The organism is Alteromonas sp. ABH2_165, from assembly GCF_056159945.1.
Window position 1 is genome coordinate 115,344 of record NZ_JBSWWF010000003.1, and the last position, 115,343, is coordinate 230,686.

The 115,343-nt window shown below is 47.2% G+C and carries 94 protein-coding genes, 3 tRNA genes and 1 other RNA gene (1 of these 98 only partly in view); 46 read left to right on the forward strand and 52 right to left on the reverse strand.

Annotation, left to right across the window (positions count from 1 at the left end; genetic code table 11):
• Nucleotides 1-125: 125 nt before the first annotated feature.
• From ACXAFQ_RS07835 to ACXAFQ_RS07845, 3 genes are all read right to left on the reverse strand, one after another.
• A complete protein-coding gene (locus ACXAFQ_RS07835; RefSeq protein WP_474819590.1) occupies nucleotides 126-404 on the reverse strand; it encodes a hypothetical protein in 279 nt (92 codons plus the stop codon).
• A gap of 273 nt (nucleotides 405-677) precedes the next feature.
• Entirely contained in the window at nucleotides 678-1,073 is a 396-nt protein-coding gene (locus tag ACXAFQ_RS07840) for a DUF3718 domain-containing protein (protein ID WP_474819592.1), read from the reverse strand.
• Nucleotides 1,074-1,293: 220 nt separating this feature from the next.
• Entirely contained in the window at nucleotides 1,294-1,689 is a 396-nt protein-coding gene (locus ACXAFQ_RS07845) for a DUF3718 domain-containing protein (RefSeq protein ID WP_474819596.1), read from the reverse strand.
• 241 nt (nucleotides 1,690-1,930) lie between these two features.
• Here ACXAFQ_RS07845 and ACXAFQ_RS07850 point away from each other — a divergent pair, with 241 nt between their 5' ends.
• The 12 genes from ACXAFQ_RS07850 (at nucleotide 1,931) to rpsO (ending at nucleotide 14,001) form a co-directional block, all read left to right on the forward strand.
• Nucleotides 1,931-2,236, forward strand: coding sequence for a 4a-hydroxytetrahydrobiopterin dehydratase (locus ACXAFQ_RS07850; RefSeq protein WP_474819599.1), 306 nt, complete (start codon nucleotides 1,931-1,933; stop codon nucleotides 2,234-2,236).
• A 161-nt stretch (nucleotides 2,237-2,397) separates the two neighbouring features.
• A tRNA-Met gene (locus tag ACXAFQ_RS07855) sits at nucleotides 2,398-2,474 on the forward strand.
• Nucleotides 2,475-2,510: 36 nt separating this feature from the next.
• A tRNA-Met gene (locus tag ACXAFQ_RS07860) sits at nucleotides 2,511-2,587 on the forward strand.
• Between the two features lie 32 nt (nucleotides 2,588-2,619).
• A tRNA-Met gene (locus ACXAFQ_RS07865) sits at nucleotides 2,620-2,696 on the forward strand.
• Nucleotides 2,697-2,899: 203 nt separating this feature from the next.
• Nucleotides 2,900-6,229: an MHYT domain-containing protein gene (locus tag ACXAFQ_RS07870; protein ID WP_474819601.1), complete on the forward strand. Its 3,330-nt coding sequence runs from the start codon at nucleotides 2,900-2,902 to the stop codon at nucleotides 6,227-6,229.
• A complete protein-coding gene (locus ACXAFQ_RS07875) occupies nucleotides 6,222-7,235 on the forward strand; it encodes a response regulator (RefSeq protein ID WP_070125250.1) in 1,014 nt (337 codons plus the stop codon). Before ACXAFQ_RS07870 ends, ACXAFQ_RS07875 begins: the two co-directional genes overlap by 8 nt.
• A 290-nt stretch (nucleotides 7,236-7,525) precedes the next feature.
• Complete coding sequence (gene rimP, locus ACXAFQ_RS07880) at nucleotides 7,526-7,984, forward strand: ribosome maturation factor RimP (RefSeq protein ID WP_070125249.1); 459 nt, start codon at nucleotides 7,526-7,528, stop codon at nucleotides 7,982-7,984.
• Nucleotides 7,985-8,031: 47 nt separating this feature from the next.
• Nucleotides 8,032-9,534: a transcription termination factor NusA gene (gene nusA / locus ACXAFQ_RS07885; protein ID WP_070125248.1), complete on the forward strand. Its 1,503-nt coding sequence runs from the start codon at nucleotides 8,032-8,034 to the stop codon at nucleotides 9,532-9,534.
• Nucleotides 9,535-9,550: 16 nt separating this feature from the next.
• Entirely contained in the window at nucleotides 9,551-12,166 is a 2,616-nt protein-coding gene (infB, locus tag ACXAFQ_RS07890; protein ID WP_474819610.1) for a translation initiation factor IF-2, read from the forward strand.
• An 83-nt stretch (nucleotides 12,167-12,249) separates the two neighbouring features.
• Nucleotides 12,250-12,648, forward strand: a complete 399-nt coding sequence (gene rbfA, locus ACXAFQ_RS07895) for a 30S ribosome-binding factor RbfA (protein ID WP_474819613.1) — start codon at nucleotides 12,250-12,252, stop codon at nucleotides 12,646-12,648.
• Entirely contained in the window at nucleotides 12,648-13,628 is a 981-nt protein-coding gene (gene truB / locus ACXAFQ_RS07900) for a tRNA pseudouridine(55) synthase TruB (protein ID WP_474819617.1), read from the forward strand. Before rbfA ends, truB begins: the two co-directional genes overlap by 1 nt.
• 103 nt (nucleotides 13,629-13,731) lie before the next feature.
• Complete coding sequence (gene rpsO / locus ACXAFQ_RS07905) at nucleotides 13,732-14,001, forward strand: 30S ribosomal protein S15 (RefSeq protein ID WP_070125244.1); 270 nt, start codon at nucleotides 13,732-13,734, stop codon at nucleotides 13,999-14,001.
• A gap of 138 nt (nucleotides 14,002-14,139) precedes the next feature.
• On the opposite strand, the gene ACXAFQ_RS07910 is transcribed toward rpsO, so the two are convergent.
• Nucleotides 14,140-14,955, reverse strand: coding sequence for a hypothetical protein (locus ACXAFQ_RS07910; protein ID WP_474819621.1), 816 nt, complete (start codon nucleotides 14,953-14,955; stop codon nucleotides 14,140-14,142).
• A 163-nt stretch (nucleotides 14,956-15,118) separates the two neighbouring features.
• Nucleotides 15,119-16,672, reverse strand: coding sequence for a bifunctional GNAT family N-acetyltransferase/carbon-nitrogen hydrolase family protein (locus ACXAFQ_RS07915; RefSeq protein ID WP_070125422.1), 1,554 nt, complete (start codon nucleotides 16,670-16,672; stop codon nucleotides 15,119-15,121).
• A 173-nt stretch (nucleotides 16,673-16,845) separates the two neighbouring features.
• Here ACXAFQ_RS07915 and ACXAFQ_RS07920 point away from each other — a divergent pair, with 173 nt between their 5' ends.
• Nucleotides 16,846-17,505, forward strand: coding sequence for a 2OG-Fe(II) oxygenase (locus ACXAFQ_RS07920; RefSeq protein ID WP_474819624.1), 660 nt, complete (start codon nucleotides 16,846-16,848; stop codon nucleotides 17,503-17,505).
• Here ACXAFQ_RS07920 and ACXAFQ_RS07925 read toward each other — a convergent pair.
• Entirely contained in the window at nucleotides 17,486-21,226 is a 3,741-nt protein-coding gene (locus ACXAFQ_RS07925) for a PAS domain S-box protein (protein ID WP_474819626.1), read from the reverse strand. The genes ACXAFQ_RS07920 and ACXAFQ_RS07925 overlap by 20 nt on opposite strands.
• A 93-nt stretch (nucleotides 21,227-21,319) precedes the next feature.
• Between ACXAFQ_RS07925 and ACXAFQ_RS07930 the strand changes: the two genes are divergently transcribed.
• Both ACXAFQ_RS07930 and ACXAFQ_RS07935 read left to right on the forward strand, forming a co-directional pair.
• Entirely contained in the window at nucleotides 21,320-22,267 is a 948-nt protein-coding gene (locus ACXAFQ_RS07930) for a diguanylate cyclase (protein ID WP_474819629.1), read from the forward strand.
• Between the two features lie 126 nt (nucleotides 22,268-22,393).
• Nucleotides 22,394-24,082, forward strand: coding sequence for a response regulator (locus tag ACXAFQ_RS07935; RefSeq protein ID WP_474819632.1), 1,689 nt, complete (start codon nucleotides 22,394-22,396; stop codon nucleotides 24,080-24,082).
• A gap of 23 nt (nucleotides 24,083-24,105) precedes the next feature.
• Here ACXAFQ_RS07935 and ACXAFQ_RS07940 read toward each other — a convergent pair whose 3' ends face one another.
• Entirely contained in the window at nucleotides 24,106-25,467 is a 1,362-nt protein-coding gene (locus tag ACXAFQ_RS07940) for a DUF2252 family protein (protein ID WP_474819634.1), read from the reverse strand.
• Between the two features lie 291 nt (nucleotides 25,468-25,758).
• Between ACXAFQ_RS07940 and ahpC the strand changes: the two genes are divergently transcribed.
• Nucleotides 25,759-26,316: an alkyl hydroperoxide reductase subunit C gene (ahpC, locus tag ACXAFQ_RS07945; protein ID WP_474820364.1), complete on the forward strand. Its 558-nt coding sequence runs from the start codon at nucleotides 25,759-25,761 to the stop codon at nucleotides 26,314-26,316.
• A gap of 76 nt (nucleotides 26,317-26,392) precedes the next feature.
• Entirely contained in the window at nucleotides 26,393-27,973 is a 1,581-nt protein-coding gene (gene ahpF, locus ACXAFQ_RS07950; protein ID WP_474819637.1) for an alkyl hydroperoxide reductase subunit F, read from the forward strand.
• A 74-nt stretch (nucleotides 27,974-28,047) separates the two neighbouring features.
• Here ahpF and ACXAFQ_RS07955 read toward each other — a convergent pair whose 3' ends face one another.
• The 4 genes from ACXAFQ_RS07955 to ACXAFQ_RS07970 all read right to left on the reverse strand — a co-directional run bounded on the left by ACXAFQ_RS07955 (nucleotide 28,048) and on the right by ACXAFQ_RS07970 (nucleotide 32,749).
• On the reverse strand, nucleotides 28,048-29,370 hold the full coding sequence (locus ACXAFQ_RS07955) for an MFS transporter (RefSeq protein WP_474819641.1): 1,323 nt from the start codon (nucleotides 29,368-29,370) through the stop codon (nucleotides 28,048-28,050).
• 108 nt (nucleotides 29,371-29,478) lie between these two features.
• Nucleotides 29,479-30,918: an aldehyde dehydrogenase family protein gene (locus tag ACXAFQ_RS07960; protein WP_474819644.1), complete on the reverse strand. Its 1,440-nt coding sequence runs from the start codon at nucleotides 30,916-30,918 to the stop codon at nucleotides 29,479-29,481.
• Nucleotides 30,919-30,953: 35 nt separating this feature from the next.
• Nucleotides 30,954-31,862, reverse strand: a complete 909-nt coding sequence (gene kdgD / locus ACXAFQ_RS07965) for a 5-dehydro-4-deoxyglucarate dehydratase (RefSeq protein WP_474819648.1) — start codon at nucleotides 31,860-31,862, stop codon at nucleotides 30,954-30,956.
• Between the two features lie 143 nt (nucleotides 31,863-32,005).
• Nucleotides 32,006-32,749 carry a FadR/GntR family transcriptional regulator gene (locus ACXAFQ_RS07970; protein ID WP_474819653.1) on the reverse strand — a complete coding sequence of 248 codons (744 nt, stop codon included), beginning with the start codon at nucleotides 32,747-32,749 and terminating at the stop codon, nucleotides 32,006-32,008.
• Nucleotides 32,750-32,979: 230 nt separating this feature from the next.
• Here ACXAFQ_RS07970 and ACXAFQ_RS07975 point away from each other — a divergent pair, with 230 nt between their 5' ends.
• The 4 genes from ACXAFQ_RS07975 to ACXAFQ_RS07990 all read left to right on the forward strand — a co-directional run bounded on the left by ACXAFQ_RS07975 (nucleotide 32,980) and on the right by ACXAFQ_RS07990 (nucleotide 40,097).
• The gene (locus ACXAFQ_RS07975) at nucleotides 32,980-34,344 is read left to right on the forward strand and encodes a glycoside hydrolase family 28 protein (RefSeq protein WP_474819657.1); all 1,365 of its coding nucleotides are present in this window, start codon (nucleotides 32,980-32,982) and stop codon (nucleotides 34,342-34,344) included.
• A gap of 36 nt (nucleotides 34,345-34,380) precedes the next feature.
• The gene (locus ACXAFQ_RS07980) at nucleotides 34,381-35,592 is read left to right on the forward strand and encodes a glycoside hydrolase family 88/105 protein (protein WP_474819659.1); all 1,212 of its coding nucleotides are present in this window, start codon (nucleotides 34,381-34,383) and stop codon (nucleotides 35,590-35,592) included.
• Between the two features lie 86 nt (nucleotides 35,593-35,678).
• Nucleotides 35,679-36,800: an L-talarate/galactarate dehydratase gene (locus ACXAFQ_RS07985; protein WP_474819662.1), complete on the forward strand. Its 1,122-nt coding sequence runs from the start codon at nucleotides 35,679-35,681 to the stop codon at nucleotides 36,798-36,800.
• A 603-nt stretch (nucleotides 36,801-37,403) separates the two neighbouring features.
• Nucleotides 37,404-40,097: a TonB-dependent receptor gene (locus tag ACXAFQ_RS07990; protein WP_474819667.1), complete on the forward strand. Its 2,694-nt coding sequence runs from the start codon at nucleotides 37,404-37,406 to the stop codon at nucleotides 40,095-40,097.
• A gap of 106 nt (nucleotides 40,098-40,203) precedes the next feature.
• On the opposite strand, the gene ACXAFQ_RS07995 is transcribed toward ACXAFQ_RS07990, so the two are convergent.
• Nucleotides 40,204-40,722 carry a hypothetical protein gene (locus ACXAFQ_RS07995; protein ID WP_474819670.1) on the reverse strand — a complete coding sequence of 173 codons (519 nt, stop codon included), beginning with the start codon at nucleotides 40,720-40,722 and terminating at the stop codon, nucleotides 40,204-40,206.
• 143 nt (nucleotides 40,723-40,865) lie between these two features.
• Between ACXAFQ_RS07995 and ACXAFQ_RS08000 the strand changes: the two genes are divergently transcribed.
• The 3 genes from ACXAFQ_RS08000 to ACXAFQ_RS08010 are packed head-to-tail and all read left to right on the forward strand — an operon-like array spanning nucleotide 40,866 to nucleotide 45,570.
• On the forward strand, nucleotides 40,866-41,423 hold the full coding sequence (locus ACXAFQ_RS08000) for a TetR/AcrR family transcriptional regulator (protein ID WP_474819674.1): 558 nt from the start codon (nucleotides 40,866-40,868) through the stop codon (nucleotides 41,421-41,423).
• A complete protein-coding gene (locus ACXAFQ_RS08005; protein WP_474819677.1) occupies nucleotides 41,420-42,517 on the forward strand; it encodes an efflux RND transporter periplasmic adaptor subunit in 1,098 nt (365 codons plus the stop codon). Before ACXAFQ_RS08000 ends, ACXAFQ_RS08005 begins: the two co-directional genes overlap by 4 nt.
• On the forward strand, nucleotides 42,514-45,570 hold the full coding sequence (locus ACXAFQ_RS08010; RefSeq protein ID WP_474819682.1) for an efflux RND transporter permease subunit: 3,057 nt from the start codon (nucleotides 42,514-42,516) through the stop codon (nucleotides 45,568-45,570). Before ACXAFQ_RS08005 ends, ACXAFQ_RS08010 begins: the two co-directional genes overlap by 4 nt.
• A 59-nt stretch (nucleotides 45,571-45,629) precedes the next feature.
• Here ACXAFQ_RS08010 and ACXAFQ_RS08015 read toward each other — a convergent pair whose 3' ends face one another.
• Both ACXAFQ_RS08015 and ACXAFQ_RS08020 read right to left on the reverse strand, forming a co-directional pair.
• The gene (locus ACXAFQ_RS08015; RefSeq protein ID WP_474819684.1) at nucleotides 45,630-47,948 is read right to left on the reverse strand and encodes a YgiQ family radical SAM protein; all 2,319 of its coding nucleotides are present in this window, start codon (nucleotides 47,946-47,948) and stop codon (nucleotides 45,630-45,632) included.
• 171 nt (nucleotides 47,949-48,119) lie between these two features.
• Nucleotides 48,120-48,572 (reverse strand): hypothetical protein, encoded by a 453-nt coding sequence (locus ACXAFQ_RS08020; protein ID WP_474819686.1) that lies wholly within the window; start codon nucleotides 48,570-48,572, stop codon nucleotides 48,120-48,122.
• 173 nt (nucleotides 48,573-48,745) lie between these two features.
• On the opposite strand from ACXAFQ_RS08020, the gene ACXAFQ_RS08025 reads away from it, so the two are divergent.
• Genes ACXAFQ_RS08025 through ACXAFQ_RS08035 form a run of 3 tightly spaced genes read left to right on the forward strand, consistent with a single transcriptional unit; the run spans nucleotide 48,746 to nucleotide 51,436 of the window.
• Entirely contained in the window at nucleotides 48,746-49,210 is a 465-nt protein-coding gene (locus tag ACXAFQ_RS08025) for an EVE domain-containing protein (RefSeq protein ID WP_474819689.1), read from the forward strand.
• Nucleotides 49,211-49,269: 59 nt separating this feature from the next.
• Nucleotides 49,270-49,473: a hypothetical protein gene (locus ACXAFQ_RS08030; protein ID WP_474819693.1), complete on the forward strand. Its 204-nt coding sequence runs from the start codon at nucleotides 49,270-49,272 to the stop codon at nucleotides 49,471-49,473.
• Nucleotides 49,474-49,522: 49 nt separating this feature from the next.
• On the forward strand, nucleotides 49,523-51,436 hold the full coding sequence (locus ACXAFQ_RS08035; protein WP_474819697.1) for a DNA/RNA helicase domain-containing protein: 1,914 nt from the start codon (nucleotides 49,523-49,525) through the stop codon (nucleotides 51,434-51,436).
• 135 nt (nucleotides 51,437-51,571) lie between these two features.
• Here ACXAFQ_RS08035 and ACXAFQ_RS08040 read toward each other — a convergent pair whose 3' ends face one another.
• The 4 genes from ACXAFQ_RS08040 to ACXAFQ_RS08055 all read right to left on the reverse strand — a co-directional run bounded on the left by ACXAFQ_RS08040 (nucleotide 51,572) and on the right by ACXAFQ_RS08055 (nucleotide 55,119).
• Nucleotides 51,572-53,008, reverse strand: a complete 1,437-nt coding sequence (locus tag ACXAFQ_RS08040; RefSeq protein WP_474819701.1) for a hypothetical protein — start codon at nucleotides 53,006-53,008, stop codon at nucleotides 51,572-51,574.
• Between the two features lie 313 nt (nucleotides 53,009-53,321).
• Entirely contained in the window at nucleotides 53,322-53,756 is a 435-nt protein-coding gene (locus tag ACXAFQ_RS08045) for a hypothetical protein (RefSeq protein ID WP_474819705.1), read from the reverse strand.
• A 113-nt stretch (nucleotides 53,757-53,869) separates the two neighbouring features.
• Complete coding sequence (locus ACXAFQ_RS08050; protein WP_474819709.1) at nucleotides 53,870-54,940, reverse strand: tyrosine-type recombinase/integrase; 1,071 nt, start codon at nucleotides 54,938-54,940, stop codon at nucleotides 53,870-53,872.
• Nucleotides 54,937-55,119, reverse strand: coding sequence for an excisionase (locus ACXAFQ_RS08055; RefSeq protein WP_070126182.1), 183 nt, complete (start codon nucleotides 55,117-55,119; stop codon nucleotides 54,937-54,939). Before ACXAFQ_RS08055 ends, ACXAFQ_RS08050 begins: the two co-directional genes overlap by 4 nt.
• A gap of 92 nt (nucleotides 55,120-55,211) precedes the next feature.
• Between ACXAFQ_RS08055 and ACXAFQ_RS08060 the strand changes: the two genes are divergently transcribed.
• Entirely contained in the window at nucleotides 55,212-56,150 is a 939-nt protein-coding gene (locus ACXAFQ_RS08060; protein ID WP_474819716.1) for a hypothetical protein, read from the forward strand.
• A 37-nt stretch (nucleotides 56,151-56,187) separates the two neighbouring features.
• Here the strand turns inward: ACXAFQ_RS08060 and ACXAFQ_RS08065 are convergent, their stop codons facing one another.
• The 9 genes from ACXAFQ_RS08065 to ACXAFQ_RS08105 all read right to left on the reverse strand — a co-directional run bounded on the left by ACXAFQ_RS08065 (nucleotide 56,188) and on the right by ACXAFQ_RS08105 (nucleotide 66,549).
• Nucleotides 56,188-56,601: a hypothetical protein gene (locus ACXAFQ_RS08065; RefSeq protein WP_474819720.1), complete on the reverse strand. Its 414-nt coding sequence runs from the start codon at nucleotides 56,599-56,601 to the stop codon at nucleotides 56,188-56,190.
• Between the two features lie 35 nt (nucleotides 56,602-56,636).
• Nucleotides 56,637-58,217, reverse strand: a complete 1,581-nt coding sequence (locus ACXAFQ_RS08070) for a replication endonuclease (protein WP_474819724.1) — start codon at nucleotides 58,215-58,217, stop codon at nucleotides 56,637-56,639.
• A gap of 227 nt (nucleotides 58,218-58,444) precedes the next feature.
• Nucleotides 58,445-58,802, reverse strand: a transfer-messenger RNA (tmRNA) gene (ssrA, locus tag ACXAFQ_RS08075).
• A gap of 187 nt (nucleotides 58,803-58,989) precedes the next feature.
• The gene (locus ACXAFQ_RS08080; RefSeq protein WP_474819728.1) at nucleotides 58,990-61,059 is read right to left on the reverse strand and encodes a hypothetical protein; all 2,070 of its coding nucleotides are present in this window, start codon (nucleotides 61,057-61,059) and stop codon (nucleotides 58,990-58,992) included.
• A 219-nt stretch (nucleotides 61,060-61,278) separates the two neighbouring features.
• Nucleotides 61,279-62,013: an anti-sigma factor gene (locus tag ACXAFQ_RS08085; RefSeq protein WP_474819732.1), complete on the reverse strand. Its 735-nt coding sequence runs from the start codon at nucleotides 62,011-62,013 to the stop codon at nucleotides 61,279-61,281.
• Nucleotides 62,010-62,543 (reverse strand): RNA polymerase sigma factor, encoded by a 534-nt coding sequence (locus ACXAFQ_RS08090; protein ID WP_070126176.1) that lies wholly within the window; start codon nucleotides 62,541-62,543, stop codon nucleotides 62,010-62,012. The genes ACXAFQ_RS08085 and ACXAFQ_RS08090 overlap by 4 nt, the downstream gene beginning before the upstream one ends.
• 140 nt (nucleotides 62,544-62,683) lie before the next feature.
• A complete protein-coding gene (locus ACXAFQ_RS08095; RefSeq protein WP_070126175.1) occupies nucleotides 62,684-62,905 on the reverse strand; it encodes a VF530 family protein in 222 nt (73 codons plus the stop codon).
• 149 nt (nucleotides 62,906-63,054) lie between these two features.
• A complete protein-coding gene (dld, locus tag ACXAFQ_RS08100) occupies nucleotides 63,055-64,752 on the reverse strand; it encodes a D-lactate dehydrogenase (protein ID WP_474819740.1) in 1,698 nt (565 codons plus the stop codon).
• A 93-nt stretch (nucleotides 64,753-64,845) separates the two neighbouring features.
• The gene (locus tag ACXAFQ_RS08105) at nucleotides 64,846-66,549 is read right to left on the reverse strand and encodes an L-lactate permease (RefSeq protein WP_474819742.1); all 1,704 of its coding nucleotides are present in this window, start codon (nucleotides 66,547-66,549) and stop codon (nucleotides 64,846-64,848) included.
• A gap of 165 nt (nucleotides 66,550-66,714) precedes the next feature.
• Between ACXAFQ_RS08105 and ACXAFQ_RS08110 the strand changes: the two genes are divergently transcribed.
• Nucleotides 66,715-67,626, forward strand: a complete 912-nt coding sequence (locus ACXAFQ_RS08110; RefSeq protein WP_474819745.1) for a LysR family transcriptional regulator — start codon at nucleotides 66,715-66,717, stop codon at nucleotides 67,624-67,626.
• Between the two features lie 10 nt (nucleotides 67,627-67,636).
• Here the strand turns inward: ACXAFQ_RS08110 and ACXAFQ_RS08115 are convergent, their stop codons facing one another.
• A complete protein-coding gene (locus tag ACXAFQ_RS08115; RefSeq protein ID WP_474819749.1) occupies nucleotides 67,637-68,764 on the reverse strand; it encodes a DcaP family trimeric outer membrane transporter in 1,128 nt (375 codons plus the stop codon).
• Between the two features lie 245 nt (nucleotides 68,765-69,009).
• Between ACXAFQ_RS08115 and ACXAFQ_RS08120 the strand changes: the two genes are divergently transcribed.
• Nucleotides 69,010-70,350, forward strand: a complete 1,341-nt coding sequence (locus ACXAFQ_RS08120) for an NADH:flavin oxidoreductase/NADH oxidase family protein (protein WP_474819753.1) — start codon at nucleotides 69,010-69,012, stop codon at nucleotides 70,348-70,350.
• On the opposite strand, the gene smpB is transcribed toward ACXAFQ_RS08120, so the two are convergent.
• Nucleotides 70,295-70,774: an SsrA-binding protein SmpB gene (gene smpB, locus ACXAFQ_RS08125; protein WP_070126187.1), complete on the reverse strand. Its 480-nt coding sequence runs from the start codon at nucleotides 70,772-70,774 to the stop codon at nucleotides 70,295-70,297. The two genes, ACXAFQ_RS08120 and smpB, sit on opposite strands and share 56 nt — an antisense overlap.
• A gap of 202 nt (nucleotides 70,775-70,976) precedes the next feature.
• Here smpB and ACXAFQ_RS08130 point away from each other — a divergent pair, with 202 nt between their 5' ends.
• Nucleotides 70,977-71,408: a type II toxin-antitoxin system RatA family toxin gene (locus ACXAFQ_RS08130; RefSeq protein WP_474819759.1), complete on the forward strand. Its 432-nt coding sequence runs from the start codon at nucleotides 70,977-70,979 to the stop codon at nucleotides 71,406-71,408.
• Complete coding sequence (locus ACXAFQ_RS08135; RefSeq protein ID WP_474819763.1) at nucleotides 71,405-71,755, forward strand: RnfH family protein; 351 nt, start codon at nucleotides 71,405-71,407, stop codon at nucleotides 71,753-71,755. The genes ACXAFQ_RS08130 and ACXAFQ_RS08135 overlap by 4 nt, the downstream gene beginning before the upstream one ends.
• On the opposite strand, the gene ACXAFQ_RS08140 is transcribed toward ACXAFQ_RS08135, so the two are convergent.
• Together ACXAFQ_RS08140 and ACXAFQ_RS08145 are read right to left on the reverse strand one after the other, a co-directional pair.
• A complete protein-coding gene (locus ACXAFQ_RS08140; RefSeq protein WP_474819765.1) occupies nucleotides 71,752-72,225 on the reverse strand; it encodes a MarR family winged helix-turn-helix transcriptional regulator in 474 nt (157 codons plus the stop codon). The genes ACXAFQ_RS08135 and ACXAFQ_RS08140 overlap by 4 nt on opposite strands.
• Nucleotides 72,226-72,251: 26 nt before the next feature.
• Nucleotides 72,252-74,213 carry a BCCT family transporter gene (locus ACXAFQ_RS08145; protein ID WP_474819769.1) on the reverse strand — a complete coding sequence of 654 codons (1,962 nt, stop codon included), beginning with the start codon at nucleotides 74,211-74,213 and terminating at the stop codon, nucleotides 72,252-72,254.
• 307 nt (nucleotides 74,214-74,520) lie between these two features.
• Here ACXAFQ_RS08145 and ACXAFQ_RS08150 point away from each other — a divergent pair, with 307 nt between their 5' ends.
• Both ACXAFQ_RS08150 and ACXAFQ_RS08155 read left to right on the forward strand, forming a co-directional pair.
• Nucleotides 74,521-77,208 (forward strand): TonB-dependent receptor, encoded by a 2,688-nt coding sequence (locus tag ACXAFQ_RS08150; protein ID WP_474819772.1) that lies wholly within the window; start codon nucleotides 74,521-74,523, stop codon nucleotides 77,206-77,208.
• Between the two features lie 111 nt (nucleotides 77,209-77,319).
• Nucleotides 77,320-79,287, forward strand: coding sequence for a tetratricopeptide repeat-containing sulfotransferase family protein (locus ACXAFQ_RS08155; RefSeq protein WP_474819777.1), 1,968 nt, complete (start codon nucleotides 77,320-77,322; stop codon nucleotides 79,285-79,287).
• 27 nt (nucleotides 79,288-79,314) lie between these two features.
• On the opposite strand, the gene ppsR is transcribed toward ACXAFQ_RS08155, so the two are convergent.
• Nucleotides 79,315-80,127, reverse strand: coding sequence for a posphoenolpyruvate synthetase regulatory kinase/phosphorylase PpsR (gene ppsR / locus ACXAFQ_RS08160; RefSeq protein WP_474819779.1), 813 nt, complete (start codon nucleotides 80,125-80,127; stop codon nucleotides 79,315-79,317).
• 193 nt (nucleotides 80,128-80,320) lie between these two features.
• Here ppsR and ppsA point away from each other — a divergent pair, with 193 nt between their 5' ends.
• Nucleotides 80,321-82,693, forward strand: coding sequence for a phosphoenolpyruvate synthase (gene ppsA / locus ACXAFQ_RS08165; protein WP_474819783.1), 2,373 nt, complete (start codon nucleotides 80,321-80,323; stop codon nucleotides 82,691-82,693).
• A 135-nt stretch (nucleotides 82,694-82,828) separates the two neighbouring features.
• On the opposite strand, the gene ACXAFQ_RS08170 is transcribed toward ppsA, so the two are convergent.
• On the reverse strand, nucleotides 82,829-83,056 hold the full coding sequence (locus ACXAFQ_RS08170; protein ID WP_474819787.1) for a tellurium resistance protein TerC: 228 nt from the start codon (nucleotides 83,054-83,056) through the stop codon (nucleotides 82,829-82,831).
• 180 nt (nucleotides 83,057-83,236) lie between these two features.
• On the opposite strand from ACXAFQ_RS08170, the gene ACXAFQ_RS08175 reads away from it, so the two are divergent.
• Nucleotides 83,237-83,653: a DUF4826 family protein gene (locus tag ACXAFQ_RS08175; RefSeq protein WP_474819791.1), complete on the forward strand. Its 417-nt coding sequence runs from the start codon at nucleotides 83,237-83,239 to the stop codon at nucleotides 83,651-83,653.
• 14 nt (nucleotides 83,654-83,667) lie between these two features.
• Here the strand turns inward: ACXAFQ_RS08175 and ACXAFQ_RS08180 are convergent, their stop codons facing one another.
• From ACXAFQ_RS08180 to ACXAFQ_RS08210, 7 genes are all read right to left on the reverse strand, one after another.
• Nucleotides 83,668-84,126: a GNAT family N-acetyltransferase gene (locus ACXAFQ_RS08180; RefSeq protein WP_474819795.1), complete on the reverse strand. Its 459-nt coding sequence runs from the start codon at nucleotides 84,124-84,126 to the stop codon at nucleotides 83,668-83,670.
• Between the two features lie 65 nt (nucleotides 84,127-84,191).
• Nucleotides 84,192-85,343, reverse strand: coding sequence for a JmjC domain-containing protein (locus tag ACXAFQ_RS08185; RefSeq protein ID WP_474819799.1), 1,152 nt, complete (start codon nucleotides 85,341-85,343; stop codon nucleotides 84,192-84,194).
• Between the two features lie 17 nt (nucleotides 85,344-85,360).
• On the reverse strand, nucleotides 85,361-86,563 hold the full coding sequence (locus ACXAFQ_RS08190; protein ID WP_474819803.1) for an adenylate/guanylate cyclase domain-containing protein: 1,203 nt from the start codon (nucleotides 86,561-86,563) through the stop codon (nucleotides 85,361-85,363).
• A 76-nt stretch (nucleotides 86,564-86,639) separates the two neighbouring features.
• Nucleotides 86,640-88,013 carry an adenylosuccinate lyase gene (gene purB, locus ACXAFQ_RS08195; RefSeq protein ID WP_474819807.1) on the reverse strand — a complete coding sequence of 458 codons (1,374 nt, stop codon included), beginning with the start codon at nucleotides 88,011-88,013 and terminating at the stop codon, nucleotides 86,640-86,642.
• A gap of 19 nt (nucleotides 88,014-88,032) precedes the next feature.
• Nucleotides 88,033-88,659: a high frequency lysogenization protein HflD gene (hflD, locus tag ACXAFQ_RS08200; protein WP_474819810.1), complete on the reverse strand. Its 627-nt coding sequence runs from the start codon at nucleotides 88,657-88,659 to the stop codon at nucleotides 88,033-88,035.
• On the reverse strand, nucleotides 88,659-89,774 hold the full coding sequence (gene mnmA, locus ACXAFQ_RS08205) for a tRNA 2-thiouridine(34) synthase MnmA (protein ID WP_474819813.1): 1,116 nt from the start codon (nucleotides 89,772-89,774) through the stop codon (nucleotides 88,659-88,661). Before mnmA ends, hflD begins: the two co-directional genes overlap by 1 nt.
• A gap of 184 nt (nucleotides 89,775-89,958) precedes the next feature.
• Nucleotides 89,959-90,501 (reverse strand): rRNA large subunit pseudouridine synthase E, encoded by a 543-nt coding sequence (locus tag ACXAFQ_RS08210; protein WP_474819817.1) that lies wholly within the window; start codon nucleotides 90,499-90,501, stop codon nucleotides 89,959-89,961.
• 454 nt (nucleotides 90,502-90,955) lie between these two features.
• Between ACXAFQ_RS08210 and ACXAFQ_RS08215 the strand changes: the two genes are divergently transcribed.
• Nucleotides 90,956-93,181, forward strand: coding sequence for an NADP-dependent isocitrate dehydrogenase (locus ACXAFQ_RS08215; RefSeq protein WP_474819821.1), 2,226 nt, complete (start codon nucleotides 90,956-90,958; stop codon nucleotides 93,179-93,181).
• A 154-nt stretch (nucleotides 93,182-93,335) separates the two neighbouring features.
• On the opposite strand, the gene cspD is transcribed toward ACXAFQ_RS08215, so the two are convergent.
• Nucleotides 93,336-93,554 (reverse strand): cold shock domain-containing protein CspD, encoded by a 219-nt coding sequence (gene cspD / locus ACXAFQ_RS08220; RefSeq protein WP_070124267.1) that lies wholly within the window; start codon nucleotides 93,552-93,554, stop codon nucleotides 93,336-93,338.
• Between the two features lie 200 nt (nucleotides 93,555-93,754).
• On the opposite strand from cspD, the gene clpS reads away from it, so the two are divergent.
• Nucleotides 93,755-94,075: an ATP-dependent Clp protease adapter ClpS gene (gene clpS / locus ACXAFQ_RS08225; RefSeq protein WP_474819826.1), complete on the forward strand. Its 321-nt coding sequence runs from the start codon at nucleotides 93,755-93,757 to the stop codon at nucleotides 94,073-94,075.
• A gap of 24 nt (nucleotides 94,076-94,099) precedes the next feature.
• Complete coding sequence (clpA, locus tag ACXAFQ_RS08230) at nucleotides 94,100-96,376, forward strand: ATP-dependent Clp protease ATP-binding subunit ClpA (protein ID WP_474819830.1); 2,277 nt, start codon at nucleotides 94,100-94,102, stop codon at nucleotides 96,374-96,376.
• A 96-nt stretch (nucleotides 96,377-96,472) separates the two neighbouring features.
• Here the strand turns inward: clpA and infA are convergent, their stop codons facing one another.
• The 4 genes from infA to trxB form a co-directional block, all read right to left on the reverse strand.
• The gene (gene infA / locus ACXAFQ_RS08235; protein WP_070124261.1) at nucleotides 96,473-96,691 is read right to left on the reverse strand and encodes a translation initiation factor IF-1; all 219 of its coding nucleotides are present in this window, start codon (nucleotides 96,689-96,691) and stop codon (nucleotides 96,473-96,475) included.
• A gap of 74 nt (nucleotides 96,692-96,765) precedes the next feature.
• Entirely contained in the window at nucleotides 96,766-97,479 is a 714-nt protein-coding gene (locus tag ACXAFQ_RS08240) for an arginyltransferase (protein ID WP_070124260.1), read from the reverse strand.
• Complete coding sequence (gene aat, locus ACXAFQ_RS08245; protein WP_474819841.1) at nucleotides 97,476-98,225, reverse strand: leucyl/phenylalanyl-tRNA--protein transferase; 750 nt, start codon at nucleotides 98,223-98,225, stop codon at nucleotides 97,476-97,478. The genes ACXAFQ_RS08240 and aat overlap by 4 nt, the downstream gene beginning before the upstream one ends.
• 56 nt (nucleotides 98,226-98,281) lie before the next feature.
• Complete coding sequence (gene trxB / locus ACXAFQ_RS08250) at nucleotides 98,282-99,247, reverse strand: thioredoxin-disulfide reductase (RefSeq protein WP_070124257.1); 966 nt, start codon at nucleotides 99,245-99,247, stop codon at nucleotides 98,282-98,284.
• 286 nt (nucleotides 99,248-99,533) lie between these two features.
• Here trxB and yfbV point away from each other — a divergent pair, with 286 nt between their 5' ends.
• A complete protein-coding gene (gene yfbV / locus ACXAFQ_RS08255) occupies nucleotides 99,534-99,983 on the forward strand; it encodes a terminus macrodomain insulation protein YfbV (protein ID WP_070124255.1) in 450 nt (149 codons plus the stop codon).
• Nucleotides 99,984-100,034: 51 nt separating this feature from the next.
• Here the strand turns inward: yfbV and ACXAFQ_RS08260 are convergent, their stop codons facing one another.
• Nucleotides 100,035-100,529 carry a SprT family zinc-dependent metalloprotease gene (locus tag ACXAFQ_RS08260; protein WP_474819849.1) on the reverse strand — a complete coding sequence of 165 codons (495 nt, stop codon included), beginning with the start codon at nucleotides 100,527-100,529 and terminating at the stop codon, nucleotides 100,035-100,037.
• Between the two features lie 7 nt (nucleotides 100,530-100,536).
• A complete protein-coding gene (gene sppA, locus ACXAFQ_RS08265; RefSeq protein WP_474819854.1) occupies nucleotides 100,537-102,396 on the reverse strand; it encodes a signal peptide peptidase SppA in 1,860 nt (619 codons plus the stop codon).
• 355 nt (nucleotides 102,397-102,751) lie between these two features.
• Here sppA and ACXAFQ_RS08270 point away from each other — a divergent pair, with 355 nt between their 5' ends.
• On the forward strand, nucleotides 102,752-103,303 hold the full coding sequence (locus ACXAFQ_RS08270) for an NAD(P)H nitroreductase (protein WP_474819857.1): 552 nt from the start codon (nucleotides 102,752-102,754) through the stop codon (nucleotides 103,301-103,303).
• 80 nt (nucleotides 103,304-103,383) lie between these two features.
• Here the strand turns inward: ACXAFQ_RS08270 and pyk are convergent, their stop codons facing one another.
• A complete protein-coding gene (gene pyk, locus ACXAFQ_RS08275; RefSeq protein ID WP_474819860.1) occupies nucleotides 103,384-104,820 on the reverse strand; it encodes a pyruvate kinase in 1,437 nt (478 codons plus the stop codon).
• A gap of 285 nt (nucleotides 104,821-105,105) precedes the next feature.
• A complete protein-coding gene (locus tag ACXAFQ_RS08280) occupies nucleotides 105,106-105,957 on the reverse strand; it encodes a MurR/RpiR family transcriptional regulator (protein WP_070124250.1) in 852 nt (283 codons plus the stop codon).
• A gap of 282 nt (nucleotides 105,958-106,239) precedes the next feature.
• Between ACXAFQ_RS08280 and zwf the strand changes: the two genes are divergently transcribed.
• The 5 genes from zwf to ACXAFQ_RS08305 are packed head-to-tail and all read left to right on the forward strand — an operon-like array spanning nucleotide 106,240 to nucleotide 111,869.
• Complete coding sequence (gene zwf, locus ACXAFQ_RS08285) at nucleotides 106,240-107,736, forward strand: glucose-6-phosphate dehydrogenase (protein ID WP_474819867.1); 1,497 nt, start codon at nucleotides 106,240-106,242, stop codon at nucleotides 107,734-107,736.
• A gap of 3 nt (nucleotides 107,737-107,739) precedes the next feature.
• The gene (gene pgl / locus ACXAFQ_RS08290) at nucleotides 107,740-108,432 is read left to right on the forward strand and encodes a 6-phosphogluconolactonase (protein WP_474819871.1); all 693 of its coding nucleotides are present in this window, start codon (nucleotides 107,740-107,742) and stop codon (nucleotides 108,430-108,432) included.
• Nucleotides 108,433-108,442: 10 nt separating this feature from the next.
• Complete coding sequence (gene edd, locus ACXAFQ_RS08295) at nucleotides 108,443-110,272, forward strand: phosphogluconate dehydratase (protein WP_474819874.1); 1,830 nt, start codon at nucleotides 108,443-108,445, stop codon at nucleotides 110,270-110,272.
• Nucleotides 110,269-111,222, forward strand: a complete 954-nt coding sequence (locus ACXAFQ_RS08300; protein WP_474819878.1) for a glucokinase — start codon at nucleotides 110,269-110,271, stop codon at nucleotides 111,220-111,222. The genes edd and ACXAFQ_RS08300 overlap by 4 nt, the downstream gene beginning before the upstream one ends.
• A gap of 2 nt (nucleotides 111,223-111,224) precedes the next feature.
• Nucleotides 111,225-111,869: a bifunctional 4-hydroxy-2-oxoglutarate aldolase/2-dehydro-3-deoxy-phosphogluconate aldolase gene (locus tag ACXAFQ_RS08305; RefSeq protein WP_474819882.1), complete on the forward strand. Its 645-nt coding sequence runs from the start codon at nucleotides 111,225-111,227 to the stop codon at nucleotides 111,867-111,869.
• 69 nt (nucleotides 111,870-111,938) lie between these two features.
• Here the strand turns inward: ACXAFQ_RS08305 and ACXAFQ_RS08310 are convergent, their stop codons facing one another.
• From ACXAFQ_RS08310 to ACXAFQ_RS08320, 3 genes are all read right to left on the reverse strand, one after another.
• On the reverse strand, nucleotides 111,939-113,189 hold the full coding sequence (locus tag ACXAFQ_RS08310; protein WP_474819884.1) for a HupE/UreJ family protein: 1,251 nt from the start codon (nucleotides 113,187-113,189) through the stop codon (nucleotides 111,939-111,941).
• Nucleotides 113,173-114,438: a DUF3500 domain-containing protein gene (locus ACXAFQ_RS08315; RefSeq protein WP_474819886.1), complete on the reverse strand. Its 1,266-nt coding sequence runs from the start codon at nucleotides 114,436-114,438 to the stop codon at nucleotides 113,173-113,175. The genes ACXAFQ_RS08310 and ACXAFQ_RS08315 overlap by 17 nt, the downstream gene beginning before the upstream one ends.
• A gap of 125 nt (nucleotides 114,439-114,563) precedes the next feature.
• Nucleotides 114,564-115,343, reverse strand: partial view of a D-hexose-6-phosphate mutarotase gene (locus ACXAFQ_RS08320; protein ID WP_474819889.1) — the 3' portion only. It continues 72 nt past the right edge of the window; only the last 780 of its 852 coding nucleotides appear in the window; its start codon lies beyond the right edge, outside the window — the gene reads right to left on this strand; its stop codon occupies nucleotides 114,564-114,566.

The window sequence follows — 115,343 nt, forward strand, 5'->3', positions numbered from 1 at the left end:
TGCGAGGTAAGCGGATGAGAAGAGCGCAAGAGGCCTAATAAGATGCGGCCCAACAAGTGGGCCGCGGAGATGCAGATTTTACTCTGCGTACCATGTTGAAGGTGTCACCCTCCCTGGTGAACTTGCTACGGATTTGCCGCAACAAGATGGTCTGGTAGTTTCTTAAACAGGCGGGATTTTTCGCTGCTTTGTAATGCGTCTGCAGCACTTAGCGAATTTTCATTTGGCAGCGATTTAGCCGAAAGTACGCGCTGGAAGTTAATGTCTAGTCCTGAGCGGGCTTTTTTCTCAATCGGGTTGGCAGTGGTTGTTGCCGCGTCAGCAGATGTTCCCATGTTTGCAGAGGCGGTTGCACAGGCCAAGAGCAATGCGTTTAGTAAAACAATTTTAGTTAGTTTATTCATTGACTCACCTTTTTTAAAAAGCGCTTTGGACGCCTGAGGAAGATGTTGTTTGTTCGGCTGTAATTAAAGATTAGTTAACAACGCAAATAAAGGCTAAAGCTAATACCAAGGTATGTAGGAATATACTGCCATGGCATCAATTAACTAAAATTCAATAAGTTATCTTTGTTTTATGTTCATTCCAAAAAAAGAAAGCGGCGTTATCGCCGCTTTCAAAGTACAGGTGTTAAACCTGTTACCATGTTGAAATGGTAGTGGCGTTGCGCTTAACGATTAGAGACGCTTTGCCAGTTCGGCAGCAATTGGACTGCCTTGATGACCTGTTTCACTCACCCATGCTTGAAGCGTCTTACCGTCAGTTTCCGGCGACCCTAAATCACTCTTGGGCATTTTCTTAACTAATAAGGTGCCGGTCTCAACCGCGTTACTCATAATCGCGGTACGAATCAGGCTGTTGCCACCGCAGGTTACGCCTGAATAGTAATCACGGAGCTTTAAGCGGTAGTCAGACTCGACTAAACGAATTTTCTTACGCAGCTCGCCCTTGTCGTCAGCCTGTACAATGGTACAAATGTTAGCAAGTGCGTCGTTGATATCTGCGTGCGCTGTGCCTGCGAATCCCAGACCGGTAGCAGCAATCAGAAGGGAAGTCTTAACAATTTTCAACATGGTTAATTCCTCAGAGAATAATGGTTTAAAAAGGGGGTTGTTTGTTCGCTAATAAGTAAACACCACAACCGTCATTGGTAAAAGAAGCGCGGTAATACTTAGGTATAAGGTGCAAAACCTAATTCGCCAGGACTATGAAAAAAAGCGGCCAGGGGCCGCTTTTTGAGTGCAGGCTCAAGCCTGCAACCATGTTGAAATGGTTATAGAAATAGCATATTTGTTACAGGCGCTTGGTTAACTCTTCAGCGATTGGGCTGGCTTGATAACCTGATTCGTTCACCCAGGCTTGCAGCGTTTTGCCATCGGCTTCTGGCGCAGACAAGTCGCTTTTAGGCATTTTTTTCACGAGCAGCGTACCTGCTTCAACGGCATTGTTAGCAAATGCTGTTCTGATCAGGCTGTTGCCGCTGCAGGTGACGCCTGAATAGTAGTCGCGAAGCTTCAAACGGTAATCTGATTCCACTAGGCGCATTTTTTTACGCAATTCACCTTTATCATCGGCTTGCACGATAGTACAGATATTCGCTAATGCTTCATTAATATCTGCTTGCGCAGCGCCAGAAAAACCAAATGCCATTGAAGCTACGATCAGAGAAGTTTTAACAGTTTTCAACATGGTTAAGTACTCGTTAGTAATTGTTATTAAAATAAAGTGGTGTTGTTTGTTCGCTATCTAGTAAACCTATTTTCCGGTGACGAGAAAAGCATTTGAGCGACACATAGGTATTAGGAGTTATAACCAAAAGTAGGGCAGTGTAAAGAAGCTAATCCACTGAATGGGTTAGATTAATTATCTTCAAGGCTTGTATCTACGGGGCGTTGAGAGGAAAGTAGAAGCAATGATAACGGAGGTGAATATGACGGCAAAATTGAATGTTGATGAAGTAAATAACGCGCTTAAAGATTTAAATTCGTCTTTATCTGAAGATAAAAAGTGGATCCTGCAAGATGGCAAACTAACAAAATCCTTCATCTTTCGTAATTTTATCAGAGCATTTGGTTGGATGACGGAAGTGGCCATTTGGGCAGAGAAGCTTAAACACCATCCGGAGTGGTTTAATGTATATAACCGGGTTGATGTGGCGTTAACCACTCACGATGCAGGTGGAATTTCGGAACTCGACTTTAAATTGGCAGCAAAAATGGAGAGTCTACTCGCCTGAATTGGCGGGAGTTTGAGCGGTATGCTGGTTTATTGTCCATTCAGTCAATAAAATGAAATATAAATGATGCGATCCCTTGCCAAGGTAACGTGCGTATGTATAATACGCACCACTCAACGGCGAGGCGGAAATATCCAGCCAAGCTAATGGAGTAATTCGGACGCGGGATGGAGCAGTCTGGTAGCTCGTCGGGCTCATAACCCGAAGGTCGTAGGTTCAAATCCTGCTCCCGCAACCAATTCCTAATTACTTGTTGAGACTTATCTTTTACGGACGCGGGATGGAGCAGTCTGGTAGCTCGTCGGGCTCATAACCCGAAGGTCGTAGGTTCAAATCCTGCTCCCGCAACCAATTCGTAATTAAAGATAAGACCCCTTTTCGGACGCGGGATGGAGCAGTCTGGTAGCTCGTCGGGCTCATAACCCGAAGGTCGTAGGTTCAAATCCTGCTCCCGCAACCAAATACCTTTCTTAGTTTTCTATAAACATATTCGCAATTCCAAACCCACTTTCTTTTTTGCGCCCGCAGTGAGTTTTTTTAATTCACATCTGAAAAATAATCGCTTCAGTTGCGGCATCCGTCTCATTTGCATAATCAATGATTTGAGACAGAATAAATACCTGCTAGTCTTACCATAGATAAATAACAATAACAGGGCGCCCTATGCTCGAATGGCTGATGTCGTTTTTCGTCATTCCTGAATCTTCACTTTTACTCACTGGCGAATACTCCCCTTCACTTATGGTGCTTTCTATAAGCATCTCAATATTTGCGTCTTATATGGCTTTTCTGGTGGCAGGGCAGGCCGCGCAATCAGTCAACCGTAAACGCAAGGCAATCTTACTTGCGTTAGGCAGTCTCGCTTTAGGCGGCGGCATTTGGGCGATGCATTTTATTGGCATGCTTGCTTTCGAATTGTGTACGCCAATTTCCTACGATACTAAAACCACGTTTCTGTCTTTCATCCCTGGCATGTTGGCGGCGTACGTTGCGTTGCGAAGCCTGACTCGCCGGCAGGTTCGCTTCGTTCAAGTGTTGGTGGGTGGTGTGCTTGTTGGCAGTGGTATTGGCGCCATGCATTATTCAGGCATGGCTGCGATGGAAATGGCACCGCTTCTTCGTTACAACCTGCCCATGTTTAGCCTTTCAATTGTCGTGGCCGTTTCACTGGCTATGTTAGCTCTGTGGATTAAATTCGGGCTCAAACGCATCGCTATGGCAAAGGGCTTCAAAGGCACCCGGGTTATTGCCAGTGTGGTGATGGGTTGTGCGATTACTGCCATGCATTATACCGGCATGGCCGCAGCCCGTTTTGTCGCACCACCAGGGTTTGAGTCCAGCATGCAAGATCAGAGTATTTCCTATGTGCTGGCAGGTTATGTGAGTTTCTTCACCTTAGTCATCATCGGCGTAGTTATTGGTGTTACTTCCTTGTTTCGCTATATGGATATTTCGCAAAAAGCGGAAAACAGCCGACGCACCCAGGTTGCGCTTATGGATACCGCAATCGACGGCATTATTACGGTAAATAGCCTGGGCACTATCCTTAATATGAACAAAGCGGTGAGCAGAATATTGGGCTGGGACGAGTCGATGCTTATTGGCCAACCTTTCGCTTCACTCATGGAAAAATCTGAAGAGCAGACCTTTGATTCCCGCTTTTTCGCAAAAATCCAATCTTCGCAGCAAAAGCAGTCGTCCCGTTTCAGTAAAGATTTATATGCCCTGGATAACCATTCTCAACCGGTTCCCGTAAGAATTGGGATCGGACACACCCAATTGGGTGAGCAACATTTGTTCGTGATTAATATGTCGGATAATCGCGAGCGAATGCAGATGGAAAAAACCATTCGCGACAATGAGGCGCGTTTCCGTTCGTTCTTCAGCAATATTCCTGGCATTGCTTATCGCAGTTTGAATTCTGAGGGTATGCCTCTGGTATTTGTGAACAATGCCATTGAGGAAATTACTGGCTATACCACAGATGCCTTTACCCGTGAAGATGAACGCATCAACCTTTTTGATCTAGTACATCCTGACGATAAAGCGGCCTATCAGGCTGCTCGACAAACTGATAGCGAATTTTATGTGGAATACCGGCTTATTGACCGTGATGGTGAAACCAAATGGATGCGCGAATATGGGTCTATTGTCGACAACGCTGATAATGAAGTAAGTTGGGTTGACGGCTTTATTATGGATATAACTTCCCGTAAGGAAATGGAAGTCGCACTACGGGATGCCAAAAATGAAGCTGAAGAAGCCGCGGCGTCTCGAGCAAGTTTCCTGGCGAATATGAGTCATGAAATTCGTACTCCCATGAATGCCATCATTGGTTTTAGTGATATTTTGCTGGATGAAAAGCTAACAGATGGCCAGCACAAACACCTGACTACGATAAACCGTTCGGCCCGTTCGTTGCTTCATTTACTGAATGATATTCTCGACAGTGCCAAGCTTGATAAAGGAAAGCTAGAGCTGGATTATAGAAATTTTGCCATTTCTGAGGAAATCGACACGGTAATTTCAACTTATTGGTTAGATGCGAAACGCAAAGGGTTGGATCTGCAAGTCAGCGTTTCGCCTTTGCTGAGTGATTACTATTATGGTGTGCCGGAAAGGCTCCGCCAAGTATTGAATAATCTAATCAGTAATGCTGTGAAATTTACCGCACACGGTGAAATTACGCTGAGTGTTCATCCCCAAGAGAACGGGGTTGAGTTCTCTGTGTCTGATAGCGGTATCGGCATGACCGAAGAACAATTGAGTCGTGTATTTGATGCATTTGCTCAGGCTGATGCATCGATGAGCAGAAAATACGGCGGCACCGGTTTGGGCACTACCATTTGTAAACAACTGGTAGAACTCATGGGTGGAGATATTCAAGTATCCAGTGAACAGGGCAGAGGAACAAACTTTACTTTTCGTCTACCAATTACCCCGGTAAGCGAGCAGGAGCAGGTGACTCAGGTGGCGTCTATTGACCTTCCGCCGCTGCATGTTCTGGTGGTCGACGACATATCACAAAACGTTGATCTGATTAGCTTGTTGCTTAACCGCGCCGGCCACAGTGTGGATTTTGCTGAAAACGGCAAATTGGCATTTGAAAAAATGAAAACCGGCAATTTTGATGTGGTGCTCATGGACCTCCAAATGCCGGTTATGGATGGTCTGACAGCTGCTGCAAACCGGCGGGAGTGGGAGCAGGCGAAAGGTTTGAAACAGCTTCCAATTATCGCCCTTACTGCAAGTGTGTTGGTGCAAGATAAACTGGATGCGCAAAACGCGGGCATGGAAGGTTTTGCCAATAAGCCCATCGATTTTCCCACACTTGTTGCTGAAATTGCCCGGGTACTCGGGTTCGAATACACAACGGTTGCAGAAGCCACTGACGCAACAGACAGCGACCCAAATAGCGTAATTGATTTTAGACGGGGAACGCAGCTTTGGGGCGATAAAGTTACATTAGAGCGAGAAATTCGTCGTTTCCTGTCTACCGCGTCAGAGATACTCACCCAGTTGGTACAGTGCCTGGTGGTAGAAGACATGGAGCAAGTAATCAGTCATTTACACGGCATGAAAGGAGTGAGTGGTAACCTTGGGTTGGTCAGAGTGATGAACGTAGCAGGTGAATTTGAGCGCAATGCCCGTAACGACCATTTGTCAGCTGAAGATATTCCCACCTTAAAGGCAGCCTTAAGAGAAGTGGAAAATCAATTAGCGCAACAGACAGCGCCCACCCAAGAAGAGGCCTTAGAAGAAGTCAATAAAGGGGCATTAAAGCGAATTTTAGCCTCATTACTTGATTCGGCTCAGCAAAATCAGTTTGACGAAACTATTGTTGCTTACTGTGAAGGGCATTATTTTGGCAGCTATAATGTACAGGTACAGTGCATTTTGCAGGATATGGACGACTTTGAATTCGAACGCGCTGTAGTGCGTATAAACGAGCTCATTGAGAAGCTTGAAGAAACAGGAATAGACTATGACTAACGGTACAGATAAACCACGCTTACTGCTTGTGGATGATGAACCGGTTAATCTACGGGTGCTAAAGCAGTTGCTATCGAAAGATTACACGCTTTATTTTGCTAAAAGCGGTGACGAAGCCATTAAGTTGGCAGAAAAACAACAACCCGATCTTATTTTGATGGACGTGATGATGCCGGAAATGACAGGTTTCCAGGCATGTACGCATTTAAAAAAACATCCTGTGCTTAAATCTATCCCGGTTATTTTTGTTACTGCATTGAGTGAAGCTACTGATGAAGCGGAAGGCTTTGCTGTGGGCGGCGTAGATTACATCACCAAGCCAATCTCACCACCTGTGGTACTTGCGCGGGTGAAGACCCACCTTTCTCTTGTTCAGGCCGATGTACTAAGACGTACCCGGTTGCAAGTAATTCAGCGTTTAGGTCGAGCTGCGGAATATAAAGATAACGAAACAGGCATGCATGTGATGCGCATGAGCCACTATTCTAAGGTGATTGCACGGGCGTATGGGTTTTCCGAAGCCCGTGCGGATATGCTTTTACATGCCGCGCCCATGCATGATATTGGTAAAATAGGCATTCCAGACAGCATCATGCTTAAACCAGGTAAGCTGACCGATTCCGAGTTCGAAATCATGAAGACACACCCGCAAATTGGTGCTGAAATCCTTGGTGATGCCGACACCGAATTATTGAAGCTGGCACGTGATGTGGCGCTCACGCATCATGAAAAATGGGATGGAAGCGGTTATCCTGGTGGCCTGGCGGGCGAGGATATTCCAATTGAAGGACGAATAGTTGCCATCGCGGATGTATTCGATGCGTTAACCAGTCGTCGACCTTACAAAGAAGCATGGCCCGTAGATAAAACCTTGGATTTTATACGATCGCAAAGCGGTATTCATTTCGACCCGGCGCTGGTTCCGTTACTCGAACAGTGCCTCGACCAAATCCTGGAAATTCGCGAACGCTGGAAAGATGACGATCCAATGCCTTTACTGAGTTGATATCTGGCCAGAGTGCCAGTATAATGCGCCACAATTAGTTAGTCAGCGGGCTTACCGGAAACGCAGTTTAGCGGTATACGCCTAACTAAATTTGCAAACTTTTCTACAATTATAACGTAGTTAAACCTGTATCGTTTGCAACTGCCGTTGGCAGACAGGGTTCAGATTCATGCAAAAAGCCCCGCTGGTCCGGGGCTTTTTGTTGTTTTTAAACTGATTTGTTGAGTAAAGATAACAGACAAATCAGGTAGTTGGGCTTTATGCCCTTTTTTCGTTTTTGGAGGTAAGGATTGGCAAAGCTTGAAGATAAACTGACCGAGATGCTTGAGCCGGGTGTAGAAGCACTGGGTTATGAATTAGTGGGCGTTGAATTTGTACGTGCCGGAAAACATTCTATTCTGCGCGTTTTCATTGATCACGAAAATGGCATAACTGTAGACGATTGTGCCGAAGTCAGTTACCAGGCAAGTGCAATTCTTGATGTTGAAGACCCCATCAATACGGAATACAACCTGGAAATTTCTTCTCCGGGTATGGATCGCCCGCTGTTCAAAGAGAAGCATTATGAACAGTCTCTCGGTGAAGTTGTTCAGGTACGTCTAACGGTACCTATGAACGACCGACGTAATTTCAAAGGAAAGTTGTTGTCATGTGAGAATGGCATGATCAACGTAGAAGTGGATGGCCAGCAGTTCCAGTTAGCTGTGGCGAATATCGAAAAAGCAAACATTGTTCCCACATTTGACTAATGGAACAGCACCCGCTTTCGGCGTAAGAAAGCATCAGTGAGGCGAAAATGAATAAAGAAATTTTGTTAGTGGCAGAAGCCGTTTCAAATGAAAAACAAGTGCCTAGAGAAAAGATCTTTGAAGCACTGGAATACGCAATCGCTAGCGCGACCAAAAAGAAAAATGAAGGCGAGATCGAAGTGCGCGTGAGCATCAACCGTACTAGCGGTGATTTCGATACGTTCCGCCGTTGGTTGGTTGTTGCTGATGACCATGAGCAGGAAAACCCTTACGCGGAAATGTCGCTGTCTGCCGCACAGGTTGACGATCCTGACGCACAGCTGGGCGATTACGTAGAAGAACAGATTGAATCTATTAAATTCGACCGTATTACTACGCAAACCGCAAAACAGGTCATCGTACAGAAAGTACGTGAAGCCGAGCGTGCGCAAATGGTTGCTGAATACGAAGACAAAGTCGGTGAACTGGTAACCGGTACCGTTAAGAAAGTAAACCGTGACAACATCATCATCGACCTAGGAAACAACGCTGAAGGTGTTATTTACCGTGACGATATGCTGCCTCGCGAGACCTTCCGTCCGGGTGACCGTGTTCGCGGCCTGCTTTATGTGATTCGTCCAGAAGCACGTGGCGCACAGCTGTTTATTAGCCGTACGCACCCTGACATGCTGGTTGAACTGTTCCGTCTGGAAGTACCAGAAATTGCGGAAGAGACACTGGAAATTAAATCTGCAGCTCGCGATCCGGGTTCTCGTGCGAAAATCGCCGTGAAGACAAACGATAAACGTCTCGACCCTGTTGGTGCTTGCGTAGGTATGCGTGGCTCGCGTGTACAGGCGGTATCGGGTGAACTGGGTGGCGAGCGTGTTGATATCGTGTTGTGGGATGAAAACCCTGCACAGTTCGTTATCAATGCAATGGCGCCGGCTGAAGTTGCCTCTATTGTTGTTGACGAAGACAGCCACATGATGGACGTCGCCGTTGAACAAGACAACTTAGCACAAGCGATTGGCCGAAGCGGTCAGAACGTACGATTAGCCAGTCAACTTACCGGCTGGGATCTGAACGTCATGACAGTGGCAGATCTGAACAAGAAGCACGAAGAAGAAACTGCAAAAGTGCTTCAGGTTTTCGTTGAAGGTCTCGACATCGACGAAGATTTTGCAGAATTACTGGCTAGCGAAGGTTTCAGCACACTGGAAGAAGTGGCGTATGTACCTGTTAGCGAATTACTGGCCGTTGATGGCCTCGATGAAGACACCGTTGAAGAACTGCGAAACCGCGCACGTGCCGCGCTGACTACCCGTGCTCTTGCTAATGAAGAGACACTGGAAGGCGCCGAGCCAACAGAAGCGTTGCTGAACCTTGACGGTATGAACAAGAACATTGCCTATATCCTTGCTAGCCGTGGAATTACTGACCTTGAAGAGCTGGCTGAGCAGGGAACAGATGATATCAGTGATATCGAAGGACTGACCGAAGAAGACGCCGGAAAATTGATTATGGCGGCACGGAATATCGTCTGGTTTGGTGAAGAAGAAGGTCAATAAGGGGAAAAATACTAAGATGGCAGAAGTATCTATTGAAAAGCTCGCCAGCGACATTGGAACAACCGTTGACCGACTGGTAACCCAGTTTAAAGATGCCGGTATCACTAAAGCTGTAAACGACTCAGTAACAGAAGACGAGAAGCGTCAGCTTCTTGATCACCTGAGTAAGCAGCACGGTAATGCAGCAGCGGGTGAGCCAACGCGCATGACATTGCAGCGTAAAACCACGAGCACTCTGAGTGTTGGTAAATCTAAATCTGTAAAAGTTGAAGTGCGTAAGAAGCGCACCTACGTGAAACGTAGTGAAGTTGACGAGCAGAAAGCCGCGGAAGAAGAGGCACGTTTAGAAGCTGAACGTGCTCGTCTGGAAGCAGAACAGAAAGCGGCTGAAGAAGCTGCAGCAGAAGCGGCCCGTAAGGTTGCTGAAGAAAAAGCACGTGTAGAAGCTGAAGCGAAGAAAAAAGCGGAAGAAGAGCGTGCTCGTAAGGCTGCTGAAGAGAAAGCGCGTAAAGAATCTGCACAGGAAGAACCTGAACTAAGCCCAGAAGAACGAGCTGCTCAGGAAGAAGCCCGTAAAGAAGAAGAGCGCCTGCGTAAGCAGCAAGAAGAAGAAGCTAAGAAGAAGCTTGAAGAAGAAGCCAAGCGTGCCGCTGAAGAAGCGCGCAAGCTGGCAGAAGAAAACGAGCGTCGCTGGAAGGAAGAGGAAGAACGTCGTAAGCGCGATGAGGCTGCCGAAGTTCACATGCACTCTAACCGATATGCACAGGAAGCTGAAGACGAAGAAGATATGCAGGTAGAGCGTTCTTCGCGACGTCGTAAGAAGTCCAGAAAAAACGCGGGAGAGCATTTGAAGCAAGGTTTCAACAAACCAGCACAACCTGTAGAGCGCATTGTTAAATTGGGTGCCACTATCACCGTCGGTGAATTGGCAAACCGTTTGGCAGTGAAGTCTAACGAAGTTATCAAGACCATGATGAAAATGGGCGAAATGGCCACCATCAACCAGGTTCTTGATCAAGACACAGCCACACTTGTGATTGAAGAAATGGGTCACAAGTACGAACTGGTTAATGATAACGCCCTTGAAGATGAATTGATGGCAGATGCCAGCACGGGTGAGAAAATTACCCGTGCACCAGTTGTCACCATCATGGGTCACGTTGACCACGGTAAAACCTCTCTGCTTGACTACATTCGTCGTGCCAAAGTGGCCGCGGGTGAAGCCGGTGGTATTACCCAGCACATTGGTGCTTATAAAGTCGAAACCGATAACGGTGAGATTTGTTTCCTGGATACACCTGGACACGCCGCGTTTACCGCAATGCGTGCGCGTGGTGCTACCGCAACAGATATCGTTATCCTGGTGGTTGCAGCAGACGATGGCGTTATGCCGCAAACAAAAGAAGCGGTACAGCACGCGAAAGCGGCAGGTGTACCTCTGATTGTTGCTGTAAACAAAATGGATAAAGAATCCGCTGATCCGGACCGTGTGAAAACCGAACTTTCACAGCTGGAAGTTATTTCTGAAGAGTGGGGCGGTGAGCACCAGTTCGTTAACGTATCGGCGAAAACCGGTATGGGCGTTGACGACCTGCTGGAAGCCATCAGCCTGCAGGCTGAAGTACTTGACCTGAAAGCTGTGCCAAATGGCCCAGGACGTGGTCTGGTTATCGAATCCCGTCTGGATAAAGGTCGTGGTCCGATTGCTTCTGTACTGGTTCAGGAAGGTGAAGTTAAGTCTGGTGACATTCTGCTTTGTGGTGAAGAATACGGTCGTGTTCGTGCCATGCGTGACGAAAACGGTATCGAGCTGAAAGTGGCTGGCCCTTCTACACCTGTAGAGGTACTGGGTCTGTCAGGTGTTCCTGTAGCCGGTGAAGATGCTGTTGTGGTACAAGACGAGCGTAAAGCCCGTGAAGTTGCTGGTAAGCGTCATCAGAAGAAACGTGAACTGAAACTGGCCCGTCAGCAGAAAGCGAAATTGGAAAACATGTTTGCGAACATGGAAGCCGGTGACGTGAGCGAACTGAACATTGTTCTGAAAGCGGACGTACAAGGTTCTGTGGAAGCGATTTCTGAATCACTGCTGAAACTGTCAACTGCTGAAGTAAAAGTAAACATTGTGGGTAGTGGTGTAGGTGGTATCACCGAAACTGACGCCACCCTGGCGGCAGCGTCAGGCGCGATTATTCTTGGCTTCAACGTACGTGCCGATGCAACTGCACGCCGCGTGATTGAAGGTGAAGAAATTGACCTGCGTTACTACAGCGTTATCTATAACCTGATTGACGAAGTGAAAGCGGCAATGAGCGGTATGCTTGCTCCTGAATTCCGTCAAGAAATCATTGGTCTGGCTGAAGTTCGTGACGTGTTTAAGTCACCGAAACTGGGCGCGATCGCTGGTTGTATGGTTACCGAAGGTAACGTGAAGCGCAGCAACCCAATCCGTGTACTTCGTGATAACGTTGTTATCTATGAAGGTGAACTCGAATCACTGCGTCGCTTTAAAGACGACGTACAAGAAGTTCGTAACGGCATGGAATGTGGTATCGGCGTTAAGAACTATAATGACGTTAAAGTTGGCGACCAAATCGAGGTCTTCGAAGTCATCGAGGTTGCCCGTCAAATTTAGTCCTGTTAGGGCATATTGATTAAAGCGGGGGCAGCAGCCCCCGTTTTTGTCCGTATCGTATTTTCAGGCATGAGGAGTCGAATATGGCACGGGAATTTTCTCGTACAGACAGAGTGGCGCAACAGGTTCACAAAGAAGTTGCCAGCATTCTGCAAAATGAATATAAACATCGTGTGGGCGAAATGCCTCTTATCACCGTGGCAGACGTTGAAGTATCACGCGATCTGGCGCACGCCAAAATCTTCATCTCTATTTATGGTGCTGAGGAAGAAGAGGCGAAAGCGCACACCAAACAGCTGGAAGAATTAAAAGGTTTCGTGCGTTCACTGCTGGCTAAACGTTTGCGTATGCGCAGCGTACCGCATCTGCATTTCTTCCGCGATGAGTCACTGACCGAAGGTATTCGTATCTCTAATCTGGTTTCTGAAACCATTGCGAAAGATGAAGCGAAAAGCAAACAGCGGGATGAAGAGCAGGATTAATGGGCAGACGTCGTAAAGGCCGCAGTATCAATGGCGTATTGCTGTTGAATAAGCCATTGGGCGGTTCATCTAATCAGATCTTGCAAAAGGTGCGCTGGTGTTACAAAGCGGCGAAAGCCGGCCACACTGGTGCATTAGATCCTCTTGCCAGCGGTATGTTGCCCATTTGCCTGGGCGAAGCCACCAAGTTTTCCCAGTTCTTGCTGGATGCCGATAAAACCTATGAAGTGACCATGCACCTTGGCGTGCGAACGACTACCTCTGATGCCGATGGCGAAGTGGTGGAAGAGAAGCCGGTGAATGTGTCTGAACAGCAGGTACGCCATGCCTGTCTGAGTTTTCTTGGTCAAAGCAAGCAAATCCCTTCCATGTTCTCTGCGCTGAAGCACCAGGGTAAACCGCTGTATCACTATGCCCGTCAGGGAATAACCGTAGAGCGTGAAGCCCGTGATATCACCATCTTTGAGCTGGAAATAACCCGTATGGCGTTGCCAGAAGTGGATATGCGTGTACGCTGCTCCAAAGGGACGTACATCCGTTCACTGGTTGATGATATTGGTCAGCAGCTTGCCTGTGGAGGATATGTAACGCGCTTGCATCGCACCGAAGTTGCCGATTATCCCACCGACAGAATGGTTAGCCTTGATGACGTCATCGCTATTCAAGAAAGCCTGGAAGAAGACAACTTTGATAAGCTGGATTGCCTGCTATTGCCAATGGATACCGCGGTGTTGTCGCTACCAGCTATTTATCTGGATAACGAGCAGTATCAACGGTTCGAGCATGGTCAAAGTGTATGCGGTAAAACGGACAGTGCGTTAGAGGTCGGCGTGCAATATCGCGTTTACGTGGAAAAAGCCGACGGGAACGTGTTCTTAGGCGTCGGTGAAGGGGTATTAACGCCTAAAGACCAGCCCAGAGCTAACGCTGGTGAGATTTTTGTGTCTCCCCGACGCCGCGTGGTCTACGAGGCGGTCTGAGTCTGAATTTACTTGCGAATTATAGCGTCATCGTTATAATACGCGCTCTCATAATTTCGCTGAATTAGTGATCGGCGGAATTTAATCCAATTAGGAGAAAATTATGTCACTAACTAAAGAAGAAACAGCACAAATCGTTGCTGACTATGGCGTTAAAGAAGGTGATACTGGTTCACCTGAAGTACAAGTAGCTCTGTTGACTCACAACATCAACAAACTGCAAGGTCACTTCTCTGGTCATAAGAAAGATCACCACTCACGTCGTGGTCTGCTGCGCATGGTTAGCCAGCGTCGTAAACTGCTTGACTACCTGAAAGGTAAGAACGCAGAACGTTATCTTGATTTGATCAAGCGTTTGGGTCTGCGTCGCTAAGACAAAGTTTCAAACGAAAAAAGCGCCTCCGGGCGCTTTTTTTGTGTCTGCTGATTGGGAAGCAATACTTATCTTGCAGCAAAGAATAAAAAAGGCAACCCGAAGGTTGCCTGATAAGCCTATGCAATATTACGGTTTTTACTGACCCTGAGGCACATTTGGTGTTGTGGCACCCGGTTGGCTCACCACCACCTTGGTCGCAATATCGCGAATTTCATTTTCCATACTGGTTAATCGGCTAGCTAAGCTGGCGTTACGATTTTCCAACACGGAGATTTTATCGGTCAGATTTTTCACTGTTTGCTGTTGAGATGATTTGTCACTGGTGGCTTGTTCAAGCTGCAAGTTCAGCGCAAGAATTTCATCTGCAATGCCGCTCAACTGATTGTTCAGCGACGCAAGTTTGGTCTGATCGGCGGTGACATCTTCAGTCACTGTGGTAATTGATTTCTTCAGGCTGTTTTCAGTGGCGTTGAGTTTGTCGCCCAAATCAGTAATTTCTTTCTGATTACGACGCCAGGCCGACGCCCAAAGTTTGTCCATTTGATCCCACAACTCTTCAGATTTATCGGAAAGTTCGCCTACCTTCACCTGCAGCGCAACGGTTGATTCACCCATTTCTTCGCCTGTCGCAGATAACTTACGCTCGAGTTGTGCAATTCGCGATTCAGCATCGGCAGCGACTTCTTTCTGTAATTGCAGTTGCTGAAATAAATAATAACAACCACCGATACCTGCCAGTGCAACTACAGCGACCAGGGCAATCCATAAGCCGTTATTGCCACCGCTCGTCTTCGCCGGCGCTGATGTAGATTTGCCTGAAGTACTTGTGGAATCGCTCATTGGCGCTTTAATCGTATGACTGGAAGGCTGTTTTTTATGCTGGTAGTCGCGACGATCTTCCTCGTCTAATCGGATAGTCGGAAAATCATCGTTTCTGGAATCGTTGGACATACTTACTCTTTTAGATAACTAAACTACTGGACTCAGGTACTTATTCAAAGAATGGTACTCTCTACCTCATACCAATACCATTCTCTGGCTCAAATAACAATAAACAACTGCATAGAGCGGGCCAGACATTGTCTTTTCCGCTCTTTTTGTTGGTTTATACGGGCTATTTGTCTCCGAGCCACTGTACCCGATACAAATCTCTACGTCGATCCAGATAGTTTCTTACCGAACCTTCGTTTTGCAGTTTGGTAAGCTTATCGAGGTCAAGATCGACAATCAGGGTCATTTCTGTGTTAGGCGTGGTCTCAGACACAATAGCATCGTGTGGGAACGAAAAATCTGACGGTGAGAACACCGCAGTTTGCCCATACTGGATGTCAACGTTATCCACTTTCGGTAAGTTACCCACACTACCGGCAATGGCCACGTAGCATTCGTTCTCAATGGCACGGGCTTGTGCGCATCGACGCACACGCAGGTAGCCATTTTTGGTATCGGTCCAGAACGGCACAAACAGGATTTGCATTTCTTGCTCAGATTGCAAACGGGCCAGTTCCGGGAATTCCACATCGTAACAAATCAAAATACCGATTTTGCCGAAGTCAGTATCGAACACATTGAGGTCGTTACCTCCTTTCATGATCCAATCTTTTTTCTCATGAGGCGTCGGGTGGATTTTGTATTGGCTGTCGATAGTACCGTCGCGGCGACACATGTAGCTCACGTTATACAGTTCTTCGTCTTCTACAACCGGCATAGAACCCGCAATGATGGTGATATTGTAGCTCAACGCCAAGTTCGAGATGGCATTCAGAATTTCATCGGTATAGCTGGCGAGGTGCCAAATGGCATCGATTGATTCCTGAGATTCACTCAATCCCATGAGCGGTGCGTTGAAGAATTCTGGGAACAATGCCACATCACAGCCGTAGTCGGATAGTGCGTCAACGAAATATTCTACTTGTTGCAGCAGTTCTTCAACATTTTCGAAATAACGCATCTGCCATTGAATACAGCCGATACGGGCACTGGATTTCTTGCCGCCGAACAAGCGCGGATTGCCTGGCTCGTAGTAAATGTTGTGCCACTGTAAAAGGGTGGCGTAGCCGCGAGACGCTTCATCCTCGGGCAAGTACGCTTTAAGGATTTGTTTTACTTCGAAGCCATTAGACAACTGGAAGGTGAGAATAGGGTCATAAATGTCTTTAGACTTGACTGCTTCGATGTACTCGTACGGCGTCATTTCATGACTATGCTTGCCGTAGTTAGGTATCCGGCCGCCGGCCATAATGGACTGCAGATTGAGATTTCTGCACAGTTCTTTCCGCGCTTCGTACAGGCGTCGTCCAAGGCGTAAACCGCGGTACTCAGGGCAAACAATTACTTCAACACCGTACAGGACATCACCGTTTGGATCGTGGGTTGTCAGGTAGGCATCACCGGTAATTTCATCGTAGGTGTGTTTGTCATCAAACTGGTCGTAATCGACGATAACAGAAATAGCAAAAGCCACTACCTTGCCTTTATCTTCAATACAAATCTGTCCGTCTGGAAAGGTGGTAACTTGCGCCTTGTAGTTTTTAAACGGCCAGGCGCCACCTACATTCGCATAAACCTTATCCATCAACTCTTTAACGTCGTTGTAGTCGTCGAGGGTTAAGTTGCGTAGTTCAAGGTGGTGTTCTGTTTCTTCAATATGATTTGGGTCGTGACTCATTAATGTGCCTATATAACGGGGTTTTACTTCTGACAGTGTATACACAATGACAGAAAGAAAAGATCCTTTCTAGCTACCTGTCGACAACGGTCAAACATGATGCGAATAGTGATTGCGCAGATGGCGGTTTGGGCGTATAAAGCGGCCAGTTTTTTCACACCAACAATTCATCAATGAGTGCACTTTTAGCAACCCATCTTCCCACCGACACGAGCTTGTTTGCTCGCATCGCAGACGACATTTACCAGCAAGGATTCAGTGTTCAGGAATATGCCTTACCAGAAAGCCTGGCCAATGGCCTGTGGGAATATAATCGGGCCATGTCGGAGAAGCAGTTTCAGCAGGCTGGCATTGGTCGTAAAGACAATTTTCAGGAAAATGATTTTGTGCGTCGAGACGAAATTTGTTGGATTGATGGCACCAGCGAAGCAGGGGCTGACTGGTTGCACTGGACCAGTGAGCTGAAAACGTTTTTGAATCGAAGATTGCTACTAGGCTTGTACTCTTTTGAAAGCCATTTCGCGATGTATCAGGAGGGCGCATTTTACAAGCGGCATCTTGATGCATTTAAGGGCCAGGCAAACCGCGTACTTTCATTGGTAACGTACCTCAACCGTGACTGGCAAGAAAGCGACGGCGGGCAATTGGTGATGTACATGAATGAGAATGACACCACCGGCATTAAAGTGCTACCGCGGTTTGGCACTGTGGTTGTGTTTCTAAGTGAGGAGTTCCCTCACGAAGTGTTACCCGCCAGCCGTTGTAGAAATTCGATTGCCGGCTGGTTTCGGGTGAATGGCACTATTGGCGATATTATAGATCCCCCTCAATAGCCATCAATTTGGTGGCTGTTTTATAGTCGAGGTTCATCACCGCGTTAATAATTAGGGTGCTGTTTTCTTGTCCATAAGTGGCTTCCAGTAAGCCCCGATAAGGTTCGATATCACTGAGTCTCAGGTACTGGTGGCTTTCAATTTTTTCAACCAGCTCATGCAAGCTTACGTTTTGCTGCACCGGCTCCGTTTTCAAATGGCGTTCGCAGATTTTCAGGGCCTTTCCAATATGGCGATAGACCAGGTTAAATTCATTCTCCAGTTCCCGGGTTGAAGGTAAATTGCCGGCAATCAGCAAGTGTTCAGCCTCTTTTACCAGTGTTTCTAAGCGTACGGCTCCTATCGACATCGACATGCCTTTCATCGTGTGCAGACGGCGTGCTAGGGTTTCTGTGTCGTCGGGGGCTGAAATTTCACGTTCAAAATCACTAAAATGCAGATGGAAGTTTTTGAGCAAACCTAGGTAGGTATGTACGTCGTTGCCCAATCGTCCGATTGCGACATCAAGGTCGAAACCAATAAGTGTTGTTGCCAGCCCACGAAGAAGCGCTTCATCATCGGCGGCTTGCTCTTCATCATGTGGTTTTTGAATGGGTAAAGGCGATCTTTTCTTACCCAGTACGCGTTCGAGCAACGCATATAAATCCTCACGCACAACGGGTTTAGCGATATGTCCGTCCATGCCAACAGCTGTCACTTTTTCTCTGTCTGCATCCATAACGGCGGCGGACATGGCATAAATCGGTACCGTCTTACCTACAGCCAATTGGCGAATTTTTTCTGCCGCGGTAAAGCCATCCATATTCGGCATCTGTAAGTCCATCAACACCAGATCGAATGGATGTTTTTGAAATACAGTGATGGCTTCGTAACCATCTTCGGCCACCTTCACATCCAGACCTACTGCGCTGAGTAACTCAATGGCAACAAATTGGTTTGTCGGGTGATCTTCAACAACTAACACCGACGCGTTGTTAAAAATGGGCATGGTCGATTTCGAATGGGTAGCGTTTAACGTTTGTTGCCTCTCCTGCAGACTAATGACAGAAGCCTCGAGATCAGACAAGAAAAATGGCGTAAGCAGCCAGGCAGAAGCCGTGTTAAGAATAATTTCACTGGCGTTTTGGTGGTAATAGCCCTCTGTACTTAAAAATATGATACCGCACCTGATGTTTGCGGTGGAGTGGGTGAGTAATTTTTCTACTAGGCGGGTTTTATCGGCGTCGGTGAGTATGGTGGTGTCGACTATCACGATATCCCAGGTTTCAACCCCACTGGGCTCGAGACGATTAAGGTTATTATCAAGCGTTATTGTGGCGCGCATCGATTCGAAAAATTGCATCATCACTTCGACTTCGGGCGACATGCTACCTATCAATAAAATATCTTGATCATCCAATTCGCCATCAACAGGGGATTTGAGCGTTTTATCTGTGGTGAGGGGCAATACGAGATTAAATTGGCTTCCTTGTTCCACAACGCTATCAACGGTTATCGAACCATTCAATAGCTTTGACAAGTGTTGCGATATGGCAAGGCCCAAGCCCGTACCACCGAATCGGCGGCCGATGGAGCCATCTGCCTGAGAAAATGATTGAAACAATGAATCCAATTTAGCTTCTACTATACCAATGCCTGTGTCAGCAACAGTGAAAGCCACTTTATGTGTGCCAGAAATAGTACTCTGTTGGCTGGAGACCGTAAGTGAAACTGTGCCTTTTTCGGTAAACTTAATTGCATTCCCTAACAGGTTATTCAGTATTTGTGCTATCCGTGGGGCGTCGCCTACAACGAAGCGTGGTACCTCTCTATCAATATGGCATTCTGTTTTTAGACCTTTCTGGTTGGCCGTAGTTGAAAATAGATGAATGGAATTTGAGAGCATTTTATAGAGGTCGAAAGGTTCATTAACGATTTCAAATTTACCCGCTTCGAGTTTCGAGTAGTCGAGAATATCGTTCAGAATTTGCAGCAATGAGCGTGACGAAGACTGTACTTTTTTCAAATATTCACGCTGCTTATTACCCATTTCCATTTTTAGCACCATATCCGTTAATGCGATGACCGCATTCATTGGCGTGCGAATTTCATGACTCATATTGGCCAAAAACTCACTCTTGGAATGGTTAGCATTCTCTGCTTTGTCTTTCAAAGAGAGTAAATTTTCCTGCATTCTTTTTTGCGGCGTAATATCAAGAAAAGAGCCTATAAGTTGGGTCGGCTTGCCTTTATTGTCACGCTCGAAAACTAAATCCTGCGCCATCAGCCAAAGCCAATGGCCGTTAGCATGGCGTACACGATAGAAAAGGGTGAATGCGCTGTTTTCATCTTCCCCTTTCATCAAGTGGGAAAAATGATTAATCACTTTTGATTGGTCATCATGATGAATAATTGAACTGATGCCGGTATCCAGATTATTGATATCATTTAGGTTGTAGCCAGTAATCGTTTCAAAACGGTCATTAACAAAACGGTTCTTTCTCGTTGCAATATCAAAAATATAAACGCCCGCAATAGACGCATTGATTGCTCTATGAATAATGTTTTCGCGCTCAATCAAGCCATCTTCAAACTGTTTTTGTTCGGTAATATCTTCAAACATAATGGCCAGCTTGCCAGCAGAGATATAGAACAAATAAAGTTGAAATTCGCTATGGGATACTCCCGACGTTTTGAAGGGGACTTTCGATGTTTGGCTCTTTTCTGCGCAAAAAAGTGCCATCTTCTCTTTAAGTTGCGTGTCGGCCAGGAACGGGTCTTCAGCATGTGCCGAAAGCAGAGTGTCGGCCACTGGGTTTTGATGCACCAGGTGAAACGCATCACCGTTTTGTTGATAAATACACACGCCAAGGGGAATGTAGGCAAGCAGGTTTTCCGTTGTTGCGACGCTACTGGCTAATGCTTCCTGGTGCTGAATACGTTCACTGATATCCAAAAGCGAAACGTAAATTATCTCGGGATCATGTTGTGCTCGGGTTAAACGTATTTCCAGAGGGACCGACTTTCCACTTTTAGTTACCCCATTTACAATGCGGTTTCTGGCCATATCACGGGTTATTTCATCACTGTTGATGAACTGCGCCATAAGCGATGTGTGAATCGCTTTAAATTCTGGTGAAACAAGCAGGTTGACGTGCTGATTTTCCAATTCTGATTTTTCATAACCAAATATCTGGCAAACAGCTTTGTTGGCAACTGAAATGATACCATCGCCGGTGATCACCAAAATACCCACATGTGCACTGTCTGTGCTGTCACGCAAAACCCGTTCTTGTCGGGCTTTGTTTTCTTGTTGTAGAAGCTTAATTTTGGTTTGATTCGCTTCTTCAACACTTTTTTTCAGCTGATCGACGGTAGGTAATTGCAGAGCGGCCGGAATAGAACTATAAACTTTATAAGCAGTAAAGCATGAAACGATTGCTGTAATTAGCTTTAGTATGCCATGGAGCCCATAAGCGCCGTTCCAGATGATAAATATGCTGACAAAGTGGGTAATGCCGCAGAGGGCGATAAACAAGGAGAAAAGCAGGAACAAGCCTTTGAATTTAAGATCGGTTCTTCGCCTTACAAAGTAGTAAAGTGCTATGGGAATCGAAAAATAGGAAGTGGCGATAAGTAAGTCAGCAAGAACGTTTAACCAAAGGACTTCTGGGATCCATTGATAACAAACGCCATGAGGCATGTAATCGGTTCTAAGCAGGTTTTCCAGGGATGAAGACATAAAATTAATTTTTGTTTGCCATGTGTCTCATAATAGAAAGGTTTTTGTTGAACTGCTAATTGTTGTTGAATAAATGAAACAGGATTTCAAAACATGTCTACACCACGCTCGCGAGTTTTAATTGTCGATGATGACGTTGCGACTATCAGACTTATCGCGGAAGCATTAGCGCCTGACTACGAAGTTATCATTGCCACCAGTGCTGAAGAGGGGTTGGAACAAGCCAAGTGCACTGAGCCGCAGTTGATTTTGCTTGATGTGCTTATGCCTCAAATTAACGGCTTCGCGTTATGCCGCAAATTAAAGTCTGATGAGCAAACGCGTAAAATTCCCGTCGTTTTTGTCACGGGCCTTGCGGAAGTGAGTGATCAGGCCAGAGGATTCGAAATCGGCGCCGTCGATTACATCACCAAACCCATAGAAGTTCCCCTATTACGGGCCCGCGTTAAAGCCCATATTCGACTGTATTTACAAAACCTGCAATTGGAATCTCTGGCGGCAACGGATTCTCTGACGGGCTTATCGAATCGACGCAAATTTGACGAGAGTCTCACCCACGAAATTGAGCGCTGTCAGCGAAGTCAAAGCGAACTCGCCTTGATCATGATCGATATCGATGATTTTAAAGCCTACAACGATACCTATGGTCATGGAAAAGGGGATGATTGCCTGGTAACCGTGGCCAATGTTTTAAAAAATAGTGCCAGACGGGGCACCGACTTGTGCTGCCGACTTGGTGGTGAAGAATTTGCCATTATTCTTGGTGAAACAGACCGCGTGGGTGCTATGGCATTAGGTGAAAGCATTATTTCGAAATTTCACGACCTGCAAATAGAACACGGCAGTGCTAGTAGTCATCCTTACCTTACAGTCAGTATTGGGGTGTCGGTGATGGATTTAAGAAGTGCGCTGAGAAATCGCGTTGAGGGAAGGGAGTTGGTCGATAAAGCGGATGAAGCCCTTTATCGGGCGAAATCCATGGGTCGCAACAGAGTTGAATTCACCCCTCTTAATTTTCCTATGGTTAAGAAGATCAGTTAGTCGCACTTACCCTGAATACCAGGGATTGCCAGATACCGGGTATCCGTTTATTGTAAGTGATACTAAAGACGCATCGATGGATTAAGTTTATCGATTGCGTCTGCTATTCCTCAGATTGCAGTAAAAATGGACAGAACATTGGAAAAGTTTCCCCCCGTCACGCCTGTTGATGATTTAAAAGCACTTATTATTGATAATCAGGGGTTAGTCCATGATGTGGTAAGTAATGCGCTGAAAGATGCGGGCATTCTTCGCGTCGACAGTGCATTTAATGCTTTTCATGCCATTCGGTTGTGTGATGAAAACGTGTACGACATCGTCATGATCGCATTCAATGTCAGCAGCGATAAAGACGGCTTCCATCTGTTTGAAGAACTCAAGCATTATCAGCATATTACTGATAAAACGACGGTTGTGTTTCTTAGTGCAGAAACGAGCCAGGCACTGGTCAATTGTATTGTTGAGCTTCAACCGGATGATTTTTGGGTTAAGCCGTTAGATAAGAAGCGTGTCACTCAGCGATTTCAATATCTGCTCAATATTCGTAGAAAGTTACATAAGTTGCTCTGCTGTCTGCAAAATCATGACTACTCCTCGGCAATTTATTACGCAGAGCGCCAGCTAACGGATAAAACCGTGAGTGAATTTCATCCACGGTTGAAGCGCATTATTGGTGAAAGTTACCTTGCACTGCGAGACTACAGCAAAGCGGAGTCCTATTTTCACGACCTGTTGAAACAGTACGATCATGCCTGGATACACATAGGTCTTGCCCGGGCGCTGCTACGGCAGCATAAAATGGAAGAAGCCGAAAGTTTGCTGGAAGACTTACTGGCGCGGGATGATACCCGTTTTATGACCTATGACTTGCTGGCGCAATATTACATCGAGAAAGAACAGTTTGATAAAGCGTATGAGCAAATGCGCGAGGCAAGTAAGCTAGCTCCCAGGAATATTGAGCGCAATAAACGGGTTTGGGACCTGGCAAGGCTGAATCATGACAAGTTGGGGCAACTGCTCGCCGTTCAAAATATGGCGAAATATGCAAAAAATTCTATCCATGATTCTCCCGAGCTGACACTCAATGTACTGCGAGCGACAGTCGATGTAGCGACATCGGCTAATGGGGCCGAAGCGGAGAAGTTAGTTAAGAAAGTTGAAACCGACCTTATTGAATTTGAGCGCCAACAAGGGCTAGACAAAGAACTCGCCGATCAACGCGCAGTGTTGCAAGCAAGACTGCTGTGCTTGAAAAATGACAAAAAGTCAGCTGAAGCCATCATGAAGACGAAGCGTCCGGATACCGACGGATTATCGATGGAAGACAATCTCGACAAAATGAAAGCATTTCATGAGCTCGGTATGCGTGAACATTGCTTATCGATGTTAGAGAAATTACATCGTCAGATTGCAGGTGATACTTTCACCAGTCAGGTGGTTGATGAATATCTCAAACAAGAATCCATTGAGAGAAAAGAAATCAACTTCACAACTCGCGAACTGAAAGAAATGGCGGCGGTGAATTACAAAGAAAACCGTTTTGGCCCGGCTTATCAAAATCTTAAACAAGCGCTGACGCTTTCTCCCGACAACAAGCAGATTGCGCTTAGTTTGTTGAAAATCATGGTACAACTAAATAAAAAAGAACCGCTTAACAACGCGCAAATCGAAACCGCGGTGAAAGCGGCAGTGTTACTGAGTGACGATTACCTGGGGCCTGCCCAAGCGGCGAAGCGAGATGAATACATTGCGCAGATGAATATCGCCGCGCAAATCCAGGAGAAAAAGACGGTTTCAGACAACCTGTTGAGTTAACTACTCCGGCTTTCAACAATCGCTCAGCATGTTGCTGAGCGTTGTCCTCGAAAGTAAGCTACCCAATCAGCATGGTCTGACTTAACTTGTTCTGCATACTCCATACTGATCCTGCGCAGCGCATCCCGGTTTGCTTCTAGTACCGTCAAGGCCGCTAATTCAAACTCCACAGAGCGGCGGTCTCCGCGACAATGTGCAAATGCCAGCGCTTCTCCGCAAACTTGCGCAAAATCCACAAATCCTCCGTCAATACTACGGTTACCCATACAGATATCTTCTGGGCTTATCCCCACTCGTGCGTGGTGTCTTGAACGAATAAGCCAGTGTTTATCCGACCATTCGGCTTCGTCGAGTAAGAGGTCTGGTCGTCGCTTCATTTTACGTTGACAGCGAGCGGTTAAATGGGCGGGGTTTAATCGGTTGACCGGTGATAAATCTGGATAATAAAACAGAGGAGCCGCTTCTCGCTGCTGCTTTACTTCGACAATATGGCAACGGGCGAAGGTGGCTTCATTATGGGGCTTGGCCGGGCCGACGAGAAAATAAAAGCGATCGAGGTTGTTTGAACCGGTACCAGCATGATTGCGCTGAACAATATCAATGACATCGTCATCCATATACGGGGCAAAGGCTTGTTTAACCGCAGTATAATAATGCGGAGCTAATGGGGTGAATTTGTCACTATTTTTGCGAAATGCCAAACCGTCATCTCGCATTTGCACGGCCTTGGCCAGCGCACTTTTGGTTAAAAATTCCTCACCGCCTGCAGCTCTGGCGCAAGCTTTATTGTAAAATTTGTGCAAACGGGTGCCGGGCATGATGTCTTCTACGGCATCATAAAGTGCTGTAGGGTCGTCAGCGACCCGTTCGCATACTGTGAGGTAGCCATCGAGAAAGGCGTCCATGGCGAGCTCAACGTGTTCACTATCGATAACGGCTTTAATCGTAACCTGCTTAGGCGATTCATATTTACCGCTGCGCACGCCTTCACAATGTTCTCTGGCAAGCTCAAGCGACACAAGAAAGCGAACAATATCCCATCCGGCATGACCTACGCAGGCATCGTCAAAATCATTGGGAGAAAAAATAATGGTATCGCCGTGAGAGCCTTCTTCGGTCATAAAGCCAAAGTTACTCATGTGACAGTCGCCTACCACGCACGTTAACGGCAAGGAGAGCAGGGCAGCGTCAAATTGTACATTTCCAGCCTTCCAGTCGGCGTAAAAAAGCTGGGCACTTCCACGATAGAATGTAAAAGGCGACTGTGCCATTTTAGCGTGCTTGATAAGCAAAGGATCGGGAGAGCGCCCATCGATTCGCAGAATGTGTGTATCGACAAATTGGTGTCGCGGACTCAGTCCGGCAAAGCTATTTTCTGTCATCATAACGTCACTTGAACTTATTATTTGAGTTTGTCAGAATCGGCCATTGAGTTTTTTCGCTCAAACATTGGCTTGGTAATCGCAAAAACTGATTGGACCGTTCAACATTACTAATTATCTTTTTAAACTCAGTGAGTTTAATCTTGTCTCAAGTCAACAGAACAGGGTTTGTTACTCAACACAGGGCAAACCAAGTTCTAAATTATTACGTAAATACCGTGTCACTTTGTCAGCTGGTGTAACCGGCGCGAAAAGACACAAAATAAACTACATTAATGGAGATTAACAATGGCAATTATTAACACTGCTATCAAACCTTTTAAAGCAAACGCATTTAAAGATGGTGAATTTGTAGAAGTAAGCAGCGAAGACATCAAAGGAAAGTGGGCGGTATTTATCTTTTACCCAGCTGACTTCACTTTTGTATGTCCTACTGAGCTTGGCGACATGGCTGACAAGTACGAAGAACTGCAATCACGTGGCGTAGAAGTATTCTCAGTATCTACTGATACTCACTTTACACACGCTGCATGGCACGCGTCTTCAGACACTATCGGCAAAATCAAGTTTGCGATGATTGGCGACCCTACTGGTGAAATCACGCGTAACTTTGATTGTATGCGTGAAAACATGGGTCTGGCTGACCGTGGTACGTTTGTAATCGACCCGGACGGTATCGTTCAGGCGATGGAAATCACTGCAGAAGGTATCGGTCGTGAAGCAGATGACGTAGTACGTAAAGTTAAAGCGGCGCAATACGTAGCCTCTCACCCAGGTGAAGTATGCCCGGCAAAATGGAAAGAAGGTGAAGAGACATTAGCACCTTCACTGGACCTGGTAGGCAAAATCTAAGCTTACCTAGCGTTCCTGATTGGGTGCAGGCCACTGCCTGCACCTTCTTAACACTGAAACAAAAGGCAGATATACCGTGTTAACTAAAGAAATTTTACAAGCATTGAAAGGCTACACCGCATCGATGCAGAAAGATGTAACATTCGTTGTACAAACTGGCGAACATGCCAAGCGCAATGAACTGGTTGAATTTCTGTCTGGCGTTGCAAGTGTAAGTGACAAAATCAAACTGGAAGAACGAGATACCGACGGCGTTCTTCGTAGTGCTACCAGTTTTCTTATAGAGGCTGACGGTGAAGACACAGGCATTCGCTTCTCAGGCGTTCCAGGTGGTCATGAGTTTAACTCACTTATCCTGGCACTGCTTCACTCATCTGGCACTGCATTAAAAGTCGATGAAAATGTACAAAATATTGTGAAGGGTGTAAATGAACCCCTGCACTTTGAAGTGTTCATTAGCTTAAGCTGTCACAACTGTCCGGACGTGGTTCAGGCGCTCAACCAGTTTGCGTTGCTGAATCCTAACATCACTTCAGAAATGATTGACGGTGGTGTATATCCGAAGTTGATTGAAGAACGTGATATTCAAGGTGTACCTAGTGTGTACCTGAATGGCGAGTTGTTCGCTAACGGTAAAGTAGATGCGTCTACATTAATCGACAAGCTATTAGAGCGTGACCCTAGTCTGAAAGAGGCGAATAAGGGTAAGAGTATGCCATTGCAAGACGTTACCGTTATTGGTGGCGGTCCGGCTGGCGTAAGTGCCGCGATTTATAGCGCACGTAAAGGCTTAAAAGTGACTATCGTTGCTGACCGTTTTGGTGGTCAGGTTAAAGATACGATGGGTATCGAGAATTTAATTTCTGTTTCCAAAACTACTGGTCCTGAGCTTGTGGGTAACCTTCTGACACACATGAAGGATTACGAAATCACGCTCAAAGAGCACGTGAAAGTCGAAAACATCGAGCGCGGCGATATCAAGGTAGTTGCCTTGTCATCGGGTGAAGAAATTCGCACTCGTACCATCATTGTTGCCACCGGTGCACGTTGGAGAGAACTCGGCGTACCAGGCGAGAAAGAGAACGTAGGTAATGGTGTGGCATACTGCCCGCACTGCGACGGTCCTTTCTTTAAAGGCAAGGATGTAGCGGTAATCGGTGGTGGTAACTCGGGAATCGAGGCTGCACTTGACCTGGCGGGTATCGTGAAATCGGTGACGGTATTTGAATTTATGCCGACGCTGAAAGCCGATGAAGTACTGGTTAAACAGGCAGAAAAACGCGACAACGTGACGATTCTGCGCAACGTGGCAACCAACCAAATTGTTGCTGAAAACGGTAAAGTGACGGGTATTGAGTACAAGAACCGTGAAACCGAAGAAGTTACAACGTTGCCACTCGCCGGCGTGTTTGTACAAATTGGTTTAGTGCCAAACAGCCAGTTTATGGAAGGCGTTGTCGATATGACCAAGCATGGTGAAATCATCGTTGATAACAAGTGCGTGACATCTGAAAAAGGTATTTTCGCTGCCGGTGACGTAACGACAGTACCGTACAAACAGATTGTGATTTCAATGGGTGAGGGGGCGAAAGCATCGTTGTCTGCCTTTGAATATCTGTTACAGCACGAAGTGCCAGAGTCTGAAAAGACGGCATAACCATTTAGTGTAAAACGAAATAGCAAACGGCACCCAGCGGGTGCCGTTTTTCTATATGAATAGATGTGTGAATATCACGGAGTCGTCGCCGTTGCCGGCAACTCGACACGCTCTATTTTGCCAACAATGAACAAATACGAGAACACCGCCAGCGCCGCATTTGCTGCTACGTATACCAGCGCCCACTCAAATGAACCGTTCGCGGTGACAATGTAGCCAATAATGATGGGCGTGGTGATAGATGCAACATTACCGAAGGTGTTAAACAGTCCACCAGACAAACCGGCGATTTGTTTCGGTGATGTATCAGACACGACCGCCCAGCCGAGGGCGCCTAATCCTTTTCCAAAGAATGCTAACGCCATAAAGGCGATGACCATCCATTGAGTATCGATGTAGTTACAAACGAGAATGCTGGTGGAAAGTAACAAACCCACCACGATGGGAGTTTTTCGGGCAACGCTTAAAGAGTAGCCTTTTCGCAGGAAGGTATCGGAAATCACACCACCCAGAATACCGCCGATGAATCCGCAAATAGCCGGCAATGAAGCCACAATGCCCGCTTTAAGGATGGTCATATTGTGTTCTTGCACCAGATAAACCGGAAACCAAGTGAGGAAAAAATAAGTAATGGCATTAATGCAGTATTGGCCAAAATAAACGCCAAGCAGCATTCTGCTACTGAGCAAATATCGTACGTGAGAAAAAGTGGGTTTGGTTTTTTCAACATTTGGGGAATCCATATTAATAAGGCCCCCGTTATTGCCAATGTAATCGAGCTCTGCAGCATTAATGCTAGGGTGGTTTCGGGGGCTATAAATGACTTTCAGCCAAATTGCTGAAAAAACAATGCCACATGCACCCATCACAAAAAATACATATTGCCAACCGGCGGTGTAGGTTATCCAACCCATCAATGGGGCAAACAGCACGGTGGCGAAATATTGCGCAGAGTTAAACACCGCCGATGCCGTGCCTCGCTCGGCAGTAGGAAACCAGGCTGAAACAATTCTGGCATTGCCCGGAAAAGAGGGCGCTTCGGCAATACCCACCATGGCGCGCAAAATGAACAGCAAAACAACAACATTGATAAAGCTGAAATAACCCACGAAAGATTGCAGTAGGGTAAATAAGGACCAGGTGAAAATACTGGCCGCATACACTTTCTTTGAGCCAAATTTATCGAGTAGCCAGCCACCTGGGATCTGACCTATCACATAGGCCCAACCAAATGCGGAGAAAATATAGCCCAGGCTTACGGCGTTAATTCCCAGATCATCCTGAATACTAGAGCCGGCTATAGACAGTGTAGCTCTGTCGGCATAGTTGATCGTGGTGACCAGAAAAATCATTAACAGGATCTGATATCGAACCCGTGTAGGCTTTGCTGAATTCATTATTCTCTCTTTTCTATTCAGTGAACGTAAAATACCGGGCGACAGCATCTTACCGGACAACACGGGTACTGCAAAACGGCTTGCTGTACCCGGGTTACATGCAGTGACTTACAATCCCAGATAACTGGTTTTCACTGTGGTATAGAATTCCTGCGCATATTTACCTTGTTCACGGGAACCGTAAGATGAGGACTTGCAGCCGCCAAACGGCACATGATAATCCACCCCTGCCGTAGGCAGGTTTACCATCACCATACCTGCGCGTGCGTTTCGCTGAAAATGACGGGCATATTTTAATGACTGGGTAGCAATACCGGCAGATAAGCCAAACTCTGTGTCGTTGGCTAATGCCACGGCGTGTTCATAGTCTGATGCCCGCAATACACTGGCGACTGGCCCAAACACTTCTTCGCGATTTATCCGCATTTCTGATGTGGTCTCGGTGAATAACGCCGGCGCCATAAAGTAGCCATCGGACTCTCGTTTTAATAGCTCACCGCCAAGTGCCAGCGTCGCTCCCTCATCCTGGGCTATTTTTAGATAAGACTGGTTCTGATCTAACTGACTCTGCGAGACCACAGGTCCGATATCCGTTGTGCTGTCTAACGCATGACCGACTCGAATCTTACTTAATCGCTGTTGCATTTTTTCAATGAACTGAGGATAAATTTTATCGGTAACGATAAGGCGGCTTGAGGCCGTACAACGTTGACCAGTGGAGTAATAGGCGCTTTGTACTGAGAGCTCAACGGCTTTATCTAAATCGGCATCGTCGAGAATAATTTGCGGGTTCTTGCCGCCCATCTCAAGTTGCACTTTCGCCTGACGAGCGACGCATCGCGACGCAATATGGCGGCCGGTTTTTACACTGCCGGTGAAACTGATTGCGGCCACATCGGCGTGCTCTACCAGTGCGTTACCCAATACGCTGCCTTTACCCATTACCATATTAAACACACCATCAGGTATGCCTGAACGGGAAATTATTTCTGCCAGCGCCCAGGCACTTCCTGAAACCAGCTCAGCCGGTTTAAGTACCACACAGTTGCCGTAGGCTAGTGCGGGCGCAACTTTCCACGCCGGAATGGCGATGGGGAAATTCCACGGCGTGATGAGGCCCACCACGCCAAGCGGTTCCCGGGTGACGTTGATATCTATGGCAGGACGTACTGAAGGCAATATTTCACCACTCAGACGCAAACACTCGCCAGCGAAAAATTTAAATATCTGACCAGCCCGGTTCACTTCTCCGGTGGCTTCGCCAAGGGGTTTCCCTTCTTCTCTGGCTAATAGTTCGCCGAGCTCTGAGGCCCGGGCGAGAATTTCATTGCCGATGAAATCCAGCGCATTTGAACGTGCCTGAATATTACTTTGTGACCATGAAGGAAAGGCCTGTTTTGCCGCTTCAACAGCCTGATTAATAGTATGCTCATCGCCGCTAGCATAGTTGCCGATAATGTCGCTAAGATCGGATGGGTTTATATTTTCGCTAGTGGAAGTACTTTCAACCCAGCTGCCGTTTATAAAATGCTTTTTGTAATCGTCCATTTGACGCTCCGTTATAATCTGTTATCAGTGAGAATTTATGCTTCCAGTTTATCGATGAGTGCAGCGAGCTTGTCCATTTCATCGCTATTCAAGTCGGTAAGTGGGGCTCTTACCGGGCCAGCGTCGCGACCGATAATTTTCGCTCCGGCTTTAACAATACTCACGGCGTATCCCGGGCACTGATTTCTGATTTCGAGCAGTGGAAGGAAGAAGGTATCGATTAAATGTTCGGTTGTTGCGGTATCACCACTGGCCAATGCGTTATAGAACTTCATGGCAGTTGAGGGAATAAAATTAAATACTGCAGAGGAATAAACCGGTACGCCAATGGCTTTATAGGCGGCCGCATAGACTTCAGCCGTTGGCAGGCCACCCAAATACGACAGGCGATCACCAAGGCGTCGACGAATGGTAACCATGGGCTCTATTTGACCAAGGCCGTCTTTAAATCCGATAAGGTTAGGGCAGCGCTCAGCCAGTATTTCCAAACTGGTGGCGGTGAGCTGACACACATTACGGTTGTAAACAATAACGCCGATGTCGATAGCATCACAAACGCTACTGACATAGTTGATAAGACCTTGCTGGCTCGCTTCAGTGAGATAGTGCGGAAGCAATAAAATGCCCTGAGCGCCAACACGCTGTGCTTCCTGTGCCTGAGCAATGGCGCAGGGCAGGGAACCGCCAGCGCCAGCAATAATGGGGACTTCGCCTCGACAGGTGTCTACCGCCGTTTTTACTACCTGACTGTAATCATTGAAGTCGAGAGAGAAAAATTCACCGGTTCCACCGGCTGCAAACAATGCGCTGGCACCAAACGGCGCGAGCCATTCAAGTCGGCTGGCATAACTGTCTGCATTGAAACTGCCATCATTGTTAAAATCCGTCACTGGAAATGACAGTAAGCCTGATCCTATGGTTTTTTTGAGTGCGTCAGGGGACATGGGAAACTCCAATTATTCTGATTTAAGTTGTAGGACATCGTACAACTCAAAAATAAGGAGAGTCAAGATCAAAAGTTAATTGTATGTAAAATGTTTGATGTTTTGCGAGGGTGGCCAGCTTGTTTTACTAAGCTGGCGAATGATTAATGCGGGCGTTTTTCACTGGCTTGTGCAGCCATGTACAGGGTGCGGTGGCGCTCTTTACTGTTGGTTAAGTGCATTCTCATTGCTGCGCGAGCCGACGACGGATCTTGTCTGGCGATGGCGAGATAAATGTCTTCATGTTCCATATTCACCCGGTTGAGATAGGCCTGTTGATTAGCTTCAGAAATCGCTGTGCCTTTAATCCGGTTGCGGGGAATGATCACATTGCCGAACTGATTCAAAATATCAATAAAGTAACGATTGCCTGACGCTTTCGCGATTTGAGAATGGAATCTGAAGTCCAGTTTGGAACCTTCATCTTCCCTCGGATCCAGTGCTGTCAGGGCGTCCAGCGTTGCTTTGAGCTCAGCGAGTTGCGCTTCAGAACGCCTTTCCGCCGCTAATGCCGCGCTTTCTACCTCAAGGCTTATGCGCAGTTCGAGTATCTCAATAACGTCTTCTAATGTGTTTAATTCTGCTGCATCCAGAATGAGTGGGGCACCGCTGGAACTCGCTAAAATGAAGGTGCCTACACCGTGGCGGGTTTCAGCTAAACCTGCAGCTTGTAAACGGGAGATAGCTTCTCTAACGACAGTACGACTCACACCGTACTGCTTCATTAAAGAAGATTCCGTAGGCAATTTATCACCTGGCTTCAGCGAACCCTGGGCTATGAGGGCGGTTAGTTGGTCGACTAATTCCTGAGTCAGACTAGTGGTACGTTTTTTTGAAGACGAAATCATAAGCGAATAATTTGTTGCTAAACTTTAAACTTTTGTTAACATGGTTGTACGATGACATACAACCTGGCGCTTGTACATTGTATTTTTTTGCCGATATTCAGGCACAAGTATAAAGCAATTGTATCGCAAGAGAAGGCTAAGCAGTGAATTCGCCGATGCCACTTACAGGCGGTTAGCAAGCGTTTGTCATGCAAGGTCAACATGGTAATCAAAAAGGATTCTTCATGGGAATGAAAAAGGTAACACGGCTCTTTTTTAGTTTGGCAGTACTAGGCTGTGGTTTTCAGGCAGTGGCTGATAGTGCTGTTATGCCGTCGGTAGAGAGTATTGTTAGAGAAATAAAAGCACCACAAATTCCCGCTAACGATTTTAATGTAAGTGATTACATTAACCACGATATGGCCAAAGCGCCTATCGACATTCGTGATGCAGTCATCAAAGCAATCAACGATGCTGCTGATGCCGGTGGTGGCCGGGTTATTGTGCCGCAAGGAAAGTGGTTGGTGAATGGACCTATACACTTAAAAAGTAATATTAATCTGCATATTAGTGAAGGCGCCCATTTGCTCTTTAGCGCCAAACCCGAACATTACCTGCCAGTGGTAAAAACGCGCTGGGAAGGAACAGAAATGTTCGGCTACTCGCCATTTATCTATGCCCACGATGTGCATGATATTGCGATTACCGGTACAGGCATTATCGACGGCAACGAGAGCAGTGAATTTTTCTCCTGGCACCCGCAAGAAAAGCCAGACCAGCTGGCATTAAGAAAAATGGGCATTGACGGTGTGCCGCTTTCGCAACGTCAGTTTGGTGAAGGGCACCTCTTGCGCCCCAGTCTTATTCAGATATTCGGCGCAGAGCGCGTGTTGCTTGAAGGGTATGAGACCCGCAACTCCCCATTCTGGGTTAATCATTTGGTGTACACCACCCATGCCACCGTGCGAGATCTTAAGGTGAACAGTCATCACGCGAACAATGATGGCGTGGATGTAGATTCAAGTTCCTGGGTATTAATTGAAGATAATGTCTTTCGGACTGGCGATGATTCTATAGTGGTTAAGTCGGGAAGAGACCGGGATGGCAGAGACGTGGGTGTTCCCTCTGAGTACATTGTGGTGCGCAATAATGATATGGGCGGTGAAGACGGTATTGCACTAGGTAGTGAGATGTCGGGTGACATTCGTTATGTCTGGTTTACCAATAATATCCTTCGTTCAGGTGTGTCTGCGGTGCGCTTTAAAGCCAATATGGATAGGGGCGGTGTAGTGGAACACATTCGGGTGAGCGATCTTCAGGTTGAAGCGTTCGAAAGCCTGTTTTGGTTTCAACTGAATTATCCCGGCGAGTTAGACGGCAAACACCCTTCCAGATACCGCGATATCGTGTTTAACAATGTGACGGTGGAAAAAGCAGGGACGTTTCTGGAAGTTCACGGGCCAGATGAAATTCCCGTTGAAGACTTAGTGTTTCGAAACGTAACGGTGACCACGGTAGAACATCAGATGACATTGGAAAATGTGAAAAACCTGGTTTTCGATAATGTCAGTGTGAATGGCCAGCGCATTAACGGCGCTCTCGACTGGCACAAGTGAAGTTACGATAACCAGATAAAATTGTTGGACGCAAAAATGAAATTATTTAGAAAAATCATTACCACGTTTACCTGCACATCCCTTCTAACAGCATGCGTAGCAATACACAGCAATGCGGACGAATTGTCGTGGGTAGAAAAAGTCGCCAATACCACCATGGCGCGTAGTCCTGAGGCCTGGGCGATGCGCCCACACAAAGGGCTAACAGAGCCAGATTGGTCTTATACCTATGGTTTAGTATTACTCGGCTTCCAGCGTTTGTATCAGGAAACCGGTAATGAGGCCTACCTCAATTATGCCAAAACCTGGGTAGACTCGCTCATTGACGAGAATGGCAATATTAAAGACTACGTGATTTACGAATTTAATATCGATGATATCAATGCCGGTAAATTGCTGTTTATGTTCTACGAGCAAACGCAAGATCCCCGCTATCTAAAAGCCATGCAGCAATTGCGTCAGCAACTCGATTGGCAGCCGCGAACCCGTGAAGGAGGATTTTGGCACAAGCGCATTTATCCCTGGCAAATGTGGCTAGACGGACTGTACATGGGCAGTGCGTACCTTGCTCAATACGCCCACACTTTCGGCGAAGACAGTGCTGTGTTTGATGATATCGCGTTGCAGTTCACCTTAATTGAAAGCAAAACCAGAGATGAGAAAACCGGCTTGTTGTTTCATGGCTGGGACGAAAGTCGCCTGCAACAGTGGGCCGATGAGGAAACTGGGTTGTCACAGCATTTCTGGTCACGTGCCATGGGATGGTATGCCATGGCGCTGGTAGACACGCTGGAAGTGATGCCTGCTGATCACGGTAAAAGACAACAACTACTCGGTATATTCAAGCAACTGATGAACGCCCTTAAACCTTGGCAACAAGCATCGGGTATTTGGTTACAAGTGACCGATCAGGTGGGTCGGGAAGGCAACTATGAAGAAGCCTCTGGTACTGCCATGTTTGCCTATGCTATCGCGAAGGGGGTACGACTTGGGTATCTCACCAAAGATTGGACACCTGTTGCACAAAAGGCGTTCGATGGCCTGACTGAAGAACTCATCGTTACAGATAGCGACACCGGCCAAGTGCATCTTACCAATATTTGCGGCAGCGCAGGGCTGGGCGGGAACCCTTATCGTTCAGGCAGTTTTGAGTATTACGTAAATGAAGCAAAAGTGACCGATGACGCCCACGGTATTGGCCCGTATATTTTGGCGGGTATCGAACTGATTAAATTGAAACAGAAGTAACCGGTGCCGCGATGCAGTAAGCCCGTATTTAAAAGAGGCTGCGCCTTGCGAGTACCCGTTAAAACCAAGACTTAAGGAATGCAATCATGCCAGATGCAATACGACATATTAATTTGTCACATGTAGTGTTACCTATTGATAACCCGGTGAGCGATGCCAAGGTGCTTACCGGCAAACAAAAGCCACTGAGCGAAATGGTGATGTTGTTTGTGGAAGTGCTGACTGAAGATGGTTTCCGCGGCATGGGATTCAGCTATTCGAAGCGTGCGGGTGGACCTGCCCAGTTTCGTCATCTTAAGGAAATTGCTGAAGTCGCTATCGGTCAAGACCCTTCTGATATCGCCAAAATTTACGATACGTTGTTATGGGCCGGTGCGTCCGTTGGGCGGTCAGGTGTTGCAACGCAAGCCATTGCAGCACTGGATGTTGCACTGTGGGATCTGAAAGCCCGCAGGGCAGGGTTGCCGCTGGCAAAGCTACTTGGCGCACACCGCGATTCTTGCCGCGTTTACAATACTTCAGGGGGTTTCTTACAAGCCTCGGTGGATGAAATTAAAGACAAATCCACAGCATCGTTAGAAGCCGGTATTGGCGCCATTAAAATTAAAGTCGGGCAACCAGATTGGCGACTCGATTTAAAGCGGGTTGCAGCCATTCGTGAGCACCTCGGAGACGTGCCTTTAATGGTTGATGCCAACCAACAGTGGGACAGAGCCCGGGCAAAAAGAATGTGCCGCGAGCTGGAACAGTTCGATTTGGTATGGATTGAAGAACCGCTAGATGCCTGGGATGCCGTGGGCCATGCGCAGTTGTCGACCACATTCGATACGCCTATCGCCACCGGCGAAATGCTAACGTCCGTTAGCGAGCATATGGCGCTGGTCAATGCCGGCTATCAAGGTATTGTGCAACCAGATGCCCCTCGCATTGGTGGTATCACGCCTTTCTTACGCTTCGCGACTCTGGCAAATCATGCTGGACTGGCCCTCGCACCGCACTTCGCCATGGAAATTCATTTACATTTAGCTGCGGCGTACCCAACAGAGCCATGGGTAGAGCATTTTGAATGGCTATCTCCCTTATTTGAAGAGCAACCAGAAATTCGCGATGGACGTATGTGGGTGCCTGACCGTCCGGGATTGGGCTTCAGCCTAACGCCTAAGATGCGTCAGCTAACCCGTGAGTCAGCATCCGTTGGACGGTCATAATGGCGAAATCACTACGCTGATATGTGGTACTAACTAAATAAATTTAGTTGTTATTGCTACCGGTGGCAGTTTTTCATTTTGAATGCGCCTTGATCACATTCAAATGATGAAGCTCGCCGCCAGTAATAAAATAATAAATCCACGGAATACCTGCCGTTTTCTGCCTAGGTAGGGATCTTTGCACCCCGAGCTAACCTGATTTTTCCCTTGATTTAATTGTTAAAATAACGAAAAAATTGTTTGCCACCGATGGACAATTTGGGTAGTGTGTAAACTCAATGTTAACTAAATGTTTGTAGTGGTTGGCGTTGAAGAAGGTGCGATTTGTTACTTCATCAGCAAGCTGTAACAACGAAGCATGTTCTGAAAAGTGCCGGCGATAAATAGGTCGCAGGTCAAAGTAATAACAAACAGGCGAAGCACAGCCTACTGAATCGCTTTTTAACATAGCAGCTGGTCAACGTACGCCCTTTATCGTTAATCAGTAGCCAAAGAAGCGACGTCAGAACCTTGGAAAAGCACAAGGTGAGAAGAAGATATCAAATTGACATATCTCCGACCTTCAACAAACAGGCTTTTCCGGATAAAAACGGAGAAACAACAATGTACCCTAAGAAAAAGCAACTCGCAGCACTTGTAACACTCGCGCTTTCCGGCGCTCAACTTCACGCCCAAGAGGTGTCAGAAAACCAGACCACTGGTGCAGATGATATGGAAGTGATAGAGGTTTCCGGCTTCAGAGGCTCACTGAACAAATCTCTGATGGAAAAGCGTACGTCGGTAAACAGTAAAGAATCTATCGTTGCTCAGGATATTGGTAAATTTCCTGATCTGAACATTGCCGAGTCTCTGCAACGTGTTCCCGGTGTTGCTATTTCCCGTGAAGGAGGGGAAGGTCGCCAAATCACCTTACGTGGCCTGAGCCCATCATTTACCCGCACCACACTAAATGGCATGGAAGTACCTGCAAGTACAGACGGCACCGATTCCGGCGGTGGTGTTAATGGCGGTCGTGGCTTCGACTTTAATATCTTCGCATCTGAATTGTTTAACCGGGTAGACATCCAAAAGTCTCCCACCGCTTCCATGGAAGAGGGCGGTATTGCAGGTACAGTAGACATGTATTCTGCGAAACCGTTTGATTACGATGGCTTCAAGTTTGTGTCGTCGCTGCAAGGTGGCTATAACAATATTGCTGATGAAGTTGACCCGCGTGCTGCATTTATGGTGAGCAATCGCTTTGCAGACGATAAAGTGGGCGTGCTGTTTTCAGCTGCATTTTCTGAGCGAACAGTGAGACAAGAAGGTTACGGTACTGTGCGCTGGACCACACCGGTTCGCGATGGCGGCGGTATTTTTGCAGACACGTCTAATACCGTAGTGACAGGCTCACCGGATGTGGGCGATTGTCAATATAATGATGAGGCGGTTGATCCCGTAAACTGCTTATGGACACCACGTCTTCCGCGCCCGGATTATTTCGGTAACGATCAAGAGCGTACAGGTTTCACAGGCTCACTGCAGTGGGCACCAAACGATGATCTAACGCTAACCCTCGATGGCTTGGTTTCCAAACTGGAAAACACGCGGACAATGTATAACTTCTTCCACATGTTCCGTAGTACCTTCAGTGAAATTACCCCAACCGCGATTACTGTGCATCCAAATGGACAACAAGTGGTGGCCGGAAGCTACGACGGTATCCGCTCTCGTATAGAAAGCCGTCTGCAAGAATCATCCACCGTGTTCAGCCAGTTTGTATTGTCTGGTAAATGGTTTGTGAGCGATAACATTCAACTGGATATGATGGCAGGTACGGCTGAGTCGGATGCTCGCTCAGAACAGTATCGTTACAACATGACTCTGCTTGAAGACACCAGTTTTGGTTTCGACTTCAGCAACAATGCGAATGCGCCAACCGTCACCTATGGTTACGATATCAACGACCCGGCGAACTACAATTTAAGCGACGGACGCTTACGTGCTACAGATGTACTGCGTGAAAACGACACCGTTAAACTTGATGCAACTTTCCTTGCTGACGACGTAACCGTTAAAGCCGGCTTGGCCTATAACGACCGAGTTGTGTCTTACAGCGAAGAACAAATTAACGGTTTCCCTGATCAAGACTCAGCCGTTGGCTTTGCTCACATGATGCCTGTTGATGACTACGGCAGTGGTTTCGATGGCCCGCTTGAGCCGTTCCTGGTAGCCGACTTTGGCGCAATCAGCGACCAACTGCTTACTGTTAACTGGTCGCCACGTACTGCGCAAAGCTGGCAGGTGGGCGAACAGACCACCGCCGCTTATGTTGAAATGAACGCTGGCTACGACATCGCTGATATGTACCTGCGCACCAATTACGGTGTTCGCTATGTGAAAACAACCACGACTTCCGAAGGCTTTATTCAGGGCGAAACGGTAGAAATTGAAAACGAGTACAATAACTTCCTGCCAGCCGTTAACCTGGCGCTGGAAGTGAATGATGAACTGATTGTTCGTCTTGGACTTACTCAGTCAATGACCAGACCGGGCCTGAACTCGCTGAACCCAGGTAATCCTTCATTCGATTACACCAACGGTTCAGTAAGCGTAGGTAACCCATTCCTCGACCCGTTCACGTCGAGCAACGTAGACTTTGGTGTGGAATGGTACTTTGATGACGAAGCGCTGTTCGCAGCAACCGTGTTCTATAAAGATATCGAGAACTGGATTGTTCGCTCATCAGAAGAGCGTCTGGTTGATAGCGCCTATTATGGATTTATCGATAACGACCCGCAGTTCGACCCGGTCATCGCGCTAGACCCTCGTACTATTCCGTACGAGCACAGTAGCCCAATTAACGCGGAAGATCGCAGCATCAGTGGTTTCGAGTTAATTTACCAGCAGCCATTTAATTTCCTGCCTGGCCTACTGAAAAATATGGGGGTTGTTTCAAACTACACCCATGTGAATGCGGATAACGTAGAAGGGATGAGTGAAACGTCTTATAACTTTACGCTTTACTACGAGACAGACGTCTATGGCGCACGTGTATCAGTGAACAAGCGCGATGATTATCTGACCGACTTCACCGGCAGCAACGGTAATGCGGAGCATGGTACCACGGGCCCAACCCAGGTAGATTTCTCTTCATTCTATAACGTGAATGATGAACTGACGTTAACCTTTGAGGTTATTAACCTGACCGATGAATATGAGCGTTTATTCACAACTGGTGACGGTTCGCTGAATCTCATGCGTGAATACAATCACACAGGCCGACAGTTCTTCTTAGGCGCGAGATACACGCTGTAATTAACGGATTAGTTTTTGGCAACCCGGTGGCATTAGGTTTTTCACGGTGCTCCGGGTTTTTTCGTTGGTTACCAATGAAGTGGTGAGTATCACGCTTTTCCCGCGCTTAACTCCGCCATACCCAGTCTTCATGATGTAAACCCAGTAACGCAATAAAGTGCTCGTAGTCTTTTTGTCCCATGGCCATCGCCACCGTTTTGAACTGTGTTTTTGCCCGGGTAGATTTGGTTTGCAGTAGATGCAGGCGCTTCTCTGAATGGGTATCAAAATAATCATCCAGAATGCCGTGAATTTTGGTTTGCGCATCCCAGTATTCCAGCACATAGCTAATTAAACGCTGATAAATACCGATCAGAATTTTGTCTTTAAACGTGTGTTCTAGCCCGGCGCTTTTTACCGCGTTGTGAAAAGAGGCAACGGTTTCGTATTCCGCTTTTTCATTTAACACAGCCAGTGCTTTCTCAAGACTACTTAAAAGCCGAATGTGCTCAGGTGAGGCATAGGCATCATGCTCAAGCATTTCGATGTCTGAGAGCAGAATGTCTATATTAACTAATTGCCGTTGCGTGGTTGCAATCATAGCCGCGAAGAAATTCAGATAAAACAGTAAACAGCAAGAATACACGAATCCGCCCTGGTTTGTGAATCACACCTGTTTGTAATCTCACATTTACTGATCTGTAGCGTTAAATGCAGATCTCTATTTGACAGCGGCAGCAATTTACTATAAAAACCGACCGGTTGGTTTGTAATTTTAGTGGAGTGCGCATGTCGCAATCAAAATCAGATTCATCAAGAAAGCGAATTCTCGATGCTGCAACACAAATTGCTTTAGAGCGAGGCCCGAAACAACTGACGTTAGATAACGTGGCTAAGCAGTGTGGTATGAGCAAAGGTGGCCTGATGCATCATTTTAAAAATAAAGATGCGCTTTTGGCGGGCATGGTCGAAGCTATGATTTCACTGTTGATGACAGACACAGAAGAAACACAGCAACAGCATGATGACGGGTTAGCCATCACCACATTATTGCGTAGCAGGCAGCGCCATCACGAAAAGATTGCCATGTATCAGGCAAAAATTCTGCTGGTTGCCGCGGTAGAAAATCCAGACCTGCTAAAACCCATGCAGGAACTGATGAAGTGTAAGAAACAAGAAATTGAAAGCCAGGATGCCATTGATGAGAGCACCTTACTTTGGCTAGCAGCAGATGGTCTAAGCTTTCAAGAATTAATGGAAATCAGTCCGTTTGATGAAACAGAGCGAATTGCCATTCGTCAAAAACTGATAGCAAAAGCGGTTGCCTTAGAGGAAGCAAAACAATGAAAAACCGGATCAGCATTAATCGTTTAATGACAGTAATGCTTACAGCACTTGTTGCACTAAGCGCTTGCAGCGATGACAAACAAGGCGAGCAGCAAAAGCAGCCACCTCTGGTACAAACATTTACAGTAAGTGCCAACGATCAAACCGTTGTACGCCATTTTGTTGCCCGGGTCGATGCATTAAGCACGGTTGATTTATCTTTTCAGGTTGCTGGCCGCATCAACCGTTTAGCTGAGCGTCAGGGCGTTGTGATCCCGAAAGGAGATTTGCTGGCCGCACTGGAACCGCAGGATTACGAATTATCGCTTAAACAGGCTGAAGCCAGCTTCCGCAAGGCAAAGTCTGATTTTGAGCGTGGCAAGCAACTGCAGCAAGACAAATATATTAGTCAGAGCGATTTTGATGGGCTGGAAACCGCCTATGAAAATGCCGAGTTGGCGGTGGAAAATGCCCGATTGAACATTGAGTACACCGAATTACATGCCCCTTTCGATGCGTTGATCACCAATCGTCTGGTTGAGAAGTTTTCCTATGTGCAGCCTAACCAGTCGGTGTTGCGGGTACAGAATATTAATTATTTGCGGGTTCATGTGAATGTACCGGAACAATTGATGCGTTATGCCGTTGAAGAAAACCCGGTATACCAGGCTTTTCTCGAAGATGAGAACGGCGAACTGATCACCAATGAAAACGACAAGCCAGTTACTTTAAGTTATCTGGAACACAAAACGGAAATCAATGCCGCCACCCAAACCTATCAGGTGACATTTAAACTCCCTCGACTGGATTCCATGGATTTACTGCCGGGTATGGCACTCACCGCACGCATTGTGGTTGCCAATCCGGTTGGGCCCGCAGGTTTCTGGGTACCATTGTCGGCAGTCGATTCTTCGGGAAATGCACCCTTTGCGGTTTGGCTAATAGAAAATGACACGGTTCATTACCAACCTGTTGAAGTGGGCATCATGCGTGATGATCAGGTGCAAATCGTCAGTGGCCTTCAGCCGCAAACCAAACTGGTAGCAGCAGGTGTTGGCAGTTTGAAAGACGGTATGTCGGTGCGTGAGTTTACTAACCGGAACAACGCGCTATGAGAATTGCCACTTACTCAATAAACAATCCCGTAACCGTCTGGTTGCTAATGGTCATCTGCCTGGTTGGCGGCGTACTTGGCGTGATTAATATTGGCAAACTGGAAGATCCGGCATTTGCGGTGAAAACCGCCATTGTTACCACAAACTACCCCGGGGCCACCGCAGAGGAAGTTGAACAGGAGGTGACAGAACCGCTGGAATCAACGATTCAGCAGTTGGCGACGCTGGGCGATATTACGTCGCGCTCGTTGCCCGGCCAATCACAAATAACGGTAGAAATCCGCGACGATTTTAACTCTGACAACTTGCCGCAAGCCTGGGACGAATTGCGCCGTAAAGTCAGTGCTGCTGCCATGCGGTTGCCTTCGGGCGCTAACTCGCCGGTAGTGAATGACGACTTCGGTGATGTGTACGGCATGTTCTATGCGGTGGTGGCTGAAGGCTACAGCAACCGCGAGAAGCAGCAATTGGCAACGCGATTGCGCAGAGAAATTCTGACTGTGCCTGGTGTCACGCAGGCTCAGCTTGCGGGTGTGCCAGAAGAAACCATTTATGTTGAAGTGTCGCAGGAAAAACTGGCGAGTCTGGGCATTTCTATGTCGAGCATTGCGCAGGTTTTTCAAACCGAAAGCGCCATTGCCAATGCGGGGAGCATGCGTCTGGGAGAGCGTCGGGTGCGCTTGGTCATTCCTGCCGGTGACGATTCTGAAGAAACAATCCGTAAACTGAAATTTGGTGTGCCTGGCACCACAGAACAGCTGCATGTTGGCGATATTGCCCGGGTGTACCGGGTAGAGTCTGAAACGCCTTCTCAGGTTGTGCGTCATAATGGCCAAGAGGCGTTCACACTGGCCATTGCCGGACGAAGCGATCAAAACATTGTGGATATTGGTCATGCAGTAGAAGACCACCTGACTGAACTTCGTGAAACGCTGCCGTTGGGCGTGGATATTATGCCCATTTACGAGCAGCATATTGTGGTCGATACCGCAATCAGCGACTTTTTGGTGAACCTTGCAGCGTCTGTTGCCATTGTTGTCGCGGTATTGCTTTTAGTGATGGGCTGGCGTGTAGGCGTAGTGGTGGGCAGTACCTTGTTGTTGACGGTACTTGGCACTGTGCTCCTCATGTGGATTTTTGAAATTCAAATGGAGCGAATATCCTTAGGCGCATTAATAATTGCCATGGGCATGCTGGTAGACAACGCCATCGTGATCGCCGAATCCATGCTGCTGAATATGCAAAAAGGCCAGGCGTCTACGGAAGCGGCAGAAGATGCCGCACAGCAAACGCAGTACCCTCTGCTGGCGGCCACGGTCATCGGTATCCTTGCCTTTGCAGGTATTGGGTTGTCGCAAGATACAACCGGCGATTTCATGTTCTCGTTATTTGCCGTTATCTGTATTTCGTTGTTGCTAAGTTGGATTCTGGCCGTTACCGTCACGCCGCTGTTAGGCCACTATTTCTTTAAGCAAGCAACAAACGGTGACAATGGTGAGATGTATAACTCAACCGGCTACCGTTTTTATCGTGGCCTGTTAGGCTCGGCACTGCGGTTCCCCAAACTCACCGTTTTGTTGCTGGTTATGCTGACAGGGCTTAGTGTTGTTGGCTTCGGGTTAGTGAAGCAGTCGTTCTTCCCACCATCTAATACGCCTATCTTTTATATCAATTATACCTTACCTCAGGGCAGTGATATTCGGGCGACAGAAGCCGATATCGCTGCTATTGAAAAGCAAGTACTGGCGCAAGATGAAGTCGTGAACGTATCGAGCTTTATTGGGATGGGGGCAAGTCGCTTCATGTTGACTTATTCGCCGGAATTACCCAATCCTGCGTTTGGTCAGCTCATTGTACGTACTCATAATAGAGACGAAATTCCGGCTGTAATGCAGCGGTTAAACGAAGACATTCGCCAACAACATCCGCAGGCTGAAGTTTTCACTCAACGGTTGTTCTTCGGACCTGCAACGGGCGCGAAAATTGAAGCACGCTTTAAAGGCAGCGACGATGAAATCTTACGCGAATTAGCAGCTAAAGCAGAAGACATCATGCGTTCGACCCCATCGGTAACTGATATTCGTCAGGACTGGCGTCAGCGCGAATTTACAGTGTACCCGGTTGTGGATGAACAAAAAGCCAAAATTGTCGGTTTGTCTCGTACTGATATCGCTGATGCGACTGAGTTCGCCACCGTGGGTAAAACCGTTGGCGTGTATCGTGAAGATGAGCAACAAATCCCCGTGGTTATTCGTCCGCCCGTGTCAGAGCGTCAAAGTATGCAATGGCTGAAAGACCGTTTGATTTGGAGCGAGGTGCAGCAAGATTTTATTCCCATCACACAGGTGATTAAGTCGTTTGATGTAGAAGCCCACAACGGCGTTATTAAACGTCGAAACAGAGTGCGAACCTTATCAGTGTTGGCGGAACCAGCCGATGGCTTTACTGCGGAAGAAGGTCGTAAACAATTGGCGCAGGCGCTTGCTGAGCTGGATATGCCCGCGGGATATGAACTGGAGTGGGGCGGTGAGTACGAAAGTTCTCGTGATGCACAAGCCGCACTTGGGCAACAATTGCCGGTAAGCTTTCTGTGTATGATTTTGATCACCGTGCTGCTGTTTAACGCGGTTCGTCAGGCGCTGCTTATCTGGTTCATTGTGCCCATGGCCATTTGTGGCGTAAGCGCGGGCCTTATTCTTACCGGATTACCCTTTAGCTTTACTGCACTGCTCGGTTTGCTGAGTCTGTCTGGTATGCTGATAAAAAATGCCATCGTGCTGGTGGATGAAGCCGATTTGCGCAGAAAAAAGGGCGGCCCTATTCGTGAAGTGATCGTAGGCGCAAGTCTCAGTCGTGTACGACCAGTTATGCTTGCCGTGTTAACTACCGTACTCGGTATGATCCCGCTGCTGTGGGATGCATTCTTTGCCAGTATGGCAGTAACGATTATGGCGGGATTGACTTTTGCCACCTTACTCACGCTGGTGGCGGTACCTGTTCTGTACGAATTGTTTTTCAGTAGTAAGTCTGAACCAGCAGAAAAAAGGGCATAAAAAAACGGCCGTGATGAAGTAAATCATCACGGCCGTTTATCCACGTTTATACCCCAGTGTTATTGCTGGCGGGAACGCGATTTTCCTGGTCTTCCCGGCTTTCCGCCACCGGCGGTTACCTTTTTACCATTGCTGCTACCATTGTTGTTTCCATTACGATTGCCGTTACGGTTCTGACGACCTTCGCCGTTGCCGTTTGCCCGTGTTCCGTTACTGCCTGAGGAAGGCTTTTTACCTTTTCCTTTGCTGTCGCGAAAACCTTTCGGCGGCAAACCCGTGTGCTTTGTCAGTGCCCGTTCACCGCCACGGCCTTTCTTCGCTTTCTGGCGTTTCTCATCTGCCGTTTCAGGCGGAACCAGATGCTGTGGACCACGACCAATCAAGTCTTCGCGGCCCATTTTGCGCAAGGCTTCGCGGATCTGCGCAAAGTTCTTTGGATCATGATAACGCAACATAGCTTTGTGCAGACGGCGGTGAATTTCACCTTTGGCCGACGGCACGTCTTCGCTGTCTTTGTTCACCTTACGCAGCGAGTTCACACCCGAATGGTACATGGTAGTGGCCGTTGCCATCGGCGACGGGTAGAAGTTTTGCACCTGATCTAACTTAAAGCGGTTCTCTTTCAGCCAAATCGCCAGATTCAACATGTCTTCGTCGGTGGTACCAGGATGAGACGCAATAAAATAGGGGATCAGATACTGCTTCTTACCGGCTTCTTCTGAGTACTTATCGAATAACTCTTTAAAGCGATAGTAGCTGCCCATGCCCGGCTTCATCATCTTACTCAGCGGGCCATCTTCAGTGTGCTCAGGGGCAATTTTCAGGTAGCCGCCAACGTGGTGCAGTGCCAGTTCTTTTACGTATTCCGGATCTTCCACGGCCAAATCGTAACGTACACCTGAGGCTATCAGCACTTTCTTCACGCCAGGCAGTTCCCGTGCACGGCGATATAAATCGATAGTGGGTTTGTGATCGGTATCCATGTGCGCACAAATTGACGGGTACACACAGGAAGGACGGCGACAGGTTGCTTCCGCTTTCGCGCTTTTACAGCGCAAACGATACATGTTTGCCGTAGGGCCACCAAGGTCGGAAATCACACCCGTAAATCCGGGGACTTTATCGCGGATTTCTTCAATTTCACGAATGATTGAATCTTCGGAACGGCTCTGAATGATGCGGCCTTCATGTTCTGTAATCGAGCAGAACGTGCAGCCGCCATAACAGCCACGCATGATATTTATCGAGAAACGAATCATGTCGTAAGCCGGAATTTTAGCGTCACCGTAAACCGGGTGAGGCACACGCTGATACGACAAATCGAAAACCGCGTCCATTTCATCGGTTTCCAGCGGCATGGCCGGTGGGTTTATCCAAATATGGCGGTCGCCGTGACGCTGCATTAACGCGCGGGCACAACCTGGGTTTACTTCCTGGTGCAGAATGCGTGAAGTGTGGGCGTAAAGTACCTTGTTGTCCTTTACCACTTCATAGGCAGGCAGTTTCACATACACGTGTTCCCAGGGCTTTCTGCGTTCTACCGGTTGAATAACAATGGGTTTCGCCTCTGGTACTTCAGAAGACGTTTTATCTTCTTTGTCACACTCAGGTAATTCCTGATAGGGCGAGTGAATAGGATCGATTTTGCCTGGGCGATCTAGCGACGTGGAATCCACACCTTGCCATTCAGGTAAGGCTTCTTTCACAATAACCGCGGTGCCGCGAACATCACGGATGTCGGTAATGTCTTCACCTGCTGCCAATCGGAGGGTAACTTCAACCAGTGGACGTTCGGCGTTACCGAAAAACAGCATGTCGGCTTTAGAGTCGAACAATACCGAACGGCGCACCTTTTCCGACCAGTAGTCGTAGTGAGCAATACGGCGCAGGCTAGCTTCAATGCCACCTACAATAACTGGCACGCCTTTAAAAGCTTCACGACAGCGCTGAGAATACACGGTTACCGCGCGGTCAGGGCGCTTGCCGCCCACGTTGCCGGGCGTGTACGCATCGTCGTGACGTAACTTTTTGTCTGCCGTATAACGGTTAATCATGGAGTCCATGTTGCCGGCCGTCACACCGAAATAAAGGTTCGGTTTGCCCAGCTTCATGAAGTCGTTTTTGTTGGTCCAGTCAGGCTGAGAAATAATGCCTACACGGAAACCGTGGGCTTCTAGAACCCGGCCTATGACGGCCATGCCAAAACTTGGGTGATCCACATAGGCATCGCCCGTCACCAATATGACATCGCAGCTGTCCCAGCCAAGCTCATCCATCTCCTCCCTGGACATGGGTAAAAAAGGCGCAGTGCCGTAACATTGCGCCCAATATTTTGGATAAGAGAAAAGGCCCCGATCAGCCTTGATGGTAGCTTGCATGACAATCAACCGATGACGACGTAAAAAGGGGAATTATAACAGTTCCAACGGGGGCGCGGATAGTTAAAACTAAAAAAGCGTGCCGCGGTTGGGCACGCTATTGCCGTAAAAGCGGCAAACACTGTCGGTGGTGGGCAACATCGGCGAGAACAGCATACAACGGCAAAACGCTTATGCCTGAGTATTAATGCCAATGCTCGCGGTGAGCTGATCAGACAACTGGCTGCTTGCTGCGCCCATTTTTGCCGTATTGGCGTAGGTATCGGCGGGGGCTTCAGCGGGGCGAAGCGGAGGCTGTGAGGTATTCGATTTCATCGACTGAAACTGTTCATGTTTCTGCTGTAAAAATTCAGCCAAATCAACACCGTTTTCTTCGGCAAACGCTTGCATGGAAGCCGGCGCCGACGCGGCGAGAGTGGCTGCATCGAATTCGCCGGATGCTTCCATCTCCATAATGCTTTCCATAAACGCTTTTACTTCTTCGCTGTCTCCAGATTCCCCCATGAATTCAGACAGTTCATCTTGAGGGGGCGGCGGTGGCGGCTGACGGTTAATGCCATTGGTACCCGACAGGTTATTAATCGAAGTGCTTTGCATTGCACTGTTAAAGGATGAGATTTCCATAGCTTTGCTCCGGTTGTGGTGCCTCTATTGACACACCGTAAAGGTAGCAACCCACATTCCGGCTACTGTCAGGATTACGTAAAGCTTTGCAAAGGCGCAATTGACGTAGGGTTTAGCCGCCGTTGGCGCTTCTGTGGTAACATCGCGATAAGAAACACAAGAGAGAAAAAATTATGGCTTATTGGCTATTTAAATCTGAGCCTGACGCGTTCGGCATTGATGATCTTGCTGCCCGGCCAGAGCAGACAGAACCTTGGGACGGGGTACGCAATTATCAGGCGCGTAATTTCATGCGAGACGAGGTGAAAGTGGGCGACAAGATATTTTTCTATCATTCGAGTTGCAAAGACGTGGGTATTGCAGGTGTAGCTGAAATTACCCAAGCTGCTTACGCCGATCCCAGCCAGTTTAATCCGGAAAGTAAGTATTTCGACCCCAAGGCATCGCCCGACAAACCGCGTTGGGTGTGCGTGAACGTCACCTTTGTGGAAAAATTTAAACGTGTGCTGCCATTGGCAAAAATTAAAACCATGCCCGAAATCACCGAACTCGGCGTGGTGAAAAAAGGGCACCGACTGTCCATTATGCCGGTTCAGCCTGAAGAATGGGATGCCTTGTATCAGGCGGCGAAAGGCTAGGGCATAATCAAATCTCGGTACGTATGTAACGTTCGAAACTAAATCGACTGGATGTGGTAATGAAAAATAGTATTTTATTCATCTTACTGATGTTAATCGCTGCGCCTTCTTTTGCAGCCACGGGTACGACTTATATCGGAATGATTATTGTGGTGGTATTCGTCACTGTCATGCTTATTCTTTATTACATGGTGGTGTACGGTTCAGACAAAGGGGATGCTGACAAGAAAGATGGCGTTTCAACTGATCAAGAAAATAAGTAAATAGTGGCACTGCGCGAATGGATGAGCGCAAATAAATAGGATGCAAAGAATGGAATCTTCAACGGGATGGTGTGGCACATGGAAAGCATTTTTCGATGTGGATGAAAGGGCTTTTTTAGAGCAGCTTGTTCGCTTTCATTCCAGCTTGTCTTGGACAGAAACCCTCGGGGAGTCTCAGCGAAAAGCGTGGCAGACAGAGCACCACGTAATGAAACGCACGCTAACGCATGTTTGCGAAGCGTGCGGTTTTGCTCCTGATAAGGCATGGATTTCATTTGAGCAGGAGCTGGTGGGTGAAGGAGGCAAGCGTGCTGCAGACGTAAACCTTGTTCTACCTACGGGTGATTTGTTCGTTGTTGAATTTAAACATAAATCTTCAGCGAGCGAGCATGAGATATGGCGAGCTCAGTATGATCTCAATACCATGCTTCGCTTTCACAGCGAGTCTATTGGGTTAAAAGGACATTGTTTTTTAGCGTTGACCATACCAGATGCCACTCGGTTCCAAAACCAGCAAGTCGTGTGTGATATAGCCGAAAACGGGTTTTTACCTGTGCTATCTGATGCATTGACTAGCGCGCTTCGTGAACCCCATGACGCCTACGATATACATCAATGGCAAAAAGGCGACTTCTACCGCCAGCCCAGTATATTGCATGGCACAGTCCAAGTGTTCTTCAACGAAACCCTGCCAACCTTAAAAACCAATGCGGGTAGAAATATTGAAGAGGCGAGGGATAAATTAAAGCAGCTTTACGAACATGCAAAGGAGCACCGCAAACGGTACGTGGTAGTGGTACACGGCAGACCCGGGGCAGGGAAAACCCTCTTAGGTATAAGTGCCGTTGCCGACTTGATTAACACGTATGGAGCCGAGTGTTGCAAACCCCTTTTCCTTTCCGGTAATGGACCTTTAGTGCAGGTGCTGCAATACACCTTAGATTTTCATGGTAAGCATGCAAAAAAGGACACGCCCCTTGATGGTCGCGCGCTCATTCAGGGGTTAATTAACTTTAAAAAACGATTGAAACAACACCCGCGGCGGACCGAAATTGAAGAGAATTTTGTGGTGTTCGACGAAGCCCAGCGTGCCTGGGAAAAAGTGAATAGCCGTGATGACAATGCGGAATCAGAGCTTCACCTTTTTTGTGATTGGTTAGCAACCAAAGAATTCGGTGTACTCGTGCTGCTGGTGGGCGATGGCCAGGCTATCCATCAAAATGAAATGTCGCTGGAAAACCTGTTGTCAGCACTGGATGACGCGCTTTACCGGCATCAAGATACAATTACCGCCATCGTACCGAATCTTAATGCGCACCATTTAAAAAAGGTGCAGGTCTGTGAAAGAGACGTTTTCAACTTAAAAACGCCAATTCGTCAGGCTTACACAGAAGATCTCGATCGTTGGATTGAGGCTGTGCTAAACGGCAATGCGTCGCAAGCTAAGGCGGTAGCGCATTCGCTTATCTTGGATTACCCACTCAAGCTCACAAAAAGCCGATTAGATGCAGAAACCTTTGCTCGTGAACATATGCAAGTTCTGCATCAAGACAATATAAAATCAGATGCATTCCGAATGGGATGGCTGATGTCGAGCAAAGGCGGCAAATTTCTCCCGGAGGTTAAAGCAAAAGATGCAAACCTGGTTGGCCCCTGGTATGTGGAACCACCGACGTCCAAACACTCATGCTGTCAGCTAAATTCAGCCTGCACTGAATTTGCGAGCCAAGGGCTCGAACTTTCTCTCGCCTTGCTCAACTGGGGGAACGACCTCGTTTTTCGAAACGGCCAACTCTCACTCTCTCAACAACAGCGGCATCGCCGCGAGCACGATCACTATACCTATGGCAGCTACCGCGTGCTGCTTAGCCGCGGTAGAAACGGCTTAATCATTAAATGCGATGACAATGAGACGTTTGAATTCTTACTTACCTGCGGCATGGTATTGTTGGAAAAGCAGTGATTTTGTTGAGTGGTTATTTCTGCAGATAAAGAAAAAGACGCCCTAGGACGTCTTTGACTTTGAATTGGTGGAGCTGGCGGGATTTGAACCCCAAGCTTTTTCATTCATTTCAATGTCTTAGTTAACATTTGCAATTTATGAAACAAGTTGATCCCATTTTTTCTTCAGCAGTGGGAACGATCTGTAAATACTATCTTTTGTATATTCTTTTGCAAGCTGTATTAAATCACTGTCGTCAATTACTATGATATAACCTCTATTGTCATGAACAGTGTCTTTGCACCTCTCTAGTAGGTTTTTTTTATCTGCAACCGACCGACACAATAGAATACCTACTTTGCCCCTATTTGGTGAAAACCTTCCAGCTAATTGGTCAATTTCGGGGTTACCTATTTCTTTACCATAATTTTTACATTCAACATGGATAAGCGGACAAAAATAGTGCTGTGATAGAAATGCGAAAAATCCAGAGCGAGCTTCGTTAGTATATTGGATATCAATTCGTTTACGCCCATTGTGTATTTTTACCTCTCGCATAGGAAAGGTTAGGTGTGGATTGAAAAGGTGAGTAAGAACCTTCTCTACCTTGTCCTCATACTCTGAATAGTATTGCCTCCCTGCAGGTATTTTTACTAACTCATCCACTAGGTCAGTTATAGAAGGGAGATTTCCGCCCTCTAACTCGGCTAAAGTTGTCTCTGTGCACACTGATGAAGGTGTTAAATTTACTTCATCTTTGTACTGCTTTAGAATATTAGGATGCAATTCGGTCTGTTCTGCAACTGCAAGTTTGTCTGCACCATATTTTTCCATAAGACTTTTTTTGGTCACTTTGGGAGAACCATCTTTAAGAAACTTCACAAGCGAGGAATTTGCCTGTATATGTTCACGTTGCATAACAGGCAAAATGTAATGTCGATAATAAGAATTTGAACTGAAATTATAGTCCTGCCTGACTATTAATTTTGGCACAAATATTACTGGCCCGTACTCTTCTGAGAAGGGAAGAGGGATCAGGCTTTGTTTCCAATTTTCAGTAAGAATATTCCATACAGGACCTGATGGGATCTCTGGAGTCAACGGAATTCCATAATACTTACACATATTTTGCGTGTATTTAATAAGAGGACCACGCAATATGTTGCAAAGTGCATCAGAAATCATATCTTTACCGATACCAGGAATAATTAGAGCTGTATCTTCAATATCCTTTAATAACCCAGACCTTGCAGCTTTACTCTTTGATAGTGTTTCCCAAACAGAAACTGCAGAGACAGACCCAAAAGCATGACCTCGCGATGGTCCTTGAGAGTAGCCTAAATGAAATTCATTCCTTTCATTTAAGCTCGATAGTATATTTTTCGCAGCATCGTGATTGCCTGCTTTAATGTGTTTAAGTACAGTGTTAAAAAAATGCTGCACCGTGGAGGAAAGTTCTCGTCCCCAAGTCGTCGATAAATTTTTAATTGCGATTGGATCGATAAATAGCGGTATGTCGGTGTCCAGTCTTACATCGACAAAGTCGAGATGAGCTTGGTTTCTGTTTAAACTAAATACTTCTGAGACTCTCATAGAGTACCTCTTAATAGTGAAAGAAAGACTTCCCTGTCTTAAACAATTTATTTGGCTCTGACTAAAAATGACCAGCATTTGTAGCCGTATTCATGAGCATCTAACTTCCGTTCTGAATTTTTAACCTTTCTATAACGGGTGTGAATCCACTTAAACCCATTCGGAGCTTTCTTTTGCAAGCATATCCACCTCACTTACCAATGAAGGTTTATAACTTGGCTTTTGAAAGGTTATTTGCTATCTTTCACTCGATTCGCCAAAATCAAGAAAGCCAAGTGGTGGCACTCATTGGTGCGCCACTCTCTTCTTTACATCAGATACAGTAAGCTCTTAATACTTTAGAAAGCTTATCCACATCTGATTCTGTAAGATCTGCGGGCAATCCGCTGATCGAAACTTTAAAATCCTGCCTTAATACAACTTCAATATTCGGCATTATTGCTTTTTTTATTGAGCCTGCTTCACTGTCTAATCCCAGTGATTTCGATTTATTCACAGCTGCAATTGAAGATCTTAATCTACTAACGTATGTCGCGATTGTCGGTAAAGAGACCTCATCTTTGTATTCGTTTAAGAAACGTTCTTGAACCATATCTATATTGAGAGAAAGTACATCTTCATCACGAAGCTCAGGCAGCATTTCGAAAATTTTCTTAATCGCAGTAATTCGAGTGCGAGTTGTTTGGAATTTAAGAATTCCGTTTGCGTGGAGCACCTCCAGCTTATTTATAAGTTCGTTATACTTCATGACTGCTCCTTTCTATTGCAGATATGTCAAGTATACATGATAGATCGATCTGATCAATATGGATTGATCAGAAAAGTCATGATAATTTATAAGGTACTGTTTTTATATGATTTTTATTTTTTAGATTGATCGATCCAGCGCCCATAGATTTTCCGAATCATACCCCAGTCAGCGTGCCCCATTTGTTTAGCGACCCACATTGGATTTTCGCCATTTGATAGCATCATGGATGCATAAGTATGCCTGCACTGGTATGGATATCTGTAATCTACATTGGCTGCAGCTAATGCTGGCTTCCAAATATATTTTCTCAACCCATCGGCATTTTTGTAGTCTTTCTTTGTCTTTTGATCAATAAATACTCTGGATGTGTCTGTGTATGAACTAGATTCTAAAAATTTTAACGAATTAACAGTGCTTTCATGCAGATCAACTGTCCTCAGGCTTCCTGGAGTTTTAGGTTCTTTTTCCTTGCCTCCAGTGATATTTACCCTGATGTGAGCAACACGCCTCTCCAAATCTACATCTTCCCACCTTAGGCCTAACAATTCCCCGACTCTTAAACCTGTGAATATCGCAATGTTATAGAAATGGTTATATGGTGGTTCAAGTCGGTCGAGAATTCTTGATATTTCATCGTAATTGAAGGGTCTCGGTTCGGAGTTAGCTTGTTTAAAGCGTTGAATCCGCTCAGTGGGATTTCTTGCGATAACGTCATTAAAATAAGCACATTTGAATATTTGACCGAGGACATTTCGAGTTTCATTTATAGATTTTCCAGATAAAAGGCTTTCTGATGCCCATTCATCAAACATACTGGCCTTAAACTCTGTCAAAAGCAGATGCCCCCAATTCGGTTTGATATAGGTATTATACTTCTGCGAGTATCCGCGAATCGTTGTATGTGACCAGTTGCGCTGTTTTTGCTTGAACCAGATGCTTGAATAATCGTCTATGGTGTAATTGCATCCTGTATCGAAGGCTTTCTGAATTATTTTGCTGTTCGGGAAACGGTCAGCAATAGATTTGTCGTTCATACTGATTGCAAACTTGTAAACAGCTTCTTGTTCTTCTATCCGTTTTAACGCGGCTTTATTCTGTGGGGCAGGAATGGTTTCCCTGTAACGCTGATGCCCCAGAGTAAAGTCGATAACGTAGCCGCCTTTAACTGCTTTAACACTCACTTGCTGTTCTCCTTAAACCATTGGTAAACCATCTCGACAACGAATATCAGTTTGCCGTCCGGTGCTTTGAAATAATGTTCGTTTCGCGTCCACACGCCTTTCTTTACTTTCATGTGGATCGCGCCTTTCGTGTAGCCAGTTAGTTCAGAAAGCTTTTCAGTAGTAACCATTGTGTTCATTTGTGTACCTCCGTATTAAGACGGGGCTAGCATGGTCTGAAAAGGTCTGCTAAAACAGGCACCTTACGGGTATATGACGGGTAGCAAGGGAAGTGATTAGTCAGGATATTCAAGAGCTTAAAGAATCCCTGCAATTAGCTGATAAGTTTCTAAATGAAAAGCTAAACCAGCAGGGTAAAGCCGAGGAAGTGCTTCATGCGATAATCATCAAGTCTCTTGAATTCATCAATGATGAAATATCAGTAAGGGATATTTACTTCTATTACGCTGATATCTATGCCGCTGTCTGGGGGGAGGGCGATACCGATAAGGCATCCAGAACGGTTAGGAAATATCTGGACGATATTTCAAACGACAAGCTATCTGTTAACTCAGAACTTAATCAGTTTTTGGTGTCCGAAAACTGTCAGCCATTATTCCTCACAGTCGATGTGTCGACAGGGGGAAAGCGTACACTATTTTACTTGAAAACATGTCGACAAGTAGATGAGTCGACCAGTGAACAAAGTAACAATTCGGTTGAGTATGTGGCAACGAAGCTACCTAAACCTTATTGGTGGGTAAAACCGCTTATGGAGATTAAGGTCACAGTTTGGGGAGTATTCTGTGTTGTGGCAATCGGTATACTTTTGGGCTGGTTGGGTGTTTATTCGCTCTCTAGAGTGTTTTCGGGTTCAGTTTCGGCAGCTATGGCGATAATTGCTTTGAGCATTGCTGCTATCGCTGGTTATCTGATGATGCGGTTAAGTGAGCTTAGCACTAAAGGATTAACACAGATCCCTTCATTCATGGTACCGCTACAGGCTAACAGTCTTTTTACGCTTGCAAGAGATTCCGGTAAGGAACAGCAGAGCTTGAAAATTCTGGCTGTAACTTATGAAGCGAAATGCCCCCTTTGTGGTGACAAAATTATCATCGAAAAGAGCAGGGAGTTTCACGGTAGATATGTTGGTAAGTGTGCAATAGCACCCAGTGAACATGTATACACGTTTGACCATGTACTCAAAAAAGGACGCTTCCTCAGAGATTAAGGAAGCCCTTTGCTACCAGTTTTTAAAGAGCCGTTGATTATATAAATTCAGGAGGTTGTAAGAAGCGCTCAGCAGCAAACTTTTCTTTTGCGACTGACATGGCATCTTCGGCAGATGAATATTTGAAACTGAATTTCATCTGTCCATCTTGCCTCCCCATCACAAACCAATCGCCAGGCTGTAACATTCTGAACTGCAACATCTGGTTATGAAGGTTTGCCAGATACATATTCGCTTGTAGAACCTGACAACAAGACTGCCGGTCAAAGTCCAAATTGAAAGGGGATGCTTTGAGGTACTTTCTTTTAAAACCGTAGTATATGGTCACGCCGGTATAGTCCGGTTCTCCGAGAACATCATTTGGTTCAGGTCTACGATTTTTGAATAAACAGCAATCTTTGAGAGGTAATCCGCTGCCGCAGTTACATTGAATGCTAAGTGGTTCGTTCATTGTTTTTCTCTTTATTAGATGTTCAGTACAGTTATTTACACAAGTCCAAGATTACCTACAGCTATTGGGAACCCTCCCCGCCAAGGCGGGTCCCCTCCCAATCGCTTTCGGTGACCCCCAGAGCCTGCGTCGACCTCGCGTCCGTCCCGTGGGACGGGCGCGTTGCCGACTTGTTCTGCGGGTGACGATAAAAGCAACCAGCCTTTATCCGCTAGCGGGTGTCTGGCCGATATAGAAAGGATGGTTTTGGGTTTGCTGTTATAAGCGTGTTTTGAAAGCAGGTCGGGAGAAATATCCTCAAACATGGCTTTCACCTGCTTTTCGTATTCGAGGGCGAAGGGGCGTTCTACCTTGCGCTTATTGGTGCCACCCATCATCAGTAAGTAGGCTAGCCAATCAGATGAATCCGCAGCCTGCCTAAGTTGGTCTAACTCAAAATCTTTAATCGAACCGTCGACTTTGCGAAGTTGCCGCCAGAGCGAAACAGAGGGCAGGCCGAAGAACTGAAATTGTCTGATTTTGTAGAGTGAAGCCCAAGCCGTGATTCTCGATGCGGCAACTTTTGCATCGTTGCCGTACTTGTCAGTATCGAGATATTCACCGTCGATATTCTTGCAGATGTATTTGGCGATATAGTCTTGTGCCGAGCCTTTTTCCTCACGGATCTCTTCTGCTTTGAAGCGGCTTTCTTTTGCGCCAGCTTCATCACCGTCATGCTCCATTGCATAGTGACGCAATATTTCAGTTACCCGTGAAGCTTTCTCCGGTGGCATGAACAGCATTAAGTGCCAGTGTGGTGTGCCATCATGGTGGGGTTCAACGACCCGCAAGCCATACACATTGATCTCTTCTCTGTCGAACTGCGCCCGTGCTTTCTGCCACTGGGTATTTAAATAATCACTGGCATCTTTGACGGTTAGCTTCTGATATTTCGGGTTAGCTTTACCTGACTTGTAGTGGGAGTGAAACTTGGAGGGGGTAGTCAGAGTGTAGAACCAGCCGCAATCGCCTTGTAATTTTGAAAATTCCTCAGTGCCTTTAATCCTGACCATGAGTTCTGCGCGTCTGATCTTCGGGTTTGAGACATTGGAATTGTATGCATCAAGCATGGAAATAAACTCACCATCTGCACTACAGAACCACTTATTTTCCATAAAGGCATGGGCTTGCTCTTTTTCCCACTGGTGCTGGCGTAGCCTGTCTTGGCTGCAATAGGTGCTTTTCGCCTGATTCACTAAATCTAACTGTCGACGGACTTCTTCCATCTTTTGAGTGGCGAGTGTTTTCAGCTTCTTAAACCAGAACTTGTCGGAACGTAGCAAAGAAAGGGCTTCGGTCTGCGACATGTCATCAGGGATGGTAAAACCATAGCGGCTGAACTTGCCGACACAGAACCGGAAAGCCACGCCAGTCGACATGTGTGCGGTATCCCGCATGCATTCTGCGGCTTTCTGTTTGGCAAAGTTTTTTAATTCGGCGATATCTTTGGAAAGGTTGAGATCAGCCACTTCCAGTTCCTTATCCAGTCGGGATAAAAAGCGGTTGGCTTCAACGTAGCTAAACTGTTCACTGATTTTGAGATATTTGTGCGCCACATCGTAGGCGATAGGCGGCATCTTGTCGAAGATGCGTTTTCGGAACAGGTGGCATTCACGTGTACCGATTCCGCGCGTCAGTTCGTCGGGCGAAGTGACAGATTCGCGACATGGAAGTACAGATTCGCGACACTCTGTAGCCCTATTCAGACCATTCGAGAACGCTTGTTGATTTTGGAGTGGTTCGCTGGAGCCAGCGTATTTAGGGGGGTAGAGCGGTCTAGAGTGTTCTAGACCGCATCTGGAATTGGTGGAGCTGGCGGGATTTGAACCCGCGTCCAGAAAATGTCTACCTTTGGTACTACATGCTTAGTTTGTCTTTTATTTAACTACTTTGGACCCCGACAAACAGGGTTCCTGGTAGCTGTCCTGATACTATTTCGCGGTTCAACCTCAGGAGAGTTTCCCTCGCTAGTCTACTTATATGACCTTCCAAAATCCTGGCTAGCAGACAGAGCTTAGGTGGAAGGGCCTATACCGGTTATTAAGCGGCTAGTGCGTAGTTTTCGTCGTTTGCGACTATTTAAATGCGGCTTTTTAAGAGGCAAACCGCTCCTCTGCATGCACCTCCAGCTTCCTAGATCCTGTCGAATCCTAATCAGCCCCGGCGATCGCCTGTTTCCAGGTTATTCAATAACCTTAAAACATGTTATTGAATATTGGGTGGAGTCTAACTTATTCAAGTGTACGCCACAAATTATTTCACCTTTTGTACGTCTGTTTGCTCAAAAAGTTTACGATAGGTAAAAGACCGGCATTTTGCCGGTCTGAGTTTTGATTTACTGTGGCGTTGTTACCACAAATAAGCAGGGAGCACGGCTACCGATTCTGGTGCGGTAAAAGTTACGCTGTAATCGGGCGTTACATCGCCACTGGCGGCATTCATGATGTCGTCAAAGCGCAAGATCATGCCATTCGATTTTTCGGCCACATACACGTTACCGTTGCTTACCATGATGTCTACCGGGTTACCCAGCATACTCATTGGGCCTGCAATGTTCACCGTCATGTTGGTGATTCCCTCTGCCATACCCGCATCAGGCAAGACATACAATTTACCGTCAGTTGCACTGTCGGCACTGCCCACATCGGAAAGTACCAGCGCATCACTTTCGGCATCGTAGTCAATACCGTGTATGTTAGTGGGTGCCGCGATGGCAGTGTCATTCATTGCTGGTACGATTAAGCGGTCTTCGCCAACAATTTCGCTGGTGCCGCTCATTAGCTTGCGTGTCACTTCGTCAAATACCGCCACGGTTCCGTTGGTTAAGGCTAAGAAGGCGCGGTCCGTTTCTGCGTCATAGTCTACGTCCCATGGGCGGGCGCCGTCAGAGGCGGTAAGGGTCATAAGTGGCATTACGTTACCTGCAGCACACCCTGAGAACACGCGAACGGCTGGCGTTGTCTCATTAAAGTCGGCGACAAACACTAAATTGTGCTCACTGTTTACGTCCAACCCTTTAGGCGCAATCAGGCCGGTCATATCGCCCATGATTTCACGGTCTTGCGACACACTGAACATGCCGTCATCGCGCATAGAAGCTAAACGGTTCACAACCAATAATCCGCCCATCGCCGTGTCGGTATCGTCATAAGTAACAAAACCATCACCATTTACTGAATAAGCTACGCTTTCAATGCTCATGCTGGCATCAAACATGGCTGTTTGATTGCCCAGCGGGGCATCGAACTGTGCAATCATACCGGTACTGTCGCCTTCGGTAGCTGGGTTGCTGCTTACACTAATGCCGCCAATGGTGCTTTCTGCCAGTGCCATGTCAGAGAAGTCCATCAGGTCAGGCATCGCTTTCATCTCTACCAGGGATTCTGGTTTTACTGATGCAGTTGAAAGTGTGGGCGCGATGTCGCCACTCTCGCCGCTAAATATTTCGGTATAAACTAAAATCGCATCGTTAGACTTTTCTGCCACTCGAAGGGTAGTGCCAGAAAGGATAATATCAACCGGGTTACCCAGCATGGTAGAAGGGCCTGCAATGGTGCGTGCAGGCTCTACCGCGCCATCTGCCGTTGAGGCATCGTTAATAACAAAAATCTGTCCATCATCAGCAACGCTCGCATCACCCACATCGGAGACTACCAAACGGTCAGAATCGGCGTCGTACACAATGCCGTGGCTGTTTATTGAGATTTGGTCGCCATTAGCATCTGAAGGTACAATAATGCGCATGACTGATGGCGCAAAATCAGAACCCATCACATTGTCATACACTGCGATAGTACCGTCGGTCAGAGCAACATACATGCGGTCAGCATCCTCATCGACGGCTACGTCCCACGGTTGAGCTGGCAGCATAACTTCTGCCACGGGCATTACGTCGCCTGCGGCTGCGCTACCAAAAACGGCGATACGCATAGCATTAAAGTCGGCCACATAAATCATGCCGCTGTCATCAGCCAGGGCAATCCCTTTTGGATTTGTCAGACCAGTGTTCGCGCCCATAATTTGAGAATCAATAGACGACATCATCATACCGTCTTCACGACCTGCGATACGGCAAAACGCGCCGAGCATGGGTTCGCCGCTGTCTCCAGCCTGATAAAGCGTGCCTGAACTCGACAGCACGACACCCTCGTTTGCGCCGGTTTCAAAACTGCTCAGCGTTTCACCATCCTGATTGATCCAATCAACAGTGCCGCGATTGTCATCGCCGTTATTTGCGCGGATAAAAGTGCCTGTGGTAAGTGCTGGCGTACCGTCCTGACCGTCAGAGCCATCCATGCCGTCAACGCCGTCCATGCCATCATCGCCATCGCTGCCGCTGCAGCCCGCAAGTGAAACGGCGAGTAAACTGGCTAAAAGAGAATATTTAAATGGTGCGTTTTTCGTCTGTGTATTCAGCATTGTTGTCTCCATTTGTGACATGCATATTCAAAGACGCGCCTACTTTTCTGCGTCCGTACATGAAGCCAAACGACTGACAGATCTATCTGGATGCAAAAAATATAAATATTTTTAAATTTTTAATATTTAGAGATTTAACAGTGTAAATGATGGGGCGTGAGAAAACCCGCGCAAAGCCTGATTAACAGGCGTTACGCGGGTGGCTAACTAGCGTAAATGCTACACAGAGAAAATATTGGTGTGATACAGCACATCGGTTGGTGAACCATTGGGCGAACCACCTAGAGGTTCCAAACTCACTGCTAGTACGGTGACGTTTTTGTCTAACAACATCTCGGGAGGAATGCGGGTAATATCCCCGTTTTTAGGCAACAGACCTAGTGATATGGGGGCGCCGCCGTCGGCTGGGGCCATCCATAATTGATAGTCTTTGTCTGATACCGCCGCAAGGGCGTCGGTTACTCTCACGTTTAAGGAATCCCCGGAGATCTCAATAATCCACAAGGGTTTGTTTTCTGTATCGCTAAAAATAGCGACCCGTTCGATGGGGGCGACAACAGGTTCACTTAGCGTAACCAGCAACACGGCCATCATGAGTGCGGCAGCTGCGGCTACACCAGAGAACAGTCGCCATTGTTTTCTTCGCTTACGTTCAAAGGTAACAACATTGTCGTCAGAGGTGCCGTCTGATGAAGAGGGCAAAGCGGTGCTTTCAGTTACCGATGCAGGATCGATTTGCGCACAAATTGCTTCCCACACGCGGGGAGGGGGCTTCACTGGCGGAACACGTTGATTCAGCCCGCCCAGGTATTGCTCCCAAAGTGCGGTGGTTTCAGCAATCAGTTGATACTGCATCATCAATTTTTGATAGCGAACTCTGGCCTTACCGCGCAGTGTGCCAAGCACATACTCCGCGGCCAGCGCGTTTCTTCGTTGTTCATTTAGATAGTTCATAATGACAGACACCTCTGCAAACTTTGTAATCCGCGGCGGATCCAACTTTTGATAGTGCCGAGAGGTGAGGCCATATGCGCCTCTACTTCTTGATGAGATAAACCGTTAACATAAGCCAAATGAATCGCCTGTCGCTGTGAAGGCTCAAGCTCTCCCATACAGGCTTCGAGCTTTTGCAGTTCCGCATCGGATAAGGCGGATTCATCTGTAGAAACGGGGGAATGGGTGTCTTCCGACAAGTCCACTTCATTGCGCACTTTGTGGTAGCGCATCAAGTCTAGTGCACGGTAGCGAGCAATGCTAAGCATCCAGGTAAACACCGTGCCCTTGCCACGCTGATATTGCCCGGCGTTGTGCCATATTTTTATATATGCATCCTGAATGGCTTCATCAGCCAATTCCGGTCGCTTCAGCATTTTTAACGCCACTGCGTACATTTGCGCACTGGTTAGGTTATAAAGTTCCGCAAATGCTGTTTTATTCCCGTTCGCCGTTTCACACAAAAGTGGAAACAATGTTTCGTGCTCCATGAAATCCCAGTTCCCGCTTCGGTCGATTATTTACACAGTATTAACGTTTTATCTCTTCACTATCAAGTTAAACATTCAATAACCAAACGATTCATCGGCGACTTTGGATGCACTTTTTTGACAAACGAATTGAGACGGCACTACTCACAAAACGTTTCGATATACAACGCCTCGACTTTCGCTCTTGCCCATGGCGTACGTCGCAAAAATTTAAGCGAGGATTTCACTGACGGATCGTTATAGAAGCAGTTTACTTGAATGCGGTCATGCAGCCCGTCCCAGCCGTAATGTTCCTGAAGACTTGTCACGATTTTCTCAAGGGTAAGGCCGTGAAGAGGGTTATTGGGTTGCTGCTGGCTCATAAAAGCGTGGTCCGATAATAGCTGAAAGGGGCTATTGTAGCAGAACTGCAAGGCTGTGCCTTAAGTGGCTGACGGCCCAAACATAAAGGGCTTATCCTTTACAGATAAGCCTTTAGAAAATGACGTTCGCCAAAGTGGGCTAGGGCAACTTAACAACACGCACAATTGCGTTTTGTTTTTTCCATTTTGCCCACACCGGGGTTAAAGGTATTGGTGGGGTCGAGACTACGATAAAAATCTTGCAGACCGTCTTCAGCTTTATACAGGTGGCCCACGTTGTGTTCTGCCGGGTATTTAGCGCCGCGGGTATCGAGCAGTTCAAGCATGTCCGCTTTTACTTTTTTGGCGTCGGCGCCTTTTTTCAAAATGTAATCCTGATGGAAGACATAGCAGAAAAAATGTCCGTAGTAGAGCGACATTTCAATATTATCGGCAATGTGCGGTGGCAGCTTTTCCACCCAATCGACGTCGTTTCGGCGCAGTGCAATGTCTAACGCGAGAATGTCACCCACGTCTTTTTGATGCAGTAATTCATAACGAATCGCGGCCCCGGCGGCTGCAAAGCGGTGCAGAAAAGCGGCACTGGATTCATCGCCATCACAGGTAAAGTAATCACCGGCCTCCGAGTTCCCGCCAAAATACTGTTTGAGGTACTGCTCGGCTTCGGCAATGCCTTCATCACTCATTTTAAGCAGTAAGTGATGTTCGTATTGGTTACGAAAAGCCATCATTCGGTCGGGTAAATGCTGCGGAAACAGTTTCGCTATGCCTTGCATTACCCGATCGGTAAGAAATTTAGGTAACCAAGACTGCTTATTGAGCACTGCATCAATTCGGCCTTTTAATGTGAACATTTTTGGAAGCTTGTCGGTACCCAAGTGTTTTACTGCCAAAAAGGTGTCTTTTCCGTACTCGCGGGCAATATCGAAAATGTCCCGGTGAAGATATTCGCCTACCTCTGGCAAGTTTTGAAAATTACTTAAGATGTCACGCCGAATGGTGGTTAAGGTGTCTGGATTATTTGTACCGATGTAAAAGGTTTTTTCTTTACCCGATACCGGATACGTATCTAAACGTACTGCAAACACCGCGAGTTTGCCGGCGCAGCCGCTGGCCTCATAAAGGCGCGATGTATCAGCATTGAAGCGGCTCGGTGTGTCGGCATTAATATCGCGAACACGCTGCTGATAGTCGGTGGCACTGGCTTTCTCGGTGTGTTCGAGAGTAACTAGCTGAAACTTTTCGTTTTCCAGGTTTGTCAGCATTTCCTCTGGTGAATCGCCAAGTTCTACGCCCAGGTGATTCACGATTTCGAGTTTGCCGTGCTCGTTCACCCGGGCAAATATCGAAAGCTCGGTATATGCCGGCCCTCGCTTAATAAGTGCACCACCCGAGTTATTGGCGACACCACCCACAATAGATGCGCCTAAACAGGACGAGCCGATGACAGAGTGAGGCGCGCGATTAAGGGGCTTTAATGTCGTTTCAAGTTTATACAAAGTAGCGCCTGGAAACGATATGACTTGCTCGCCGTTGCCCAATACCAACAACTTGTCCATGGCGAGAGTATTGATCACAACCACGTCGCGGTCGTAATCGTTGCCGCTCGGCGTTGAGCCTTCTGTTAAGCCTGTTTTAGCCGCCTGCATAATGATAATACAATTATGGTCGACGCAGATCTCCAGTACCTTCCACAACGCAACCAGCGATTGAGGAAATACCACTGCCAATGCCGTTCCCTGACCAGATCGCCAGCCTGAACGATAGTGTTCTGTGCGGCGATCGCCGGTAGCCACATGCTCTTCAGTTAACAGGTGAGTCAGTTTGTCGACAACGGGATGAGACATAAATGTTTCTCCTTGTGCTCCGGCCGTCTGCCGGGGCTATGGTTGAATCTTATTGAAAAACGCGTGAGTTCGCCAATGTGGTTACAAATCAGATCATTGTGCCAGCGGACCGGTTAAGTTCATCACGTAAAGGGCAAACAGTGCTAATACACCTGATACCAGTACATAGTAAAACGTTGGCAATAGGGTTTTGCGAAGTGTGGCGCCTTCTTGTCCCAGTAATCCAACGGTGGCACTCGCGGCAACCACGTTATGAATGGCAATCATGTTGCCGGCAGCGGCACCAACGGCCTGGCACGCAATAATAATGGAGGGAGACAATTTTAAGCTCATGGCCACTTCATATTGGAATTGGCTGAACATCATGTTTGAGACGGTATTGGAGCCCGCGATAAATGCACCGAGTGCGCCAATGGTCGGGCTAACTAATGGAAATGCATTACCCAATAAGTCGGCAAATAATTGTGCGCTGGCCATCGGCATACTGGGTAAATCCGACAGGTTTACGCCGGAATTGATGAATAGGCGTACCATAGGAATGGTGAACATCAATACAAAACCAGCCCCAACCAACGTTTTTGTCGACTCTTTTAATGCGCTGGTAAGGGCAAGGCCACGTTGTCCACTTTTGCCTTGTAACGCGACTGCAACCAGCGCGGCGATCAATAATAAACCACCTGGTAAATAAAGCGGGCTGAAATCCGCGTTTACGCCAGCTTCGCCGAGAATGTTTTTTGCACCAATGCTGATGCTAACGAAGGCCGATTTCACCTCTGGAAATACCCGAGACACCACAAGCAGGGCGGCCACAACGAGGTAAGGCACCCAAGCGACAAACTGCGACATGGGTTTGTCTCGTGCAACATCGTCGGCGCTGATTTCTACTTTGCCAGACCAATCGGCTGGCCAGGTGGATGTATCGTCAAAATCCCAATGCGTTTTAGGTAAAAGAAAACCGGCTTTTGCGGCTTGAACCACAATGGCGAGGCTTACTAAACCACCAATTAACGAGGGGAATTCAGGGCCTAAATAAATTCCAGTAAGCGCATAGGGTAGGGTAAACGCCAGGCCCGCGAAAATAGCGAAGGGGGCTGCGGCGAAACCTTCTTTCCAACTGCGGTTTTTGCCAAAAAATCGGGTCATCATAATAATCATGAACAGTGGCATAAAGGTGCCAACAATACCGTGGATAACTGCGACGTTGGTGGTGATTAATTGCAGGAATTGTTCCCACGTCCAGCCTTCTTGTACTAGTTGTTGTGTGATGCTGGTGCTGTCTAAACCATTGTTCACGCCAATAATGATTGGCGTACCCACGGCCCCGAAAGACACCGGCGTACTTTGGATCATCATGCCAATCATTACGGCTGCGAGAGCGGGAAAACCCAGGGCAACCATCAGCGGGGCGGCAATTGCTGCCGGCGTGCCGAATCCGGAAGCACCTTCCAAAAAGGTGCCAAAACACCAAGCAATGATGATGGCCTGAATACGTCGGTCTGGCGAGACATAGGCAAAACCCTGACGAATGGTTTGAATGGCGCCGGTAAATTTCAGCGTATTGAGTAGGAATATGGCACCGAAAACGATCCACAGTACCGATACGGTCACAATTAAGCCTTGTAGCACCGATGCCACAACCCGGTTAACAGACATATCCCAACAGGCTAAAGCCAAAACGGCGGTAACCGCCAAAACAACGGGCATTGCTTTTCGCGCAGACCATTGCAGGCCGAGTAATAGCAACGCTGAAAGGCCAATTGGCGCCAGCGCCAGTAAGCCAAGAGCAGTAGGGCTCATACTTTATCTCCTTCGTTCTTATACTTTCGCTGCTCCGGTAAATCTTTAAGGTTTATTGTTAAGTACCGGTTAACAGCAGGTAAGTGACTCTACATTCACTCTCGACAGAGATATATATTCAGACGTATTATGATTATTTCCTTTTTTGCATAAATAGAGACTGCTATGCCCCAGGCCAAAGCCGACGATATGCTGTTGTTCGTTTACGTCGTTGAAGAAGGCTCATTTTCCCGGGTTTCAGTAAAGCATGAAATTACCATGTCGGTAGTGAGCAAGCGGATAGCGCGGCTGGAAAAGGCGTTAAACGTGCAGCTACTATACCGTACAACCCGTAAATTGAGTTTGACCGACGCAGGCCAGGCGTTGTACAAGAAAGCCAAAGTGGCCCAGGAAGCGTTGCAAGATGCTCAGGATGTGATTGCCGGTTATGGCAGTGATGTGCGTGGCAGAATTCGAATCACCATGCCCGTTGTAAGCGCTAATTTGGTGTTGAATCACGCGTTAACAGAATTTTGCGAACAATATCCGAATGTACGGGTAGAACTTAAAATCACCAACCGCTTTGTCGATATTATCGATGAAGGCTTTGATTTGGCAATTCGTACGGCACAACTTGAAGATTCTTCTTTGGTTGCCCGCAGGTTAATCGACTCCGACTGGGTTGTGTGTGCAAGTCCCGGTTATCTGCAAACGTACGGCCGCCCGCAACATCCTGACGATCTCGCATCGCACCACTGTTTGATTTACAAATACGAAGGCTCGGGCCCAGATAACTGGTCATTTGTTTTAGACGGTAACGAACTCCAGGTGCAGGTTCAGGGGCGATTTCAGACGAATACGTTAGATTCCATAAAACAGGGGGCGCTTGCAGGATTTGGCATTGGCTATTTGCCCCGAGCGCTCATTCATGAAGAACTGCTTTCTGGCCAGCTTGAAAGTGTGCTGCATGAATATATTGGTAAAAAGTTGGGCATTTACGCGGTGTATCCGAAAAGTCGGCAACCAGATAAAAAACTGAATTTGCTAGTGGAGCACTTTCGCAACGCATTGCTGCGAAAGCGCGAGTATTTCAGTTAATGAAACTCATTTAGAAAGTGAACTTAGCAGACAGCTGCAAGTAGTTTGAATCGATGTCTTCAATGGCGGCATCTTTGATGGCGTAGTTACCAATTTCAACGCCAACATCCAGATGCTTAGTTACCGAGTCAATCAGGTTAACGCCCCAATGCGCGCGCTTTAGTTCAGTCACATCGGTTTCTGCGGTGCCGTAAAAAGCGGTAGAACGCATGCTCTCATTCCAGAAATGGCGGTAAGCAACGGTAAACGCCGTGGTTTCTTCCACCACGATCTCGTCGGTACGCGGGTCGCGAACGATATCATTCACCATAGCTGCAGCAGCATAACGACCTAAATCACCTGTGGATACCTGGAACCGCAGATCATCTTTACCGAATGTGGGAATGGCGCCCGACAGCATAAATGCGGTACCGGTTTCGTCGATGCCACCCTGATCGATAATACGAACCAGCGCGCCAAATGACAGGCTTCCCCAATCGTTATTTAAGTTGTAACGAGCTACAAAATCCGGGGTATCTTCATCGGGATCGGCTTGATCTCCGGTTAAGCCCAACGCGCTTGACGGTGCGCCAATATCACCGTCGCCCCAGGTTTCAGGGTTTTCAATAGCAAACTGCCAGTTGCCCGTGGTATAGCGAACCTGAACCGCACGAGAGAATACTTCGCCTACGTGTGGTCCGCCAAAGTCTAGCGCTTCGGGCAGCGCTTTTAATGGCATGAAGGTTGACCAATTCTGACCAGCCATCCAATTTTTATATTTGATGTAAAAATGGCGCAGTCGAACGTTAGATGAGTTACTAACAATCTCATTGCCGCCACCGCCATAGAAATCTATTTCCATATAACCGGTCACTTCACCGTGTTGCACCGTCATGCTCAATCGCGATTCTTTTACGTTAAAGCCAGTAGTTGACGTATCGGTGGGTTCGCCGCCGGGGAAATTACCAACCCAATAATCCTGATAGGCGATATCACCGTTTACATGACGAACATCTACCTTGGCATAGCCGCCGATAGATACTTTGGTGATGTCGTCGCCAGAACCGGATGAATACAGTTCTATTGCTTGTAAATTTGAACTTGTAAAGAGACCGCAAAGGGTGATTGATAAGAGCGTTGGCTTGATGAGATTTTTCATTTTTATACCAAGTTTCGTTAATGGAAAGTTGGCGATGTAATTTACGGGTGAACAAGGATGATAAATAGTCCAGTAATCGATAAAGATTGTTTCTAAAAATGACCTAATAAAGTTTACTATTTGAACGTGATCGACCAGTTGTACAGGATTGCGGACGATAACGGAGCTACTATTCACGTCGATTTACATGAATCTAAATGCAATTTGCTTTAAAGTGTCGTGGCTCAAGCGACAGATATGGAATCATGCAGCAATCACACTTCAGTCCGGCGTTACCCTTCACACTCCCATGTGGGCAGACTGTTAAAAACCGAATCGTTAAAGCGGCCATGGAAGAAAACATGGCTGGGCGGGATCTCCAGCCGGATTCTGCTTTATATTCTCTTTATCGATATTGGGCGCACGGCGGTCCAGGAATGATAATCACCGGCAATGTGATGATAGACAGGACTGCGATGACAGGCCCTGGCGGTGTGGTAATGGAGCCGGATACGTCGCTTACCGCTTTCGAAAAATGGGCAAAGGTGATGAAGTCAGGCGGCGCAAAGGCGCTCATGCAACTTAATCATCCCGGACGCCAAATGCCTTCCCAATTTGGACGCACTGCCTTAGCCCCGTCTGCTATAGCCTTAAAACTTGGCCGCTACAGCAAAAAATTTGCCCGGCCTGTTGCCATGTCTTGTGAACAAATCCACCGGGTAACCCATCAGTTTGCCATGGCCGCCAAGCGTGCAAAAGACGCCGGCTTTGATGGCGTACAAATTCATGCCGCTCACGGGTATTTGCTCAGTCAGTTCCTTTCGCCGTTATCCAATCAGCGTGAAGACGAGTGGGGAGGATCGCTGCAAAATCGTGCCCGTTTCCTCATTAATGTCGTGTGTCAGGTGAGGGCATTGTGCGGTAACGACTTTATAGTATCGGTGAAACTCAACAGCGCAGACTTTCAGCGTGGCGGGTTTTCCGATGATGACGCGGTGGAAGTGGTTAGCAAATTGAGTAAGTTAAATGTTGATTTCATTGAGTTGTCTGGCGGTAACTATGAGTCGCCTGCAATGCAGGGAACGGGAGATATGTCATCGGCCTTGAAGCCAGAGGCGTACTTTATGGCATTTGCCGCCCGCATTGCGCAGCAGTCTGAAGTGCCAGTGATGACAACCGGTGGTATTACGCAGCTTAAAACCGCAGAACAAGTGCTTGAAGCCGGATACGATTTTGTTGGTATTGCCAGTGCATTGGCATTTACACCCGATTTAGTAAAAAAATGGCAACAAAAACCGGATTACGCAGGCGTTAAACCGCATTGCGATTGGCAGGATAAAACCCTGGCGTCATTGGTGAAAATGGCAAAGGTAAGACGTCAACTTCGCCGCCTGGGGAATGACTTTACTACCATGCACAATCCCACGGCATTGTGGAGCTTGTTTTTAGACGTTATCCATAAACGAAAAATGATGAAGTTGTACCGGGCTCATTGTGCTGAACAAACCAGTACAGAAAAGCAAAAAACGCACAGCGAGCAGCCCGAAAAGGCTACACGCTATGTTTCATCACACGTTGTTTCTGGCGTTCCCAGTCACGATCTTTGATTGAATCACGCTTATCGTGATCTTGTTTACCTTTGGCGAGGTAAATTTCCAGTTTTACCCAACATTTTTTCCAGTACATGGCAGTAGCCACAATGGAATAGCCCTGTCTTTCACGGCCACCAATTAAACGATCGAGTTCTCGTTTGTTCAGCAGGAGTTTTCTGGCCCGCTCGGGCTCGCAAATAACGTGGGTGGAGGCTTGGTTAAGGGGGGTAATCCTGCAACCTACCAGCCAGGCTTCACCGTTCTGCATAATGATGTACGCGTCGGTAATGTTCACTTTACCTTCACGAATGCTCTTTAGTTCCCATCCCTGTAACGATACACCTGCTTCGAATTTGTCCTGTAGGTGGTAGTCGTGACGTGCTTTTTTATTCAGCGCGATGGTGCCAGTGGAGTTCTGATTTGATTTATTCTTTTTCATGCCCGCTATTATACCGATTGCAACTTAAATGTCTTTTCTTTCCGGTTCGGACAGCGTTGCCCGTTTAACCTTAACTACAGTGAGTTACTCTGAACCTGCAGAGGCAGATCAATATGGGGGCAGTAACAAAAGCTTAAAGGGTAGGTGAGCATAAACAGTCGTGATAAACTTCTCCGTTCATGAGAAAAAGTGAAGAGTTTTTATGCCAAGTATTCAACGCAGCGCGTTAGTGGCACATAGTGCCCAGGCCATGTTTGATTTGGTCAATGACGTTGCCTCTTATCCTGAATTTTTACCCGGTTGCGCAGACAGTAAAATCTTGCAGAGTGACGAGTCGCAAATGAAAGCCTCGTTACTGGTTTCTAAAGCCGGTGTTAAGCAGTGGTTTACCACAATGAATGCCTTAGAACCTGCGCGTAGAATTGATATGCAGCTGGTGGACGGCCCCTTTAAAAAGCTGTCCGGCGGTTGGACGTTTTCTCCGTTGTCAGAAGAGGCGTGTAAAATAGAGTTAAGTTTGGATTTCGAATTCAGTAACAGGCTCACCGAAATGGCTTTTGGAAAAATTTTCAGCGGATTGGCAACCAGTATGGTCAATGCCTTTACTGAACGGGCTCGGAGTGTGTATTCATGACCGAGTCAATTAGAGTGGAGGTGGCTTACGCCTTACCGCACAAACAGTCGTTAGTAGAGGTGTCGGTGCCGGTGGGCAGTGATATTGAAGCGGCTATAAATGCCTCTGGTCTGTGCGCCTTGCACCCCGAGCTCGACCTAAAAACCACGAAAGTTGGGATTTGGAGTCGGGTAGCAAAATTAAAAGATAGCTTACGGGATGGCGACAGGATTGAAATTTATCGACCGTTAATTGCCGATCCGAAAGAAATTCGCAAACGCCGGGCTGAGAAGGCGGTAGAAGAAGGGCGGGCCGATAAAGTTACCGGTGGCCGCCCGAATCCGTTGAAATCGAAAAAAGAAGATTAGCGGTCTCGCAACGAGCCCACTTCAAGAAAGGGCGATGCATCGATATTTTCAGCGTCCATCATTGACGCAATACGCTGCATAGTGGCAACCATCTGGCTTTGTTCCCAGTCTTTCATATTGTTGAATCGCTCGACGAAGTGTTCCTGCAGCGGACGTGGCGCGTTCTCCAGGGATGCTTCCCCTTTCTCGGTAAGATACACACCGACTTTTCGTTTATCGGTGGTACTGCGAATGCGCGTTACCAACTCTCTGGCTTCAATACGATCCAGAATGTTGGTAATGGTCGCCGGGCTGAGGTTAATGCTTTCAGCGATTTCACGCACCATCACACCCGGATGCTCCTGGATGTTTTGCATCACCAGTAACTGCGGACCCGTCAGGCCTACATCCTTGCTAAGCTGTTTACTGCGTAAATCAACGGCACGGATAACTTTACGCAGTGCCACCAACAGTTCTTCTTCTTTTCTCATTTCTTTCCTAACAGATATCTAAAATATCAGACCAGACGATGTAAAAAATGCTGGTGCTTCTGATACTGATCAATTACGTCATTGATTACTGCAGTTGTAGACCAACCCATGATGTCGTAATCCTGACCACCTTCCGACAGGTGAACTTCGGCGCGATAATACGTGTCGTCACTATCTGTGTCCAGTTTGCCGTTCAGGTCGGGTTGCACCGTTGGCGTAGAATGTACGGAATAAACGAAATCCGGTTGTTCATTCAGTTTCAACGTCAACATTAGCGATTTATCTTCCTGAGCGATTTCGACTTCAAAATTCAGCTTTTCAAATTCAATTTTTACATCATTAAAGGCCGACATAACCGTTTTGTCCATAAAGCGCTTAACCGCTTTACGATTAGGAAACGACACAATGTTTTCCAGCCGCGAACGCCAGTTTTTGTCGTTATCACCAGACAAGTTACTTACGCCAGTCGCGGCTAAACTTTCCCGCTTATACGATTCCACTCGTAATGCTTTCATCAGCCCAAACAAGGCCACCAGTAAAATAATCGAAAACGGCAATGCAGCAACAATGGTCATTGTTTGCAGCGCACTGAGACCACCGGCATAAAGTAAGATGGCGGCGACCACACCTACCGTCACTGCCCAGTAAATTCGCTGCCACAGTGGGGTGTCGTTTCTGCCGTTAGAACATAGCATGTCGACTACCATGGCGCCGGAGTCACAGGAAGTAACAAAGAAAATTACCACCATCAAAACCGCAAGCAGGGTGAGTACAGATTGGAAAGGGAAGTTTTCAAGGAACACAAACAAGGCCACGGCCGTGTCTTCATCAACCATGTTCGCCAGTGCTTCATTACCTTGCGTTAGCACCATATCGATTGCAGTATTGCCGAAAACGGTCATCCACAACAAGGTGAACGCGGTGGGGATGAGCAGTACGCCGGTTACGAATTCCCGAATGGTTCGGCCGTAAGAAATACGGGCGATGAACAAACCTACAAACGGTGCCCAGGCCAACCACCAACCCCAGTAGAAGATAGTCCAACCACCAATCCAGTCTGTTTTGGCATAAGCAAACAGATTCAGTGTATTGCGCACAATGTCCGACGTGTAGGCACCCACATTCTGAATGTAAGCTTGCAGCAGAAATACAGTAGGCCCCAACACCAACACGAATAACAACAATGCCACAGCCAACAACATGTTGGCTTCTGATAAACGACGAATGCCTTTATCCAGCCCCGTGGTTACCGACACAATGGCGATGGCAACCACACCGGCCATGAGCGCGATTTGCACATTGGTGGAAGTGGGAATGCCAAACACATAAGAAAGACCAGCATTGATCTGTGCTGCACCAAAACCCAGTGAAGTCGATACACCAAAAATGGTGGACGTTACCGCAAAAATGTCCACCAGATGACCGGGCCAGCCATAAATTCGATCGCCAATAAGCGGGTAAAGTGCAGAGCGCAACGTCAGTGGCAATTGATGACGGTAGGCAAAATAACCTAAAACCAGTGCCACGGCCGCGTAAATTGCCCAGGGATGAATACCCCAGTGGAAGAAGGTCGTTTTCATTGCCTCTTTAACTGCCTCAACGCTGCCGGGATCGGCGGTCGGCGGAGCAAGGAAGTGCATGATGGGTTCGGCAACACCAAAGAACATCAGGCCGATGCCCATTCCAGCAGCAAACAACATGGACAACCAGGTGAATTTGCTGAATTGCGGGGTGGCATGATCAGGACCCAGGCGGATATCTCCGTATCGGGAAAAACCTAAGATCACCACCGTTAATAAGATGATGGCGACGGTAAGAATGTAAAACCAGCCACCATTTTGCGACACCGTGGTTTGTAATGATTGGAAGAAGGTATTGGCTTGCTCTGGGTTAGATGCCGCATAAATCAGCAGCAACAAAATGACCGCTGAAGAGGGAACAAATACTTTCTTATTAAGCATGCCAGACGATGCTGTGTTTTCTGTCACTACGTTTCCTTTAATTTTCTACTACCTTTGTAATGTCGTTGGTTACGTCTCTTTTTGCGGAACCGATTAGTCATAATAATATTTGAGTATAGTTGTAATAATTAGTGCTCAACTTGATTTTGTGCACGAACAAAGCAATCATATAAAGGTAATTACTGAAAATAGCCAATATATACCAAAAAAACTCATGCCTTTTAGTGAGCTAAATAATTAGTAATGAAGTATAACGGTTCGCCGAACGTAAATAAATGGTCGGTAGAGTAGGTAAATTATAAATATAATCACTCCGAGAAAAGTTGAGGAACACATGCAGAAAACCAGATTAAGCTATGCCGTATTGGCAGCTCTGGCAACAACCCCCACACTCGCGCAGGAAGCCAACACAGGTGCCAAGCTGGAAACGATAGAAGTTACAGCGACGAAGCGCACCGAATCAATACAGGACGTACCCGTTGCCGTTAGTGCTCTGAATGGTGAAACACTTGAGAACCTGGGAATAGACAGTTTCCAGGATTACGTTGAATTCTTACCCAACGTGGTTTTCCAGGGAACCGGCCCTGGAATGAATGAGATTTACATTCGTGGTGCTGCCACCACACAGTCGAACATCATGTTATCTTCGGTACAGGCTTTACAGCCTTCCGTGGCGTTTTATTTAGATGAACAACCGGTTTCCATGGCCGGTCGTAACCTTGATATTTACGCAACCGATATTCAGCGCGTAGAGGTGCTGCCTGGTCCTCAAGGTACGCTGTTTGGTGCCAGCTCACAGGCCGGTACGGTACGAATGATCACTGCGAAGCCCGATCACTCAGGTTTTGCTGTTGGTTTCGACAGCAACATTGGTTTCACCAAAGGCGGTGAAATGAGTAATGCGGTTGAAGCTTACTTCAACATGCCGCTTACCGACGACCTTGCTGTTCGTGTTGCAGCATACAACGACCGTCAGGGTGGTTGGATTGATAATATTCTAAACGATCCAGGCAACGGTGGTTATATTGGTAGTGCTCAGGTAATCAGCCGTATTTCCGGTGGTGTGCTTACTAATCCAGCGGAAATGGATGCAAACCGCATCACTAACCCGGCAATCTCGTCACCTGAAGATGCTGACGTGGTTTCACCGCGCAACGACTCTCTGGTAGAAGACGATTTTAATGATGCCGTTTACGCAGGTGCCCGTTTCGGTTTGTCTTATCACATCAACGAAGACTGGGATCTGCTGGTTCAACATACCCAGCAAACGCTGGAAACTGAAGGGGTATTTGCCTACGACCCTAACCTGGAAGGCGAAAGCTCAACCAACCGTTTCCAACCAGAAGAGAATAACGACGAATTCGGTTTAACAACCTGGACGTTGGAAGGCCGAATGGAAAAGCTGGATATGGTTTACACCGGTGGTTATTTAGATCGTGAGATCGATACCCTGGCGGACTATACCGGTTACACCAATGGTGGTCTTTTCTCGGCGTATTACGTGTGTAGTTATAATGCATCGGATGATACCAGCGAAGATCGCTGTCTTGACCCAACTAAATTCTTCCGCGAAGACACAACTTCAACCCGTTCTACTCACGAGTTACGTTTCAATACCACCATGGATACACCATGGCGCGTAACTGCGGGTCTGTTCTACGATAACCAGGAAGTGGCCACGGTTGGTCAGTTCAACATTGCAAGTACCGAACTGTTCCCTGATATGGCGCGAACTCTGGTTGGCAATGAAGGCATTAACAGTGACGGCGGACCATTCCCGGCGGACATCAGTTTCATCAACGACATTACCCATACTATCGAGCAGGTAGCGGTATTTGGTCAGTTTGAGTACGACATCACTGATTCACTCACAGCGAGTGTTGGTGCCCGTTGGTATCAAATTGACGATGAATACAAAGGCTCTACCAGTACGGTAGACGTATCACGTCGAATCCGTGCTTTCGGTACCATGGATGAGTCTGAACTGGCTGCGGTAGGTCTTAACCCGACTCTGGTTAATGAAGCGGTTCAAAGTGGTCAGCTGCAAGTAGACTTGTTGGATTCTGACGGCGTACTTACCGTAGACGACACTATCTGGAAATTCTCATTAGACTGGAAGGTAAACCGCGACATACTGTTGTTTGCCAACTATTCTGAAGGTTTCCGCCCGCCGGTGACTAACCGTGTTGGTGGTGGTTTGGCAACCAATCAGTCTGGCAAGTTTGAAAACTTCCGCATTCCGGTTTATTCCACAACCGATACCCTGGATAACTATGAAATTGGTATGAAGGGTGATTTTTTTGATGGTCAGGTGCGGGTAAATGCCACAGCGTATTACTCTGAAATTTCTGATCTGCAAACGTCACGTTTTGACCCAACCAATATCTCGTTCCTGGTATTCACCGACAACGTGGGTGACGCTGAGATCCGTGGTCTTGATGCCGACATTACTTGGCTTGCCGCCGACGATCTTATCATCAGCAGTGCATTTAGTTTGCTGGATACTGAACTTACCAGTGTGAATTCAGAGCTGGAAGGCATTTCTGCCGGTGTGGGTTCAGAGTTGCCTTACTCCGCGTCGTTCTCGGGTAACATCAATGCGCGCTACTTCTTTGAAATGGAAGGCGACATGCGCGGTTACGTAAATGGTTCTGTGAGCTACACCGGTGATCGCCTGGCAGGCATGGTGATGGATGCCTACGTGATGGAAGATGCCACCCAACTGATTTACGGTACGGGTTCTGGCCTTAAAATTGAAGACGAAGGCGATGTATACGAAGGTGTGACATACAGCGACAGCAACGGTGAAACCTTCCGTGGCGGCCGTTATGTTCAGGAAGCTTACGTACTGGCCAACCTAGCTGTGGGTGTTACTAACGATGAATGGAAAGCAGAGCTGTACATCGACAACGTGTTTGATGAGCATGCTATTTTAAACATCGATACCCAGCAATTCACACCAAAAGTGGTGACCAATCGTCCTCGTACCATTGGTATCCGTCTTTCCTACGATTACTATTAATCGACGGGAAATCACACGGTAAACGTGAATTGAGTTAAGATTAAACGGCAAACTTCGTGTTTGCCGTTTTTTGTTGTTTTTCAAAAGTGCGAGTCACTTTTCTGGATAAGTATGTCAGACCCCAATCAATCTCGCCTTAATGAGGCGAAAAAAGCACTCATGCAGTCACAATTTGAACAGGCGATTTCGATCTGTAATCAAATATTGTCAGACCGTAGCGACAACAATAGTGAAAAGGAAAGTTTGTACCTTATCGCTGTGGCATTGAGAATGACGCAGCAACCTCGCGATGCGCTTCAGACTTTAGATAAGTTACTTCAGCGTTTTCCCGATTACGGGCGCGGGTTCCAGGAGCAGGGCTACTGCTGGAAGGCTTTGGGGGATGAACGAAACATGGCAACGGCGTTTTACCGCGCCACACGCTTTAACCCTGCGTTGTTGCCTGCCTGGCGGGAACTGGTGCAGTTTTACACCAAAACCGGCAACCAGCAGGCGCTTAATGTCGCTTCACAACATATTCAGCACCTTTCTGCGCTTCCCAAACCATTAATTGGCGCTATGGATCTGTTGCACGAAGGTCAGTTACATAAAGCCGAGCAAGTGTGTCGCAGCTATTTACAGGCGAATAAACATCATCCTAATGCCATGATGCTGCTGGCGGAAATTGGGTTGCAGTTGAAGGTTTATCACGATGCCGAGTTTTTGCTGGAAAGCTGTGTCGCGTTGTATCCCAAGAACGAACCTGCATTGGTCGCCTATCAGAGTTTATTGAACAAGCTAGGCAAGTTTCCTATTGCAGCCAAACTGGCAAGAAAGCGTGTTGCTGATAACCCCGATAATGTACAAGCCAAAATCACACTGGCTTTTGCATTAGTGGGCGTAGGGGAACTGGATGAAGCACTGGCGTTGTATCAAGATTTACTTAGTCAGAACGCGCAGCGGCATGGTTTGTGGGTACAATATGGCCATGCTCTTAAGGCTCAGGGGCTAACAGACGATGCGATAAATGCGTATGAAAAAGCGGTATACATTGCGGCTGACTATGGTGACGCTTATTGGAGTCTCGCGAATACAAAAACCTATCGCTTTACTGAAAGCATGGTGTCGCAGATGCAGGCTTTGGTGAGTGACGATTCAACCAGCCTTGACGATAAAATTCATATTTGTTTTGCATTGGGTAAAGCCTATGAAGATGCAAAGCAGTTTCAGCAGGCATTTCACTTTTATCAGCAAGGCAATAGCCTAAAAAACAAAACGCTGAATTTCGATATTTCCCGGACCGAGCGCGCGCTGGCTGAGCAAGCGCAAGCCTGTACCGCCGAATTGTTTGCTGATAAAGCCGAAAATGCGGGCTGTCAGGCACCCGATCCTATTTTTATTGTTGGTTTGCCACGCGCAGGTTCAACACTGCTGGAACAGATCCTGGCCTCCCATTCTATGGTTGATGGCACGATGGAGCTGCATGATATTCTCGGTGTTGCGTCTGGGCTGAGTCAGCAGCAGAAGGCGTATCCGCATAATCTGACCGATCTCAGCGACGAACAGTGTGCAAAATTGGGTGAACAATATATTCAACAAACCCAGGCGTATCGTCAGGGCGCCCCATTTTTCATTGATAAAATGCCAAATAACTTCGTCCACATCGGACTTATCAAACGCATTTTGCCCAATGCCAAAATTATTGATGCCCGTCGCGATCCCATGGCGTGTTGCTTCAGTGGCTTTAAGCAGTTATTTGCTGATGGACAGGAGTTCAGTTACGCACTTGAGGATATTGGCCGTTATTACCGTGCGTACGAAAAGCTAATGGCCCATTGGCAATCGGTGTTACCAGGGCAAATTCTCACTGTACAGCATGAAAATGTGATTAACGACTTAGAAGGCGAGGTTAAGCGCATTCTGGATTTCTGTGACTTGCCGTTCGAGCAGGCTTGTGTGGATTTTCATCAAACAAAGCGGGTAATTAAAACGCCGAGTTCAGAGCAGGTTCGTCAACCTATCTATCGCAGCGGTATGACTCAGTGGGAAGGGTTCAGTGAATATCTCTTGCCATTGAAACAGGCATTACAGAAAGAGTAAACGGGCGCATTGTGCGCCCGTTTCGTTTTAGTATTTACGACGTTGAAGACCGGTTTCAGCCAGGATCTTCGCCGAAATTTCCTCAATAGAGAAATGGGTAGAGTTCAAAAACGGAATTTTTTCTCTGCGATAGAGGTTTTCAACCTCGCGCAATTCCATTCGACATTGTTTTATCGACGCATAACGACTGTTAGCCCGGCGCTCAGAGCGTATTTGGCTTAATCGTTCAGGTTGAATAGTCAGGCCGAACAATTTGTTTTTGAAGCCTCTTAGCGCTGTGGGCATCTTCAGCATGTCGCCCATGTCTTCTTCGGTAAAGGGGTAATTGGCCGCTTTAATACCATACTGAAGGGCCAGATACAAACTGGTCGGGGTTTTGCCTGAGCGAGAAACGCCGACTAGAATAATGTCGGCTTCTTCATAGTTTTTGATGTTAGAGCCATCGTCGTTCGCCAGCGCGTAATTAACCGCTTCGATTCGAATGTCGTAAGTTTTTTCGTGAATACTGTGGGTGCGATGTTTTTCTGGTTTTGAGGGAACACCGAGCACTTTTTCCAGTGGGGCGACGAATTGATCGAGAAAATTATAATTAATGCCCACTGATTTGGCGATGATTTTGCGCACATCGACATTCACAATTGTATAAAAAACGAGCGGCCTTTCTCCGGTATCTTGAAAACTTTCAGAAATTTTTTCAAGTACCTTGTATGCCTGTTCCTCGGTTTCAACGAACGGAATTGTGGTGTGATTGAATTGTATAGGGAACAGAGACAGTAAGGCGTGGCCGAAGACTTCTGCAGTGATGGCTGTACCATCAGAAATGTAGTATGCAGTGCGCAAAACAATTCCTTAACATTGTTGTAATTTTATTACGAAATACAGAAAGATTTTACTTTCAATTTTTCACCATTCTATGATTAATCTGTCGAAAAGCTAGTCTGCATTGTTCAGGGTGGCAGTATCCTCGGCGTTTATCGAGATGATTCGTGGTAGAGCGAATCACACAAATTTTATAAAGCTGGAGGCTTTGGCCGTGCAAGAATACGTACTTTGGTACCAAGAGTTGGGGATGCATGATGTAGGTCGCGTTGGCGGCAAGAATGCGTCGTTAGGTGAAATGATTTCTAATTTGGCAAATGCCGGTGTTCAGGTACCTGGTGGTTTTGCCACGACGTCTGATGCATTTAACGAGTTCCTTGAACAAAGTGGTCTGGAAGCACGGATCCACGAAGTTCTGGACACCCTTGACGTCGATAACGTAACCGCACTGGCAGAAGCCGGTAAGAACATTCGTCAGTGGATCATCGACACGCCATTCCAGCCAGCGTTGGAAAATGCGATGCGCGACGCGTTTGAAACCCTGCAGGGCGATGCGGGCGACGCGGCTTCTTTTGCTGTTCGTTCGTCTGCCACTGCAGAGGATATGCCTGACGCTTCATTTGCGGGTCAGCAGGAAACATTCCTGAATGTGAAAGGCTATGATGCGGTAATGGTTGCGATTAAGCACGTATACGCCTCTCTATTTAACGATCGCGCTATTTCTTACCGTGTACACCAAGGTTACGACCATAAAGGCGTAGCGTTGTCTGCGGGCGTTCAGCGCATGGTACGCAGTGATATCGCTTCTTCAGGTGTTATGTTCACCATCGATACTGAATCTGGTTTCGACGACGTGGTATTTGTGACCAGTTCATTCGGTCTGGGTGAAATGGTGGTACAGGGCGCGGTAAACCCTGACGAATTCTACGTACACAAGCCAACCCTGGCGAATGGCAAGCCGGCCATTCTGCGTCGTAACCTGGGTAGCAAGCTGACCAAGATGATTTACTCAGAAGATTTGTCTCATGGTAAGCAGGTTTCTATTGTTGATATTGAACAGCAAGATTCACTGACCTTCTCACTGACCGACGACGAAGTGCAAGAACTGGCAAAACAAGCGGTTATCATCGAGAAGCATTATCAACGTCCAATGGACATCGAATGGGCGAAAGATGGTGTTGACGGTAAGCTGTACATCGTACAGGCCCGTCCCGAAACCGTGCGTAGCCGTGAAGATAGCCAAACCATCGAGCGATTCCAGCTTAAAGACAAGAGCAGCATCGTTTGTGAAGGTCGTGCAATCGGTCACAAAATCGGTGCCGGTGAAGCTAAGGTACTCGCATCCATTGAAGAAATGGACAAAATTATGCCCGGCGACGTGCTCGTTACCGATATGACTGACCCAGATTGGGAACCTATTATGAAGAAGGCGTCTGCGATTGTAACCAATCGTGGTGGCCGAACTTGTCACGCAGCTATTATCGCTCGTGAATTGGGTATTCCTGCTGTTGTTGGTTGTGGTAACGCTACCGATTCCATCGCGACAGGCGATAAAGTTACTGTATCCTGCGCAGAAGGTGACACGGGCTACATTTACAGCTCTGAGCTGGAGTTTGACGTAGTTACATCGCGCATTGATTCAATGCCTGATCTGCCACTGAAAGTGATGATGAACGTGGGTAACCCAGATCGCGCCTTCGATTTCGCTCGTCTGCCAAGCGCAGGTGTGGGTCTGGCCCGTCTGGAATTCATTATTAACCGCATGATTGGTGTGCATCCAAAAGCACTGCTGAATTTCGACGACCAGCCTGAAGAGCTGAAAGAAGAAATCAGCGAAATGATTGCGGGTTATGCGTCGCCTCGCGAATTCTACATTCAGAAACTGGTTGAAGGTATCGCCAGTATCGGTGCGGCATTCTCGCCGAAGAAAGTCATTGTTCGTATGTCAGACTTTAAGTCTAACGAATACTTCAACCTGGTCGGCGGTTATCAGTACGAGCCGGACGAAGAAAACCCAATGCTGGGCTTCCGTGGTGCAAGCCGTTATGTGTCAGAAGACTTCCGCGACTGCTTTGCGCTGGAATGTGAAGCTATTAAGCGTGTACGTAATGTGATGGGGCTGACGAACGTAGAAATCATGATCCCATTTGTACGTACCTTAGAAGAAGGTCGTCAGGTTATTGATATTCTGGCTGAGAATGGCCTTAAGCAGGGCGACAATGGCCTGCGCGTTATTATGATGTGTGAACTGCCATCTAATGCGCTGCTGGCCGATCAGTTCCTCGATATATTTGACGGTTTCTCTATCGGTTCAAACGACATGACCCAATTAGCGTTAGGTCTTGACCGTGACTCTGGCCTGATTGCGCATCTGTTCGACGAGCGTGACCCTGCCGTTAAAGCCTTGCTTTCTATGGCAATCCGCGCAGCGAAAGCACGTGGCAAATACGTAGGCATTTGTGGTCAAGGTCCGTCTGACCATGAAGATTTTGCTGCGTGGTTGGTAGACGAAGGTATCGATTCTGTGTCTTTGAACCCAGATACTGTGGTTGAAACCTGGTTATACCTGGCAGAAAAACACGGATAAGCTATAGTTACAATGTAGTTTAAGGAATCGGCGGGTTCATCCCAACCAACCCGCTAAGACACAAAAAGCCGCGATAAGCGGCTTTTTTATTGTTTATTCAATATTGTGCAACGGTTAGGTGCATTCGTTGGGCGGTTAGCAGCGTTTGCGAAGCTTTCTTGCAAGAAGAAAAGTATCGAGCTTTTTGGCGCCGCGCTGCATGCTTCCCTGAACCACTTTAAGCCAAACCCGCGCTTTAGGCACATCGTAGCTAAGTACCACCAGACCAACCAATACTAATAAACTGGAACCAGGAATAATGGTTAGCACCACGCCAGCAACGGCGAGTAGCGCCCCTAAAGTAATTCGAAATACTTTTAACATAAATAAGCCTGAAGTGATTGCAGCCTGAGAGATTACCTTAGTTATAGCAAATGAAAAGAAATTTGCTGTAACGAAGTGTAAACATGAAAAGAACCCGTTGGGCAAATAAGGACGAATGTCGCTGGCTGTGTTAAGGTTTCGGCTACTTAAAAATGATAATAAAACCTGAGAAGAAGTACGATGACAGACTCAACACCTCAACCTATGACCGAAGAAGAAAGCGCCGCATGGGTACGCGAACAATGGCAACACGCGAACATGTTTCTCGCCGAAAAAGGGGTAATACCTTCAACGCTTAACCACAAAGAAAGCCGCTACCTAATTCCTGTATTGGCGCTGTGGAAAATCACCGGTGAAGACAATAAGACTTACTGGGTGATAAACGGTGAGTTGCCCACCGATTTTATGCTCGTAGAGAATGCTCCTGATGCCAGAGATGCCATGCGTCACTTTGCCTTAAAATGGCAGGTACAAGCGGCAAATACGCTGGAAAACAGCGAGAGTAGTGCACAACAGCGCATTCAGGCTGACTTCCTACAAAACCGCGCTGAATCTCTGTACCGTTTTTACGAAGATGAATCGCTCTGGGCAAGTTAAGTAGAACGCGTAGGTCAGTGGAGCTCACTGACCATGGGCAGTGAAAATTGGCTAATGGGGCATAGCATCCGCTGACGGGGAATACCGGCTTCCATAAACACCGGCCCCTCTGGCAGGTAACCCCGCGATTTATGGGCTTCTACACTTTCTAGGTTGCACACAACCTTCACCTCGTTAACGCAAGCAGACTCTGCAAGCTTGATGAGAGAGGCGAACAACATTTTGTAGACGTCTAAAGTGCGATAAGGGTGAAGTACAGCAATACGGCCAATTTCACCGTCGGGGGTTATTCTTCCCGAGGCAATTGCTCGATGCTTATCGTCGGATACTAAAACATGCAAAGCGTCTGAATCTCTGTCGTCAAATTCAGCGTTTTGAGGGATATGCCATTCAATCACAAACACTTGTTCGCGAAGTTTTGTCAGTTGATGTTTACCACTCGTCCAATCAACACTTTCAACTTGAAAACACATGATCATCGCTCTGAGTCATGGTTGCCTGAAAACGTCCTCGTGATGCTTTCAGGCGACGATGGTGGTTAGTTACTTAATTCCCAGTAACCTCTTGAGATCAGTATAGCTAACAGAGAAAGTAGCGCAATGTCACCGGCGTCAGCTTCCGGGGTGTTTATCGACAGCGGTTCGCCAGCAAAAAGAGCAATAAGTCGGGGCATGAGATGCTTAGGTGCCGCAAATTTTTCACCATTAATGAAAAAGGTAAACTGCTCATGATTTTGCGTTTCACTGTACAGTGGTTTACAGCCTGGTGCTCTCATCACGCTGTCTCCCTCTTCCAAACAGGCCATCAGTTCCTCAGTGGTTATTTCTTCTGGCGCTTCAAGAGGAGTGAGATGCTGGTTACTCAATAAGCTCAGTAGCGCATCTTTGCCATCAGCACTGTTTAAGAACTCTAAGAACATGTTTTTAAGGGCATTGCTGGTCTTTTCTGTCACCAGAGAAGGATGGGATTGGGCTGCGAGTTCCGGGTCGCTATAGCGCGTACTGCTATCTGTTTTATCGCCGGTTTGTTCGGCTACCGTGTCGGCGAGTTGCTGAAGTAAATCCTGCTGTGTCGGTGCGCGAAAGCCGATGGAGTAGGTGAGGCAGTCTTCAAGCGCTACGCCATCATGGGCCCAGCCTGGAGGGATATAAAGGATATCACCCGGTTGCAATACCACATCAATGGTTGGAGAGAACGCGGTAACTTGCTGTAAATCTTTGTGCGGGGTATGGGTTTCGCTGTTGTCGGGCGGTGCAACACGCCAACGCCGCGAGCCCTTACCCTGGATCAAAAATACATCATACTGGTCGGTGTGCGCGCCCACACCAGCCCCTTCCACAGCAAAACTGATCATTACATCGTCCATGCGCCAATACGGCACAAAACGGAAGGCTTCCATGAGCGCGTCGATGTCAGCTATGTAGCGGTCTACGGCTTGCACTAGCAGCGTCCACTTCCCTTTACAAACATCCTCGAAATCTTCGAAAGGGCCGTGTGAAACGTGCCATTTACCGTTGTCTTGACTGACAATTCGACTGTCTATTTGCTCTTCCTGGGCAAGACCAGCCAGGTCGTGTTCATCAACCGGATCGATAAAACCGCTAAAGGCTTCACTGATCACCATAGGCTTTTTTTGCCAGTGTTGGGCGAGAAAGGTGTCGGTGCAGAATTCACCGTTCAGTTGATACATGCGTGTGTCCGGAGTAGTCAGGATTTAAAAATGAGCGTGTGGGCCACCAGGTTGTCACCAACAACAAAGCGGTCTGAGAAGTCGAAATGTGTATATTGGCTGTCTGTGAGGTGGCCCCGAGTGCGGGCGCAAACAGTAATGGTGCCGGGAATACTCGCTTGTTCAAGACGAGCAGCACGGTTCACCGTTTTCCCCCAGATATCAAAATAGGGTTTATGCGTTCCAATAATACCGCCAATGACTGAGCCGGTGGCGATACCGATACGGATATTACAGCCCAGTTCCCGTTCTTCCGATAATGTGCGGAAGCTTTGCAACATATCTTGTGCAAACGAACAAAGCGTTTCTACGGTTTGCGCGTTGCCCACTTCATTACGCGCAAGGGTACTTGGTATTCCCACAGCAGCCATATATTCATCGCCGTTGGTTTTTAGTTTTTCGATGCCGTAGCGAATTGCCAGGTTATCAAACAGGCTGTAAAGATCGTCTAGAATCGACACAATGTGGGCATCATCGTAGCGCTCACTGAGCTTGGTATAACCTTGCAAATCGGCAAACAGTACGCTGACATTGTGCAGTTTGTCTGTCATGCCAAGGGGCCAGTGCTCCGTGCTGCTATTAGGGCCGAGGGGGAGCATACTGTTCAGTAGCGCTTTGTTTTGCTTTTCTGATAGTGCCAGTGTTTGACTTTGTGTTTCGAGCTTTCCTCGTATCCACCGCAGAACCATTAGGCCACCCGTCACCAGAATCACCGCGTTGGCTAAGCGTAAAGAGGCGAAGCTGTGAGACTGACTAAAAACAATCACGGCTTCCACAACGACATACAGTAATCCAAAGGTTGTTTCTGCAAACCGCCGTTGGCGTTTCCCGTTGCGAGGAAAAATAAAACCACTGGTGATCATGCCAAACAGAAGTAACTGTTGCAGACCCGTGTCTTTTTCCCACATTAAAGAAAGTAATGTGATTAGCGTCATACTACTGCTAACGAAGAAAAACCTCGCGCGATCGGATGAACCCGGGCGTCGGCGGTAAGTTAGCGCAACACAGCTGGCAAACAAAATACCGTGCATAGCAATGAGCATGAGTACCGGCGTGGAGTAGTCCTTTAGGATCAGCACGACTGCCGATGTGTACAAGGCAAGCCCGGCAAGCACGGCGAATGAGAGGTTTCGTACCAGCATGGTGGTGGTCATACTGGTTTTGAGGTTAGGCTTTTTCACACTTTCCCTGACAGTGAAAAAAGGGCTGCGAAGCAGCCCTTATTACGAAGATTTTTCAGAGTCTACCGCTGAAAATTTATTCAGGCAACTGATCAACCAGGCGGATTGCATCGCCGATGTAGTTGGCCGGAGACAGGGTTTTAAGCTCTGCTTTAACGGCATCAGGCAGTTCCAGGCCGTCAATGAACTCAGCAATGACTTCCGCATTCACTTTTTTACCACGAGTCAGTTCTTTCAACTTCTCGTATGGCTTCTCGATACCATAACGGCGCATAACCGTTTGAATTGGCTCCGCCAGCAATTCCCAGTTGTTATCCAGCTCAGCCAGCAGGCTTGCTTCGTTCACTTCCAGTTTGCTAATGCCTTTCAGGGTGGCTTGGTACGCAATAACTGCATAGCCCACACCTACGCCTAGGTTACGCAGAACCGTGGAGTCGGTGAGGTCACGCTGCCAGCGTGATACAGGCAGTTTGGCAGCCAGATGGTCAAAAATAGCATTCGCCAGACCCAGATTACCTTCCGAGTTTTCAAAGTCGATAGGATTCACTTTGTGCGGCATGGTAGATGAACCAATCTCACCGGCAATGGTTTTCTGTTTGAAGTGACCCAGCGCAATGTAGCCCCAAACGTCGCGGTCGAAATCCAGAATGATGGTGTTGAAACGGGCGACTGCATCAAACAATTCGGCGATGTAATCGTGTGGCTCGATTTGTGTGGTATACGGGTTCCACGTTAGGCCCAGGCTGGTAACAAAATTTTCTGACAGTACATGCCAGTCGGTATCTGCGTAAGCAGACAAGTGTGCATTGTAGTTACCTACCGCACCATTAATTTTACCCAGCAAGGTAACCGCAGCAATTTGATCACGCTGACGACGAAGGCGCATTGCCACGTTCGCCATTTCTTTACCCATGGTGGTTGGGGAAGCAGGTTGACCGTGTGTGCGGGCCATCATTGGAATGGTTTTGTATTCTTTCGCCAGACGAGTGATTTCACTAATCAGTTTGTCACAGTAAGGCAGCAGCACTGTGTTGCGGGCTTCTGTCAACATCAGACCGTGAGACAGGTTGTTAATGTCTTCTGAGGTACAGGCAAAGTGAATGAACTCGCTGATAGCATTCAGTTCGCTGTTGCTTTCCACTTGCTCTTTCAAGAAGTACTCAACCGCTTTCACATCGTGGTTGGTGGTACGTTCAATTTCTTTGATGCGCATGGCGTCATCAACTGAGAAGTTGGCAACGATATTGTTTAGTAGCGTATGAGACGCTTCACTAAAAGCGGGGACTTCAGCAATTGAAGCTTGCTCTGACAGCATTTGTAGCCATCTTACTTCAACCTGAACACGGTATTTCAATAAGCCGTATTCACTGAAAATGCTGCGCAGCTCGGCACTCTTACTGGCATAGCGGCCATCTACAGGGGAAATTGCGGTTAACTGAGTCAGTTCCACCTTTAGCTCCTAAACTAAACTAGTTGATTAATCTCAGTGCAAGGGTTGCACTGTGTAAAATTTGTTTGCGGCCGAACAGGATTTGGCGTCTGCGCCCACCCATTTGCCGCCACATTACCGCAGCCCGCACACCAGCTAACAACAGTGCACGAACCCGTTGTTGATTGAGCGGACGGCTAAGAAATTCATTGTTACCCGCAACCTGAATTTTCGGGGCCAGCGGACTAATAATATCGGAATAAATACTGGCCAGAGAGGCGATAATCTGGCTGTTGTCGAAATCGACATGGGCTAGCTGCCGCTGAACATGGGAAATACGTTGACTGAGTTCGTTCAGCGCATCTGGCTTTGCTGCCAGCTTTCTTTCCAGACTCAGCAGACTAGCAACATAGCGGGTAAGTTCTGCATCTTTATGACTGCTTCGGCCGGAAAGCTGAGACACAATACTTTTATAACCCATTTTCAGGTTACTTAACTGGCCGAACACATGCTGGGGGGATTCCGGATCTGTCACTAAAATACTGGACAAACTGGCCTCACAGGCTTCCGTATCTACTGCACCGGAGCGGGCAACTTTCTGCACCAGTGCTGCGGCCTGGCACACACCGGCCAGGGCAATGTGTTGTTCTATCCTTGGGTCAAGCATCAGCGAATATAGCTCTCTATTATCCCGCCACCTAAGCACACCTCATCGCGATAAAATACCGCAGACTGACCCGGGGTCACTGCTTTTTGCGGTTCGTCGAATAATACTTCGACCTGGTCGTCGTCAATAGGGCGTAATGTGCAGGGAATATCTGTTTGACGATAGCGGGTTTTCACTACTGCACGCACGGTTTCTGTTACCGGTGTGCGGTCTACCCAATGTAATTGCTTGGCAATCAGGCCTTTTGAATACAGTCGAGGATGGTTTGCACCTTGACCAACAATGAGCACGTTCCGTTCAACGTCTTTGTCTACCACATACCAAGGGTCGTCACCGTATTTTGCCAGTCCACCAATGTGTAAGCCTTTGCGCTGACCAAGGGTGTGGTACATCAAACCTTCGTGTTCGCCAATCACTTCACCTTCAGCGGTTTCAATTACACCAGGCTGAGCGGGTAAAAATTTACCCAGAAAATCTTTAAATTTCCGTTCACCAATAAAACAAATACCGGTGGAATCTTTCTTGTCAGCGGTAATTAGGCCCTGTTCTTCCGCGATTTCTCGGACTCGGGGCTTTTCCAGTTCGCCAACCGGGAACAGGGTTTTCGCTATATGCTCTTCGCCAAGGGTATAAAGGAAGTAGCTTTGATCTTTATTGCCGTCGAGTCCCCGCAACATTTGCCAGTGGCCGTCTTTATATCGACGTTGCACATAATGTCCGGTTGCAATGTAATCGGCGCCTAAGTCTTCGGCTGCAAACTCAAGGAATGCTTTAAATTTGATTTCCTTGTTGCACATGATATCCGGGTTTGGCGTGCGTCCCGCTTTATATTCTTCAAGGAAATATTCGAATACGTTGTCCCAGTATTCTGCTGCGAAATTAATGGTGTGCAGTTCCATACCGAGCTTATCGGCCACCGCCTGTGCGTCTGCCAGGTCTTCTGCGGCGGCACAGTATTCATCATTGTCATCTTCTTCCCAGTTCTTCATGAACAGACCTTCCACCTGATAACCCTGCTGCTGCAACAGATAAGCAGAAACAGAGGAATCCACACCGCCGGACATGCCGACAATGACTTTTTGTTTAGATGGAGAAGGGGTTGAATTTGATGACATACTGACTCTTCGTTAATTTCCAACGTTACCCGGTTACTCAGGGTCGCGGATTCTACCAGAAACATCTGCAGTTTACACGGCAGATACAGTGCTAATCTGTTCTATCTTGTACCATTTTATGAAAAGCGCCTGGCAGCGGTGATGACTAACACTGCTATAAGGATAAACCATCCTGCCGAAACGGTTAGCTAATCTCGATATATTTGCCGTTATCGATACCATCGATGGTCCAGTTTCCAATGCGGTAGCGAATTAAACGAAGGGTAGGGAATCCCACGTGGGCCGTCATTCTCCGCACCTGACGATTCTTGCCTTCGGTAATCGTTATCGATAGCCAACTGGTGGGAATATGTTTTCGAAACCTGACGGGAGGATTACGGGGCCAAAGGTTCGGCTCGTCTATGCGTTTCACTTTTGCGGGTCGGGTCATGCCGTCTTTCAATTCCACGCCACGACAAAGATGTGCAATGGCGTCGTCGGTGACTTCACCTTCAACCTGTACCCAATAGGTTTTGCTGGTTTTGGCTTTAGGGTTGGCGAGACGGTGCTGAAGTTTGCCATCGTCTGTGAGCACTAATAAGCCTTCTGAATCGCGGTCGAGACGACCGGCTGCATACACGCCCGGTACGGGAATAAAATCTTTCAGGGTTTGTCGGCCTTCCTGGTCGGTGAACTGGGTCAGCACATTGAAGGGTTTATTAAACAGCAGCACTTTTCCTGCAGACATAATGGCACCAGGCAAAAAATAATTGTGCGTATGCTACCGAAAAATCAGTGTGATTGCGGCACGGCTTTGCATTATTTCTGATGAAAAAAAACGGATTTGCAAAAATAATTCACAAAATCGGTTAAAAATAGATTGATCTTCACGCTTAAGACAATGGTATGACTTGTAACTCCTACGTCCGACCCTATACTATTGAGCGCGGTAATTTCGGCAGGAGTGGGTGCGTCTGCAAGGCGGACTCTTGATAATGACGATTTGGGTGGCATGTTTGTGGGCGAGAGGACATGACACAGTGATCTGTAAATTACAGATATAGACCAGACTGAAAGGTTATTTCAGTATTCGTGATCAGAAACTTACGATATTACCGAGATGCCCTGCATATTATAGCGATTCCACGCGGGGTTAATGGAATAAATCAGGTAGCTCTTTACCGACAACTTTGAGGTATATAATGACCAAAGCTAAGTCGACTATCATCTACACAAAAACAGATGAAGCGCCAATGCTGGCGACTTACTCTTTACTGCCAATCATTGAGAAATTTGCTAAATCTGCTGACATCGACATCGAGTTAAGCGATATTTCACTGGCTGCGCGTATTCTCGCCAACTTCCCGGATTACCTGAACGACGATCAAAAAGTGCCAGACGCACTGACTGACCTGGGTGAAAAAACGCAGGATCCAGAAGCTAACATCATTAAACTGCCTAACATCAGTGCATCTATTCCCCAATTGCGTGCAGCAATTAAAGAATTAAACGCAAAAGGCTATAACGTTCCTCCGTTTCCTGAAGATCCTAAAACGGACGAAGAAAAAGATATTCGTGAACGTTACGGCAAAGTATTGGGCTCAGCGGTTAACCCGGTTCTGCGTGAAGGTAACTCAGACCGTCGTGCACCAACTGCAGTTAAAAACTTCGCGAAGAAGCACCCGCATTCAATGGGTGAGTGGAGCCAGGCTTCACGTTCTCACGTAGCGCACATGCGCGGTGGCGATTTCTACTCAAGCGAGAAATCCACAACGGTTGAGAAAGACGGCTACGTAAGCATTGAGTTTACCGGCAAAGACGGTAGCAAGAAAACGCTGAAGCCTCGTGTTGATTTGCTGGCAGGTGAAGTCATCGACGGCATGTTCATGAGCAAGAAAGCCCTGTGCAAATTCTTCGAAGAACAAATCGAAGATGCAAAAGACACAGGTATTCTTTTCTCACTGCACGTAAAAGCGACCATGATGAAGGTGTCTCACCCAATCGTATTCGGTCACTGCGTAAAAGTGTTCTATAAAGAACTGTTCGACAAGTACGAAGACCTGTTCAAAGAGTTGGGCGTTAACCCTAACAACGGTTTGGGCAGTGTTTACGATAAAATCGCTTCTCTGCCAGAGTCACAGCGTTCTGAAATCGAAAAAGACATCAACGCTTGTTACGCTGACCGTCCGCCTATGGCAATGGTTAACTCTGACAAAGGTATCTCTAACCTGCACGTACCTTCAGACGTAATCGTTGATGCGTCTATGCCTGCTATGATCCGTAACAGCGGTCAGATGTGGGGACCAGATGGGAAAGCGCACGATACTAAAGCGGTTATCCCTGAATCTACTTACGCGACCATCTATCAAGAAGCAATTAACTTCTGTAAGACTCACGGTGCATTTGACCCAACAACTATGGGTACAGTGCCTAACGTTGGCCTGATGGCGCAGAAAGCAGAAGAGTACGGTTCACACGATAAGACGTTTGAATTGGAAGCAGACGGTACTGTACAAATTGTTGATCAGGACGGCACAGTACTGATTGAGCACGATGTTGAAGAAGGCGATATCTGGCGTATGTGTCAGGCTAAAGACGCGCCGATTCAGGATTGGGTTAAACTGGCGGTTACCCGTGCCCGCAACTCTGGCATGCCAGCAGTATTCTGGCTGGATGATGAGCGTGCTCACGATGCACAGCTTATTCAGAAAGTTGAGAAATACCTGAAAGACCACGATACAAATGGTCTGGACATTCAAATCATGTCTCCGGTACGTGCGATTCGTTTCTCTATGGAACGTGCAATCCGCGGTCTGGATACCATTTCGGTAACCGGTAACGTACTGCGTGACTACCTGACAGACTTGTTCCCAATTCTGGAACTGGGTACAAGTGCGAAAATGCTGTCTATCGTGCCTCTGATGGCCGGTGGCGGTCTTTATGAGACCGGTGCGGGTGGTTCAGCGCCTAAGCACATTCAACAATTTGTTGAAGAAGGTCACTTACGCTGGGATTCACTGGGTGAGTTTCTGGCATTGGCAGTATCGCTTGAAGAGCTGGCTATTAAGCACAGCAACTCTAAAGCGAAAGCGCTGGCAGTAGCCCTGGATAAAGCCACTGAGAAGCTGCTGAACACGGGTAAGTCGCCAGAGCGTAAGGTTGGCCAACTGGACAACCGTGGTAGCCACGTATGGCTGGCGCTGTACTGGGCAGAAGCACTGACCGAGCAGACTGAAGATAAAGAACTGGCTGAGCTGTTTAAGCCAACTTTAGAAGCAATGACTGCTAACATCGACAAAATCATTGAAGAAATCGATGCGTCTCAGGGTCAACCACAAGAGATCGGTGGTTACTACTTCCCAGACGAAGACAAACTGTACGCAGCGATGTCTCCAAGCAAAACGCTACAGGAATCTCTGTCTAAGTAAGCGTTCGAGCAAAACCAAAAAACCCGGCTTTCGCCGGGTTTTTTATTTGGTGTGCGGTAAATTGAGAAGGCACCGCAGAAAATGGAGCATAAAAAAGGCTTTCTACCGACTGCCTTAAAGCAGTAAAAAGCCCTTTGGAATGCTTTATTGAATTTTAACGTTCAGGTTCTTCTACAACACCAATGTTTTCCGCGTGCAGGCCCTTAGGACCTTGCTGTACATCAAACGTTACTTCCTGGCCTGCTTTCAGAGAACGATATCCTTCCATTTGGATGGTTGAGTAGTGAGCAAAAATATCTTCACCACCATCTTCCGGAACGATAAATCCAAATCCTTTAGCATTGTTAAACCATTTAACTTTACCAACCGCCATACATCGACTTCCTCTTAATCCTTGAACTCATAATACAATGCCCCCACTATAGATGTTGGGAACACGATGGATATTCGCGTCACTCGAATATCCATAGTTAAAACTGTAGATATTTTAACCATTGCATGTCAAGCGTAAATTAAAGATTATTTATTTGCAAAAAAATCAGCTAATCTGCGCTAAGGCACTATTATTGTACTATGAGTAAAGACAACGCGATCAGTATAGACCGAGAAAAAGAACGCTTGGCGGAACGTCAGAAGACGCAGCCGCCTCCGATGTATAAAGTGTTGTTAAACAACGACGATTACACGCCAATGGACTTCGTGGTCGAAGTACTCATGCATTTTTTTAATATGGATGCTGAGAAGGCCAATCAAACTATGCTCACTGTTCACTATCAGGGACGAGCCGTTTGTGGCATATATACTGCAGAGATTGCAGAAACCAAAGTGATGCAGGTCAATCAGTACGCGCGTAAGCATCAACACCCGCTTATGTGCACCATGGAACAGGCATAAGTCTATTAACAGAGGGCGAGCGATATGTTGAATAAAGAGTTAGAGCAAACGCTGAACGAAGCTTTCGTGTTTGCCAGAGAACATCGTCACGAATTCATGACGGTAGAGCATTTGTTGCTGGCACTGATGGATAATTCTGCTGCCCGGGATGCACTCAAGGCTTGTGGTGCAAACATCGAGCAAATCAAAGCTGAACTCATCGAATTCGTCAAAGATACCACGCCGCTCATTATGGACGAGCAAGCTAATGAGCGAGAAACCCAGCCGACTTTAGGCTTCCAGCGCGTACTTCAGCGCGCAGTTTTCCATGTTCAGTCTTCAGGTAAAGACGAAGTGACCGGCGCCAATGTCCTTGTCGCAATCTTTTCAGAACAGGAATCTCAGGCGGTTTATATTCTTAAACGTGCAGACGTAACCCGTTTGGATGTGGTGAACTACATTAGCCATGGCGTAAGCAAAAGCGACGACGAGAGTCCTGCTGGAGCTGAAAACAACGAAGAAATGGCAGAAGGGGAAGAGACCGGTTCTGCGCTGAGCAAATACTCTACTGATCTGAATCGTCAGGCGAAAGACGGAAAAATCGACCCACTTATCGGCCGCGATGCCGAAGTGGAGCGCACTATTCAAATTCTGTGTCGTCGCCGTAAAAACAACCCGCTGCTGGTGGGTGAGGCCGGTGTGGGTAAAACGGCTATTGCCGAAGGTTTAGCTTACCGCATCGTTAACGAAGACGTGCCGGATGTGATTGCTGAAAGTACGGTGTATTCACTGGACTTAGGTGGTCTGCTTGCGGGTACTAAATACCGTGGCGATTTCGAGAAACGTCTGAAAGCGATTCTTAAAGAATTGAGTAAAGACGAGCACGCCATTTTGTTCATCGATGAAATTCACACGATCATTGGTGCTGGTGCGGCATCAGGTGGTGTCATGGACGCATCTAACCTACTGAAACCCAAACTGAGTTCTGGTGAACTGCGTTGTATCGGTTCTACGACCTACCAGGAATATCAGGGCATTTTTGAAAAGGATAGAGCACTAGCTCGTCGTTTCCAGAAAGTCGACGTGACGGAGCCCTCAGTAAGCGATACGACGAAGATCTTGCTGGGTCTGAAGTCTCGCTATGAAGAGCATCACAGCGTACGCTTTACACAGAAAGCGTTGCAAGCGGCGGCAGAACTATCAGCGAAGTACATTAACGAACGTCATTTGCCTGATAAGGCCATTGATGTGATGGACGAAGCTGGTGCTAGCCAGCGTTTATTGCCTGCATCACGCCGTAAGAAAACCATCAATGTGGCTGACATTGAGCAAATCATCGCTAAGATGGCCCGTATTCCGGAGAAATCAGTCTCTGCATCAGACAGACAGGCACTGAAACATCTGGGACGCGATTTGAAAATGGTGGTGTTTGGTCAGGACAAAGCCATTGAAACGCTCACAGACGCGATTCATTTGTCACGTGCAGGTCTCGGCAGTGAAGAAAAGCCAATTGGTAGCTTCCTGTTTGCTGGTCCTACCGGTGTAGGTAAAACCGAGGTGACCCAGCAGCTAGCGAAAATCATGGGCGTAGAGCTGGTACGTTTCGATATGTCTGAGTACATGGAACGTCACGCGGTAAGCCGTCTTATTGGTGCGCCTCCGGGTTATGTGGGCTTCGATCAGGGCGGTTTACTGACTGACGCGGTTATCAAAAATCCGTACTCAGTGGTCTTGCTTGATGAAATCGAGAAAGCGCATAGCGATATTTACAACATCCTGCTGCAGGTAATGGATCACGGTACACTGACAGACAACAACGGGCGTAAAGTGGATTTCCGTAACGTGGTATTGGTGATGACAACCAACGCCGGCGTTCAGGAAACCGTGCGTAAGTCTATCGGCTTTAAGCAACAAGATCATAGCCACGATGCAATGTCGGAAATCAATAAGGTGTTTACACCAGAATTCCGTAACCGTCTTGACGGTATCATCTGGTTTAATCACTTGGGTACTGACGTTATTCTGCAGGTGGTTGATAAGTTCCTGGTGGAACTGGAAGCGCAGCTCGATACCAAAGGCGTGTCGTTTGAAGTAACACCTGCTGCCCGGGCTTATCTGGCAGAGAAGGGTTACGACAAGTCAATGGGGGCTCGTCCAATGTCACGTCTCATCAAAGAGGAAGTGAAGAAAGAGTTAGCTAATGAGTTGTTATTTGGTGAACTCAGTAAAGGCGGCAGTGTGAAAGTTGACCTTGGCGAAGATAAACTGGAGTTTTCTTTCTCTGGTGCCGAAGCGCCTAATGAAGAGGCTGAGTCGAATTAATCGATTCAGCGGTTTCAGTTTTCTTTAAAGAACCAAATAAAAAGCCCGATGAATGTCATCGGGCTTTTTTAATAAGATTCTACAGACTACTGAGTATTATCTTGCACGGTAGACGATACGGCCTTTAGTCAGATCGTATGGCGTCATCTCCACGGTTACTTTGTCACCGGTCAGAATGCGGATATAGTTCTTGCGCATTTTGCCAGAGATGTGGGCAGTCACAACGTGACCGTTCTCAAGTTCAACGCGGAATTGTGTACTAGGAAGTGTGTCAACCACTGTTCCTTCCATTTCGATAGAATCTTCTTTTGCCATGTAAAGCAATTACCTCAGTAAGTCAAAATTTTGCCGCGCAGACATTAACCAATAAAAGCGCGCGTGTAAAGGGCTCAGGCCCTTTTTGAGCTGAATTTCTGCCATTTCATGTCGAACAAGCGCTCGTGAGGCAGAAATTTTGATTTGTAATTCATTTTTGTGCAGTCATCTATTTGATAACCCAAATAGAGATATTGACGATCTTCAGACTGCCCATGCATTATTTGCTGCATGATCATCCATGTACCCATGGAAGCCGCAGCCAGTTCCGGCGCAAAAAATGTGTATAAGGCTGAAAAAGCGCGTTGGTTTTCATCCATGGTGATGTCATCGGTAACGGCGACGGCGACCAGGGTATCGCCGTCCCAGGCTTCAATGAAAACGGGCGGGTTCCATTGGCACAAAATAAAGCTATCAAACTGTTCCCGGCTGGGAGGATACATGCTGCCATCGGTGTGTCGGGCATTAATATAGCGCTCATACAGCGGATAATAGCTCTCTGCCGGGGTTCGGGATAATCGGGTTGTCAGGTGACTGTTACGTTTAAGCACCCGCCGCTGGCTGCGCGATGGAGTAAATTCCGCCACCGGGATACGAATTGACTGACAGGCATCACAGGTAGGGCAGTGGGGACGATAAATTTGATCTCCACTACGCCGGAAACCAGCCTGGATAAGCTGCCCGTAACGATAACTGAGATCTTGCTCAGTTTCTGCGAACACTAACAATTGTTCATTTTTTTGCGGTAAATAACTGCAGGCGAAAGACTGCGTAAGCCCGAACTTCATGGGGTTATATTTCCACCTTGCCAACGGTAACGATATTCGGCAGTTATCCTGCCGTCTTCGTCTAGTGTACCATTATGCTTGCGTAAGCGTTCAATAAATGTGCTTCTAGGCAAGGTTTTTGCGCCTAAACTGGCAAGATGTTCAGTAGGTAATTGACAGTCTATAAACGCCAATTGATGTTTTTTCATATGGGTGACAAGGGCATACATCGCCAACTTAGACGTGTTGGGTTGGCGGTGAAACATCGATTCACCACAAAAAATTTCACCGATAGCGACGCCATAGAGGCCGCCAGCAAGATTATTCTGATCGTCCCATACTTCCACAGAGTGCGCGATGCCGGCTTGATGCAGCCGCTTATACGCGGTAATCATGTCGTCGACGATCCAGGTTTCAGTGGTTGGCGCATCACTATGCGGGTTCATGCGTGGTATGCTGGCGCACGCTTGTATCACTTCATCAAACGACTGGTTCAGGGTTACGGTATATTGACGGCGATTTGCCAACTTTTTGAGGCTGCGAGAAAGATGAAAATCTTCCAATTCTATAATGGCTCGTGGATCGGGCGACCACCAAAGAATCGGTTCATCATCGCTGAACCAGGGAAAAATACCGTTAGAGTACGCGTTAAAAAGTCGGGGCGCATCGAGAGTGGCACCATAAGCAAGTAATCCGTTGGGTTCGGTTAGTGCGGTAGATACCGGAGGAAAAGGCGTTTCTACGTTGAGATAGGGAAGTTCAATCATCGGTGGATAAGGTGTAGCAAAAGAGAAATGGGCAGCGCAAGCTGCCCATTTTTGTGTTAACCCTGTTCAGGGCGCATGCCGTCGAGGAATTTCTCGGCATCCAGTGCGGCCATACAACCTGTACCCGCAGAGGTAATTGCCTGGCGGTAGATGTGGTCGCTCACGTCACCGGCAGCAAAAATACCTTCTACTGATGTCTGAGTCGCGTTACCTTGCAATCCACTTTGTACTTTGATGTAGCCATCTTTCATTTCAAGCTGACCTTCAAAGATATCGGTATTCGGCTTGTGGCCGATAGCAATGAACAGACCCATTACATCGATTTCTTCTTTCGCATCGGAGTCGGTGGCGGCAATACGCACTTTCGTTACGCCCATCTCGTCACCGAGTACTTCATCTAACGTGCGGTTGAGGTGCAATACCACATTGCCATTCTCGGCTTTATCCAACAGGCGCTGCTCAAGAATTTTTTCACTGCGGAATGAATCACGACGGTGAATTACGTGTACTTCTGAAGCAATGTTAGACAAATACAGCGCTTCCTCAACGGCTGTGTTACCACCGCCAACAACGGCTACTTTCTGATTACGGTAAAAGAATCCATCGCACGTTGCACACGCAGACACGCCTTTACCTTTAAACGCTTCTTCAGATTCCATGCCCAGATATTTTGCTGATGCACCTGTTGCGATGATCAGGGCGTCACAGGTGTAAGTACCTGAGTCACCGTAAAGGGTAAAAGGACGTTTGCTGAAATCGGTTTTATTAATGTGATCGAAAATAATTTCGGTATTAAATTTTTCAGCATGCTTTTGCATACGCACCATTAAATCCGGACCGGTCAGACCTTCAGGATCGCCGGGCCAGTTCTCAACTTCGGTTGTGGTGGTAAGCTGACCACCTTGCTGAATACCTGTCAGAAGTACAGGTTCAAGGTTTGCTCTGGCTGCATAAACTGCTGCTGAATATCCAGCTGGGCCAGAGCCCAGAATAAGTAGACGGACGTGTCTGCTTTCTGCCATGTTTGTCTCCGTTGCGCAGGGCATAATAGCGCTTATTGCCCTGAAAAAATGATGTTATCTTAATAAGGTCCAATATCGCATATTCAACCTAAATTGAGTATGACTTTTCATTACAACATATGTCTGGGTTGTTACCTGACCTAATTAGTAGGCTATAATAAACCAATCGCAGTGCAATTTAGTATAGAATGCTAATAACCCTGCAACAAAATCCTCGGTTTGCTGTCTTATTCAGCACACCAGCGCCAATGTCAGTGAACGCCGACAACCTGTATGGAGAGTAAGCATGTCACAATCAGTTTTCACGTTACTTCGTGATGGTCAGGATTACATGAATACCTGGCCGGTAAAGCGTGAGCTTTATGCTTTCTTTCCCGAATGCAGAGTGGTGAGCGCGACTAAGCTGGCAATTAAAACCATGCCGCCATTGGCGATTGTCGCCGCAGGCATGATGTTTAACGTGTTAGGCGCAGCCTATCTACCACAAGCACTAGCCATTGGCCTGTTCTTTATTAGTTTGCCTGTTCAGGGTCTACTCTGGCTAGGGCACCGTTCCAATCAGGTGTTACCTCCGCAACTTAAAAGCTGGTACCAAGAGGTACATAGAAAGATGGCGGCGGAAGGCTGTGAATTACAAGCCATGCGCTCACAACCTAAATACCGTGAACTGGCATCAACCCTGAAAACAGCATTCAGCGAATTAGACCGGGTTTTCACCCAGAAGTGGTTCAATTAAAGTCCAGTAAAAGAATAACCGGTGATGTCACCGGTTTTTTTTGGCTATTTTTCAGTGATTCGCGCGAAATCTCAACATCTCACCACAACGGGTACAGCGGTATTGCATGCCTTTGAGCACTTTATTGTGACGCCTAACTGACAGGTTTATCGTTTGACAGCCGCACTGGTAGGGAAAGGTGCGAATGTTTAAGCCGCTCAGATCAAAATTATGGGTGGTGGAGGGCTCACAGTTGAACACTTCGCGCATTATGGCTTGCCATTCATTGCCGTGAGGTTTTACTTTGCCGAATTTCTGCCAGGTGAGAAGATGACTCACTTCATGGGCGATGACTTCTGCAAAGAAGGCGTCTTTGTTTTCTGCTAGTAGCACAGGGTTAAAGTTAACCCTGTTTTGTTGTAAGAAGGCGGTACCGGCGTTTTTACCACTGCGGCGAAAGCTCACATCTGGCAATGGAAAACGACAGTTAAAAAACTGCTCTGCAATATGAACAAGGCGGTGAACTTCGTCAGTCACCGCCTTTTTATCAGATGAAGTAAGTGCCACGGACTGCTTACTGAACCTTGCATTCAAGGCAAAGGATATAAACACCCTTTGGATCGTTAAGGCTAGTCACAGCGTTCACTTCTGTCATCAGGTTTTTAACCATTTTCAATAGCTGGCTATCGCTATCAGCAAATTGCATTTTCGCACCCCATACCAGAGCCTGACCGAAAAACTCTTTCCAGAACATTTCTTGTGGTGACAGAATTCGCTGCACGTAGAAGGTTTCATAACTATCCAATTCAGCCATTTCTGCGGCAGAAGCGATGGCGTCATTTAGGTCGCCCAATTCGTCCACCAGGCCGAGCTCTAAAGCCTGGCTACCAATCCAAACACGTCCTTGAGCTATTTTATCTACCGCTTCCGGTGTCATATCTCGATTCTCACCTACCATGGTAATGAACTGGTTATAAGCGCTTTCCACGTTACGCTGTAAGATTTGGCCGAAGCGAGGATCTAGCTCACGCATGACTGACATTCCTGCAATATCGGTTGATGCCACACCATCCACATTGACACCAAGGTAGTCTAGCGAATCTTCAAATGTCATGAACATGCCAAATACGCCAATAGAACCGGTGATGGTGCTAGGTGATGCAAAAATCTTATCTGCAGGAGCGGAAATCCAGTATCCACCTGAAGCGGCGTAGGTGCTCATTGATACAACCACAGGTTTACCCGCAGCTTGCAGCTCGAGCACTTCCTGACGAATAATTTCAGAAGCAAAAGAACTGCCTCCGGGAGAATCAACCTGCATGACCACAGCTTTAACGGTGTCGTCTATGCGCGCCTGACGAAGCAGGGCAGCTGTACTTTCACCGCCAATGGTACCAGCCGGTTGCGTGCCGTCGAGAATTTCACCTTTGGCGACAACAATGGCCACTTTGTTATTGTTATTTTCAATTTTAGGTAGCGGGCGACTTACGGCAGATAGATAAGCACGATAAGGGGTGAAATTAACACCCAATTCGTCATCGTTTGTACCAACCAGGTCTACCAATTCCTGACGCACTTGAGAACGTGTTTTGAGGGCATCAACCCAGCCATTTTCAAGCGCATATTTTGCGAAGTCAGAATCTGCAGCTTCAAATTTAGCGAGTAGGGCATCCAGACTTTCATCAAAATTATTGATGTCTACACCACGTGCCGCTGCCACATCGCTTTTGTATTGCTGCCAGTAAGTATCGAGCCAAACACGGTTCGCTTCTTTCGCAGCATCAGACATGTCGTTACGAATGAAGGGTTCAACGGCAGACTTGTAAGTACCTACACGGAAGATGTGGGTCGTCACTTTAAGTTTTTCGAGAAGCTTCTCAAAATACAAGTTGAAACGACCATAGCCTTCAAACATTACCCCACCCATCGGGTTCAGGTAAATGTGGTCGGCATGGGCAGCCAGGTAGTATTGATCTTGACCAAAGTAATCGCCAATGGCATAAACGGGTTTTTCGGCTTTAAAATCATCGATAGCTGCCGCTACCGTACGCAGTTTATCTAAGCCACCACCGCGTAAACCTGATAAATCCAATACCAGCGCTTTTATTCGGTTATCCTGCTTGGCGTTTTCAAGTACCTTCACCACGTCGCGAACCAGTACTTCCGGATTTTCAGGTTCTTCGCCAAATGCTTCTTGCATAAATTGCGCGAAGGGCTCCACTTGCTCTTTTTCAATAACAAGATTGCCATTGAGTGAAAGTAAGAGTGCGCTGTCGGGTTTAACCTGGACAGGTTTTTCGCCACTGCTAACGGCGATGATTACTGCGATGACGATAACCAGAAAGAAAAGGTTGAAAACCAGTTTCCTTGCGAAATTCAAAACGGTCCACAGACCGACAAATAGTGATTTCGTCCAGCTTCCTTTTGCTGCCATATATCTTTATACCTCAGAAGATGTTTGTTTCATGGTAACCAAACCACGATAGATAGCTAACTTAAATTGTAATGAATTGTAATACCCGGAATTTAGACTGTATAGCCGACTTAAGACCAGTAATGATTAAACCATTTCAGCGGTGTTGGATCTTGCTTTAGTTGGTAAACGGCGGGTTAACTAAGCTTAACAGCACGGTGGTTGTTCAATTTAAAAACGCCAGCTTTAGCGTTCCACTCATATTCCTGGCCTGGTAAATTGAGAGGTGTTATTTTAGCGTTGTAACTAAGCCCTATCTGGCAAATTCATTTTCATTCTGCAGGTGAAATCAAAAACGAAAACAGGAGTGCGTGTTTTGGATGCATTGGAACTTTTACTCAATCGGCGTTCCCAACCCAGACTTAAAGCGCCAGCCCCGCAAGGGGATGCGCTAAAAAACATTATGCAGGCGGCGATGCGCGCGCCGGATCATGCCTCTTTAGCGCCTTGGCGTTTTATTGTTTGTGAAGAACTCGGACTGAATAAACTGGGCAGCATTTTCGAACAGTCTGCGATTGAAAATGACAAATCTGAGAAGGAAATTGAACGCGCGCCTCAGTTGCCGCTTCGTGCGCCCATGGTTATCGTGGCGATTGCACAATACAAAGAACATGAGAAGGTACCACGGGTTGAGCAAATAGCCTCTGCTTCCTGCGCGGTAATGGCGATGCAAATGGCGGCCGTTGCACAGGGCTTCAATGGTATATGGCGAACTGGCGCTTATGCGCACTGCGAGTTGGTGAAAGCCGCGCTGGAGTTATCCAACGACGATGAAATTGTGGGCTTTTTGTACTTAGGTACGCCGGCGTTTGAAATTCCAGATAAACCTGCACCTAATAGCGACGCGCATTTTACATTCTGGCGCTAACAAGCGCTTTCCCTCAACGGATACAGCATAAAAAAGCCAGCATCAAAGCTGGCTTCTTTATACATGGATAGTGTTGCCTATTAGTCTACCTGAACGATTTTCAGCGCGTTGGTGGCACCGATTTTTTCCATTTCGTCACCGTAAGTCATAATCAAGCTATCGCCTTCTTTCACCAGGCCGATTTCTTTCAATGCTGCAATGGTGTCGTTTTTAAGCTGACCTGGCTCACTGGCGTGAGAATTGAAATACACTGGGCGCACACCACGATACAGTGCCATCGCGTTCAGTGTCGCTTCGTGACGAGACAGGGCGATGATTGGCAGTGATGTGGTAATACGCGACATCAACTTCGGCGTGTTGCCACTTTCCGTTAACGCCACAATCGCTTTGATGCTAGGTAAGTGATTTGCTGCATATACTGCAGACAATGCAATGGTCTCGCTTACCGTTGAAAAGGTATCGTCCATACGATGCTTAGACAGACGAATACTTGGATGCGTTTCTGCACCCTCACAAACCCGCGCCATGGCCTGAACGGTTTCTACCGGGAAATTACCCGCTGCAGTTTCTGCAGACAACATCACTGCGTCTGTGCCGTCAAGCACGGCGTTTGCTACGTCCATGACTTCTGCACGGGTAGGCATTGGGCTGTTGATCATGGATTCCATCATCTGCGTTGCAGTGATTACCACTTTGTTTAACTGACGCGAACGTGAAATCAGTTTTTTCTGCACACCCACCAATTCTGCATCGCCGATTTCGACACCCAGATCACCACGGGCAACCATAACCGCGTCTGAGGCCGCGATGATGTCATCGATGGCTTCGTCAGTGGCTACCGCTTCCGCGCGTTCAACTTTGGCGCAAATCATGGCATCACAGCCTGCTTCACGAGCAAGTTTACGGGCATAATCAAGGTCAGCACCAGAACGGGGAAAAGACACTGCTAAATAATCTACGCCGATAGCGGCTGCCGTTTTAATGTCTTCTTTGTCTTTAGCGGTAAGTGCTTCAGCAGACAATCCGCCACCTTGACGGTTAATCCCTTTGTTATTTGATAATTTGCCGCCAACCGTTACTTTCGTGTGCACTTTACGGCCGACCACTTCTGTAACTTGTAGTTGAATACGACCATCATCGAGTAGCAGAATATCGCCAGCGTTAACGTCATCGGGCAGGGCTTTATAATCGATACCCACTGCATTGATGTCGCCTTCCTCTTTACCTAATTCCGCATCGAGGACAAAAGGTGCACCAACATCCAGGTTAATCGCGCCTTCTTTGAAACGGGCAACCCGGATTTTAGGACCTTGCAGATCCCCGAGGATAGCAACATATTTGTTCAGGTTTTTTGCGGCTTGGCGAACTTTGCGGGCGCGCTCGATGTGATCTTCAGCCTGACCGTGTGAGAAATTCATGCGTACAGTATTCGCACCTGCCGCAATAATGGCTTCAATGCGCTCAATGGTGTCTGTTGCAGGTCCTAGCGTGGCAAGTATCTTTGTTCTTCTGGTCATAGTTAGTCGTCGCTTGTATTTGTCGTTAACAGATAGGCTTTATTAAGTACCTAAAAGCATTGACAGTGCTGTCACAAAAATGTTCGATTTTTGTTGCTGTAATGCGTTTACGTAATTTTATTACAGAATAGTAGTGCAATCTGACAAAAATGTGAATCCCAAGAATTTTTTTAACTGCTGGCCTTACCAGTGGTTAAATTTTAGCTTCTTGTTAAGGGGCAGGGAATATTGAATAAAAAACCGCCATAGATGGCGGCTTTAGTAGAGGTGAGTCGATTTTTAGAACTAGAGATCGCGTTTGTCGAACCGCGAGCCTCGTAACGTATCCTTGACACGCTTAAGATTTTCTCTGAACTTATTACCGCGACGTAACGTAAAACCCGTTGCCAGTACATCAATTAGCGTTAGCTGCGCAATACGGCTCGCCATTGGCATGTACATGTCGGTGTCTTCAGGTACTTCAAGAGAAAGCACATAAGTACATTCTTTCGAAAGCGGGCTGTCAGCAGACGTTATACCAACAACGGTGGCATCGTTACTACGCGCTATTTGTGCAATTTCAACCAGGCTTTTCGTGCGGCCGGTATGTGAAATGAGTACAACCACATCACCGTCCGAGCAGTTCATGCAGCTCATGCGCTGCATCAGAATATCTTCAAAATAAACAACCGGTACATTGAAGCGGAAAAACTTATTGAGCGCATCGTGGGCCACTGACGCCGACGCCCCTAATCCGAAGAATGAAATCTTCTGCGCCTGAGTGAGCAAATCTACCACGCGGTTAACGGTGTTCACGTCGATTGACTGACGCGCAACCTCTAACGAGGCCATGGTTGATTCAAAAATTTTATTGGTATATTCGCCAGGACCATCGCTTTCATCAACGTGTCGGTTCACGTAGGGTGTCCCGTTTGCAAGGCTTTGGGCCAAATGCAATTTAAAGTCAGGGAAGCCTTTGGTGTCGAGACGACGACAGAACCGGTTGACGGTAGGCTCACTGACATCCGACATTTTGGCGAGTGTTGCTATACTCGAGTGAATCGCTGTTTGTGGGTTTGCCAGAATGATTTCGGCAACTTTGCGTTCCGACTTACTGAAAGCGGCTTTGTTTTGCGTTATTTTCTCAAGAATATTCATACGGATATAGCGGAAAGTAAGGTAAAGTTAATGTCATCTGAGCTTTCTATACTACCCATTGTGACTCGGGTGACAAGAAAAATGTAATTTTTTGACAACCGAACTGTCAGAATGATGGGTATTCAGTGAAGAAATACCTCTTTAACACCTTATAAACAATGCAAGTTGTAATTTTACTACATTTGGTGTTAACTATGTGCTAACAACTAACAGAACAGTTAATCTGTGTTGCCTGACAGTATTGAACTGTTATCTGGATTATCATTAAGAAGGTCGACAAATATGGTAATGGATAATTCCTTTGAACCCTGTGATTTTGTGCTTTTCGGCACCCTAGGGGATCTCTCACGACGGAAACTGTTGCCGTCCTTATATCAGCTAGAAAAAGCTGAGCTGCTTCATCCTGAAACCAAGATTATTGGTGTAGCGCGTCAGGATGTGAGCACTGAGGACTACAAGATAGAAGTCCGTAAGAACATTGAAAAGTTTGGCGATAAAGATTTCTGCGAAGAAACTTGGGCCAGAATGGAAGCACGCTTGCAATATGCTTGCGTTGATATGAAGAACACAGAAAGCTATCAAGTGTTCGATTCAGTGGTAGATGCAAAGCGCACTATGGTGTGTTACCTCGCCACTCCGCCAGCAATTTACGGTGACATCTGCCGTGGCTTGCACAGCTGCAATATCATCGATAGTTCAGTGCGCGTTGTACTGGAAAAACCCATTGGTCACGATTTGGAATCCTCCAAGATCATTAACGACCAGGTTTCAGAATATTTTAAAGAATCTCAAATTTACCGTATCGACCATTATTTGGGTAAAGAAACGGTACTTAACCTGATTGCCCTGCGTTTTGCGAACTCTATCTTTGCAACAAACTGGGACCACAACTCAATCGACCACGTCCAAATTACCGTGGCCGAATCTGTGGGCATTGAAGGTCGTTGGGGTTATTTTGACGATGCCGGTCAAATGCGTGACATGGTTCAGAACCACCTGTTACAGGTGCTGAGCTTAATTGCCATGGAGCCGCCTGCTAACCTTAACGCTGACAGTATTCGTGATGAAAAGCTGAAAGTACTTAAAGCACTGCGTCCGATTAACCTGTCCAACATTAATGAGTCTACCGTTCGTGGTCAGTACACGTCTGGCTTCGTAAAAGGTGAAGAAGTACCAGGCTACCTGGAAGAAGAGGGTGCTAACACCCGTAGCCGTACCGAAACCTTTGTTGCCATTAAAGCGGACATCGACAACTGGCGTTGGGCGGGTGTGCCTTTCTATTTACGCACCGGTAAACGTCTGCCGACCAAAGTGTCTGAGGTTGTTATTTACTTCAAGCGCCAGCCGCACAACCTGTTTGGCGATAGCTTCCAGAATCTGCCACCTAATAAACTGGTTATTCGTTTGCAGCCAGATGAAGGTGTTGAAATCACCGTGATGAACAAAGTGCCTGGGTTAACCAGTTCAGGCTCTATGGATCTGCAGAAGTCTAAGCTCGACTTGAGTTTCTCTGAAGCTTTCTCGGAAGAGCGTATTCCAGATGCCTACGAAAAACTGTTGTTGGAAGTGATGCTAGGCAACCAGGCGCTGTTTGTTCGTCGCGATGAAATTGAACAAGCATGGAACTGGGTAGATTCAATTCTTGAAGCCTGGAAGCACACCAATGAGCCGCCAGAGCCTTATCAGGCCGGCACATGGGGACCAGTTGATTCTATCGGTTTGCTCGCACGCGCTAACCGTAGCTGGTACGAAAGTAAAATTTCACGCAAGAAGAAGTAATTCATGGCTTTAACAATCAATGCTTTCGATAATGCAGATGCACTTACTCGCGCATTTGCCGACACACTGAATGAATTGCTGAAAGACGGCATTGCCCAACGTGGCCGTGCTAGTCTGGTGGTCAGTGGTGGTAGAACACCACTGGCACTGTTCAAGCAATTGAGTCAGACCGACCTTGAATGGGACAAAGTCGATATCACACTGGCTGATGAACGCTGGGTTGGTGAAAACGACGAAGCAAGCAACACCAAATTGGTTCGCGAGAATCTGATTCAGAATAAAGCGGCAGCAGCACACTTCGTGACGTTGAAAACCGACGATGCTGACGCCAACGACGGGATTGCTGAAGCTGAAAATCGCCTGTCGAGCTTCAGTTTACCCTTCGACGCACTGATCCTCGGTATGGGAGAAGACGGTCATACTGCCTCTTTGTTCCCATGCTCTGCACAAATTGAAGACGGCCTTAATCTTGCCAGCGGCAAGGTTTGTATTGCCACGCAACCTACCACCGCACCACATCAGCGTATTTCACTCACACTGCCGGCTATTCTTAACAGCCGCAATATCTTTATTCACTTAACCGGTGAGAAGAAAAAGCAGGTTCTTGAAGATGCGCTGGCCAACAGCACCGAACTGGAAAAACCGGTGACGGCTGTGGTTAATCGTGCTGATGTCACCTTAATGTGGGCACCTTAGGAGTAGAAAAATGAATTCTCAGATTGCTGAAGTAACACAGCGAATCATCGAACGCAGTAAAGCCAGCCGTAAAGCTTATCTGGATAAAATCGAAAGAGCGCGTCGCACTGGACCGTTACGTGGTGAATTATCTTGCGGCAACCTGGCGCACGGTTTTGCAGCGTGTGGTAAGGAAGATAAGTCTGACTTACGTTCCATGACGAAAGCAAACCTTGGTATTATTTCAGCTTACAACGACATGTTGTCAGCGCACCAGCCTTACGAAACCTATCCTGAAATTATCAAAGATGCGGTTCGTGAAGTAGGTAGCGTGGCACAGTTTGCCGGTGGTGTACCAGCAATGTGTGATGGCGTTACTCAAGGTAACCCAGGTATGGATTTAAGCTTGATGAGCCGTGATGTTATCGCGCAGGCAACCGCAGTTGGCCTTTCGCATAACATGTTTGATGGCGCATTGATGCTTGGTATCTGTGACAAAATCGTCCCTGGATTATTAATGGGCTCTTTAGCCTTTGGTCACCTGCCAACTGTATTCATTCCTGCCGGTCCAATGCCATCTGGTCTTCCCAATAAAGAAAAAGCCCGTGTTCGTCAGGAATATGCGCAAGGGTTGATTGGTCGCGACAAGCTGCTGGAAGCGGAGTCACAGTCTTATCATTCTGCCGGGACATGTACGTTTTATGGTACAGCGAACTCTAACCAGTTGGTTGTTGAGACTATGGGCCTGCATTTACCGGGTTCTTCTTTCGTTAATCCAGGTACGCCTCTGCGCGATGCGTTAACGAAAGCCGCAGCGGTTCAGGCAACGCGTCTTACCGATTTGGGTGAAAACTACACGCCTATTGGTCATATCGTTGATGAAAAAGCAATCGTGAACGGTATCGTTGCCTTATTAGCAACCGGTGGTTCAACTAACCACACAATGCACTTAGTGGCCATTGCACGTGCTGCTGGCATCATTATTAACTGGGATGACTTCTCAGAACTGTCTGATGCTACACCGCTGCTTACGCGCATTTATCCAAATGGTTCTGCGGATATCAACCACTTTACCGCTGCCGGTGGTATGGCACTGTTGTTCCGTCAATTATTAGATGCCGGTTTAATTCACAACGATGTGAAAACGATTTGTGGTGAAGGCCTGGACCTGTATACCAAAGAGCCGATGCTCATTGATGGCGAGTTGGAATGGCGTGATGGCCCAACTGAGTCGTTGGATAAAGAAGTTATCGCAACCGTTGAAACGCCATTCAAGCCTGACGGCGGCGTGTGCGTATTACGCGGTAACCTGGGTCGAGGTGTTATTAAAACCTCTGCTTTGCGTTCACCGATTTGCAAAATCAAGGCGCCCGCTGTTGTTTTCGAAGATCAATTCGAATTGGATGGCGCGTTTAAGTCTGGTGAACTAGATAAAGATGCCATCATTGTTGTGCGCTTCCAGGGCCCATCAGCAATCGGTATGCCTGAGTTGCACCGCCTAACGCCACCACTTGGCGTGTTACAAGACCGTGGTTTCAATGTTGCCCTGGTGACTGACGGCCGTATGTCGGGTGCGTCAGGTAAAGTACCTGCTGCCATTCACGTTACCCCGGAAGCCTACAAAGGCGGATTGCTGGCGAAAGTTGAAAATGGCGACATTATCGAACTGAACACAGAAACTGGCGAGCTGACATTATGTGTTGATGAAGCAACGCTGGCGGCACGTGCGCCAAAAGAAGCCAATCTGGTACACCATCAGGAAGGGATGGGCCGCGAGCTCTTCGCTGGTTTCAGAAACATTCTGACTGGTGCAGAAGAAGGCGCGTGTTCATTATTTGTTACTCAGGAGCAGGCGTTATGACGGAGAAGTTTGTCGCTGATGTGGGCGGGACGAATATTCGTCTGGCCCGCGTTACTGAAACTGGTGTTGATAACATTATCAAATACCAGTGTAAGGATTTCGGCAGTATAGATCTGGCGATTGAACAATACTTTAAAGATTTATCTGATTTCACCTTTACCGCAGGCTGCATTGCTATTGCCTGTCCTGTACTTGGCGACCAGGTTGTGATGACAAATCACAGCTGGGCATTTTCACAAAAAGCACTGAAGCAGCAGTTAGATCTGGAACAACTTTTTGTGATTAACGATTTCACTGCTGTCGCTCACTCATTGCCAGTATTGGGTAAAGATCAGGTTGTGCAAATTGGTGAAGGTACGCCAAAGGAAAATGGAAATATCGCTGTTTTCGGTCCTGGTACAGGATTAGGTGTTGAACACCTCACGATGACAACTTCAGGTTGGCAAACCCTCGACGGTGAAGGTGGCCATGTGGACTTCGCGCCAGTAGACGAAACAGACGTTATTGTTTGGCGTTATCTGCAGAATCAATTTGCCCGCGCTTCTGCTGAAGAAGTGATGTCGGGTCGAGGTCTGATGAACGTTTATAAGGCGCTAGCTGAAAACGCTAACGAGCCACTTGCAGCTAATGAACCTGCCGAAGTCACGCAAAAAGCATTGAGCGGCGAGTGTCACACCTGCGTACGTGCATTAACGCAATTTTGCCGCATCATGGGCAGCTTTGCCGGCAACCTGGCGCTGAACATGGCGACAACAGGTGGTGTATTCATTGGTGGTGGTATTGCAAATCGTTTTGCTGAATTCTTACAAGACAGCGATTTTCGCGCACGCTTTGAAGCCAAAGGGCAAATGAAGCACTACGTCAAAGATATTCCAACCTACTTAATTGCTGAGCCTGATCACGGATTGTTAGGTGCCTCAGCTTATTTAAAACAACATACTGCGAGCTAACTATGACAACAAACACCAACTACTCACCTGCGGAAATTTTTGCTGCTGGTCCCGTGGTCCCGGTACTGGTAATCAAGGATCTGGACAGTGCTGTACCGCTGGCAAAAGCGCTGATTGCAGGTGGCATTAAAGTGCTTGAAGTAACACTTCGCACGCCAGTTGCCCTTGAAGTTATCCGCAAAATTGCAGATGAAGTGCCAGAAGCTATCATCGGTGCAGGTACCGTAACGAATGCTCAGCAGTTAAAGCAGGTTGTAGAAGCGGGAGCTAAGTTCGCTATTAGCCCTGGTCTGACTGAAGCCTTGCTGGAAGCAGGTAAAGGTTACGATATCCCGTTAATTCCTGGTATCTCCTCCATTTCAGATCTGATGACGGCGAAAGATGCCGGCTATGACCACCTGAAATTCTTCCCTGCAGAAGCATCGGGTGGTGTGAAGGCGCTGAAATCTATTGGCGGTCCTTTCCCTGATGTGACTTTCTGCCCAACTGGCGGAATTGGCCCTGCAAACTACAATGACTATCTGTCACTTTCTAACGTAGCTTGCGTAGGCGGCTCATGGGTTGCACCAGATGATGCCATTGAAAGTGGAAACTGGGATGCAATTACCCAGTTGGCCAAAGAAGCTTGCGAAGGTGCAAAACGCTAAGCGTTTATAGCCTGTACCAAAAAACCGGATGTTCCTGTAAAGGCATCCGGTTTTTTGTACGTCAGTTTTTTATATATCGCTGAGGTGCAAGTTGTTAGGGTTCCTGTGTGATGGTCTCTGTACCCTGGTTTTGTACAGCAAAATTAACCCGGTAAGTACCACAATTACGCAAACAATCCAGCTGGCAGCGGATGTAGCGCTCAATCGCTCAATTAGCCAGATACACGCTGCAACAGCGATAAGACCGGCGAACATTATCCTACATGAATTGAAATATCGCCATTTCGTCAGTACAAACAGTGCGGGTACCGTTACCGCGGCAAGTAATATCTGGAATACTTCCACCCCGACGTTGAATCCTGCCACTGCGAAAAGCCGGGTTGAGGTATCAACAGGCAATGCATGAAGCACTTCAGAAAAAGCCATGCCGTGAATTAGCCCAAACAGCAATACAATCAGTCGATTTTGAGACTGCGGACGAATTGCAAGCGTGACGGCGGCAATCAGAACTGAGAGCGCCACACCAACTTCTGTTATCCATGTGGGCAGGGCGAATATATTCATGGCTGAAAGTGCCAGAGACAGGGTATGACCGAGGGTAAATAAAGAAATTAACACCACAGACTGATTCACAACATGGCGTATGCTTCGGTGGCTGTTAGTTTTAATTGTCTGTAGGTTGGCACCAATGACAGACCATAGCAAGCACAGCAGAAAAGCCAGATGATCCATACCTTCAAGGATATGATGTAGTCCCAACTTAAAAAAGCGTGTGAGCAATTGGAGATGAGTCGGTGTGACTAAAAGTGAGACTGTCTTGTGAGACCATGAAAGTACGTAAGCCCCAGACACCATTCGATTGGTATTCTCAACCGGTAAATCGGTGATCAGTAGTGTTCGGTGATTTCTCACTCGATGGGTAATGCCGTCGTAAACAACAGTCAACGCAGACAAGGATGCGTTGGCAGGTAGGCGAGCTGTAGCCTCTAGCTTGAGGCAGTCTTCGTATTCACATCGCTCTGTACCTAAAGGTTTAATGGAGATTGGCAGGGTTATATCCGCCAAAGAAACGGTTAGGTGCTGATGAAGGTAAGGAATGATAAACGTGTTAAACTGCGCCTCATCATTGCGCACAAGCACCGGCCAATCAGGCATGGCCATCTGTAATTGTTCAATCGGCAGTAAAACATTAAGGAGAAGTGCATCATCTTGCTGGGAAACAACTATTGAAGTGGTTGATGCAGGATGTGCAAAAGTGGGCTGGGCAAAAAGCCCAGCCAGCACTATCAGTAATCGAAATACATTACAGCGTATTGCCATAATCCATTTCCTTATCGCGGTAGATAGTATGGTAATGCGTCTCTCCGCGTATCACTACGCCGCCCTGGCACGCGAGTTCAATCCACACTCTAGGCCCGTCTATACGGAGGTAAGTGCCATTGGTATCCACATCAATGCCCGCTGATTGCGAGCCAGCCCAAGCGATATACGTATCAGCTAACGCTTCGTCAGTCGTGTAATCGGCCATTAGCGGGTCTGAAATTTCAGCTTGATAATCGTCAACCCATTGCGCCATCGCGGCGATAACCAGAGCTTGTTGTTCTTCAGTCAGTGAGGACACCAGAATTCCACCGCGGTCATCACCAGTAGGGTAGTCTGTTGGATAGGTACCGCTACCGTTATCAGGGCCAACTAAAACATCCGAATAGGATTCACCTGAGAGATAGGCTTCGCTGAGCTCTGCGCTACTCAATGCATCAAACATGGCCACCATGGCATCACCTTCCTCAACGATTGGCGCATACGTGGTACTATTAAGTTCAAATGCGGCTTTCGGCTCTGTGGCAAAGTGGTTAGGTACTGGATAACCCACGCCATCCACAAAAGTCACGTTGTAAGCCAGGTGGTGTCCGCCAAGCTGGATCATCCAGCTTTCATCACGTGCTGGCGTGCCAAAGATGGCGATGTAATAATTGGCTGAGCTGTAAGTGCTGCCGCCCCCCTGTTCCTGAAGATAATCATCGGCTGCGAGCACGCCTTGAAAATCCTCGTAACCTTCATCGTTCAAAAGAATTTGAGCAACATCAATTAATGCAGAATACGCATCGTCATTGAGTTCGCCAATACGCAAGCCATTGCGTTGAACATTGCCGGTGGGTAGATTCGACCAAATGGTTCTTTCAGTATTCGAATTATCCCAGTCGTAAAGCACGCTGGCCTGTTCACTTTCCGAAAGGGTGTCGATAAACACTTCGGTGACGCAGATAAGTGCGTCGATTTGTGACGTACTGTCTTCATCACACGAAGAAGCTGTGACTGTCGAGCTATCTGAGCTGTCTTCTTCCGTGTCTTCCTCTGTATCATCGTCGCCTGTCGTTTCATCGTCAGTGTCGTCGCCGGTCTCTGATTCATCAGTCGTATCGTCACCGGTATCTGCCGATGCTGAGTCGTCTGTGGCGGTTTCAGTGGTTGGGGTAGTCGTGGTGTTGTCGCTGCTGTCTCCACCGCAGCCCTGTAAGGCCATAAGCGATGCCAGCAAGAGTGTGGCAAGTGAAACTGGTTTGGTCACAAAATTCTCCCGATGAAAAAACAATCAGCGTTATTATTCATCGGGATTGTAAGAAAACGATACTCTCTTAACGCTACTTTACCCAGCTTTACGGGGGCTTTACTTAGCTGGCGTAAATTGTGTTTTTATAAAGGCGTTACAATCTGCGTAATGCTGTGGGCATGATCCGGTTCGATGGTCACGCCATTCGTTACCGAAGTTTCTACGCACAGCATGTGACGATATCCAAAGGCATCCATGTCTGCAATCGATGCTGCTCCCTGCCACGGGTTCCACACCACGATGGAATCGTGCCCCATGGAAGTGACGCGTGTCAGCGCAGTATTATCGACATCTATGGTGACATCGGGCGCGGCATGTTGATGAATTCGATCGGTTTCACCAGAGAATACATAGGGGCTCGGGGTTGGCTTGATGGCCCAATCTTCGAGCTTGTCTTTATATTCACCTTCAATCCCAGTAATTTCCGTTTTACCAATACTTTCCACTGCAAAGTAACTATGCAGTGCCGCGTTAAAGGTAAACGGAACGATGCCGGTGTTTTCCGTTTTTAGCGTTACCGATAATTGTTCACCTACAAGAATTTCATAGCTCACCTGACAATCGTATTCGAAACCTTCACCACGACTGAAATTAGGTGTAAGCACAATACGGGTGCCGGTTTCGGTGTCTTCAGACGACTGAATTTGCCAGGTTTGGGTGCGTAAAAAGCCGTGAGCTGGCAGCTCACCTTTTTCGCGGCCATGGTTGTCAGCGAACCAAGGCCAGCAAATTGGGATGCCGCCACGAATAGGGCGTTCGCCATTTAAAAAGGCATGCGGGCTAAGCCAGAGACGGTCAACATTGTCTGACTTCGGCACGAACGACAGTACGTGGGCGCCAAATAGACTAATTCGACTGGTAGC

Bases quoted from the DNA above. Each gene is read 5' to 3' on its own strand.
- ACXAFQ_RS07835 (WP_474819590.1), bottom strand. From the start codon at position 404: ATGAATAAACTAACTAAAATTGTTTTACTAAACGCATTGCTCTTGGCC.
- ACXAFQ_RS07840 (WP_474819592.1), bottom strand. From the start codon at position 1,073: ATGTTGAAAATTGTTAAGACTTCCCTTCTGATTGCTGCTACCGGTCTG.
- ACXAFQ_RS07845 (WP_474819596.1), bottom strand. From the start codon at position 1,689: ATGTTGAAAACTGTTAAAACTTCTCTGATCGTAGCTTCAATGGCATTT.
- ACXAFQ_RS07850 (WP_474819599.1), top strand. From the start codon at position 1,931: ATGACGGCAAAATTGAATGTTGATGAAGTAAATAACGCGCTTAAAGAT.
- ACXAFQ_RS07870 (WP_474819601.1), top strand. From the start codon at position 2,900: ATGCTCGAATGGCTGATGTCGTTTTTCGTCATTCCTGAATCTTCACTT.
- ACXAFQ_RS07875 (WP_070125250.1), top strand. From the start codon at position 6,222: ATGACTAACGGTACAGATAAACCACGCTTACTGCTTGTGGATGATGAA.
- nusA (WP_070125248.1), top strand. From the start codon at position 8,032: ATGAATAAAGAAATTTTGTTAGTGGCAGAAGCCGTTTCAAATGAAAAA.
- infB (WP_474819610.1), top strand. From the start codon at position 9,551: ATGGCAGAAGTATCTATTGAAAAGCTCGCCAGCGACATTGGAACAACC.
- rbfA (WP_474819613.1), top strand. From the start codon at position 12,250: ATGGCACGGGAATTTTCTCGTACAGACAGAGTGGCGCAACAGGTTCAC.
- truB (WP_474819617.1), top strand. From the start codon at position 12,648: ATGGGCAGACGTCGTAAAGGCCGCAGTATCAATGGCGTATTGCTGTTG.
- rpsO (WP_070125244.1), top strand. From the start codon at position 13,732: ATGTCACTAACTAAAGAAGAAACAGCACAAATCGTTGCTGACTATGGC.
- ACXAFQ_RS07910 (WP_474819621.1), bottom strand. From the start codon at position 14,955: ATGTCCAACGATTCCAGAAACGATGATTTTCCGACTATCCGATTAGAC.
- ACXAFQ_RS07915 (WP_070125422.1), bottom strand. From the start codon at position 16,672: ATGAGTCACGACCCAAATCATATTGAAGAAACAGAACACCACCTTGAA.
- ACXAFQ_RS07920 (WP_474819624.1), top strand. From the start codon at position 16,846: ATGAGTGCACTTTTAGCAACCCATCTTCCCACCGACACGAGCTTGTTT.
- ACXAFQ_RS07925 (WP_474819626.1), bottom strand. From the start codon at position 21,226: ATGTCTTCATCCCTGGAAAACCTGCTTAGAACCGATTACATGCCTCAT.
- ACXAFQ_RS07930 (WP_474819629.1), top strand. From the start codon at position 21,320: ATGTCTACACCACGCTCGCGAGTTTTAATTGTCGATGATGACGTTGCG.
- ACXAFQ_RS07935 (WP_474819632.1), top strand. From the start codon at position 22,394: ATGGACAGAACATTGGAAAAGTTTCCCCCCGTCACGCCTGTTGATGAT.
- ACXAFQ_RS07940 (WP_474819634.1), bottom strand. From the start codon at position 25,467: ATGATGACAGAAAATAGCTTTGCCGGACTGAGTCCGCGACACCAATTT.
- ACXAFQ_RS07955 (WP_474819641.1), bottom strand. From the start codon at position 29,370: ATGAATTCAGCAAAGCCTACACGGGTTCGATATCAGATCCTGTTAATG.
- ACXAFQ_RS07960 (WP_474819644.1), bottom strand. From the start codon at position 30,918: ATGGACGATTACAAAAAGCATTTTATAAACGGCAGCTGGGTTGAAAGT.
- kdgD (WP_474819648.1), bottom strand. From the start codon at position 31,862: ATGTCCCCTGACGCACTCAAAAAAACCATAGGATCAGGCTTACTGTCA.
- ACXAFQ_RS07970 (WP_474819653.1), bottom strand. From the start codon at position 32,749: ATGATTTCGTCTTCAAAAAAACGTACCACTAGTCTGACTCAGGAATTA.
- ACXAFQ_RS07975 (WP_474819657.1), top strand. From the start codon at position 32,980: ATGAAAAAGGTAACACGGCTCTTTTTTAGTTTGGCAGTACTAGGCTGT.
- ACXAFQ_RS07980 (WP_474819659.1), top strand. From the start codon at position 34,381: ATGAAATTATTTAGAAAAATCATTACCACGTTTACCTGCACATCCCTT.
- ACXAFQ_RS07985 (WP_474819662.1), top strand. From the start codon at position 35,679: ATGCCAGATGCAATACGACATATTAATTTGTCACATGTAGTGTTACCT.
- ACXAFQ_RS07990 (WP_474819667.1), top strand. From the start codon at position 37,404: ATGTACCCTAAGAAAAAGCAACTCGCAGCACTTGTAACACTCGCGCTT.
- ACXAFQ_RS08000 (WP_474819674.1), top strand. From the start codon at position 40,866: ATGTCGCAATCAAAATCAGATTCATCAAGAAAGCGAATTCTCGATGCT.
- ACXAFQ_RS08005 (WP_474819677.1), top strand. From the start codon at position 41,420: ATGAAAAACCGGATCAGCATTAATCGTTTAATGACAGTAATGCTTACA.
- ACXAFQ_RS08010 (WP_474819682.1), top strand. From the start codon at position 42,514: ATGAGAATTGCCACTTACTCAATAAACAATCCCGTAACCGTCTGGTTG.
- ACXAFQ_RS08015 (WP_474819684.1), bottom strand. From the start codon at position 47,948: ATGCAAGCTACCATCAAGGCTGATCGGGGCCTTTTCTCTTATCCAAAA.
- ACXAFQ_RS08020 (WP_474819686.1), bottom strand. From the start codon at position 48,572: ATGGAAATCTCATCCTTTAACAGTGCAATGCAAAGCACTTCGATTAAT.
- ACXAFQ_RS08025 (WP_474819689.1), top strand. From the start codon at position 48,746: ATGGCTTATTGGCTATTTAAATCTGAGCCTGACGCGTTCGGCATTGAT.
- ACXAFQ_RS08030 (WP_474819693.1), top strand. From the start codon at position 49,270: ATGAAAAATAGTATTTTATTCATCTTACTGATGTTAATCGCTGCGCCT.
- ACXAFQ_RS08035 (WP_474819697.1), top strand. From the start codon at position 49,523: ATGGAATCTTCAACGGGATGGTGTGGCACATGGAAAGCATTTTTCGAT.
- ACXAFQ_RS08040 (WP_474819701.1), bottom strand. From the start codon at position 53,008: ATGAGAGTCTCAGAAGTATTTAGTTTAAACAGAAACCAAGCTCATCTC.
- ACXAFQ_RS08045 (WP_474819705.1), bottom strand. From the start codon at position 53,756: ATGAAGTATAACGAACTTATAAATAAGCTGGAGGTGCTCCACGCAAAC.
- ACXAFQ_RS08055 (WP_070126182.1), bottom strand. From the start codon at position 55,119: ATGAACACAATGGTTACTACTGAAAAGCTTTCTGAACTAACTGGCTAC.
- ACXAFQ_RS08065 (WP_474819720.1), bottom strand. From the start codon at position 56,601: ATGAACGAACCACTTAGCATTCAATGTAACTGCGGCAGCGGATTACCT.
- ACXAFQ_RS08070 (WP_474819724.1), bottom strand. From the start codon at position 58,217: ATGCCGCCTATCGCCTACGATGTGGCGCACAAATATCTCAAAATCAGT.
- ACXAFQ_RS08080 (WP_474819728.1), bottom strand. From the start codon at position 61,059: ATGCTGAATACACAGACGAAAAACGCACCATTTAAATATTCTCTTTTA.
- ACXAFQ_RS08085 (WP_474819732.1), bottom strand. From the start codon at position 62,013: ATGAACTATCTAAATGAACAACGAAGAAACGCGCTGGCCGCGGAGTAT.
- ACXAFQ_RS08090 (WP_070126176.1), bottom strand. From the start codon at position 62,543: ATGGAGCACGAAACATTGTTTCCACTTTTGTGTGAAACGGCGAACGGG.
- ACXAFQ_RS08095 (WP_070126175.1), bottom strand. From the start codon at position 62,905: ATGAGCCAGCAGCAACCCAATAACCCTCTTCACGGCCTTACCCTTGAG.
- dld (WP_474819740.1), bottom strand. From the start codon at position 64,752: ATGTCTCATCCCGTTGTCGACAAACTGACTCACCTGTTAACTGAAGAG.
- ACXAFQ_RS08105 (WP_474819742.1), bottom strand. From the start codon at position 66,549: ATGAGCCCTACTGCTCTTGGCTTACTGGCGCTGGCGCCAATTGGCCTT.
- ACXAFQ_RS08110 (WP_474819745.1), top strand. From the start codon at position 66,715: ATGCCCCAGGCCAAAGCCGACGATATGCTGTTGTTCGTTTACGTCGTT.
- ACXAFQ_RS08115 (WP_474819749.1), bottom strand. From the start codon at position 68,764: ATGAAAAATCTCATCAAGCCAACGCTCTTATCAATCACCCTTTGCGGT.
- ACXAFQ_RS08120 (WP_474819753.1), top strand. From the start codon at position 69,010: ATGCAGCAATCACACTTCAGTCCGGCGTTACCCTTCACACTCCCATGT.
- smpB (WP_070126187.1), bottom strand. From the start codon at position 70,774: ATGAAAAAGAATAAATCAAATCAGAACTCCACTGGCACCATCGCGCTG.
- ACXAFQ_RS08130 (WP_474819759.1), top strand. From the start codon at position 70,977: ATGCCAAGTATTCAACGCAGCGCGTTAGTGGCACATAGTGCCCAGGCC.
- ACXAFQ_RS08135 (WP_474819763.1), top strand. From the start codon at position 71,405: ATGACCGAGTCAATTAGAGTGGAGGTGGCTTACGCCTTACCGCACAAA.
- ACXAFQ_RS08140 (WP_474819765.1), bottom strand. From the start codon at position 72,225: ATGAGAAAAGAAGAAGAACTGTTGGTGGCACTGCGTAAAGTTATCCGT.
- ACXAFQ_RS08150 (WP_474819772.1), top strand. From the start codon at position 74,521: ATGCAGAAAACCAGATTAAGCTATGCCGTATTGGCAGCTCTGGCAACA.
- ACXAFQ_RS08155 (WP_474819777.1), top strand. From the start codon at position 77,320: ATGTCAGACCCCAATCAATCTCGCCTTAATGAGGCGAAAAAAGCACTC.
- ACXAFQ_RS08170 (WP_474819787.1), bottom strand. From the start codon at position 83,056: ATGTTAAAAGTATTTCGAATTACTTTAGGGGCGCTACTCGCCGTTGCT.
- ACXAFQ_RS08175 (WP_474819791.1), top strand. From the start codon at position 83,237: ATGACAGACTCAACACCTCAACCTATGACCGAAGAAGAAAGCGCCGCA.
- ACXAFQ_RS08180 (WP_474819795.1), bottom strand. From the start codon at position 84,126: ATGTGTTTTCAAGTTGAAAGTGTTGATTGGACGAGTGGTAAACATCAA.
- ACXAFQ_RS08185 (WP_474819799.1), bottom strand. From the start codon at position 85,343: ATGTATCAACTGAACGGTGAATTCTGCACCGACACCTTTCTCGCCCAA.
- hflD (WP_474819810.1), bottom strand. From the start codon at position 88,659: ATGCTTGACCCAAGGATAGAACAACACATTGCCCTGGCCGGTGTGTGC.
- mnmA (WP_474819813.1), bottom strand. From the start codon at position 89,774: ATGTCATCAAATTCAACCCCTTCTCCATCTAAACAAAAAGTCATTGTC.
- ACXAFQ_RS08210 (WP_474819817.1), bottom strand. From the start codon at position 90,501: ATGTCTGCAGGAAAAGTGCTGCTGTTTAATAAACCCTTCAATGTGCTG.
- ACXAFQ_RS08215 (WP_474819821.1), top strand. From the start codon at position 90,956: ATGACCAAAGCTAAGTCGACTATCATCTACACAAAAACAGATGAAGCG.
- cspD (WP_070124267.1), bottom strand. From the start codon at position 93,554: ATGGCGGTTGGTAAAGTTAAATGGTTTAACAATGCTAAAGGATTTGGA.
- clpS (WP_474819826.1), top strand. From the start codon at position 93,755: ATGAGTAAAGACAACGCGATCAGTATAGACCGAGAAAAAGAACGCTTG.
- clpA (WP_474819830.1), top strand. From the start codon at position 94,100: ATGTTGAATAAAGAGTTAGAGCAAACGCTGAACGAAGCTTTCGTGTTT.
- infA (WP_070124261.1), bottom strand. From the start codon at position 96,691: ATGGCAAAAGAAGATTCTATCGAAATGGAAGGAACAGTGGTTGACACA.
- ACXAFQ_RS08240 (WP_070124260.1), bottom strand. From the start codon at position 97,479: ATGAAGTTCGGGCTTACGCAGTCTTTCGCCTGCAGTTATTTACCGCAA.
- aat (WP_474819841.1), bottom strand. From the start codon at position 98,225: ATGATTGAACTTCCCTATCTCAACGTAGAAACGCCTTTTCCTCCGGTA.
- trxB (WP_070124257.1), bottom strand. From the start codon at position 99,247: ATGGCAGAAAGCAGACACGTCCGTCTACTTATTCTGGGCTCTGGCCCA.
- yfbV (WP_070124255.1), top strand. From the start codon at position 99,534: ATGTCACAATCAGTTTTCACGTTACTTCGTGATGGTCAGGATTACATG.
- sppA (WP_474819854.1), bottom strand. From the start codon at position 102,396: ATGGCAGCAAAAGGAAGCTGGACGAAATCACTATTTGTCGGTCTGTGG.
- pyk (WP_474819860.1), bottom strand. From the start codon at position 104,820: ATGACCAGAAGAACAAAGATACTTGCCACGCTAGGACCTGCAACAGAC.
- ACXAFQ_RS08280 (WP_070124250.1), bottom strand. From the start codon at position 105,957: ATGAATATTCTTGAGAAAATAACGCAAAACAAAGCCGCTTTCAGTAAG.
- zwf (WP_474819867.1), top strand. From the start codon at position 106,240: ATGGTAATGGATAATTCCTTTGAACCCTGTGATTTTGTGCTTTTCGGC.
- pgl (WP_474819871.1), top strand. From the start codon at position 107,740: ATGGCTTTAACAATCAATGCTTTCGATAATGCAGATGCACTTACTCGC.
- edd (WP_474819874.1), top strand. From the start codon at position 108,443: ATGAATTCTCAGATTGCTGAAGTAACACAGCGAATCATCGAACGCAGT.
- ACXAFQ_RS08300 (WP_474819878.1), top strand. From the start codon at position 110,269: ATGACGGAGAAGTTTGTCGCTGATGTGGGCGGGACGAATATTCGTCTG.
- ACXAFQ_RS08305 (WP_474819882.1), top strand. From the start codon at position 111,225: ATGACAACAAACACCAACTACTCACCTGCGGAAATTTTTGCTGCTGGT.
- ACXAFQ_RS08310 (WP_474819884.1), bottom strand. From the start codon at position 113,189: ATGGCAATACGCTGTAATGTATTTCGATTACTGATAGTGCTGGCTGGG.